The sequence below is a fragment of the Salipiger sp. genome, from assembly GCF_048261495.1.
In the GTDB taxonomy this organism is placed as follows: Bacteria; Pseudomonadota; Alphaproteobacteria; order Rhodobacterales; family Rhodobacteraceae; genus Salipiger.
Genome location: NZ_JBLXFX010000007.1, coordinates 111,676 through 218,742, shown reverse-complemented (window position 1 = coordinate 218,742; position 107,067 = coordinate 111,676). Strand labels below are relative to the sequence as shown.

Below are 107,067 nucleotides of genomic sequence, written 5' to 3'. Positions count from 1 at the left end.
TCGGGAATCTGACCATCGCCTCGAACAACTGCGGGGTCGACGGCTTCGGTCTGGGCAAGCTGCTGGACACCAAGCAGATCAAGAAGATGATGTCCTCCTACGTGGGCGAGAATGCCGAGTTCATGCGCCAGTACCTGTCGGGCGAGCTCGAGCTCGAATTCAACCCGCAGGGCACGCTGGCCGAGCGCATGCGCGCCGGCGGCTGCGGCATCCCCGGTTTCTACACCAAGACCGGTGTGGGCACCGTCATCGCCGAGGGCAAGGAAGTGAAGAATTGGGGCGGGCAGGATTACATCCTGGAAGAGGGCATCTTTGCCGACCTCTCCATCGTCAAGGCCTGGAAGGCCGACGACACCGGCAACCTCGTGTTCCGCAAGACCGCCCGCAACTTCAACCCGCCCGCCGCCATGTGCGGCAAGATCTGCGTGGTGGAGGTCGAGGAGATCGTCCCGCGCGGCAGCATCGACCCGGATCACATCCACCTGCCCGGCATCTACGTGCACCGCATCATTCAGGGCGAGCACGAGAAGCGCATCGAACAGCGCACCACGCGCAAGCGGGAGGAAGCGTGATGTTTAGCTACGAAACAATTGTAGATGTCTTGAATGAAAATCCTGCTTCCGAAGTAGAAGTTGAACTCGAAGCTTTCGAAAATAGCAGCGTCGACTACACTGATGTTGCAAAGGCAACCGGTCGAAATTTCAGAATGATCGAGGCTGTCACTCCATCAGAAGACGGGGGGCTAGCGCTCTACGTGCGCAGGATCGTATTCGAACCAAATGTTGGAGGCGCAATCTAATGGGCTGGGATCGCAACCAGATGGCCGCACGGGCGGCGCAGGAACTCGAAGACGGGATGTACGTCAACCTCGGGATCGGCATCCCGACGCTGGTCGCCAACTACGTGGGCGACAAGGACATCACCCTGCAATCCGAGAACGGGATGCTCGGGATGGGCCCCTTCCCCTATGAGGGTGAGGAAGACCCGGACCTGATCAACGCCGGCAAGCAGACCATCACCGAACTGGCGCGGACCTCGTATTTCGACAGCGCCACCAGCTTCGGCATGATCCGCGGCGGCAAGATCGCGGCGGCGATCCTCGGCGCGATGGAGGTCGACGAGAAGGGCGATCTGGCGAACTGGATGATCCCGGGCAAGCTGGTCAAGGGCATGGGCGGGGCGATGGACCTCGTCGCCGGTGTGGGCAAGGTCATCGTGGTGATGGATCACACCAACAAGCACGGCGAAAGCAAGGTGCTGAAGGAATGCACGCTGCCGCTGACCGGCAAGGCCGTGGTCAACCGGATCATCACCAATCTCGGCGTGCTGGACGTGGTCGAGGGCGGTCTGAAGATCGTCGAGACCGCCGATGGCGTGACCGAAGCCGAGCTGCGCGCCGCGACCGAGGCGACGATCGTCGGCTGATCCCGTCCGACGGAAATCAGGGGGCGCGTTCCGGCAGCGGGGCGCGCCCTTTCCTTTGCGCGGCGGACAGGCGCCCGACGGCCGCCATCGTGCCGCAAGGGACCCATCCTGCGCTTGCCTGCCGGGAGGCGATCCGGCGGGACGGTTTCTCGAAACGAAAAAAGGGCCGCGCGGGCGGCCCTTGATCGTGTTTCCCGGCGTTGGCCTGCGGCCTCAGCTTTCCGACGTGGTGTTCGGAGTTTCCGGCGCGGTCTGGTCGACGGCCGGTGCGGGCTCGACCGGCGCGGAGGGTGCGGCCGCCGCGGGGGCGGGTGCCGGAGCGGGCGCCGGAGTCGGCTTGGGTGCCGGGGTCGGTGCCGGAGCTTCCTTGACCGCCTCTTCGACAACGGCCTTGGTCGCGGCCGCGGTCTTGCGGGTGGTCGTCGCGGCCTTGCGGGTGGCGGTGGTCGCCTTGCGAGTCGCGGTGGTCGCGGCCTTGGCGGTGGTCGTCGCGGCTTCGGCGGCGGCGGTCTCGGTGGCCTTGGCCATGGTCCGGGTCGCTGCCGTCATGTCGTCGGCAAAACCCTTGCCCGCGCTCATGAACAGCTCGACGGTTTCCATCTGCGCGGTCTTGGCCACTTCGGCATAGGCGGCAATGTGCTCGGAGGCGCGCTCGGCCTGGGAGGTGGCGAAGTCGGTCAGGATCTTGGCGTAGTCCTGCGGCTCGGCCTTGGCCTTGCTCAGATCCGACAGGCCCGCCAGCGTTTCCATCGTCCAGGCGGTGGAAATGTCGGTCGAGCGGGTCGCAGCGTCGATGCCGATGCCGGACATCTTCTCGGCCAGCGTCGTGGAGGACTTGAAGGCTTCGTCCATGGCGCTGGTGTCGATCGTCGGGAAAGCCCCGAACATGTCTTTCATCATTGCGGTGAAATCCTGGCTGGTGGCCATAGGTCTTCTCCCTCAGGGTCTGGTGAGTGCAGCGGGACAGCCCCGCCGCGAAATGCTCTGATGTCCCATGTGTCGCTGCGTTGCGGCGGGGACAAGGGACCTGGTGTCGCGGGCGCGGAACTCCGCCTGCGGGGGCGGGGCGCGTCCGCGCCTCCCCGCGAAGGCAACGCGGGGCCGGGGTTTAAAAAAGGGCGGGCCCACGGAGGAGCCCGCCCCACGTCATTGCGCCAAAAGATTGGGAGGAGAGGGGCGCAATGTCCGGTGCATCACCCCGTAAGGGGCGATGGCGATCACTTGGCAGTTGCCGCTTTCTTGGCAGCTGCGGTCATGTCGTCGGTGGCCTTCTTGACGGCGGCGGTGGCGTCTTCGGAGAAGTCCTTGCCGGCTGCCATCATCAGTTCCACGGTGTCCATCTGGACCTTCTTCGCGATCTCGGCGAAGGCGGCCATGTTCTCGGCGGCGACTTCGGCCTGTGCAGAGGCGAAATCGGTGATCGCCTTGGCGTAGTCTGCCGGCTCTTTCTTGACCTTCGACATGTCGGCGATCTTGGCGAGGGTGTCCTTGGTCCACTTTGCGGACAGCTCGGTCGATTTCTCGGCGGCTTCCAGAGCGACGGAGGACAGTTTCTCGTTCAGGGTCGCGGTGGTCTTGAACGCTTCGTCCATGGCTTTGGTGTCCACGGGGAATGCGCCCATCATGTCTTTCATCATCGCGGTGAAGTCTTGGGTCTTGGCGGCCATTTCTGAATTCCTGTCTGTCTTACCCCGGCGAGCCCACCTCGCCGTATTTCCGGGTTGCAACAAATATGCATGCTGCACCGCAGCATTTCAAGTGAAATTTCTGCGGCGCAGCATGATTTTCGTAACAGACTGATTTTACTGATTGGCCTTTACGCGCACGTAGGTGCCGGGCGCGGGGGCGAGCACCGGATGGGACGAATCACCCGGTTGTCTGGCCGCCACCTTTTTCCCGGAACGCTTGCGCAGCCAGGCTTCCCACACCGGCCACCAGGAGCCTTCGTGGTAGTCCGCCGTCTTCTGCCACTCGTCCGCGGGCAGGGTCAGGTCGGGGTTGAGATAGTGGCCGTACTTCCTCTTGTTCGGCGGATTGACGATGCCCGCGATGTGCCCGGATTCCGACAGGACGAAGGTCTTGGACCGCGCGCCCATCTTCTGCACGCCGCGGAAGCAGTCCTTCCAGGCGGCGATGTGATCGGTTTCCGCGGTGATCGAGATCAGCGGAATGTCCACGTCCCTGAGGTTCAGCGTCTCGCCCATCAGCTCGAAGGTGCCGTCCGAGAACTTGTTGTCCTGGCAGAGGCCGCGCAGGTACTGCACCGCCATGCGCCCCGGCAGGTTGGCGCCGTCGCCGTTCCAGTAGAGCAGGTCGAAGGCGGGGGGCGTTTCCCCCATCATGTAGGATTTGATCGCCGGCGTGTAGATCAGGTCGGTGGAGCGCAGGTAGGAAAAGGTCCGCGCCATGATGAAGCTCTTCAGCAGGCCGGTGGCGTTCACCTCGGCCTCGATCCCGTCGATGAAGTCGTTCTGCAGGAAGGGCGTGAACTCGCCCTGGTCGGAAAAGTCGGTGAGCGCGGTGAAGAAGGTCGCCGAATTGACCTGCTTGTCGCCCCGCTTCTTCAGCAGCGACAGCGTGAGGGCGAGGGTCGTCCCCGCGATGCAGTAGCCGACGGCATTGATCTTCTCGGTGCCGCAGATCTCGCGGGCGAGGCGCAGGGCGGTGAGGTAGCCGTCCTCGATGTAATCCTCGAGTCCGATGTCGCGGTAGCTTTCGTCCGGATTGATCCAGCTCACCACGAAGAGGGTGTATCCCTGATCGACGATCCAGCGGATCAGGCTGTTCTCGGGCTTGAGGTCGAGAATGTAGAACTTGTTGATCCAGGGCGGGAACAGCACGATCGGCGTCTCGTGCACCTTTTCGGTGGTGGGCGAATACTGGATCAGCTCCATCATCCGGTTGCGCCAGACCACCGCGCCTTCGGCGGTGGCGATGTTCTCGCCGATGGTGAAGGCCTTGTCGTCGGCCAGCCGCACGATCAGTTCGCCGTTGTTGGCCTCGAGATCGGCGACGAGGTTCTCCATCCCCTTCACCAGGCTCGCGCCCTCGGTCTCGACCGCCTTCTGAAGCGCATCCGGGTTGGTGGCAAAGAAATTGGTCGGGGCCATCATGTCGGTGATCTGCTGCGCGAAGTAGCGCAGGCGGCGCTTTTCGGTCGGTTCGAGATCCTCGATATCCTCGACCGCGTCGCGGATCGCGTCGGAGCTGATCTGGTATTGCTGCTTGATGAAATTGAAATAGGGGTGGCTGTCCCAGAGCGGGTTCTTGAAGCGGCGGTCCTTGGGGCCGGTATCCTCGGGCGGGGCGAGCTTTCCGGCGGCCAGCGCCTGCTGGGCCTCCATGAAATGTCCGAGCGATTTTCCCCAATATCCCACCTGGTTCTCAAAGACCTTGGCGGGGTTCTGCGCCCATTCCTGCCAATAGGCCTGCATGGCCTTGGCATAGAGCGTGGGCTCGGGTCCGTGCAGGGCGGGGTTGATCGGTTTGCGCCGCGCGATGGCATCCACGAGGCGCTGAGTGAGCTCTTCGACACGAGCGAGATTGGCCTCGAGCTTGTGACGATCGGTCTCCGGCAAGGTCTCATTTGTTGTCATTGCCACGAATCCCCCCTATCTTCTTCTTCACTTTACCTTATATGTCGCGCATTCCGGGGGCAAAGTGATGAAGTGCCCGCCGGGGTGGCGTTCGGGAGGTTCATGTGTCGGGAGGGGCACGCGGGCGACCCGATCAACGCGAATGTGCATAGCAGGAGTACCGGTCCATGCGTTACATGGCGACCTACGATCTGATGGAAACCCTCCGAAACACGAACCAGTGGCTTGGCGCGACCGCGCGTACCATGGCGTCGTACCCGGCCTTTGCGGCCATTCCCAACCCGATGATCAGCCTGATGGCGGCCTGGGGCGAGGTGACGGAACGCACCTTCGAGCGGATGTCGGCCAAACCCGACTGGGGCATCCGCAGCATTGCCTGCGATGACGGCAAGGACCATCTCGTCCATATTCGCACCGTGGTGGAGCGCCCCTTCGGCGACCTGATCCACTTCGACGTGGCAGAGCGCGACACCAAGGCGCGCAAGATCCTGCTGGTGGCACCGATGTCGGGCCACTACGCGACGCTGCTGCGTTCGACCGTGATCTCGCTGATCCCCGATGCCGAGGTCTATGTGACCGACTGGCACAACGCGCGCGACATTCCGGTGTCGGCGGGCAAGTTCGATATCGAGGATTACACCCTCTATCTCATGGAATTCATGCGCGAGATGGGCCCCGACACCAACGTGATCGCGGTCTGCCAGCCGGCGCCGCTGACGCTGGCGGCGACGGCCTACCTGGCCGAGCTCGACCCGGATGCGCAGCCGCGCACCCTGACGCTGATCGGCGGGCCGATCGACCCCGACGCGACCCCGACCGACGTGACCGACTTCGGCCGCCGGGTGACCATGGGCCAGCTCGAAGAGACGATGATCCAGCGCGTCGGGTTCAAATCCGCCGGCGTCGGGCGGCTGGTCTATCCGGGCCTGCTGCAGCTGTCGTCCTTCATGTCGATGAACGCGGAGCGCCATTCCAAGGCCTTCACCGAGCAGATCATGCGGGTCAGCCGCGGCGAGGCGTCGGATCACGACGCGCACAACCGCTTTTACGACGAATACCTCGCGGTGATGGACATGCCGGCCGAATTCTACCTCTCGACGGTGGAGCGGATCTTCAAGAACGGCGAGATCGCCCGGAACGCCTTCGTGGTCGACGGCCACAGGGTCGATATCGGCAAGATCACCGATGTCGCGGTGAAGACGGTCGAGGGCGCGAAGGACGACATTTCCGCCCCCGGTCAATGCGTCGCGGCGCTGGGTCTCTGCACCGGGCTGCCGGACGAGATGAAGGCGGCGCACCTGGAGCCGGGCGCGGGTCACTACGGGATCTTCGCGGGCAGGAGCTGGCGCAACAACATCCGCCCGCTGGTGCTCGAATTCATCGACGCCAATGCCGGGACGGAGCGCAAGTCCTCCAAGGCCAACGCCGCCTGATCCGGCGGAGCGGCCCTTCGGGGCCGCGCAGGGCCGTCGCTGCCCGCCTTCGGCGGGCGGCTCCACGCCTCTGGCCGGCCTGACGCGCCCGGGCTGCCTCTGCGGCCTTGGCTTGGCGGGGCGGGATCAGTGCCCCTCGAAGGCGCAGAGGGCGTGCACGTCCATACCCATCGCCAGCAGTCGGTCACGGCCGCCCAGTTCGGGCAGGTCGACGATGAAGGCGCAACCGACGATCTCTCCCCCCAGCCGCTCGATCAGGGTGATGCCCGCTTCGGCGGTGCCGCCGGTCGCCAGCAGGTCGTCGATCAGCAGCACCCGTTCCCCCGGCCTGATGGCGTCGTCGTGGATCTCGACCACCGCCTCGCCGTATTCCAGCGTATAGGCCTGCGAGATCGTGGCGCCGGGGAGCTTGCCCTTCTTGCGGATCGGCACGAAGCCGACCGAAAGCTGGTGCGCGATGGCGCCGCCGAGGATGAAGCCGCGCGCCTCGAGCCCGACCACCTTGTCGACCCGGATGCCCGCGTAGGGGTGCAGAAGCTGGTCGATCGCCATGCGGAACCCGCGCGGGTCGGCGAACAGCGTGGTGACATCGCGGAAGACGATGCCGTCGTGCGGAAAGTCGACGATGGCGCGGATGTAGTCCCGTACCTGTTTCTGCTCGGTCACGGCGCGCTCCTTCCGGGTCAGTTGCGGCGCAGGGTGGCGGTCAGCACGCCCATGCCGATCAGCGCCACCCCGCCGCCGCGGGTGAGCCCGGTCAGCACCCGGGGCCGGGCGATCATCCGGCGCAGCCGGTCCGCGGCCAGCGCATAGGCCAGGGCGTTCAGCGCGGCGAGCGTGACGAAGGTGGCGACGAGGATGGCGAACTGCACCAGCAGCGGTCGCGTCGGGTCGAGGAACTGCGGCGCGAAGGCGATGAAGAAGGCGATGCTCTTGGGGTTGAGCGCGGTCACGGCGGCGGCGTGGCCGAAGACGCCGCGGGCGCTCACGTCGGCGGCCGGGGCGGCCAGCCCCCCGCTCGGGGCGGAGCGCAGCAGTTTCACTCCGAGCCAGACCAGGTACAGTGCCCCGGCCCATTTCAGCACCGTGAACAGCGTCGCCGAGGCCAGCACCAGCGCCCCGAGCCCCGCCAGCGACAGGGTCATCGCGGTGAGATCCCCCAGCGCCACCCCCGCCGCCGAGGCCAGCGCCACCGACCGGCCCTTGGACAGCGCGTAGGACAGCACCAGCAGCACGGTCGGCCCCGGAATGAGCAGAAGCGCCGTGGAGGCCGCGACGAAGGTGAGCCAAAGGTCGAAGGACATGAAACGGGACCCCGCGCGCAAGCTGTGGCGGCGGGGAAAGGCCCCCGCCGGAGCACTCTAGGACAGGTTTCCGCCGGGGAAAAGCTCAGTTCAGGCGGGCCGCCTGCACATGCATCCAGTCCCGGTTGCGGCTGCGCCCGAGCGAGACCCAGCCCTCGGCCTCCCAGATGGACCAGAAGGGCAGATAGTCCGGCTTGGCAAAGCGCGCCCGGTCGGCGCCCCAGGGCAGCTTGTTGTTCTCGTCGTCGAAATCGTAGGCGATGCCCCAGGCATGCATCGACCATTGCGTCGCGCTGCCGCGCTTCAGCCGGGGATGGTAGTCGCCGCTGAAGATGTCGAGCCCGAGCCGCGCGATGGCGTCGCCGCCGTAGTGCCGCATGATCTCGGCCAGGATGCGCCCGAGGCTGGCGGCGGTCCTTTCGTGCGCCCAGAGAAAGCTGCGCCGCTCGGATTTGTTCCAGGCCAGCTTGAAGGTGTAGGGCGAGGCGACCTTGACCAGCTTCGGGGGCGGGCGGCTCCAGTCGGCGGCGCCGTGCGGGCCGTAGAAGGCGGTGACGCCGGATTCCGCCGGCCAGCCGTTCGGATTGTCGGCAGAGGGCGCGATGTCGCGCCAGGCGGGCACGCTGCCGGTCTCCAGAAACTGCGCGAGAGCCCAGTCGGCATGGTCGGTCTGCGGCCCCCACCAGCCGTCGATCGGTCCGGCGTCGATGCCCTTGGACAGGCAGAAGTGCTGGTAGAACCCGATGGTCTGCCGCTTTTCCGACCAGTCGGGCCAGTCGGCGGGAACCCCGGTGGCCAGCGCGGTCAGCGCCAGCCGCACGGCGGCATGGGTGTTGTCGCCCCGCACGCCGTCGATCTCGTCATGGTAGTGGCCGAGTTCTGCGAGGCGGGTCTGTATGCGTCGAATCGTGTCGCGGTCCATTTGAAAATCTCCATGTCAAAATGCTCGTATAGGGAGATTATCACGCCGCCATTTCCCGGCATAGAATCGGTTGCGGTCAGAGCACCCGTCCCGCCACCGCGTCGAGGCGGGCCAGTACCGCCGGGTCGCGCCGGTCGGGCGCGGTAAGCAGGGCGTGGTCCAGCGCCCGGTCGCAGCCGTGCGGGCAGGGCGCGCGCTCGCCCCCGAGAAGGTAGGGCAGGCGCGACAGCAGCCCGCGCGCCTTGTCGGCATTGCCGGTCAGGATGCGGACGATGTCGCTGATCTCGACCGCGCCGTGATCGGGATGCCAGCTGTCGTAATCGGTGACCATGGCGACGGAGGCATAGCAGAGCTCCGCCTCGCGGGCGAGCTTGGCTTCGGGCATGTTGGTCATGCCGATGACATCGGCGCCCCAGCTTTCGCGGTACATGCGGGATTCGGCCAGGGTCGAGAATTGCGGCCCCTCCATCGCCAGGTAGGTGCCGCCGTCATGCACGGTGATCCCGGCATCGCGCGCCGCCGCGAGGCAGGCCGCGCCGAGACGCGGGCAGGTCGGATGCGCGACCGAGACATGCGCGACGCAGCCGGTGCCGAAGAAGCTTTTCTCGCGCGCGAAGGTGCGGTCGATGAACTGGTCGACGATGACGAACTCTCCGGGGGCCATCTCTTCGCGGAACGAGCCGCAGGCCGAGACCGAGATCACGTCGGTCACGCCCAGCCGCTTCAGCGCGTCGATGTTGGCGCGGTAGGGGACTTCGGTCGGGGAATGCACGTGGCCGCGCCCGTGGCGGGGCAGAAAGGCCATGGCCACGCCGTCGAGCACCCCGGTCAGGATCTGGTCCGAGGGCGCACCCCAGGGGGTTTCCACGCTCACCAGGGTCCGGTCTTCGAGCGTGTCGAGATCGTAGAGTCCCGAACCGCCGATCACCCCTATCATCGTTGCCGTCATGCCGTCCGCTCCTGTCCTTTTGTCCGACCCTGCACCCGGCCGCGCGGGAAGAAAAGCCGGTTCCGCCCCTGCCCGCCGCGTCCTGCCGGGCAGGGGACACCAGGCCGGAACGCGGCGGGGTTGCCACCTCCGCGCCGGAGCGCGCGCCGGTCGGGCCGGCGGCGCAACGGCCGTCCGGGTGCTGCCGGGGCGGGTAATTTTGCGCTGACGGGTGGCCTTTCGTGCGGCATTGCCGTATCCGCGGGGCGCGCGCAGCACTTACAGACAGGATTACCACGATGGCCAAGGCCCTGCTGGCACGGTACGCCAGACGCATTTCCATGCCCGATCTCAGCATCCACCCCACCGGGCGGCTGACCCCGGGACAGGTGAAGACGGATGTCCTGTCCGGCCTGACCGTTGCGCTGGCGCTGGTCCCCGAGGCGGTGGCCTTTGCCTTTGTCGCGGGGGTCCACCCGCTGGTGGGGCTCTACGCGGCCTTCCTCGTCGGCCTGGTGACGGCGGTTCTGGGCGGGCGACCGGGCATGATCTCGGGCGCGACCGGCGCGCTTGCGGTGGTCATGGTGGCGCTGGTCGCGGATCATGGCGTCGAATATCTGTTTGCGACCGTCGTCCTGATGGGGGCCCTGCAGGTCTTTGCGGGGGCGATGCACTGGGGCAAGTTCATCCGGCTGGTGCCGCATCCGGTGATGCTGGGGTTCGTCAACGGGCTCGCCATCGTGATCTTCCTCGCGCAGATGTCGCAGTTCAAGGTGCCGGGTACGATGACCGAACCGGGGCTGACCTCGGGCGAGTGGCTGTCGGGCATGCAGATGGTCATCATGCTGGGCCTCGTGGGGCTGACCATGGCGATCGTCTGGCTGCTGCCGAAGGTGTCGCGGATCGTTCCCGCGCCGCTGGCCGGCATCGCGGTGACGGCGGCCATCGTGATCGTCTTCGGGCTGGATGTGCCGCGGGTCGGGGACATGGCCTCGATCAAGGGCGGCTTTCCGGCCTTCCACATTCCGATGGTGCCGCTCAACCTCGAAACCCTGCAGATCATCGCCCCCTACGCGGTGATCCTCGCGGCGATCGGGCTGATCGAGTCGTTGCTGACGCTGAACCTCGTCGGAGAGATGACGGGCCAGCGCGGCGGTGCCTCGCAGGAGTGCATCGCGCAGGGCTGCGCCAACCTGCTGACCGGCTTCTTCGGCGGCATGGGCGGCTGCGCGATGATCGGCCAGTCGATGATCAACGTGAAATCCGGCGGGCGCACGCGCATCGCGGGGATCGCGGCGGCGCTGTTCCTGCTGTCCTTCATCCTCTTCGCCTCGCCGCTGATCGAGCTCATCCCGCTGGCGGCGCTGGTCGGGGTGATGTTCATGGTGGTGATCGGCACCTTCGCCTGGAACTCCCTGCGCATCCTCGCGCGGGTGCCGCTGATCGACGCCTTCGTCATCGTGCTGGTGACCGTGGTCACCGTCTACGAGGACCTGGCCGTGGCGGTCGTCGTCGGGGTCATCGTTTCGGCCCTGGCCTATGCCTGGAACAACGCGCGGCGCATCCACGCCCGGACCTATGTCACGCCGGAAGGCGCGCGGGTCTACCAGATCCAGGGCCCGCTGTTCTTCGGGTCGAGCGAGGGCTTTACGGAGCTGTTCAAGGTCGACACCGACCCCCAGACCGTGATCGTGGATTTCGAGGGCAGCCGGGTCGTCGACCAGTCGGCGCTGCAGGCGATCGAGGCGGTGGCCGCCAAGTACGAGGCCGCGGGCAAGCGCATCCAACTGCGCCACCTGTCGCGCGACTGCCACCGGCTGTTGAACAAGGCCGGGCACCTGATGGTCGACAGCGACGACGATCCCGATTACGCGCTGGCGGTGGACTACAACGTGCGCACCGGGATCCTCGGCGGGCACTGAGCCTGCGGGCGCAGCAGCGGGACGGCGGGGGCCGCGTGCAGGATCTGCGCGCGGCCTTTCTTGTTCGTGTGTGGGGGGGGGGCGCCTGCGGCGCGTTTCGGGGGCGCTGCCCCCGTCGCCTGCGGCGACTCCCCCGGGATATTTTCCGAACCGGAGAAGGGGCGGGTCAGGGCGCTGCGCGGGCGAGCGCGTCGAGATCGCCGGATTCGAGCGCAGGGCGGGCCGCGGCGATCCTTTCGGGCGGCCAGTCCCACCAGGCGAGCGCGTTCAGGCGTTCGATCTGCGGTTCGGTAAAGCGCCGGCGCAGCACCCGCGCCGGATTGCCGGTGACGACGGCATAGTCGGGGACGGCCCCGCGCACCGCGCTGCCGGCGCCGACGATGGCGCCGTTGCCGATGGTCGCGCCGCCCAGCACCATGGCGCCGTAGCCGAGCCAGACGTCGTGGCCGACCACGGTGTCTCGGCAATCGGGCTGGACGGCGGTCATCGTCTCGGGATCGAAGACGGAGAACGGGTAGGTCGAGATCCCGTCCGTCGCGTGATTGGCCGAGGCGCCGACAAAGCGCACGCCGTGGGCGATCTGGCAGAACCGGCCGATCGTCAGCCTGTCGCGGGAAAAGTCGAACAGGTAGGGCGCGAGGCGGGCGGCCCAGCCGTCGGGCGGCGGCGGGTCGAAATCCGACGCATAGCTGTGGGCGCCGACCTCCATGCGCGGGTGGTCGATCACGGCGCTCAGGTGCACGGTGCCCGCATGGGGCGTGCCGTCGGGCAGGATGATGGGGTGGATGCGGGACGCATCGGGCAGGGAAAAGGGCATGGGGCCTCCTCGGACAGGCTGAACGGGGTCAGGGTGTCAAAGGTTCTGGTCCATCGGTCCCTCCATCGGATGCCGCAGCATCGCAGATTTCCCGTGCGCCGTCACTCCCCCGGGCGTTGCAGCGAGAAGACTTCGCGGATCACCGAATAGTCGCGATACCCGAGCCGGGTCAGCGGCTGGAATCGGGTGACGTCGAAGGCGCCGTCCACCAGGCAGTCGTCGCGCATGTGGATGCCCGTGACCTCGCCGAAGGTGACGAAGTTGGCCTCTCCCGGAAGCTGGACGATCTGCGTGACGGTGCATTCCAGCGCGGCGGGCGCATTGGCGACGCGCGGACAGTCGATGGTTTCGCAGGCGGCCTTGTCGATCCCGGCGAGCGCGAATTCGTCGGTCCCGGCATCCCAGGGGCCGGAGGTCCTGTTCATCACGTCCCGCGCCGCGTATTCGACGATGTTGACGCAGAACACGCGGGTTTCGCGCAGCTGCGCGACGCTGTCCTTGGTGCCCTCGCGGTCGGGCTTGGCCGAGGTCGAGGCGAACATGACCTGCGGCGGCACATAGGCCACGGCGTTGAAGAAGGAGTAGGGCGCCAGGTTGTCGCCCAGGCTGCCGCGGGTCGAGATCCAGCCGATGGGACGCGGGGTCACGATGGCGTTGAACGGGTTGTGCGGCAGTCCGTGGCCGTCCTCGGGTCGGTAGAACATTGCTGTCCTCTCAGATGTTTGCGCGTCAATTCCGACCGTGATAGGCCGGATGCGTCCGGAATGCACGGGAGATCGGTGCCCTGTTCACGCTGTCTCAGGAAAAGCCCGGCGACTGGTGGGAGGTCGAGGCGCTTTACGATCTGTGCTTTGCCCCCGGCAGGACGCTTCTGTCCTCCTACCGGCTGAGGGACGATGTCCCCCCGGTGCCCGAGCTGTGCCGCGTGGCGCGGGACGAAAACGGCATTCTCGGCGGCGCGATCCGCTACTGGCCGGTGCGCATCGGCCCCTGGCGGGCGCTGCTGCTGGGGCCGGTGGCGGTCCACCCCACGGCGCAGGGCGAGGGGCTGGCGGCGGCGCTGATCCGCGACACGCTCGAACGCGCGCGCCAGATGGAGTGGGGGCGGGTGATCCTGGTGGGGGATCTGCCCTATTACGGCCGCTTCGGATTCTTCCGTCTGGAGGGGGTCGAGATGCCTCCGCCGACCAACCCGGCGCGGATCCTTGGCCATGATCTCGTGCCCGGCGCCTGGGAGGGCGTGAGCGGAACGGTGGAGCGCAACGCTTGAAACCGGCGGGTTACGCCCGATCTAGGTATCAGACGACGAGGAGCGCACCATGACGACCGGAACCGAGCTTGACCCTGTGAACGTGGAGAACGAGATCGCACAACTCGCGCGCCGGCACCGCGCGGCTGGGGGCGTCGGGCTGCAGATCCTGAACATCCTCGGCGGGCAGGCCGAGAACCTGCTGGAACGTCTGCCGGACCGGGTGAAGGAGCGCCTCGAGGGGGCGACGGAGCGCGCGCTGGAGGTGGCGATGGGCGCCGCCGCCGGATCGCGCGGGGTGGTGCCCGACCAGAAAGGCTGGCTGAACACGGCGTTGGCCACAGCGATGGGTGCCGCGGGCGGGGCCGGAGGGCTGCCGACGGCGCTGGCCGAGCTTCCGGTGACCACCACCGTGCTGCTGCGCGCCATCCAGGGCATCGCGGCCGAGCACGGCTTTGATCCCGACGATCCCGAGATCCGCAAGGAATGCCTGCTGGTCTTCGGCTCTGCAGGACCGCTGGATCGCGACGACGGCGCGGACATGGCGTTTCTCTCGGCGCGGGTGACGCTGACCGGGGCGACGGTCCACGGGCTGATCTCCAGGATCGCGCCGCGCCTCGCGACGGTGCTGGGCCAGAAGCTTGCCGCGCAGGCGGTGCCGGTGCTGGGTGCCGCGGCGGGGGCGGCGACGAACTACGCCTATACCAGCTATTACCAGCAGATGGCGCATGTGCATTTCGGGCTGAACCGGCTGGCGCGGGAAAGCGGGCGGCCGCGCGGAGAGCTTGTCGAGGCGCTGCGGGTCGCGGTCACGCAAAAGCGTTAACCTTCTGTTCAGCATGGGGCGGTATAGATGAGTCGCGGCAGGGCAAAACGTCCCGTCGTACATCGCCCGTACGGTTCCTTGCGGGCATTGCCAAAACGGCAATGCGACCATGTGCAGGGATTGACGGGCTTACCCTGCGCAGAACGTGCGGGCAGTGCCTTGCGCCAAAACGGCCCTGGTGCGACATCGGATAACTGCACCCGGTTGCGGATGGGGGCTCCGTCCCGACCGGGTGAATTTATCTCCTCCGGCACCCGACGTCAGATTCTGCCGATGCGGCTCAGTGGCAAACCAGTGCGCGGCGGTCATGGCGCGAGGCCGGTCGGATATCGAAATGTCCCGGGCCACCCACGCTTCCGCAGAGCGGCGTGCATCTGCCAAGCCATCCGGTTGCGCGCCGTGAAGGACCGACCGGGGGGCGCCGCCGCTATCCCTGCCAGCGCAGGTAGTCCATGACGGATTCGCGCACCGACTGTTCGCCGCGTTCGCGGGCGTCGCAGATCACGTCGTAGAGCGCATCCAGATCGGTGCGCATGATCAGGCTCTTGACCGGTCCGATCGAGGCGGGGCGCATCGACAGCCTGTGCAGGCCGATCGCGGCGAGGCAGACCGCCTCGACCGGGCGCCCGGCATCCTCGCCGCAGAAGCTGAGCGGGGTCTGCGTTTCCGAGCAGCGCTCGACGATCAGCTCCAGGAAGCTCAGGAAACTCACGTTGAGCGTGTCGTAACGCCGCCGCACCCGTTCGTTCTCTCGGTCGGCGGCAAAGAAGAACTGCTTGAGATCGTTGCCCCCGACCGAGACGAAATCGACCTCCTCGAAGAACTGCCGCGGCGCATAGGCTAGGCTGGGCGTTTCCAGCATCGTGCCGACGGTGATCGTCTCGGGCACGGGATGGCCGAGCTTGCGTTCGATGGCGACCGCCTTGTCGACCTCGCGCCGCGCGGCGCGGAATTCCTCGAACTGGGCGACGAAGGGGAACATCACGGTCAGGGGGCGGCCTTCGGAGGCACGCAGCAGCGCCTGGATCTGCATCCGCATGACGCCCGGCTTGTCCAGACCGACCCGGATCGCGCGCCAGCCCATCGCCGGGTTCGGCTCGTCCGTGGGCTTCATGTAGGGCAGCACCTTGTCGGAGCCGATGTCGAGCGTGCGGAACACCACGGGCTTGCCCCCGGCGGAATCCAGCACGCGCTTGTAGATGGTCACGAGCTCGGTCCGGCGCGGCATCTGGTTGCGGACGAGGAACTGCAGCTCGGTTCGGAACAGGCCGACACCCTCGGCCCCGGAATTCTTGAGCGAGGGCAGGTCGGCCAGCAGACCGGCATTCATGAAGAGATGGACGCGCTTGCCGCAGGGCGACACCGCCGGCTTGCGGCGGATCGAGGCGTAGCGCTCCTGCGCCTTGGCCTGCATCGCGATCTTGTCGCGGAAGGCGGCGACCACCGTGTCGCCGGGGCGCAGGTGCACCACGCCGTTGTCGCCGTCGACCATCACGTGGTCGCCGTTCAGCGCCTCGGTGGTGATGCGGGTGGCATTGATGACCAGCGGAATCGCCAGCGCCCGCGCGACGACGGCGGCGTGACTGCCGACCGAGCCTTCCTCGAGGATGACGCCGCGCAGCTTCTTGCCGTAGTCGAGCAATTCGCCCGGCCCGATGTTGCGCGCCACGAGAACCGGATCGCGCGGCATCTCGGCCCCGGTTTCTCGACCCTGTCCGGTCAGGATGCGCAGCAGGCGGTTGGCGAGGTCGTCGAGATCGTGCAGCCGCTCGCGCAGGTAGGCGTCGCTCACCTGCGACATACGGGCGCGCGCCTGGCTCTGTTCCTTTTCCACCGCCGCTTCGGCCGTCAGACCGAGGTCGATGTCCTCTTCCATGCGCCGGCGCCAGCCCTTGGAGTTGGCAAACATGCGATAGGCTTCAAGGACTTCCATCTGTTCCTTGTCGCCGGTGCCCGAGGCGCCCTCGAGCAGTTCGTCGACGCTGACGCGCAGCTGTTCGACGGCGGCGGTCAGGCGGGCGCGTTCGGTTTCCGGGTCGTCGGTGACGAAGTTCGTCACCACCACGCGCGGCTCGTGCAGCCAGACATGGCCCTCGGCCGTGCCTTCCTGACCGGCGCCGCCGCGGAACACCGCCGGGGCGGTGTGGCGGGCCGACAGCGCCGCGCCTTCCCCGACGAAAGCGCCCAGTTCGGTCATCTCGGCCAGCACCATGGCGACCACTTCCAGCGCATAGACCTCGTCCGGGGTGAACACCCGCTTGGACTTGGTCTGCACCACCAGAACGCCCAGCTTTTCGCCGAGCCGCTGGATCGGGACGCCGCAGAAGCTGGAGTAGATCTCCTCGCCGGTCTCGGGCATGTAGCGAAAGCCGCGCTCGGCCGGGGCGTCGGCGGTGTTCACCATCTTTCCGGTGCGCGCGACGCGGCCCACCAGACCCTCGCCCAGCTTCATGCGGGTCTCGTGCACGGCCTCCTTCTTGAGGCCCTCCGTGGCGCAGAGTTCGAGCGTGTCCTCGTCACGGAACAGGTAGATCGAACACACCTCGGACATCATCGAATCCGCGGTCAGATGGGTGATCTTGTCCAGCCGCGCCTGACCCGCGGCCTGTTCGGCCATGGTGTCGCGCAGCCGGCCAAGAAGCTTGCGGCTTTCGCTTTCCGTGGTCTCCGCCATGCTGGCTAACCCTGTCCCCGTCCCGTTGAAGAGACGGCCCGGAGCTTCAGGCCGTCTTCTCCAGTTCGAAGGCATCATGCAGTGCCTGAACCGCGAGTTCCATGTATTTCCGGTCGATCAGAACGGAAATCTTTATCTCCGAGGTTGTAATGACCTTGATGTTGATACCCTCCTGCGAGAGTACCTTGAACATCTTCGCCGCCACGCCGGTATGCGAACGCATGCCGATGCCGACGACGGAAATCTTGCAGACATCGGTATCGGCCACGAGGTCGTGGAAATCGATCGCGCCGGCCTCCTTGGCCTTCTTCAGCGCCTCTTCCGCCCGCTTCACCTGGTTGACGGGGCAGGAGAAGGTCATGTCGGTGCGACCCTCCTCCGAGATGTTCTGCACGATCATGTCGACATTGATGCCCGCTTCGGACAGCGGCATGAAGATCGCGGCGGCGATGCCGGGGCGGTCGGCGACGGAGATGAGGGTCATCTTCGCCTCGTCGCGGGAATGGGCGACGCCCGAGACCACGTTCAGTTCCATGATTTCCTCCTCGTCGCAGACGAGCGTTCCGGCCTCGTCGGACTGTTCCTCGAAGCTGGAGAGCACCCGCAGCTTCACCTTGTAGCGCATGGCCAGTTCGACCGAACGGGTCTGCAGCACCTTGGCGCCCAGCGACGCCAGTTCGAGCATCTCCTCGAAGGCGATCTTGTCGAGCTTGCGCGCCTTCTCGCAGATCCGCGGGTCGGTGGTGTAGACGCCGTCGACGTCGGTGTAGATGTCGCAGCGCTCCGCGTCGAAGGCGGCGGCAAAGGCGACGGCGGTGGTGTCCGATCCGCCCCGGCCCAGCGTGGTGATCCGCCCCTCGGGCGAGATGCCCTGGAAGCCCGCGACCACGGCCACCTTCATGCCCTCGCCGAACTTGCGCGAGATGTTGTCGGTGGGAATGTCGACGATGCGCGCCGAGCTGTGCGCCGAGGTCGTCACCAGCGGCACCTGCCAGCCCTGCCAGGACCGCGCGGGCACGTCCATTTCCTGAAGGGTCAGCGCCATAAGACCCGCCGTCACGTTCTCGCCCGAGGACACGACCGCGTCGTATTCCCGCGCGTCGAACAGCGGCGAGGTTTCCTCGACATAGCCGACAAGTTTGTTGGTCTCGCCCGACATGGCGCTGACGATGACGATGACGTCATAGCCCTTGGCGACCTCGACCCCCACGCGCTTTGCGGCGCGGCGGATGCGGTCCAGCGTGGCGACAGAGGTGCCGCCGAATTTCATCACGAGGATGGGCATGGAAAAGCCCCTTGGGGTGGTCTTGAATCAGCGGGGGTTTACGCGTGGTCGGGAAGGCGCGCAAGAGGCCTTGGGCGCGCCGGGTCAGCCGCTCCGGTAGTCGATGCCGCGCAGCCCGCCATCCGCGACGAAGGTTTCCATGCCGGGCAGGACCTCGGTGTTCTGGGCGGTGACGGCGCGCCAGCCCTCCGCGTCGCGGGCCAGCACGAAGACCAGCACGGTGCGGCGCGGCCCGGCGGGGCGGCCGTCGGGCGTCGTCTGTCCGGTCATGGTGAACCGGCACCGCACCACGGCGTGATCCGGGGGCAGCAGCCGGACCGACACGCGGCCGGGGCGCAGCTCCGTTTCGGCAAAGAAGCTCTTCAGCGCGAGGTCGTGCGGGCCGGCGATCGCCGCGCGCCCGATCCACCAAAGGCCGGTGACATTGACGAAATCCGCATCCTCCGCGAACAGCGCAGCGATGGCGCTTCCGTCCCGCGTGGCCCAGGCCTCGGCAAAGGCGGCCGGAAAGCCCTCCGGCTCAGTAGGGATGCGCGCGGCCATCCCAGGTCTCGAAACAGCCGGTGGTGTCGAGGGTCAGCGCATCCAGCCGGTCGGCCAGCCCCTCGGCGGCGGCGGCGGGCGACAGATCCGCGCCGGAGCCGCCCATGTCGGTGCGCACCCAGCCGGGGTGATAGATGCCGACCGCGATGCCCGCCCCGCGCAGGTCGGCCGCCAGGTTGCGCCCGAGGTTCAGCGCCGCCGCCTTGGAGGCGCGGTAGATCAGGCTGCCGCCCGGCGCGCGCTCGGACGAGGCCATCTGCGACGAGATGATCATCACCTTGCCGCCCGCCGCCGTCAGGTTCGGCAGCAGCGCCTGGATCGTGAGGAACACCCCCGTGACATTGACCGAGAATTCCTCCGCCCACATGTCGGCCGGATATCCGGAGCCGAGATCCTGCCCCCGGTCGAGAAACACCCCGGCGTTGCAGACCAGCGCATCGAGCGGCGCGCCCCCCAGCCCCTCCGCCATGGCGCGGATGGTCTCGGGCCGCGTCACGTCGAGCGGGACGAACCCCGCGCCCGACCGCGCGGTCGCCGTCACCTCGTGGCCGCGCGCGGTCAGTGTCTCGGAGAGGGCGGCGCCCACACCCCGGTTCGCGCCGGTGATCAGCACTTGCATCAGCTCGTCTTCCTTGTCGGTCTGAAAGGCAGCGGTGCGATGGGCACGCCGTCCTCGATGAGAGAGCGGGCTTCCTCGCCCCTGGTCTCGCCCCAGATCGGTCGATGCGGGGTCTCGCCCAGGTGCATCGCCCGCGCCTCGGTCGCGAAATTGCCGCCGACGTAGTCGGAATGCTTCTCCACATGCTCGCGGAAGGCGCGCAGGGCCTTTTCTTCCTGCGATGCCGGTTCGGAGAGCGGGGTCGGGGCGGCCGCGGTCTTGCCGGAGTTCACGCGCGGCGCCATCAGTTCCTTGTGCACGTCGGACGAGCCGCAGACAGCGCAGGACACCATGCCGGCGGCCTGCAGCTTGTCGAAGGCTGCGGCGGACTGGAACCAGCTGTCGAACTGGTGATCCTGCGTGCATTTCAAGGAATACTGGATCATGGCCTTGCTCTGAAACCTCCGGTAAACGTAATCCTTTCACACCCGAGTTCAAGCGGCCTTAACCGGGGCCCGGAACCGCCTCGAACCGCAGAAGCAGTTGAGCCAGTTCGATTTCCCCCACCATTTTCGCCGCCTTGCGCCGCCCGACCCAGCGCCGTTTGCGGTCCGCGCGCTCCGGATAGCGCTTCTCGGTGCGGGTAACTTCCATCGGAAAGACAAGCGCAAGGTGAAGCTGCGGATTGCCGCGCTTGTAATAGGTGTATCCGCCGACGCAGTTGCGCCGGATCCTGCCGCGCGCGCCGGCCTCCTCCCAGGCTTCGCGGGCCGCGGTCTGGGCCGGGGTCCGGCCGCGCATGGGCCAGCCCTTGGGCAGGGTCCAGCGCTTGCCGCCGCGGCTGCGGACCATCAGGATCTGAAGCTTTCCGCCCCGTATCCGGTAACACAGGGCAGCATATTGCAGGTGCGGCACGCGGGCGCGCGCCATGGCCAGCGAGGGCAGGGAGGATCGGTGCATCATGGTCATCTGGTCCGCCAGCCTGCCGCTCTCAGATGATTCCGTCCAGATGCTGCATGAGCATACCGGCCAGTGTCCCGGCGTCGGTCGCCGGGGCCAGCGCGTCGCGCGCCCGCGCCCCGAGGCGGCGCTGCGCCTCCGGGTCGGCGAGCGCCTCCAGCGCGGCGGCGAGCGTCGCGGCATCCTCGATTCCGATCGCGGCCTGCTGCTCGGCGAGCCGGGCAAAGGCAGGGCGGAAATTCGCGACATCGGGCCCGTGGATCAGCGCGGCACCGAAGGCCGCCGGTTCGTGCGGCGTGTGCCCGCCCCGGTCGCCCAGGGTGCCGCCGATGAAGACCCGCCCCGCCAGCGGGTAGAACAGCGCCATCTCGCCCAGCGTATCGGCCAGGTAGACATCGGCGCCCTGCGGCGGGTCCCCGCGCGTGCGGCGCGCGACGCTCAGCCCGGCGGCGCGGACCAGCCGCTCCACCGCGTCCGCCCGGCGCGGATGGCGGGGCGCAAGGATCAGGGTCAGCCCCGGATCGCGCCTGCGGGCAAGGGCATGGGCGGCCAGGACGATCTCCTCCTCGCCCTCGTGGGTCGAGGCGGCAAGCCAGGTGCCGTCCCGCCTCAGCGCGGAAAGCGATGGGTCCGCAAGCCGGGGCGGCGCGTAGAAGGCCTTGAGGTCGATGACCGGCCCCTCCGCCTCGGGCGGCAGACCGGCGGCGCGGAAGCGGGCGAGCGACCCGTCGTCCTGCGCCGACAGGAAGGCGACCCGCGCCAGCATCCGTCCGAGCAGCCCTCCGAAATGGCGCCAGCCTCGCGCCGTTCCGGGGCTGAGCCGCCCTCCGAGGATCAGGACAGGGCCGGGACACAGCAGCATCCGGTTCGGCCAGAGTTCCGATTCCATCGTGACTTGCGCGACGATGTTCCAGTGCCGGATCATCCGCCGCGTGACGCGGGCAAGGTCCAGCGGCGCCAGCCGCGCCACGAGGCCCCAGCTTTGCGCCAGCGCGACGCCGGTCGGCGAATTGCAGGTGACGAGAAGCGGCACGCCGCGGGCTGCCAGCGCCTCGATCACCGGCCGGGCCGAGGAGAGTTCCCCGTTCGAGGCCGCGTGCAGCCAGAGATGCCGCCCCTCCGCCGGCGCCTCCAGCGCCAGCCGCTGGCGCAGGGCGTTCCGGTCCCCGCGCAGCACCAGCCCCGCCACCACCTTGAGCGCAAAGAGCGTGACGAGGCTCCGGTATAGCAGCATGAGGTTCCCTTCCATCCGCGCGCCGCGCCTCCCGATGGAGTAGGGCGGCCCGCCCGGCATGGCAAGTCGCGGCTGGCCCCGCGCCGCTCGGACCGCCCGATCCGCGCGAATATCCGCGAATTCCCGTGGAACGGAATGGAATCAGCGGGTTGGCGCGTGACGTTGAGAGTTGACCAAAGGATTGCGCGAGGCGGATCGCGCCGAAGGTGCAGTTCGGCTGTTTCATGATTCATGCCGCAACGGCGCCATGATCCGTTCCACAGTGAATCATCCTTATCCTTTTGCCACATTCGGGCAAAACAGGCGGCGCGAACGGGCCGGAAGGATCTCCCAAGCCGGAAACCACCCGCATCTCCGCCCGAATCCACCCTCGCCGCACAAGCGATCGCAGGCGGAAGGGGGCCTCCCGGCGGGTCCTTGTCATGTCGGTGTCATGTCGGGGATGAATGGTGCTGCTGGACAGGATTGAACTGTCGACCTCTCCCTTACCAAGGGAGTGCTCTACCACTGAGCTACAGCAGCGACCGGCGCCTGTTTGGCGTGGCGGGTGATTAGACGCAATTCCCGGATGGTGCAAGCGCAATCTGGACGCTTTTTTGCCCCTGCTCTAAAGAGGGGGCATGGAGCGGAAAACAGGCACCCCGAAATCCCCGGCCCCGGCGCGCGATCAGCGGCTCAAGGCGGCGCTCAAGGCGAATCTTGCGCGGCGCAAGGCGCAGGCGCAGGCGCGCGGGCAGGGCAAGGGCGCTCCGCAGAGCAGTGAAAAGGACACGTAGGACATGGATTCCATCATCGTTACCGGGAACGGCCCCCTCTCGGGGCAGATTCCCATCGCGGGGGCCAAGAATGCCTGCCTCACCCTGATGCCGGCCACCCTGCTGTCCGAGGAGCCGCTGACGCTGACCAATGCGCCGCGTCTCTCCGACATCCGGACCATGACCACGCTGCTGCAGTCGCTGGGGGCCGAGGTTTCGGCGCTGCAGGAGGGGCAGGTGCTGGCGATGTCGAGCCATGCGCTGACCTCGACCCGCGCCGAATACGACATCGTGCGCAAGATGCGCGCCTCGATCCTGGTGCTGGGGCCGCTGCTGGCGCGCTTCGGCCATGCCGAGGTGTCGCTGCCCGGCGGCTGCGCCATCGGGGCGCGGCCGGTGGACCTGCACCTGCGCGCGCTCGAGGCGATGGGCGCCGAACTCGAACTGAAGGAGGGCTACGTCCATGCCAAGGCGCCGACCGGCGGGCTCCGGGGCGGGGTGATGGACTTTCCCTTCGTCTCGGTCGGCGCGACGGAGAACGCGCTGATGGCGGCGACGCTCGCCAAGGGTACGACGGTGCTGAAGAATGCCGCCCGCGAGCCGGAGATCGTCGATCTGGCGCAGTGCCTGCGCAAGATGGGCGCGCAGATCGCGGGCGAGGGCACCGGGACCATCGAGATCCAGGGCGTCGACCGGCTGGGCGGGGCGACGCATCGCGTGGTGACCGACCGCATCGAACTCGGCACCTACATGCTGGCCCCGGCGATCTGCGGCGGCGAGGTCGAGTGCCTCGGCGGCAGCATCGGACTGGTGGCGGCCTTCTGCGAAAAGCTCGACGCGGCGGGGATCTCCGTCGAGGAGACGGCGACCGGCCTCAAGGTCGCGCGCCGCAACGGGCGGGTGCGCGCCGTCGACGTGGTGACGGAGCCCTTCCCCGGCTTTCCCACCGATCTGCAGGCGCAGATGATGGCGCTGCTCTGCACGGCGGAGGGCACCAGCGTGCTGGAGGAGAAGATCTTCGAGAACCGCTTCATGCATGCGCCGGAACTGATGCGCATGGGGGCGAGGATCGACGTGCACGGCGGTACGGCCACGGTGACCGGGGTCGACACGCTGAAGGGCGCGCCGGTGATGGCGACGGATCTGCGCGCCTCGGTGTCGCTGATCCTCGCCGGGCTTGCGGCCGAGGGCGAGACGGTGCTCAGCCGGGTCTACCATCTCGATCGCGGTTATGAACATGTGGTGCGCAAGCTTTCGGGCGTGGGCGCAAGAATCGAACGGGTGAAGGCAGAGTGACCGGGGACGCGCGATTCGAGGATGCGGGCGGCGGGCCGCTCAATCTCGGGGCGATGGACCCCGAGGATCTCCGGGTGCTGTCGGCGCTGCTGCAGGATGCGGTGCTGACCGTGGCGGACATCTCGTGGCAGAAGCGTCACCGGCGGCTGGCGCTGCTGGTGAACCGTCTGCGGCGCGAGGACGGCGCGCACCAGTCCCCGCCCGAGCGGGTGCGGGCGCTGGTCACGGTCGGCAACGTGCTGGCGGTGTCGAGCCAGGGCGTCGCGCGCGGCGACGGCGAGGTGGTGCTCTCGGTGCTGGAGGTGGGCTTCGAGCCGGGCGAGGAGGGGGCGGGGTTCGTCGTCTTCACCCTCGCCGGGGACGGCGTGCTGCGCGCCTCGGTCGAGGCGCTCGAGGTGGGGCTGCGCGACGTGACGCGCCCCTACCGCGCGGTGTCGGGACGGCTTCCGGAGCACGGGTAGGGGCTCCGCCCCGTCCGCGCCTGCGCGCGGACTCCCCGGGATATTTCGGGCCAGAAGAAACCCCTGCGGCTTGAGGCGGGGCACGGCGGGGGGTAAGACCGCCGGGACTTTGGAGAGGAGCCGCGCCATGCCGGTGTTTCTGGATACGACCGAGCCCGATTTCGAGGTGGCCTTCGGCCGCCTGCTCGGGGCCAAGCGCGAGGACAGCCCGGACGTGGACGACACCGTGGCGGGAATCATCGCGGATGTGCGGGCGCGCGGCGACGCGGCGCTGATCGAACTGACGGCAAAGTTCGACCGGCTGGAACTGACGGCGGAGCAGCTGCGGATCCCGGCCGCGGAGATCGAGGCCGAATGCGCCCGGGTTCCCGCCGCGGAGCGCGCGGCGCTGGAACTGGCGGCCGAGCGCATCCGCGCCTACCACGTGCGCCAGATGCCGGGCGATGCGCTCTGGACCGATCCGGACGGGGCGACGCTGGGCTGGCGCTGGACGCCGGTCGCTGCGGCGGGGCTCTACGTGCCGGGCGGGCTGGCGAGCTATCCCTCCTCGGTGCTGATGAACGCCATTCCCGCCAAGGTCGCCGGGGTGGAGCGGCTGTGCATCACCGTGCCGACCCCGGACGGCGCGATCAACCCGCTGGTGCTGCTGGCGGCGCGGATCGCCGGGGTGGACGAGATCTACCGCATCGGCGGGGCCCAGGCGATCGCCGCGCTGGCCTATGGCACCGAGACGGTGCCGCCGGTCGACAAGATCACCGGGCCGGGCAACGCCTTTGTCGCCGCCGCCAAGCGCCGGGTCTTCGGCAAGGTCGGGATCGACATGATCGCCGGGCCGTCCGAGATCCTGATCATCGCCGATGACGGCAACGATCCCGATTTCCTCGCGCTCGACCTGCTGAGCCAGGCCGAGCACGACGAGAGCGCGCAGGCGATCCTCGTCACCACCGATGCCGGCTTCGGGCGCCGGGTGGCCGAGGCGGTGGAGGCGCGGCTCGGGACGCTCGACCGGCAGGCCATCGCCGCGGCGAGCTGGCGCGATTTCGGCGCGGTCATCGTGGTGCGCGATCTGGCCGAGGCGGCGGCGATTTCGGACCGCGTGGCGCCGGAACACCTGGAGCTCTGCGTGGCCGACCCCGAGGCGTTGTCCCGGCGCATCCGCCATGCCGGGGCGATCTTTCTCGGCCAGTGGACGCCCGAGGCCATCGGCGACTATGTCGGCGGACCCAACCACGTGCTGCCGACGGCGCGCTCGGCGCGGTTCTCGTCCGGGCTGTCGGTGCTGGATTTCCTCAAGAGGACCACGCTGGCGCGGTTGTCGCCCGAGGCCCTGCGCGCCATCGGCCCGGCGGCCGAGGTGCTGGCCGCCTCCGAGAGCCTTCAGGCGCACGGGCTGTCGGTGACCGCGCGGCTGCGCAAGCTGAACGGCTGAGGCGGGGGCGGTGCGGGGCCGCCCCGGCGATCCGTCCGCGCTGGTGCGGGCGCTCTGCGCCGTCGCGCTGGTCGCGCTCTGCGCGCGGGTCTTGGGGACCGCGCAGGATCTCGCCGTGCGCCTGCTGCTGGCGGCGGCGCTGCCGCTCTATGCCCTCGACCAGCTCCGCACCGCGCGCATCGCGACGGGAACCGGCCCCGCCGCCCGCCCCGACCGGGTCGGGCTCGCCCTGTCGCGGGCCTGGCTGGCCGCGGCGCTGATCGCGCTTGCCGCCTGGCGCGGGACCGAAGAGGCCGTGCCGGTGGTGCTCGGCGCGCTGGGGGCGGGGGCCGCGATCGGCCTCGCCTCGACGCGGCTGCCGGTGGTGCCGGTCGCCGGCGATCTCCACGACCTGTCGCGCCCGCCGCGGGGCTGGCGGCACCTGCTCTACCGCCTCTGGCCGGTGGCGTCGCTGGCCTTCGTGCTGGTGCTGACCCTCGCGCCGCCCGACGGCGGATGGCCCGCCCGCGCCCTGCTGGCGCAGATGGTGGTGCTGCCGTTCCTCGTCCAGCGCTTCCCGCCGAACGGCCGCGGCGGCCTGCTGCGCGCGCCGATCGTGCCGCGCCTCGCCGGGGTGGCGCTGATCGCCGCCGCCCTGCTGCTGCCCTGAGCCGCAGGCGCATTGCGGAGACGCACGACACGCGCTAGGTCTTGTGCGTCCGTTGAAGGAAGACCCATGAGCCGCATTTCGCACATCGCCCTCGACGATGCCAATCTGCCGCCCCCGACTCCGGAGATCGAGCAGGAGCGCCGCGTCGCCATGTTCGACCTCATGGAGGAAAACAGCTTCGTCCTTCCCGACCGCGAGGAGCGCGCCGCGCCGCCGGGGCCCTACAAGCTCGGCCTGTCGATCCGCGAAAAGCGGCTGGTCTTCGACATCACCACGGAACAGGATGAAAAGGCTGCGGAATTCCATCTCTCGCTGTCGCCCTTCCGGCAGGTGGTCAAGGATTACTTCCAGATCTGCAAGAGCTATTTCGACGCGGTGAAATCCGCCGCCCCCAGCCAGATCGAGACCATAGACATGGCCCGCCGCGGCATCCACAACGAGGGCGCCCGCATCCTGCGCGAGCGGCTCGAAGGCAAGGCCGAGGTCGACAGCGACACCGCCCGGCGCCTCTTCACCCTCATCTGCGTCCTGCATTTCGGCGGGTGACGCGTGCCCGGGCTGCCACAATCCGTCCTCTTCTGCTGCGACCACAACGCCGTGCGCTCTCCCATGGCCGAGGGCATCATGAAGAAGCTCTACGGCTTCGACACCTACGTGCAATCGGTGGGGGTGGTGAACGATCTCGATGTCGACGGCTTCGCGGTGGCGGTCTGCCGCGAGATCGGGGTCGAGCTGGAAAAACACCGCTCGCGCAGCTTCGAGGAACTGGAGGAGATGGGCGAGGCGCTCTCCGGCTTCGATCTGGTGATCGCCATGTCCCCCGCCTCGCAGCGCGCCGCGCTCAACATGACCTCGTTCTACCACCTGACCGTGGAATACTGGCCGATCATGGACCCGACGGGCCTCGGCGAAACCCGCGAGACCAAGCTCAACGCCTACCGCCAGACCCGCGACCAGATCCGCGACAAGCTGAAAGCCAGATGGGGCACGCCATGACCTCCGCAACCGACACCGTCCGCCGCTATTTCGACGCCTTCGGGGCCGGCGATACCGAGGCCATGCTCGACTGCCTGACCCCGGACGTGGCGCATCACGTCAACGAGGGCCGGGTGCGCGAGGGCAAGGCGCTCTTTGCCGAATTCTGCGCCCACATGAGCCGCTGCTACCGCGAGCGGCTGACCGACATGGTGATCTTCGAGGCCGCGGGCGGCACCCGCGCGGCGGCGGAATACACGGTGAACGGCACCTATCTCGCCACGGATGACGGCCTGCCCGAGGCCCGGAACCAGAGCTACCGGCTGCCGGCGGGCTCCTTCTTCACCCTCGAGGACGGGCGCATCAGCCGCGTCGTGACCTACTACAATCTCGCCGACTGGATCGCGCAGGTCTCCTGATGCGGGTCGAGGTGCTGACCGGATCGGCGCTCGATGCCGCGCTCGACGCGGTGGCGGGGCTGCGCATCGCGGTCTTCCGCGACTGGCCCTACCTCTACGACGGCGATCCCGCCTACGAGCGCCGCTACCTGCAGACCTACCGCGACAGCCGCGACGCGGTGCTGGTCGGGGCCTTCGACGGCGACCGGCTGGTCGGCGCCGCCACCGGCACCCCGATGGAGGACCACGCCGACGATTTCTCCGCCCCGCTCGCCGGAACCGGCCTGCCGCTCGACCGGATCTTCTACTGCGCCGAGTCCGTGCTGCTGCCCGCCTATCGCGGACGGGGCATCGGCCATGCCTTCTTCGACCTGAGAGAGGCCCATGCCCGCGCGCTCGGGCGCAGCCACAGCGCCTTCTGCGCGGTGCAGCGCCCCGACGACCACCCGCTGCGCCCGGCCGGTCACCGCCCGCTCGACGGGTTCTGGACCGGCCGGGGCTACCGCAGGCGCGACGGCGCCGTCGCGCGCTTCCGCTGGAAGGACATCGACCAGCCCGCCGAAACCGACCACGCGCTGCAGGTCTGGATGCGCCCGCTCTGAGCCCCGGCATCTTCTGGCCGGAAATATCCCGGGGTCCGGGGCAGCGCCCCGGTCCGACCCCGAACACGAGGACAACGCGATGAAACTGGCCGCCGCCGCCTACCGGATGGACTTCCTCGACAGCTGGGATGCCTATGCCCGCAAGATCGCCGCCCATGTCCGGGAGGCGGCGGAACAGGGCGCCGACCTGCTGGTCTTTCCCGAATACGGCGCGATGGAACTGGCCACGCTGGCCGGGCGGGCGACGGCGGGCAACCTCGAAGCCTCGCTGCACGCGGTCTCCGACCTGGTTCCGCGCGCCGATGCGCTGCACGCCGACCTCGCGGCCCGGCACCGGGTCCACATCCTCGCCGCCTCCGCCCCGGTGTTCGACGCGGCGATCTCGGACCGCCCGGTCAACCGCGCGCGCCTCTTCGCCCCCTCGGGCGCCGCGGGCCACCAGGACAAGCAGATCATGACCCGATTCGAGCGCGAGGACTGGGGCGTGGTCGCGGGCGGCCCGCTGACCCTGTTCGACACGGCGCTCGGCCGCATCGGCATCCTGATCTGCTACGACAGCGAATATCCGCTGCTCGGCCACGCCCTGCGCGAGGCGGATATCCTGCTCGTGCCCTCCTGCACCGAGGCGGCGCACGGCTACCACCGGGTGCGCATCGGCGCCATGGCGCGGGCGCTGGAACAGCAGTGCATCACCGTCATGGCCTCCACCACGGGGGCCTGCGACTGGTCCGAGGCGGTGGATACCAACTGCGGCGCGGGCGGCATCTTCGCACCGCCCGACACCGGCTTCCCGGCCGACGGAATCCTCGCCTGCGGGGCGCTCGACGCGCCCGGCTGGACCCTGGCCGAGCTCGACCTTGACGCCGTCGCGCGGGTCCGCAAGGATGGCGTCGTGCTCAACCGCACCCACTGGGTCGAGCAGGCCGGGCGGGACAGCCCCGCCGGTATGCGGTCACTCAAGTGATATGCGCACTTGAATTGTCTTCCGTTCGGGTCCATATGGTTCCGCGTTCCGCACCCGATGCGGAAAGGATTTCAAGGAGACAGCATGGCCAAGGAAGATACGCTCGAATTCCCCGGTGTCGTGAAGGAACTCCTGCCCAACGCGACATTCCGGGTCGAGCTTGAAAACGGCCATGAGATTATCGCGCATACGGCAGGCAAGATGCGGAAGAACCGCATCCGCGTTCTCGCCGGCGACAAGGTTCAAGTGGAAATGACGCCCTACGATCTGACCAAGGGTCGGATCAACTATCGCTTCAAGTAAGCCACGCATGAGCCTCGGTCTCATGGATAATGCCGCGCCACGGAGCGCGGACGCCTCGGTGCGCGCATGAGATTCGTCCTGGGATCGGGCAGCCCCCGCCGCCGCGAACTTCTCGCGCAGCTGGGGGTCGTGGCGGATGACATCCGTCCCCCCGACATCGACGAAGACCCGAGGGCCGGCGAGCAGCCGCGCCCCTACTGCATCCGGCTCGCCCGCGAAAAGGCCGTGGCCGTGGAGGCCGCCGAGGACGACATCGTGCTCTCCGCCGACACCACCGTCGCCCTCGGGCGGCGAATCCTCGGCAAGCCCGCCGATGCGGGCGAGGCGGCGGAATTCCTCACCATGCTCTCGGGGCGGCGCCACCGCGTCATCACCGCCGTCGCGGTGCGTCGCGGCGCACGGATCTGGGAACGGGACGTGGTGACCCAGGTCAAGATGAAGAACCTCTCCAACCCGGAACTGAACGCCTACCTGCAAAGCGGCGACTGGCGCGGCAAGGCCGGGGGCTACGGCATCCAGGGCCCCGCCGGGGCCTTCATCCCGTGGATCAACGGCAGTTTCACCGCCGTCGTCGGCCTGCCGCTGGCGGAAACCGCGAACCTGCTGCTTGCGGCGGGCTACCCCCTGTACGAGGCGGACACATGAAGGGCCGGACCATTGCGCTCGACCACCTGAACGGCGCCGAGGCGGCGGCCCTGATCGTCGACGGGCGGCTCGAGGATCTCGTGGTCGACACCGACGCGCCGCGGCCCGGCACGATCTACCGCGGCATCGCCGAACGGCCGGTGAAGGGGCAGGGCGGGATGTTCCTGCGCACCCCCGACGGCTCGGCCTACCTGCGCCAGATCAAGGGCCTGTCGCCCGGCCAGCCGCTGCTGGTGCAGGTCACCGGCTTTGCCGAGCCCGGCAAGGCGATCCCGGTGACCACGCGGATGCTGTTCAAGTCGCGCTACGCCATCGTCACCCCCGAGGCGCCCGGTCTCAACATCTCGCGCCGCATCAAGGATGACGACATGCGCGACCGCCTGCTCGAGATCGCGCACGAGACCATGACCGGCGAGGCGGGGCTGATCCTGCGCTCCTCCTGCTCCGGTGCCGATCCCGATGCCATCGCCGAGGATATCGACTCCATGGTCCAGCTCTCCGCGCAAGTGCTGGCCGATGGCGGCGACACGGCCGAAACCCTGCTCGAAGGCGACGGCCCGCACGCGCTGGCCTGGCGCGAATGGACCGAAGCCGCCGATCTCGACACCGCGGAAGGCTCCTTCGAACGCCACGGCGTGCTCGATATGCTCGACGCGCTGCGCAGCCCGGTGGTGGCGCTGGCGGGCGGCGGCTCCATGGCGATCGAACCGACCCGCGCGCTGGTCGCGGTCGACATCAACACCGGCGGCGACACCTCTCCGGCCGCCGGGCTCAAGGCCAACATGGCTGCGCTGCGCGACCTGCCGCGCCAGCTGCGGCTGCGCGGGCTGGGCGGGCAGGTGCTGGTCGATCCGGCCCCGGCGCCCAAGCGCGACCGCAAGCAGATGGAACAGGTGCTGCGGGCCGCGCTGAAGCAGGATGCCACGGAAACCGTGATCGCCGGCTGGACCCAGCTCGGCCTGATCGAGCTGCAGCGCAAGCGCGAGCGCGTGCCGCTGCACGAGGTCCTGGCATGAGCTGCCCGATCTGTTCCAAGGACACCGATCCGGCCTACCGACCCTTCTGTTCCCGGCGCTGCGCCGACCTCGACCTCGCGCGGTGGCTGTCGGGCGGATACGCCGTCCCCTCCACCGATCCGCAGGACGTGGAGGAGGCGATCGAAGCCGCCGAACGCGCGGCAAGAGACGACCCACCGAGGCATTGACACCATGACCAAGATCACCCCCGACCTGCTCGCAGGCATCCGCGACCGCTTTGCGCACGTGGAGGAATGCCCCTTCACCGGGCCGCGCATCTTCTTCGAGAATGCCGGGGGCGCCCTGACCCTGAAGTCGGTGGTCGAAACCACCGCGCGCTTTGCCGCGATCCCCGACAACCAGGGCCGCGACAACCCCGCCAGCGCCGCGCTGGGCGAGATCATCGCCAAGGCGCGCGAGGATGCGGCGACCTTCTTCAATGCCCCCGGCGGCAAGATCTTCGTCGGCGAAAGCGGCACCGAGCTGCTGTTCCGCACCATCGCGGACGCCTGCCTCGGCACCGGCCCCGGCATCGTGCTCGGATCGACCCTCGAACATCCCGCCTCGCGCAGCGCCGCCGCGCGCTGGGCCGGGGTCGCGGGCAAGCGTCACGTTCTGGTGCCCCATGACGACGCCACCGGCACCGTCACCGCCGAGGCCTACGCCGCCCACGTGACGCCCGAGGTGCGGGTCGCCACGATCCTGCACACCTCGCCCGTCACCGGCATGGGCATGGACCTGCCCGCCATCGCCGCCGCGATCCGCGCCGTCGCCCCCGATGCCGTCATCATCGTCGACGGCATCCAGCACGCCTGCCACGGCGGCATCGACATCGCGGCCTGCGATGTCGACGGCTACGTGATCTCGCCCTACAAGGTGTTTTCGCGCCACGGTTACGGGCTGGCCTGGGCCTCGGACCGGCTGACCGCGCTGCCGCACGATTCCCTGCTGAACGGACCCGCCGGGAACTGGGAACTCGGCACCCGCGACACCGGCGCCTATGCCACCTTCTCGGACGTGGTCGAATATTTCGAATGGCTCGGCGGCGCGCTGACCGACGCCCCCGACCCCCGCGCCCGGATCGAGGCGGCGGGCAGGGCGATCCACGACCACGAGGCCGCGCTGACCCGCGCCATGCTGCACGGCACCGGCAACCTGCCGGGCCTGGCCGAGATGGAGGGTGTCGGCATCGTCGGCGGTGTCGACAACCCCGCCCGCGAAGGGCTGGTGAGTTTCTGGGTCGCCGGGCGCCCTTCGCCCGAGGTGGTGGCGGCGCTGTCCGACCAGGGCATCCGCGTCCACACCCGCAAGGCCGACCATTATTCGGGCAACGTCCTGGGCCCGCTCGGCCGGGCCGATTGCGTGCGGGTCTCGCTCTGCCACTACAATACCGAAGCCGAGGTCGCCGCCTTTCTCGCGGCGATGAAGCGGATCCTCGACCGCGCCTGACGCGCCGCGTCTGGACAGATCCCGCCTGCCGCGTATCCTGCCCCGGACCCGGAGATCGGAGGCCTGCCGGATGCGCGGCGATCTTGCACTCGTGGCGGGCGTCTGCGCCGCGCTGATCGCCGTCACCGGCGCCTGGCTGACCGCATGGCGGCTGACCGACGGCGCATGGCCGGTCCTCGTCCTGCTCTGGGCCATGATCGCGGCGGCCTCCTTCACGGTCTCCGTCGCGCTGCGCCGCGAGCGGCTGGCCGCCATCCTCCTGCCCGGTTCCCCGCTGTCGCGCTGGCTCCGGGGGCTCGTGATCCCGGCGCTGGGGGCGGCGGGCTTTGCCACCCTCTCCGTGCTGGTGATCCTGCGCCTCGCCACCCTCGCCGCACCGCCCGAACAGGGGCTGATGCTGGCGGCCGTCGCGCTGGCCGCGCTCGCCTGCGCGCGCATCCGGCGGCGGCTCCTGCGTCACATCCTGCCGGGCCATGCCGAATCCTGGTCGGTCGCGCTGGCCACGCTCCTCGCCACCGGCCTCATCGCGCCGCTGCTGTTCTGGCTCAACTGGGCCGGCCTCGCCCATCCGGCGCAACTGCAGGACGCCACCCTTGCCGAAACCTTCGGCATGCTCTCGGAGGACCTCCGCAGCCGCCACGGCCGCCCCTCCGACCCGCTCGGCCCCTTCGTCATGCTCGACGCGATGAAGCTCTGGCTGGCGATCCGGCCGGAGTTCCGGGGCTGGGGCGCGGTGATCTACTGTCTCGATGCGGCGGGCGGCGCCTTTTTCGTCGCGCGCACCGGCGCGCTGCTGGCCGCCGGCCTCCGCCGCCTGCCATTGCCCTTCGTGGAGGATTGACCATGCCGACCGCTTCGCCCCGCGCAACCCCGCCCGACGGATCCCGCAGACGCCTCGCCATCGCGTTCTGGGGGGCGATCGCGCTCTGCGCTGTCGCGACCGTGCTGCTGGCGGTGGTCGGCACTCTGCGCAGCCCGGCTCCGGCCCCGGAGGCGGCAGCGCCCGCCGCGCCCGCGCCGGTGGAATTCGCCTCCGAACAGTTGCAGCGCCTCTTCGGCGGCGCGCTGGACACGGCCGGGCAGGTCATGGTCCCGAATGTCGAGGCGGCGCTCGACCGCATCTATGCGCCGGTCTACGACGCCATCCCGGTCTATGCGGATTTCCACTACTCGGTGCTCGGCGAATATACCGAACTGAGCGAAGCGGCCTTCGGCACGATGTCCGAGGGCCTGAACGAGCGCCTCTATGCCGGGTTCGCGGACCGTTTCGCGACCGAGGCGGCAAAGCTCGATACGCAATTCGCCGCCGCCTTCCGCGAGGCGCTCGGCGCAGGGGTGCAGGCGGAGCTGACCGTGGACGGCGAAATCCTCCCCCTCGGCCGGATGTCCGAGGCGGCGATCACCGACGCGCTCGGCCGCGCCCGCGTCACCGTGCCGGTCGCCGGCCTCGCCGTCGCGCTGACCGGCAGCAAGGCGCTGGCGGCGATCACCGCGGCCATCGGCAAGAAGATCGCGGGCAAGGTCGCGGTCAAGGCGGCGGCCAAGGCGACCGCCAAGGGCACCTCGATCGCGGGCGGCGCCGGGGCAGGGGCGCTGGCCTGCAGCTGGGCCGGGCCCGGCGCGGTGCTCTGCGCGGCCGTGGGCGGCGCCGCCATGTGGTTCGCCGCCGACGCGCTGATCGTCAACCTCGACGAATATTTCAACCGGGACGAATTCGAGGCCGAACTGCGCCTCCTCGTCGACGAGGACAAGGCCGCCAAGCACGCGGCGCTGACCGCCGGCCTCGCGGAAAAGGTGGTGGCGATGTCGGAGTCCTTCACCATGCAGGACCTCGCGACCGGCTCCCCGGACTGAGCGGGGCGCGGCTTTGTGCCCTCCCGATGTACGGGAGGAGTTGCAACTGCCCCGGACGTCGGGAAAACTCCGCCCGATGAAGATAGAGACACCCACGGCCCCGTCCGCCGAGACCTATCCCCTGATCCGCAGCGTCGGCATCGACGGCCTGCTGGTCAGTTTCGGCCCCGGCCTGTCCGAGCCCGCCAACCGCGCCGCGCTGGCCTTCCGCGCCGCGCTGGAGCGCGAGGCGTGGGACGGCGTCGAGGAGACCTCCTCCTCGCTGGTATCGGCCTACCTGCGCTTCGACCCGCTGCACCTGTCCCATGCCGCCCTGCGCGCCAGGCTCGACGTGCTGATCGCCGCGCAGGACTGGCTGCAGGCCGAGCTGCCGCGCGGGCGCAGCCTGCACCGCATTCCCACGGTCTACGGCGGCGCGCTCGGCCCGCAGCTTGCCGAGGCGGCAGCCGTCGCCGGGATGACCGAGGCCGAGGCGCGCGCCTCCCTGTCCTCGGCGCGGGTGCGGGTGACGGCGCTGGGCTTCGCGCCCGGCCAGCCCTATCTCGGCCAGCTCCCCGAGGCCTGGAACATTCCCCGCCAGCAGGCGCTGACCCCGCAGGTTCCCAAGGGCGCGCTGGTGCTTGCGATCCGCCAGTTCGTCATCTTCTCGGTCACCGCGCCGACCGGCTGGCGCCATGTCGGGCGGACCGCCGCGCCGCTGTTCCGTCTGGGGCACGACCGGCCGTTCCTGCTCGCTCCCGGGGACGAGGTGATCTTTCCAGAGGCGCCCGAAGACAGCTTCCCGGCGTTGCAGGCCGATCCCGACGGCGGCTGCACCCGCGAGGCGCTGTCATGAGCGCCGAACTCGTCGTGCACCGCGCCGGGCCGCAGCTCAGCCTGCAGGACCGCGGGCGGCCGGGCTGGATCACGCAGGGCCTGTCGCGGGGCGGGGCGATGGACCGCCTCGCGCTGGCCGAGGGCGAGGCGCTGCTCGGCCACGGACCGCAGGCGGCGCTCGAGATGGGCGGCATGGGCGGTCTCTTCGAGGCGACGCATCCGGTGCGGATCGCGCTCACCGGGGCGCCGATGCGCGCGAGCGTCGACGGCGCGCCCGTCGCCTGGAACGCCTCCCACGCGCTGCCGGCGGGGGCGCGGCTCGACATCGGGCCGGTCACGGCGGGGGCCTACGGATACCTGCATGTCGGCGGCGGCTTCGACGGGCCGGAGCTGCTCGGCGCGCGCTCGGCGCACCTGACCGCCGGCCTCGGCGCGCGGATCGAGGCGGGCGCCCGCCTGCCGCTGCGGCCCGATCGCGCCACCGCCACCGGCACCAACCGCAAACTGCGGGTCGACGACCGCTTCCGCGGCGGCACCCTGCGCATCGTGCCCAGCCTGCAGACCGGCTTCTTTCCCGAAGACCAGCGCGACCGCCTCGGCAGCGAGGGCTTCACCCGCGACAACCGCGCCAACCGCATGGGGGTGAAGGTCGTCCCCGACGGCGCGGGCTACGGGGTCGAGGGCGGGCTCTCGGTGGTCTCCGAGGTGATCTCGCCCGGCGACATCCAGATCACCGGCGACGGCGCGCCCTTCGTGCTGCTGGCCGAATGCCAGACCACCGGCGGCTACCCGCGCCTTGCCACGGTGATTCCGGCGGACCTGCCGCGAATCGCCCAGGCCCCGGCGGGGGCGCGGCTGGCCTTCCGCTTCGTGACCCTCGACCAGGCGCTCGAGGCCGAGGCCGCCCACCGCCGCGCCCTCGGGGAGCTTCCCCGGCGCGTCGAGGCGCTGATCCGCGATCCCGCCGACGTGCCCGACCTGCTGGGTCACAAGCTCGTCAGCGGCTTTTCCGACGGCGAACACCACGATCACTGACAGGACAGACGAGACAAGGAGACAACATGCCGAGCGTCGATCTCAACGCGGACATGGGCGAAAGCTTCGGACCCTGGGTGATGGGCCAGGACGAGGCGCTGCTCAAGGTCATCACTTCGGCCAACATCGCCTGCGGCATGCATGCGGGCGACTGGGACGTGATGGCGGCAACGCTGCGCACGGCCGTGGCACAGGGCACCGGGATCGGCGCGCATCCGGGATTTCCCGACCTCCAGGGCTTCGGCCGGCGGCGCATGGACATGCCGCGCGACAGCCTGCGCAACCTCGTCGCCTACCAGCTCGGCGCGGCGCAGGCGATGGCGCGCATCGCGGGCGGCGCGGTGCGCCATCTCAAGCTGCACGGCGCGCTGGCCAACATGTGCGCCGAGGATGCGGAACTGGCCCGCGCGGCCTACGACGGCGCGCTCGGGGTCGATCCCGACATCATCGTGATGGTGCTCGCCGGCACCCGCCAGCAGGAGGCGGTCGAGGCGCTGGGCTGCCGCTGGGCCGGAGAGATCTTCTCCGACCGCGCCTACAACGACGACGCCACGCTGGTCGACCGCCGCCTGCCCGGCGCGGTGATCCACGATGCCGCCCGCGCTGCCGAACGCATGGTCCGCATGGTCGAGGCCGGGGCGATCATCACCGAAAGCGGCCGCCGCATCCCCGCCGCCGTCGACACGATCTGCCTGCACGGCGACGGCAAGACCGCGCTGCAGATCGCCCGCGAGGTGCGCGTCGCGCTAGAGGTCTCGGGCGTGACCCTGCAGGTGTTCGAAGGCCGCACGGGCCGGGCCTGACCCCCGCCCGCGCGGCGCCCGTCCCGGACCGGCGCGCGGCTCAGGGCGCGGCGCATTCCGCGATTCGGCCGGAGAGGTCGTCGATCAGCGCCGGGTAGAAGGCCGCGCCCGCGGGCAGGGCGCTGCCCAGCGGGTCCAGCTCGGCCACGCGGATGCCGGTGCTCTCGGACACCGCCGCGATCAGGCGCGGGTCGAACTGCGGCTCGGCAAAGACGCAGTCGGCGCCGGTCGCCGCGATGGCATCGCGCAGCGCGGCCAGCCGGGCCGGGCTGGGGGCGGTCGCATCCGACATCTGCACCGCGCCCAGCACGGTCAGCCCGAGCGATCGTTCGAGGTACTGGTAGGCATCGTGAAACACCACGAAGCGGCTGCCGGCAAGCGGCTCCAGCCGCGCCCGCGCCCGCGCCATCGCCGCGTCGATCTCCGCCCCCGCCGTCGCGGCATTCCCGCGATAGGTGGCGGCATTCTCCGGGTCCGCCTCCGCCAGCGCCTCGGCAATCGCCGTCAGCCAGAGCCGGGCATTCTGCGGCGCCAGCCACATGTGCGGGTCGAGCCCGTCGTGATGGTGCCCGTGATCGTCATGCCCGTGATCGTCGTGGTCGTCATGCGCCGCGTGGTCCTGCCCGGCGTGGTCATCGTGGTCGTCATGCCCCCCGTGCCCGCCATGATCGTCCCCGCCGTCCTGCGCCGCGTCCGCTCCGGCAAACACCGCCTCCTCGCGCATGTCGAGCACCAGCGTCCCCGGCAGGCCGGACAGGTCGAGCACCGTCGCGCCGGCGCTGAGCGCGGCGATGCTCTTGCCGATGCCGGGGGTCAGCGCCTCGCCCACCCGGACCACGAGGTCGGCATTCTGCAGCGCCCGCGCATCCGACGGCTTCAGCGCGAAGTGATGCGGCGAGGCTCCGGCGGGCACCAGCAGATCCGGCGCCCCCAGCCCGCCCATGACCGAGGCGACAAGCCCCTGCACGGGCGGGATGTCGGCGACCACGCGCGGCACTTCGGCGTGAAGCGGCGCGGCGGCGAGGAGGGCAAGCAGCAGGGGGCGCATCATGGGAGGGGGTTCCTGTTATAGTATAACGTTCGCAGGAGGCTTGATAGCCGGGATGATATAACATATCAACCCCTGAAAGGAGCCGACCGCATGGACACGCTGGGATTTGCCCGCCACGATCACGACGCCTGCATCGCCCAGGCCCTCGCCACCGCCGAGGAATCCTGCGCCGCGCAGGCGCTGCAATTCACCCCGCAGCGGCGGCGGATGCTTGAAATCCTGCTGCAGGAACACCGCGCCATGGGGGCCTACGAACTGCTCGACGTGCTGCGGGCCGAAGGCCAGGGCGCGCAGCCGCCCACCGTCTACCGGGCGCTGGATTTCCTCGTGGCGCACGGTTTCGCGCACAAGATCGAACGGCTGAACGCCTTCGTCGCCTGCGCCCACCCCGGCGAACGCCACGCGCCAGCCTTCCTCGTCTGCCGCTCCTGCAAGGCGGTGGCCGAGATGCCCTCGCGCCGCATCGCCGAGGCGGTGCGCGAGGCGTCGGCCGGTCTTGCCTTCGTGCTCGACCGGATCGTGGTCGAGGCCGAAGGCCTCTGCCCGCGCTGCGCGGAGGCCGCATGAGCCTCATCGCCGCCACCGGGCTGAGCGTGAGCTTCGGCGCGCAACCGGTTCTGAGCGGGGTGGATTTCCACGTCGACCCCGCCGAGATCGTGACCATCGTCGGCCCCAACGGCTCGGGCAAGTCGACCCTGCTGCGCAGCCTCGCGGGGGCCATCGTGCCGCAGGCGGGCGAGGTGCGGCGCAAGCCGGGGCTGCGGGTCGGATACGTGCCGCAGAAGCTGCAGATCGACCCGACCCTGCCGATGACCGTCAACCGCTTCCTGTCGCTGCCGCAGCGCGTCGGGCGCGACGACCGCCGCGCCGCGCTGGTCGAGGCGGGGGCCGAGACGCTGGGCAACCGCCCCATGGCCGCGCTCTCCGGCGGGCAGTTCCAGCGCGTCCTGCTGGCCCGCGCGCTGCTGTCGCGCCCCGAGCTGCTGCTGCTCGACGAGCCGACGCAGGGGCTCGACCAGCCGGGCTCCGCGGCCTTCTACCGCCAGATCGAACACATCCGGGGCCATCTCGGCTGCGCGGTGGTCATGGTCAGCCACGAACTCCACGTGGTGATGAGCGCCTCCGACCGCGTCGTCTGCCTCAACGGGCATGTCTGCTGCGAGGGCCATCCCGAAAGCGTCTCCCGCGCGGCGGAATACCGTGCGCTCTTCGGCACCGGCACCCACGGGGCGCTGGCGCTCTACCGCCACGAACACGATCACGCCCACCACCACGGCCACGGACATGACCACGGTCATGACCACGGACATGACCACGACCACGGCCATGCGCAGGGGCATGACCACGGCCATGCCCACCCTCACCCCCACGACCACGACCACGATCAGCCGGAGCGGACCTGAATGCTCGACGATTTCCTGACCCGCGCGGCGCTCGCCGGGCTCGGCCTGTCGCTGGCCGCGGCGCCGCTCGGCTGTTTCGTGGCCTGGCGCCGCATGGCCTATTTCGGCGATGCCACCGCCCATGCGGCGATCCTCGGCGTGGCGCTGTCGCTGGCGCTGTCGCTGCCGGTGGTCGCGGGCACGCTTGTGGTGTCGCTGGTCATGGCGCTGGTGGTGTCGGGGCTGACCGGCAGGGGACTCGCCATCGACACGCTGCTCGGGGTGCTCGCGCATGGCGCGCTGGCCTTCGGCCTCGTGGCGATCACCTTCGTGGACGGGGTGCGCGTCGACCTCACCGCCTATCTCTTCGGGGATATCCTCGCCGTGACCCGCACCGACCTCGCGGTGATCTGGGGCGGCGCGGCGCTGGTCACGGGGCTGATCGCCTGGCGCTGGCAGGCGCTGCTGACGGCGACCGTCTCGCCCGACCTGGCCTGGGCCTCCGGCCTCGACCCGAAGCGCGAGCAACTGGTGCTGACCCTGGCGCTTGCCGTCACCGTGGCCGTGGCGATCAAGGTCGTCGGGGCGCTGCTGATCGGGGCCATGCTGCTGATCCCCGCCGCCGCCGCCCGTCCGCTGGCGCGCAGCCCCGAGGCCATGGCCGTCATCGCGGCCGTGCTCGGCGCGGTCTCGGCGCTGGGCGGGCTCTGGGGCGCCTTCCTGTTCGACACGCCCGCCGGCCCCTCCATCGTCTGCGCCGCCACGCTGGCCTTTGCGCTGACCAACCTGCTCTCGCGCCTGCGCGCCGGGGACTGAAGGCTCCCCTCACGCGCCCTATTCGAAAGCGCCCACACGCGGGCCTCTTCCGCGCTCCGTCACCACGGGAGGGACGGTCACTCTGCGGACCCCGCTCAGCAGGGCTGCGCGACGATCAGCACCCAGTAGCCGCCCTTGCCATGCGCGAGCCCGTATTCGCTGACATCGCCGCGCAGCATCGCCCAGTTGTGGCTTTGCGAGGTCCGCCAAGCCGCCACCGCCTGCCGCTCGGTGGCGAGCCCCTTGCCGAGATTCTCGGACACTTCGCACCAGCCGTAGCCCTGCGCCGTGACCCGCTCCCCCACGAGGGAGCCGTCGGTGCCGTCATGGCCGAAAAAGCCGTTGCGCATCATGTCCCGCATGTGCGCGCGCGCGGCGGCGGTCAGCCGGGGGTTCGGGCTCAGCTTTTTCAGCCCCTTGCTCGCGCGGTACTGGTTGAAGGTCATGTTGCCCGAGATATCGGCCAGCGACACCGCCCGGACCGGGTTTTCGGCAACCGCCCCGGTGCAGGCGGTGGTGGCGAGAAGGGCGGCGATCATCAGGGCTTTCATGGGCTCTCCGGCAGTCTGGGGCCGCGGTGCGGCCGCGGGTTCGGGATGCATGTAGGGCAGGGGCGCGGCAAATGGCACGGGGGATCGGGAAAATCGCCCGCCATCGGCAAGGATCGCCCGCCGGGCCGCCCGATCCCGGCGGCATTTCGCCGGTTCCGCGGCGCGGGTCACTGCCGCGCGGACAGCATCCCGGAACGGGTGCGGAGATATGCGGAGGGAAAGTGGTGGGCGACCCTGGAATCGAACCAGGCGTGCGTCTCCGCGAGGGAGTTACAGTCCCCTGCCACACCTTGCGGCCTGTCGCCCACTTTCCGCCGGTCGCCCGGCGTGGTCGGCTGATTACATGCGGTCCATATGGCCGTCAACAGGAAATTCCCTTGCGGATGCATCCTCGTCAGGGCAAGGAAACCGGACCTTTCAGGAAAGGCGCGGACCATGGTCAAGAAACCGAAATGGGTGGTGGAGAAGGAACAGGCCCGCAAGGCCCGGGCCGCCGAAACCGTCTGGCTGTTCGGCCATCACGCGGTGCGCGACGCGCTGCTCAACCCGCGCCGGGAAAAGCTGCAGCTGATCGTCACGCCCAATGCGCTGATCAAGCTCGAGGAGGCCGTCGCCGCCGCCGGCATCACCCCCGAGGTGCGCGACCCCCGGAAATTCGATGCCCCGCTCGACCCGCAATCGGTCCACCAGGGCGTGGCGCTCGAGGTGCGGCCGCTCGACTGGGGCAAGCTGGACGAGGTCGCGCTCGGCGACGGCACGCGGCCGCCGCGCGTCGTGCTGCTGGATCGCGTGACCGACCCGCACAACGTCGGTGCCATCCTGCGCTCGGCCGAGGTCTTCGGCGCGCAGGCGGTGATCGGCACCATCCACCACGCCGCGCCCGAAACCGGGGCGCTGGCCAAGACCGCCTCGGGCGCGCTCGAACGCCAGCCCTACCTGCGCGAACGCAACCTCGCCGACACCATCGTCGCGCTGCAGGCGATGGGCTACATCGTGCTCGGCCTCGACGGCGAGGCGGAGCAGACCATCGAAACCGCGCTGGCGGAGAGGCGCGACCGCGCCGTCGCGCTGGTGCTCGGCGCCGAGGGGCCGGGCCTGCGGCAGAAGACCAGGGACACCGTGGACCAGCTCGTCCGCATCGACTTCCCCGGCGGCTTCGGCTCGCTCAACGTCTCCAACGCCGCCGCCGTCGCGCTCTACGCCGCGCGCCCCTGACCGCAGCGGGCGGGCGGCAGCACGGGGGAGGGGCCGGCGGCACGGACTCCGCCCCCGACGCAGCCGACCCGGCCGCGTTTGAAATCCCCGCCGACGCCCCCCATATCGCCGACATGTCCCATACCACCAAGATCGCCACCTGCTGCTACTGCGGCGCCCGTACCGCGCTGGTGCTCGACGCCGGGCGCCACGAGCTCGCCTGCGCCTCCTGCGGCGCGCCGCTGCACGCGCTCAAGATGCTGCGCGCCGACCGGCCCGCCCCGCGCCGCGCGGCCCCGCCCGACCCGCGCCCGCGCAAGGCGAAAAAGGTGAAACGCAGGAAGACCCTCGGGCGCAAGGCCGCAAAGGGCCTGTTCGACCTGCTCGACGACCTCTTCGACTGAGCCGCCTCCCGGCCCGTTCCGGCCCGCAATGTCCCGATGCAGCCCGCCCCGGCGGTGCATCGACCAAAACCGCCCTAGCCATTTCCGCGCACATCTCTTATTTCGCAGGAACGAACAGGCGAGAGGCACCATGCAGGATTACGAAACCCCCGGTCCGGTCGAAGGCGACTGGAAAGATGCCATCTCCTCGGTGGAGGAAATCATCGAGGATGCCCGCAACGGCCGCATGTTCATCCTGGTGGACCATGAGGACCGCGAGAACGAGGGCGATCTCGTCATTCCCGCGCAATGGGCCACCCCCGACGCGATCAACTTCATGGCCACGCACGGGCGCGGGCTGATCTGCCTGTCGATGACCTCGCAGCGCATCGACCAGCTCGGCCTGCACCTCATGTCGATCAACAATTCCTCGCGCCACGAGACCGCCTTCACGATCTCGATCGAGGCCCGCGAAGGCGTGACCACCGGCATCTCCGCCGCCGACCGCGCCAAGACCATCGCCGTCGCCATCGACGCCTCCAAGGGGGCGGCGGACATCGCGACCCCGGGCCACGTCTTTCCGCTGCGCGCCAAGGACGGCGGCGTGCTGGTGCGCGCCGGCCATACCGAGGCGGCGGTGGATGTCGCCCGCCTTGCCGGGCTCAACCCCGCCGGCGTGATCTGCGAGATCATGAACGAGGACGGCACCATGTCGCGCCTTCCCGAACTGGTCGCCTTCGCGCAGCGCCACAATCTCAAGATCGGCACCATCTCCGACCTGATCGCCTACAGGCGCCGCAACGACAATCTCGTGCGCGTCAACAAGCACGAGACGGTGACCTCCGAATTCGGCGGCGACTGGGACATGCGGATCTATACCGACACCACCCACGGCGACGAACACATCGTGCTCAGCCGGGGCGACATCACCACCCCCGAACCGGTGCTGGTGCGGATGCACGCGATGGACCCGATGCACGACATCGTCGGCACCGGCCCCTCCGGGCGGGCGGATGAATTCCGCAACGCCATGCAGGCCGTCGCGGACGAGGGCAGGGGGGTCGTCGTGCTGCTGCGCGACACCTCGATGAAGCTGGACGTCGGCGACGAGGTGTCGCCCAAGACGCTGCGCCAGTACGGGCTCGGGGCGCAGATCCTGTCCTCGCTCGGCCTGTCGCGGCTGATCCTTCTCACCAACTCCCCGACCCCCAAGGTGGTCGGCCTCGATGCCTACGGGCTCGAGATCACCGGAACGCGCAGGATCGGAGACCGCTGATGGCGATGAACGAAGAGCACCACACGCTCGCCCGCCCGGAGTTCGACAAGCCGGTGAAGATCCTCATCGTCGTCGCGCCCTATTACAAGCAGATCGCCGCCGAACTGGTCGCCGGCGCCCGGGCCGAGATCGAGGCCGCCGGCGGCACCCACGAGCTGGTCGAGGTGCCCGGCGCGCTCGAGGTGCCGACCGCCATCGGGATCGCCGAACGCATGTCGAATTTCGACGGCTACGTGGCGCTCGGCTGCGTGATCCGCGGCGAGACGACCCATTACGACACGGTCTGCAACGACAGCTCGCGCGCCCTCACGCTGCTCGGGCTGCAGGGGCTGTGCATCGGCAACGGAATCCTCACGGTCGAGACCTACGATCAGGCCCGTGTCCGCGCCGAATCGGCGGGCCAGAACAAGGGCGGCGGCGCGGCCGCGGCGGCCTTGCATCTGATCGCGCTCACCCGTAGGTGGGGCGGCGCCCGCTCCGGGGTGGGATTCGTGCCCGCCCGTGACGAGATTCAGCTCGCGGGCGGTTCCAAGGGAAAAGACACCGCATGACCACGCCCGCCGCCCCCTCCGGCAATCAGAAACGCCGGATGAAATCCGCCTCGCGGCTCTATGCCGTGATGGCGCTGTACCAGATGGAGGTGTCCGGCCAGACCGTCGAGAAGGTGCAGCACGAATTCGTCGATCACCGCTTCGGCGCCGAGATCGAGGAAGGCGTGGAGATGGTCGAGGGCGACATCACCCTGTTCGGCAAGATCACCGCCGATGCGGTGAACTGGCAGGCGAAGATCGACCAGATGACCGACCGCGCCCTCGTCGCCAAGTGGCCCATCGCCCGCATCGACACCACCCTGCGCGCGCTGTTCCGCGCCGCCGGGGCGGAACTGGTCGGCAGCGACACCCCGCCGCGCGTGGTCATCACCGAATACGTCGACGTCGCCCGCGCCTTCTTCCCCGAGGGCAAGGAGCCGAGCTTCGTCAACGCCGTGCTCGACCACATGGCCCGCGAGGCACGCCCCGAAGCCTTCTGAGCCGCCCCCGCGGGCAGCGCGATGCGCGCGCCGGGAGGCCGGATGCGGAAATCTGCGGCCGAAAGCGCCATGATCCCGGTCGGCCCGATCTCGAAATCGGGCAGGCCGTCGCCGCAAGGCCGAATACCGCAAGAACCGCGCCGGCGCCCGTCAGATCAGGAAATCCGCCTCGCTCAGATCCATGATGCCGTTGAGCTGGATCTCGAAATCCGGTCGGCGGTCGCCGTCCAGGTCGATCTGCACGATGGTCGCGACCGAGGAATGGCCGTAGCGCAATTCCCCCGGCGTGCCGCTGAAGAACGCCTCGCCCACGAAGGTGAAGGCCTGCTTGCCGCCCTGCGTCACATCCGCGTCGAAACGCGAGATCTCGATCCGGTCCTCGCCGCTGACGAAATCGGTGATCACGTCGCGATTGCCCGCGCCGACCCCGGATTCCTGCACCGCGAAATAGATGTAGCGGTCGCGCCGGTCGGCCTGGTCGCCGCCGGTCATCGTGTCCGCCCCGAGCCCGCCATAGAAGGCATCCGCGCCGTCCTGGCCCAGCAGCACGTCGTCGCCGCGCCGCCCGTACAGGCGATCCGACAGGCCTCCGGCGTAAAAGATGTTTTCCCCGTCGTCGCCGCGCAGCTGGTCGACCGTGTCGCCGGTGCGGAACACCTCGATACCGGCATAGGTGTCGCCCACCGCATCCCCGTACATCAGCGAGGCATCCTGCAGATCGATCCGGACCGAGCGCGTGGAATGTTCGTAGGTCACCACGTCGCGCCCCTCGCCGCCGTCGAAGGCATCGGCCCCGGCGCCGCCCTCCAGCGTGTCGTTGCCCTCGCGCCCGAACAGGCTGTCGTCGCCGCCGGCCCCGGACAGCCAGTCGCCCGCGACATCGCCGACGATGGTATCCGCCCCGGCGCCGCCGAAGATGTCGTTGCGCCCGCCCCAGGCCGACAGCAGCACGCTGGCGGTGGCGGGGCCGGTGATCTCCACCGCGTCGAGGCGCGCATCGTAGCGCGCCGTCAGGCTCTCGCCCGGGGCTCCGTAGAGATAGGTCAGCGCCTCCCGGTCGACGCTGCCGAGCGCGGTGGTCGACCGCGGACGATCGTAGGACATGATGGTGAAGATGCCGTTGTCATGCGCCGGGTCGATCACGTAGCTGCCCTGGAACGGGTGCTTGAACCCCAGCGCGTGACCGATCTCGTGCAGCAGGATCGAATAGCCGCGCTGTCCCGGCGCGATGCTGGCCGCGCTGTCCGCATAGAAGACGGAGTTCAGAAACACGTCCCCGCCGAGCGTGTCGCGCAGGTTGACGAACTGCGCCCCCGGCGGAACCGAGCCCGAGACCCAGTTGAAATCCGGGTAGTAGCCGAAGCCGCTCACCTGGTTGCCCGTGGCATTGTCGAGCCCGGTCATGTCGAACATTGTGAAGCGGATGTCGCCCCGGCCCGCGGGCACCTCGACAAAGGTCAGCCCGGCCGCCGCGCTCCAGGTCTGCAGCGCGGTGCGGATGTAGACCTGATGCGCCGCCGTGAAACCGTCGAAGCTCGCGGCCGAGCGGTCGTCGGCATAGGGCGCGGCGCTGTCCGGAAAGCTGTAGGTCACCACCACCGGCGTGCCGAGCGGGGCGAGCATGTTCCAGCGGAAATGCGGGGCATCCCCGATCAGGGACAGAACGTCGTTCGACGGCATGACGGCTCCTTTCACTCCTGCGGCGGTCCGGCACGGTCCCGCTCCCGGTCCATCGGACCCGGGATCGCCCGATGCGTCAACCGCAATTCGCGGCGCCCGCACCGCGGCGCCGGACGCGACGTCGCATCTGCCCGCCGGTGTCTTTTCGCCGCGCCGCATCACGAAACCCTTGCCCCGGCGCACGGCGGTATTACCTTCCCGTTACCAAGGGAGAGATCATCCATGCCGCAACTCGTCCGACTCTACATCCGTCAGTGCCTCGCGGGCTTCGGCCTCGCCACCGGGTTCGTGGCCATGCTGCTGTGGTTCGACGTGGGCAACCTCGGCCATCTCGTGACGCAGAGCGATGCGGGCGGCCTCGCGCTCTTCCTGCTGTGGTTCTTCAACGGGCTGGTCTTCGCGGGGGTGCAGTTCGCCATCACCGTCATGCGCATGGCCGAAGACGACGACACCCCCTCCGGCGGTCCCCGCCTCCGGGCCGAGCCGCTGCGCATCCGGGCCGACGCGCCGGCGCGCGATCGCCTCGCCCCGCGCCGCCGTCCCTGAACGCGGTCGGGCGGGCGCGACCGCTCCGCCACCCGGACCCCATCGAGCGAACAGCGCCCTCCGGGGCGCTTTTTCATGTCCCGGCGCGGCAATGGTACATCCGCGGCGTACCAGTCGTACGGCGCGTGTCCTCCGGCCGGGAAAGGGCCGTCATCAGGGGGTTTTTCGGGGGGAATGTACCCCACCGGCGTACGGGACGTACGCGGTTCGGGTACGAAAGCGAAGCGGCGGGAACCACATCTACCGTGGGGTTATCTCATTCCCGAGGACCTGTATATACAGGTGGGCGTCAGGTAACCGGACCAGGGCCCGGACAGAGCCAACTCCCTCGGAATTGCTTAAGGCCACCGGAATGCAACCATGTCACGAGAAGCGCAGAACCCGCCTGATCCCGAGATAATCCGCGCCCCGGCTTCCGGCAAGGGGGCGCCGCAAAAATCACTCCTGCGGCGCGGTCACGAAGCCGTAGCGTTCCAGCTCTTCGGGCAGAAGGATGTAGATTTCATCGGAAGGCGTTGACATTGCAGGCTGCATGACGCGCGGATCGAGGCCCATCTCGTCGAGATAGGCCATCACCTCGCCCTGGCCGCGCTGGATGCTCTCGACCGCGACAAAGGCCGGCAGAAAGGTGTTCTCGCCGAAGTAGTGCTGATGCACCCCGACCGAGGCGCCCTCCTCGATCTCGCGCGTCGCACCCCCGGCCAGAAGGTAGGGACAGGCGGAATAGCAGTATTCCCCGGACAGCATCCGGGTGCCGATTCCCCGCTCGCGCAGGTGCCGCCCGAGTTCGAGCGCGTCCCGTACGGAACCGCCGGGGCTCTGCAGGATCAGCGTCTCGACCTCCGGGGTGGCGGCGTCGATCAGCTCGGCGACCCGCGCGCCGTCGCCGTCGTCGATTCCGCCCTCCAGCCGCCACAGCCCGCCCGCGACCTGGCTCAGCGCCAGCCGGTCCGGCAGCTTGCCCGGATCGCGCAGCGGCGACAGGGGCGGCGCATCGCGCGAGGGGGTGAAGGTGCGGCGCTGATCGCCGGGCCGCACCGGGTCCGACAGGCGCGGCGTGTCGGGTCCGAAGCCCGGCAGCGACAGCCCGCCGCCGCCCTGCATGTCGCCCAGGATCAGCAGCCCGCCGATGCCGAGCTGAAAGATCAGCACCCCGGTCAGGATACGCGCGACCAGGTTGCCGCGCCGCGATCCGGTCGCCGTGCTCACGCGGATTTCCCCGGCAGGCGCTGGACTTGCGCCTCGTGCTCCGGCATCTCCCGCTCCGCCGTGGCGGGCCGCTCGGGCCCCGTGGCGGGCGCGGGGGGCGGGGTGGCGGAGGCCGGTGCAGGGGCAGGGGCGCTGCGGTCCGGCATGTGCTCCATCGCCTCCTCAACGTCCCGCGCGGCATGCAGGGCGGCGCGCAGTTCGGCCAGGGTCATGGTGTCGGAAATGCCCGCCCCGTCGCGCCCGTCGCGGATCGCGCCGTGGGTGATGGCCAGGATGAAGACCAGCACGGCGGGCAGCAGGTCGATGGCGATCGCCCCGGCCCAGGAGGGCACGAAGTTTCGCGCATAGAGGATCACCGCATCGGCGGAGGACACCGGCGTGTAGGTCACCTCGGGCGCCGGCGCCATCGTCATGACCTCCCGCGCCGCGCTCTCCAGCGTCGTCGCCCGCTGCGCCAGCACGTCCAGCACCGAGGTGATGGTCGCCGCCTGGCTGCCCCGGGTCTCCTCGGTCTGACCGTCAAGCTCGGGCAGCACCACGGAGGCCACGAGATCCTGCGCCGCCCGCTGCACCAGCGGCGCGACCGAGAGCTGGCGAAGCTGCGCGATGAGGCCCTGCAGTTCCACCGCCGATTCGGAGAATTCGACCGAGCGCGCCTCGACCGGGCCGGGCTCCACGGTGAGCGCGCGCATCCGCGACAGGATCGCGTTGCCCCGCGCAAAGGCATCCTCGACCGGGGCGGTCTGCAGGGCGATCTGATCCTCCAGCGCGGTCAGTTCCGCCGATTTCTGCCGCAGCACCCGGAACACCGCACCGCGCCCCGCAAGACCCGAGAGCGATCCCGCGGCCTCCTGTTCCGACAGGTCCTCGAAGCTTTGGCGGACCCGCGCCACGTCGCGCTGAAGGCCTTGTGCGGACAGGGAAATCTCGTGCGCGCGTTCGAGCGATCCCTGGTAGTCCTGCACCGTCCGGGCGAGGTGCTGTTCCACCGCCGCCGACCCGGCCAGCGCCGCGGCATTGAGCCAGGAGGACATCGCAACGATCGCCAGCGAGCCGACCGCCATCGCCCCCATCAGCCCGACCCGCCCGCGCGTCGTGCGCATGGCCGGAAACAGCCGCATGAGGTAGGACCAGAACACGAAGATCCCCACGGAGACGGCGACGGAATAGGCGATGGCGGCAAAAACCGACATGGCGCCGTTGTCGTCCAGCAGCGAGGACACCCCGAGATAGGTGTAGATCCCCGAGGCCACCGCCAGCACGCCGAGCGCCGTTCCGGAGAAGGTCTCCAGCCAGCTCAGGTGGTCCTCGAGTTCGCGCGCATGGCGCACACCGCGCGCCTGCGCCCGCGTCATCCCGGTCTCGTCCATGCAGGGGCCTCCTTGATATGCCTCCCGAAGACTTAGGGCGTCGCAGGCCGCGTTAAAGTGTCGGGCCCTGCGGGGTTGCATTTGTTCACGTATTGTTCATATTCGGGACATGGCTCTGATCTCCGACTCCTCGCTCCTTCCGGGGCAGTTGCTGGCCCGCGGCGTCTGCCGGCACCTCGCCGGTCACGGCTTTGCGGTGGTCGAGGAATTCGTCCCCGAACGCGGCAAGCGGGTCGATGTCATGGCGCTTGGCACCAAGGGCGAGATCTGGGTGGTCGAATGCAAGTCGAGCCGTGCCGATTTCATATCGGACGGCAAGTGGAGCGGCTATCTCGATTGGTGCGATCGGTATTTCTGGGCCGTGGACGACCTGTTCCCGACCGATCTGCTGCCGGAGGGAACGGGGCTGATCATCGCGGATGCCTACGACGCCGAGATCCTGCGGATGGGTCCGGAAACCAAGCTCTCCGGCGCGCGGCGCAATGCGCTGATCCGGCGCTTCGCGATCCACGCGGCCCGGCGCCTTCAGGCCATGCGCGATCCCGAAGCCCTGCTCGACGGCCGGGGCTAGGGGCGATCTTTCGACGACAGAACGCGCGCGGCGTCAGCGGCGCGGCTTGACCTTGCGGGCGGCGGCGGCGGCGGCGCGAAGTTCCTCGGCGATTTCCTCGGCCTCTTCGGGGTCGAAATCCATCGGAACCTCGAGATCCCCGGCCGAGATGAACAGGCGCACCATGCCCTGATCGGTCGGCCCGATCTGCAGGTTGGCTTCAAGATCGCGTTCGCTGTTGATGCCCATGGTGCCCTCGTATCAGAATGGGCCGGAAGTAGCCCCGGACCGCGCGATTTGCAAGTCCGGCAAGGAGGGACCGGCGAAATGACCGACGTGGAACTTGCGCCCTATACCGCGGCCGATCGCGACTGGCTGGTCGGGCGCCACCGCGCGCTCTACGCCCGCGACGAAGGCTTCGACGAGAGTTTCCCGGCGCTGGTCGAGGAGATCCTGATCGCCTTCGAAGCGGAGCATGACGCGCACCGCGAGCGGGGCTGGATCGCCCGCGAGGACGGCGCGCGGCTCGGCTCGATCTTCTGCGTGCGCCTTGACGACGAGACCGCCAAGCTGCGGCTCTTCCTGCTCGAACCCGAGGCGCGGGGCAAGCGGCTGGGGCAGCGGATGCTCGACACCTGCATGGCGTTCGCGCGCGCTGCCGGGTATCGCCGCATCGTGCTCTGGACCCATGAAAGCCACCGCGCGGCCTGTGCGCTTTATGCCCGGAACGGCTTTGATCTGCTGCGGTCCGAGGCGAAGGTCAGCTTCGGCCGGGCGGTCGTGGAACAGCACTGGGATCGTGCGCTCTGAGGGCGGAATTCGGGGTTGCAATCGTTCCGGATCGGCGCTAATTCCCCCGAACGTGCCGCCTTAGCTCAGTTGGTTAGAGCGCTTGATTGTGGATCAAGAGGTCCCCCGTTCGAGCCGGGGAGGTGGTACCACCCCCCCTTCGCACCGCCCGCTCCCGACCGTCGCCCGCGGACAACCGCCCCCGCGCGGCGTCAGACGATGCCCCCGCCCGCGCCGCTGACCGCCGGGCGCTCTTCGGCCACCCTCGCGCGGTATCCCGCGGCGCGGAAGGTCGCGACCGGGTCGATGGCGCCGCCGGCGTCGCGCCGGGCCATGGCGAGAATCGGTTCCACATCGGTGCGGAACGCGGATTTCAGCGTCGCGGCGGCCATCAGGGCATCGTTCTCGTCCTGGAACCCGGCCAGCGCGACGCGGTCGACCAGCAGCGCCTGCGCATAGGCGCGGCGCACCTCGTTGGCCGAGGACATCAGGCTTTCCACCGGATCGGTGACGTTGTGGCTCTGATCCAGCATGTGCGCGGGGGCAAAGCCGGGGCTGCCCTCGGCCGCGACCAGTTCGTTGAACACGAGGAACAGCCGGAACGGGTCGATCGAGCCGGTGTCGAGATCGTCATCCCCGTACTTGCTGTCGTTGAAATGGAAGCCGCCGAGCTTGCCGAAGCGGATCAGCCGCGAGACGATCATCTCGATATTCGCGTTCGGCGCGTGATGGCCGAGATCGACGAGACAGAAAGCCCGGTCGCCGAGCTCCTGCGCGATCAGGTAGTTGGTCCCCCAATCCTGAACCACGGTCGAATAGAAGGCCGGTTCGAACATCTTGTGTTCGGTGAAGAGGCGCCAATCTCCGGGCACGGCCTTGTAGATCTCGCGGGCCGAGTCGAGATAGCGGTCGAACTGCCGCCCCATGTCGGTCTGTCCGGGAAAGTTGGAGCCGTCGCCGATCCAGATCGTCAGCGCCCGCGACCCGATGGCCTGCCCGATCTCGATACATTCGAGATTGTGCTCGATCGCCTGCTGTCGCGTCGCCGCATCGGTGTGCGAGAGCGATCCGAACTTGTAGCTGAGGGACTGGCCGTCCTGGTCCTGGAAGGTGTTGGAATTCATCGCATCGAAAGTCAGCCCGACCTCTTCGGCCTTGGCGCGCAGGTCGGCGGCGGGGGCCTTGTCCCAGGGGATGTGCAGCGACACGCTCGGGGTGGCGCGGGTGAGCTGGTGGATCACCCCGCAATCGTCGAGCTTGTCGAAGATGCCGCGCGGCTCTCCCGCGCCGGGAAAGCGCGCGAATCGCGTCCCGCCCGTGCCGACACCCCAGGAGGGCACCGCCACGCCATAGGCCGCGACCCTGGCCCGGATCGCGTCGATGTCGATCCCGCGCCGGGCGAGATGCGCCCCGAGCGCCGCGTAGTCGGCTTCGAGCGCGGCGGCGTGTCGGTCGTTCTGCGCGGCGATGACGGATGCGTCGATCATGAATAATCCTCCCCTGGTGATCCGCGCCCGCGGATCGAAGTCGTCGCGGCAGGGCGGGGTGAGCCCGCCCTGCCGATGGTCTGTCCGGTCGTTCAGCGGGTGAAGGCCTGCACGTTGCCCGCATCCACGTTGAGAATGTTGCCGGTGGATTTGGCGGACAGGTCCGAAGCGAGGAAATAGGCCGCCTCGGCGATATCCTCGGGCAGCACCGACCGTTTCAGCATGGAGCGCTGGCGGTACATCTCCTCGAGCCCCTCCTTGTCGGTGCCGTAGGTCGAGGCGCGCTGGTCCAGCCAGTCGCCTTCCCAGATCTTCGAGCCGCGCAGCACCGCGTCCGGGTTCACCACGTTGACGCGGATTCCGGCCTCGGCCCCTTCGAGGGCGAGACAGCGCGCGAGGTGGATCTCGGAGGCCTTGGCGGTGCAATAGGCCGAGGCATTGGGCGAGGCGGCAAGGCCGTTCTTGGACGCGACAAAAACGATGGACCCGCCGAGGCCCTGCGTCCGCAAGAGCTTGAACGCCTCGCGGCTGACGAGGAAATAGCCCGTCGACAGGATCGCCATGTTGCGGTTCCAGAGGTCGAGCGTGGTCTGCTCGACCGGCGCGGACGAGGCGATCCCGGCGTTGGACACCACGATGTCGATGCCGCCGAACTCGACGGCGGCGCGGGCATAGGCTTCGGCCACCGCGGTTTCGTCGGTCACGTTCATCGCCACCGAGCGCACCACGTCCCCGGAATGCCGCGCCGCCAGCGTCTCCTGCGTTTTCGCCAGCGCGCCCTCGTCGATGTCGGCAAGCACCACGCAGGCGCCTTCGCGCAGGTAACGCTCGGCGGTGGCCGCGCCGATGCCGCCGGCGCCGCCGGTGATGAGCGCGACGCGGCCGGCAAGCGACTTGGGCTTCGGCATGCGCTGCAGCTTGGCCTCTTCCAGCAACCAGTATTCGATGTCGAAGGCTTCCTGCTCGGGCAGGCCGCGATAGGTGCTGACCGCATCGGCGCCGCGCATCACGTTGATCGCGTTGACGTAGAATTCGCCCGAGATGCGCGCGGTCGCCTTGTCCTTGGCAAAGGTGATCATTCCCACGCCGGGGACGAGGTAGACCACCGCGTTGGGATCGCGCAAGGCCGGGCTGTCGTCATGCTTGCAGCGGTCGTAATAGGCGGCGTAGTCGGCGCGATAGGCGTCGACCTGTGCGGGCAGGCTTTCGATCACCTCGTCGAGATTGTCGCGCGCGGGATCGTAGCCGATCACCAGCGGGCGGATCTTGGTGCGCAGGAAATGGTCCGGGCAGGAGGTGCCCAGCGGCGCGAGCCGCGTCATGTCGGCCGAATTGACGAAGGTCAGCACCGCGTCCTGATCGTCGAAATGGCCGACCATGTGCTGATTGCCCGAGACCAGGCCGCGGATGCGCGGCATCAGCGCGGCGGCCACGGCGCGGCGCCGGGCGGGGGGCAGGCTCTGATGGGCCGCGCCGCCGAAGGCCGGGGTGTCGGCGGTGCGCTCCTCGAGCCAGGCGATGCCCCGGTTGATGACGTCGAGCGTGCAGGCATAGCACTCCTCGGCGGTGTCGCCCCAGGTGAACAGCCCGTGGCTTTCCAGCACGACGCCCCGTGCCTCCGGATTTTCGAGGCAGAAGTTCTCGAGCCACAGACCCAGTTCGTAACCGGGCCGCTTCCAGGGCAGCCAGCCGATCGAATCGCCGAAGATCTCCTGCGTCAACTCCCGCGAATTTTCCGACGCGGCGATGGCGATGATCGCATCCGCATGCATGTGATCGACATGGGCGCGGGGCACGTAGGCATGCAGCGGCGTGTCGATGGAGGCGGCGCGCGGGTTCAGATCGAAGGTGCAATGGGGCAGGTAGCCGACCATCTCGTCCTCGTGTTCGGGCCCGCGATAGAGCCCCTTCAGCGCCCGCAGCTTGTCCATGTAGAGGGTCGAGAAGCCGTCGAGCTTCATCGAGCCGACGTCGCCGCCTGACCCCTTGACCCAGAGCACCTCGACCGTTTCGCCGGTCAGCGGATCGGCCTGCATCACCTTGGCCGAGGTATTGCCGCCTCCGTAGTTCGTGATTCGCTTGTCCGAGCCCAGGAGGTTGGAGCGGTAGAGCAGTTTCCCGGGCTCGCTCATTTCCGCCGCCCGCTCTGCATCCCACAGATTTCCAAGGCGATTTTCGACGCGTGTCAGCATGGTGATCCTCCCATCGGCGCGGCAGGGCCTTGCCGCTCGCTTGACGGAAAGCTGCGGGGCGCGAGGCTGTCTGTCAACCAGTTTCAATCATATTCGATCATTCTGCGGCGCAGCATGATCGAATATGAAAATTACTGATTGACTGATGCGGCGAATCGTCCATGCTGAAGACAACGGGAGGACCAGATGCACGAGACGGAACGCCACAGGATCATTCTTTCCGCCGTCCAGGAGCGGCCCATCGTGACCGTGGCGGAATGCGTGGCGCTGACCGGCACTTCGGAGGCCACGATCCGCCGGGACATCGCCACCCTGCACAAGGCCAAGCGCCTGCGCCGGGTGCGGGGCGGGGCCGAGGCGCTGACGCCGCCGCCGCTGCCGGGGCTGGCCGGACGGCCCTTTGCCTACAATCAGACGCTGCACATGGACCAGAAGCAGCTGATCGCCCGCGAGGCGGTGGCGCTGTGCGACGACGGCGAACCGATCATCATCAACGGCGGCACGACCACCTTCCAGATGGTGCATCCGCTGGCCAACCGCCGCCTTCAGGTGCTGACCAACAGCTTTCCCATCGCCGAGCATCTGCTGAAGAACTCCAAGAACACGGTGATGGTGCCGGGCGGCGCGATCTACCGCGAGCAGAACATCATCCTGTCGCCCTTCGAGAACGACATGACCCGGCATTTCTATGCCCGCCGCATGTTCATGGGCGCGCACGGGCTCGGGCCGATGGGCCTGATGGAGGCGGACCCGCTGCTGATCCAGGCCGAGGAAAAGCTGATCGACCAGGCCGACGAACTGGTGGTGCTGGTCGACAGTTCGAAATTCGACAACCGGTCGAGCCTGGTGCTCTGCGCGCTGGAGCGGATCGACGTGGTGATCACCGACGACGGCGTGCCGGACCGTGTCGCCTCGATGCTGGAGGCGGCGGAGGTGCGCCTGATCGTGGCGGAGGCGGGCCGGGCCCGGAAGACGGACGCGGGCTGAGACCCGCGGGACTGACAGCTCATCAATGGGAGGACATGACATGAGCATGACGAGGAGACTCTTCGGAGGCGCGGCGCTGGCCGCGATGATGCTCGCCGGCGGAGCGGCGCAGGCGCAGGACAAGGTGCGCATCGCGCTGGTGGTCAAGGCGCTGGGCATCGGCTTTTTCGAGGCCGCCGCCAAGGGCGCCGAGGAGGCCGCCAAGGAACTGGGCGACGTGGAGATCATCTACACCGGCCCGACCGACACCACAGCCGAGGGTCAGATCGAGGTCATCAATGCGCTGATCGCGCAGCAGGTCGACGCGATCGCAATTTCGGCCAACGACACCGACGCGCTGGTGCCGGCGCTCAAGAAGGCGATGCAGCGCGGGATCACGGTGATCTCGTGGGATTCCGGCGTGGCCCCCGAAGGGCGCGAACTGCACCTCAACCCGTCGTCCAACCCGCTGATCGGCAACATGATCATCAAGCTTGCCGCCGATGAACTGCCCGACGGGGGCAAGGTCGCGGTGCTGTCGGCCACCACCACCTCGACCAACCAGAACACCTGGATCGACGAGATGAACAAGGTGATGGGCAACTATCCCGGCATCGAGGTGGTCTCGACCGTCTACGGCGACGACCTTGCGGACAAATCCTACCGCGAGGCGACAGGCCTGATGCAGACCTATCCGGATCTCGACGCGATCATCGCGCCGACCTCGGTGGGGATCGTCGCCGCCGCGCGCGCCGTCGAGGATGCGGGCAAGGTCGGGCAGGTGAATGTCACCGGTCTCGGGCTGCCGTCCGAGATGGCCGGCGCGATCGAGAGCGGGGCGTCCAAGTCCTTCGCGATCTGGAATCCCATCGACCTGGGCTATTCGGCGGCCTACCTCGCCTACGAACTGGCCACCGACAAGGCCGAAGCCGGCCCCGGGGCCGAGATCCCGATGGGCCGGATGGGCACGCTCACCCTCGACGACAACAACGAGGGCGCGATGGCCGATCCCTTCGTCTACGACGGCTCCAACATCGACGAGTTCAAGGGCATCTTCTGATCCCTCCGCCCGGCGCGCGCCCTGCCGCGCCGGGCCCCCTGTCACCCCGCATCCCGGAGGCCGCGATGCAGCTCAGCCTCGACACCCGCCGACCGGCGGGCGCCAATGCCATGGCGGTTCCCGTCCTGACGCTCGACCGTATCACCAAGACCTTTCCGGGGGTGAAGGCGCTGTCCGAAGTGTCGCTCGATCTCTACCCGGGCCAGGTGACGGCGCTGGTGGGCGAGAACGGCGCGGGCAAGTCGACCATCGTCAAGACGCTCACCGGGATCTACCAGCCCGACGGCGGGTCCATCCTGCTCGACGGGGTGGCGCGGCAGTTTCCGACCGCGCAGCATGCGACCGACGCGGGCATCACCGCGATCCACCAGGAAACCGTGCTGTTCGACGAACTTTCGGTCGCCGAGAATATCTTCATCGGTCACGCGCCGCGCAGCCGGTTCGGCCTGATCGACTGGCCCGAAATGCGCCGCCGCGCCCGCGAGATCCTCGACCGGATCGAGGCCGACCTCGATCCCGACATGCCGCTGCACGAGCTCGGCATTGCCTCGCGCCACCTCGTCGCGATCGCCCGCGCGCTGTCGGTGGATGCCCGCGTGGTCATCATGGACGAACCCACCGCCGCCCTGTCCCACAAGGAGATCGAGGAGCTTTACGATCTTGTCGAACGGCTCAAGGCCGAAGGCCGGGCGATCCTGTTCATCAGCCACAAGTTCGACGAGATTTTCCGCATCGCCGACCGATACACCGTCTTTCGCGACGGCCAGCACGTCGGCTCCGGGCTGATTTCGGAGGTCGACGAGGCGGATCTCGTGCGGCTCATGGTCGGGCGCTCGGTCGACCAGATCTTTCCCGAGCGCGTGCACGCCGTCGGCGACGAGGTGCTCAAGGTGGTCGGATACGCCCATCCGACCGAGTTCGACGACATCGGCTTCACCCTGCGGCGGGGCGAGATCCTGGGATTTTACGGGCTGGTGGGGGCAGGGCGCTCCGAGGTGATGCAGGCGCTGTTCGGGGTGACGCGCCCCGCGAAGGGCGCGGTGCGGATCGACGGCAAGGTGCGGGTGATCCGCTCTCCCGCCGAGGCCATCGCCAACGGCATCGTCTACGTCCCCGAGGACCGCGGCAGGCAGGGCGCGGTGCTGGGCCTGCCGATCTTCCAGAACGTCACGCTGCCGTCGCTGTCGCGCACCTCGCGCAACGGCTTCCTGCGCCTTGCCGAGGAATTCGCGCTGGCGCGGGACTATACCGAACGGCTCGACCTGCGCGCCTCGGCGCTCGATCAGGATGTCGGCAACCTGTCGGGGGGCAACCAGCAGAAGGTGGTCATCGCCAAGTGGCTGGCCACGAAACCCAGGGTCATCATCCTCGACGAGCCGACCAAGGGCATCGACATCGGCTCCAAGGCCGCCGTGCATTCCTTCATGGCCGAACTCGCCGCCGAGGGACTGGCCGTCATCATGGTCAGCTCCGAGATCCCCGAGGTGCTGGGCATGTCGGACCGGGTCATCGTCATGCGCGAGGGGTTGATCGCCGCCGAACTGAGCGGGGACGACCTGACCCCTGAAACGCTGGTCCGCCACGCGGCCGGCATCGGAGAACCGGCATGAACGCCTTCCTGAAATCCCGCGAGGCGATCCTGATGGGCGCCATCGCCGTCCTTCTGGCGCTGATCGCCAGCCGCTTTCCGGGCTTCGTCACGCCGGGCAACCTCGCGCGGGTGTTCACCGACACCTCGCCGCTGATCCTTCTCGCGCTCGGGCAGACGGTGGTGATCCTGACGCGCTGCATCGACCTGTCGGTGGCCGCGAACCTCGCGCTGACCGGCATGGTCTGCGCCATGCTCAATGCCGCGGCCCCCGGGGTGCCGGTGGCGGTGATCCTGCTGCTGTCGCTGGCGCTCGGCGCGGCGATGGGGGCGGTCAACGGGCTGATGGTGTGGAAGCTCTCGATCCCGCCCATCGTGGTGACGCTGGGCACCATGACCATCTACCGCGGCATCATCTTCGTCATCTCCGGCGGCGAGTGGGTCAATGCACACGAGATGTCCGCCGCCTTCACCGGCTTTCCGCGCCTCGTCCTGCTCGGCCTGCCGATGCTGGCCTGGATCGCCATCGCGATGGTCGCGCTCTTCGTGCTGATGATCGCGCGGACCCCCACAGGGCGGGCCTTCTACGCGGTCGGGGGCAACCCCCATGCCGCCGTCTACACCGGGCTCGACGTGGGGCGGACGCAGTTCATCGCCTTCACCCTGTCGGGGATGCTCGCCGGGCTGACCGGCTACCTCTGGGTCGCGCGCTATTCGGTGGCCTATGTCGACATCGCCGGCGGATTCGAGCTCGACGTGGTCGCGGCCTGCGTGATCGGCGGCATCTCGATCGCCGGGGGCGCGGGCACCATCCTCGGCACGCTGCTCGGGGCGCTGTTCCTCGGCATCGTCAAGAACGCCCTGCCCGTGGTCGACATCTCGCCGTTCTGGCAGCTCGCCATCTCGGGCAGCGCGATCATCATCGCCGTGGCCTTCAACGCCCGCTCGGGCCGGGGCAAGGGCCGCATCATCCTCAAGCGCGCGGAGGGCCACGCATGAGCGACGCCACCCTGACCGATCCCGCCACGCCCCGGCGCCGCCTGCCGGACCGGCTTCAGTCTCGGTCGGCCCGGCTGCTGAAAAGCTGGGAGGTGCTGCTGCTGGGCGTGGCGGTGGCGATCTTCGTCGCCAACAGCCTTGCCTCGCCGTACTTCCTGAACGCCTGGAACCTCAGCGACGCCACCTTCAACTTCACCGAGAAGGCGATGATCGCCTTTGCCATGGCGCTGCTCATCATCTCGGGCGAAATCGACCTCTCCGTCGCCTCGATCATCGCGCTGGCCTCGACCGCGATGGGCTTTGCGGTGCAGATGGGGGCGGGGACACCCGAACTCGTGCTGATCGGCCTCGCGACCGGGCTGGCCTGCGGGGCGATCAACGGCGCGCTGGTCACCGGGCTTGGGTTGCCGTCCATCGTGGTGACCATCGGCACCATGAGCCTGTTCCGGGGCATCTCGTACATCGTGCTGGGGGACCAGGCCTTCCGCGGCTACCCGGCGGCCTTCAGTTACTTCGGGCAGGGCTACGTGGTCTGGGTGATCTCGTTTGAACTGGTGCTGTTCGCGGTGCTGGCGGTGCTCTACGGCATCCTGCTGCACCGCACCAATTTCGGCCGCATGGTCTATGCCATCGGCAACAACGCGACGGCGGCAACCTTTTCCGGTATCCGCGTCGGCAAGGTGAAATTCACCCTGTTCCTGCTCACGGGCCTCATGTCCGGCATCGCCGCGATCTGCCTGACCGCGCGGCTCGGCTCGACCCGGCCCTCCATCGGCACGGGCTGGGAACTCGAGGTCGTGACCATGGTCGTGCTCGGCGGCGTGTCGATCCTCGGCGGGTCGGGAACCATTCCCGGCGTGGTGATCGCCGCCTTCGTCATGGGCCTCGTGACCTTCGGCCTTGGCCTGCTGAACGTGCCGGGGATCGTCATGTCGATCTTCATCGGCCTGCTGCTGATCGGGGTAATCGCGCTGCCGCGGCTCTGGGCGATGTGGAGGCGGTGATGGAGACCTACGCCTTCCGGATGCGTCTGAACCCCGGCTGTGCCGGCGAATACCGTCGCCGCCACGACGCCATCTGGCCCGAACTCGTCGCGCTGCTCAGGGACGCGGGCGTGTCGGACTACTCCATCCACCTGGACGAAGAGACCAACCTGCTGTTCGGCGTGCTCCGGCGACCGCCGGATCACCGCATGGACGATCTGCCCGGCCAGGCGGTCATGCAGCGGTGGTGGGCCCACATGGCCGACCTCATGGAGACCCGCGCCGACAACGAACCCGTCGCGGTGCCGCTCGTGCCGATGTTCCACATGCCATGAGCCGCGTCGCCGTCATCGACATCGGCAAGACCAATGCCAAGGTCGCCGTGGTCGACACCGCCACCATGGCCGAGGTCGGGGTGCTGACGCGGCCCAACACCGTGCGCCCCGGTCCGCCCTATCCGCATTTCGACGTCGCGGGGATCCGGACCTTCCTGCTCGACGCGCTGGCGCGGCTTCATGCCGAGCACCCGGTCGACGCGGTCAGCGTGACCACGCACGGGGCCTCGGCGGTGCTGCTGGACGGCGACGGCGGGCTGGCCTGCCCGATGCTGGACTACGAACACACCGGGCCGGATGCGCTGGCCGCCGTCTATGACGCGCTGCGCCCGGATTTCGCGCTGACCGGTTCGCCACGCCTGGCGATGGGGCTGAACCTCGGGGCGCAATTGCACTGGCTGCTGGAAACGCAGGCCGGGCTGGCGTCGCGACTGGCGCAGGTGGTGACCTATCCGCAGTTCTGGTCGGGGCAGCTTGGCGGGGTCTACGGCTGCGAATACACCTCGCTCGGCTGTCACACGGATCTCTGGCTGCCGCGCGAGGGGCGGTTCAGCGCGCTGGTCGACGGGCTGGGGCTGTCGGGCCGGATGGCGCCGCTGGCGCGGGCCGCCGACCGCGCGGGGGTGATCCTGCCCGAGATCGCGCGGCGGACGGGCCTCGATCCCGCGACGCCGGTCCATTCCGGGCTGCACGATTCCAATGCCTCGCTCCTGCCGCATCTCCTGACGCAGGAGGCGCCGTTTTCGGTGGTGTCGACGGGAACCTGGGTGATTTCCATGGCGGTCGGGGGGGAGGCGCGTCCCCTCGATCCGGCGCGGGACACGCTGATGAACGTCAACGCGCATGGCGGGGCGACACCATCGGCGCGGTTCATGGGCGGGCGCGAATACGAACGCCTGCGCGGCGAAACCGCGCCGCCCGACGCAGCGGACATCGCCCGCGTCCTGCGCGAGCGGTTGTTCCTGCTTCCCTCGGTCGAGACCGCCTCCGGCCCCTTTCCGGGGCGCGGCGGCGGGTGGAGCGATCCCGCCATGACGGCGGGCGAGAAGTCCGCGGCGCTGTCCTTCTACCTCGGGCTGATGACCGCCGAGTGCCTGTCGCTGATCGGCGCGCGCGGCCGCACGGTGGTCGAGGGGCCATTCGGCGGCAACCGGCTGTTCCTCGACATGCTGGCCGCAGCGACGGGGAGGGCGGTCGCCTGTTCGGCCTCGGCCACGGGCACCAGCGCCGGGGCGGCGCTGCTGGCCGATCCGCAGGGCGCGGTGCCGCCGCCGCGCGATCACCCGCGCGGGGACGAGGCGGCACAGGCCGCCCACGCCGCCTATGCCACGGACTGGCGGCAGCGCGCCCGCGCCTGAGCGCGGCTCAGCGCGCCGGTTCGATGCGCAGCGTCTGGCGCAGCTTGCCGGTGGAGCGGTCGAAGATCAGGATCTCGTCCGCCTCCGTCACCACGGCGTACCAGTCCGCCCCCTGGGTATAGGCGGTGGCCGTCGCGCCGTCGGGCAGGGTGATGACCTCGGGCAAAGGCGTGCGGGTCGTCGTGTAGCGGATGACAACCAGCGTCAGGATCGCTAGAAGCCCCAAAATCATCAATGCCGTGAGCACCGTCACCAGGATCCGCAGAAAGCGGAGGTTGGCCGGTTCCGGCAGGTCTTCGGGATCTGGAGTCTGGGACATGGACACTCCTTTGCGAGTCACCATCGGGGTAGCCCCGCCGCCGCGCCTTGACAAGGCGCTGGCGCGGGATGTGCCGGACGAGGCCGCCCTGTCGCGGACCCGCCTGTCCCGGCTGATCGCCGAGGGAGCGGTGCGGCGCGGCGACGAGATCCTGACCGATCCCAAGGCCAGGGTGGCCGAGGGCGACGTGATCGACATCCTCGTTCCCGAAGCCGAGGACAGCCACATCGGCCCCGAGGACATCCCTCTGGAAATCGTCTGGGAGGATGCCGACCTGGTGGTGGTGAACAAGCCTGCGGGCATGGTGGTGCATCCCGCGCCCGGAACCCCGACGGGCACGCTGGTGAACGCCCTGCTGCACCACTTCGGAGGCGCCCTCTCCGGTGTCGGCGGCTCCAGGAGGCCCGGCATCGTGCACCGCATCGACAAGGATACCTCGGGCCTGCTGGTGGTGGCGAAATCGGACCGCGCGCATCACGGCCTCGCCGCCCAGTTCGAGGCGCACAGCGCCGAGCGTGCCTACATGGCCGTGGTCAACGGCGTGCCCGATCCGGGCGATCCGCGCCTGCGCGGCATCCGGGGCGTGTCGATGGAACCCGGCTCGGTGATCCGCATCCAGTCGGGGCTGGGGCGGCACAGGACCGACCGGCAGCGGCAGGCGGTCTCCTTCGACGGGCAGGGGCGCCATGCCGTCACCCGGGCCCGCGTTCTCGAAACCTTCGGCACACCGCCGGCGCTGGCGCTGGTGGAATGCCGTCTGGAAACCGGACGCACCCACCAGATCCGCGTCCACATGGCCCACGCCGGGCACGGGCTCGTGGGCGATCCGACCTATGGCGGACGGCGCAAGCTGCCGGCCTCGGCGCTCGGTGCGCCGGCGATGGCGGCGGTTGCGGGCTTCGACAGGCAGGCGCTGCACGCGGCGCTGCTGGGTTTCGACCATCCCGTCACCGACGAACACCTGACCTTCGACGCCCCGCTTCCCGACGACATGAGCGCACTGTTGGCGGCCCTGCGTGGCACTTCCTGACCCATCTGCACAATGGACGTGCGGATTTCCCCACCTGAAACCGCGCATCGCTCACCGTATATTCCCATTGACGTGAAGACGTGGAAATGTCGGCCCCCTGCGACGGAAACCCGCGTTAACATCGTATCAACATAGAAGCGTGCAGACGCTTGAAACGTGGACGGTGCGCTCCCATATGGGATGTTAAGCTCCGTAACATTGGAGGAAACAGGGCAAGTGAGCAATTATGCAAATCTCCCGGCGCCGACGCCGGAAGCCGGTCTCAGCCGCTACCTTTCGGAAATCCGGAAGTTTCCGCTGCTCGAACCGGAAGAAGAATACATGCTGGCCAAGCGTTGGGTCGAAGACCAGGACGCCGAATCCGCGCACAAGATGGTGACAAGCCACCTGCGCCTCGCGGCCAAGATCGCCATGGGCTACCGCGGCTACGGCCTGCCGCAGGCCGAGGTGATTTCCGAAGCCAACGTCGGCCTGATGCAGGCGGTCAAGCGGTTCGACCCCGAAAAGGGCTTCCGCCTCGCCACCTACGCGATGTGGTGGATCCGTGCCTCGATCCAGGAATACATCCTGCGGTCCTGGTCGCTGGTGAAGCTGGGCACGACCTCGGCGCAGAAGAAGCTGTTCTTCAATCTGCGCAAGGCCAAGAACCGCATCGGCGCGCTGGAAGAGGGCGACCTGCGTCCCGAGCACGTGGAACGCATCGCCAACGACCTCGGCGTGACCCATGACGAGGTGATCTCGATGAACCGCCGGCTGTCGGGGGGCGATGCGTCGCTCAACGCCACGGTGGGCAGCGAGGGCGAAGGCACCATGCAGTGGCAGGACTGGCTGGAGGACGAAGACGCCGACCAGGCCGCCGACTATGCCGAGCGCAACGAGATGGAAGCGCGCCGCGAATTGCTGATGCAGGCGATGGACGTTCTGAACGACCGCGAGAAGGACATTCTCACCCAGCGCCGCCTCGCCGAACAGGCCGTGACGCTCGAGGATCTGTCGTCGGTCTACAACGTCAGCCGCGAGCGCATCCGCCAGATCGAGGTGCGCGCCTTCGAGAAGCTGCAGAAGCGCATGCGCGATCTCGCCGCCGAGCAGGGCATGGTCGTACCGGCCTGATCGCCCTTCGTGAAACGTCGCAGACGCCCGCCATTCGGCGGGCGTTCTGCTTGCACCCGGGCCGGTTGGCGCTAACGTCGCCCCGAACGAACAAGGGAGCCGACAATGGCAGATCACATCCGGTGGGGCGTCCTCGGCGCGTCCAACTTCGCACGCAACCACATGGCGCCCGCGATCCACGCGGCGCGGGGCGGGGCCTTTGCCGCGCTGGCAACCTCCAGCCCCGACAAGGCGGCGGGCTTTGCCGCCTTCGCGCCCGGCATCCGGGTGCACGACAGCTACGACGCGATGCTCGCGGACCCCGAGATCGACGCGGTCTACATCCCGCTGCCCAATGCCCTGCACGTCGAATGGTCGATCCGCGCGGCGGAGGCGGGCAAGCACGTGCTGTGCGAAAAGCCCATCGCCATGAAGGCCGACGAGTTCGACCGCCTCATCGAGGCCCGCGACCGCACCGGCAAGCTCATCGCCGAGGCCTGGATGGTCGCCCATCACCCGCAGATGGCCAAGGCCCGTGAACTGCTGCAGGAGGGCGCGATCGGCAAGCTGGTGCGGGTCGATTCCACCCACACCTTCTTCAACGCCGACCTCGACAACATCCGCAACAAGCCCGATGCCGGCGGCGGCGCGCTGCCCGACATCGGCATCTATGCCTTCGGCTCGATCCGTCTCATCACCGGGCAGGAACCGGGCGAGATCCTGGCCGCGAAGATCGACTGGCAGAACGGCATCGACGCCTCGGCGCATGTCATGGCGCAGTTTCCGGACTTCCTCTACACCGGCCGCGTCTCGATGCGCGCCGCGCCCTGGCAGGAGATCGTGCTGCACGGCGAGACCGGCGTGATGCGCCTGCCGGTGCCGTTCAACGTCCAGGTCTTCGGCGAGGCCCGGCTGGAGCTGCACGGCCCCGGACTCGAGATCCGCGAATGGCGCTGGCCCGCCGCAAACCACTACGTTCTGCAGGTCGAAGCCTTCAACGCCACCGTGAAAGGCGAGGCGGACTACCCGCTGCCGCTTGAATTCGGGCGCGGCACGCAGGATTTCGTCGACCGCATCTATGCCGCGTCGCCGCAGGGCTGAGCGTGGAAAATGCTGCGCAGCGAAAACCGCCTTCGCTGCGCGCAAACATCGGTCACATCTAGTGCTTTTCTTTTTTTCTGCGCTCGCATAGGCTTTGCTGCAACGCTGCATGATTGGGAGATGGAGAGTTGGCAGACACGGAAAAACCACTGCTGATCAAGCGCTACGCCAGCCGCCGGCTCTACAACACCGAGACCAGCGATTATGTGACGCTTGAGGATATTGCCGGCTTCATCCGGGACGGGCGCGAGGTCCAGATCGTCGACCTCAAATCCGGGGACGATCTGACCCGGCAGTACCTGTTGCAGATCGTCGCCGAACACGAAAGCCGCGGCGAAAGCATGCTGCCGATCAACGTGCTCAACGATCTGGTGCGCAGCTACACGACGCAGGCAACCTCGGTCGTGCCGCAGTTCCTTGCGGCCAGCTTCGAGATGTTCCGCGACAGCCAGAGCAAGTGGGCCGAGAGCATGTCGCAGATGAACCCCATAGCCAAGATCCCGGCGTTCGAGGCGATGCAGGCCCAGCAGGAGGCCTTCCTCAAGGCGGTGACCAGCGGCATTCCGGCGAAATGGCCGGTGTCGGACAAACCCGCCCCCGAGGATGACGAGGAAGAAGACCTCGACGCGATCAAGAAGCAGCTCGCAGCACTTCAGAAAAAACTCTCCCGCATGGAGAAGTGACCTCGGCCGACCGGGGGGCGACGCCCGGTCGATGCGGCGCGCTCGAGACGCTCCGGCAGAAACGGAAAGAGGCGCCGCGGCGCCTCTTGTCGTTTCGCGCGTTGCCGTGGATCAGGTGCCGTAGGCGCGCAGCGGTCCCATGACATCCTCGGCGGCCTGCACCAGCACATCCGCCAGCAGCGCGCAGTCCTCCAGCGTCAGCCGGGCGGGCAGGCGGGTGTCGCAGGCGCATTCCAGCATGGCGCGGGTCGCGGGCAGATCCGGCATCTCGGGCAGGAATTCCCAGTTCCAGTAGGCGCGAGCGTTGTCGGTGGACAGGCCGAAGATCTGCACCTTCACGCCGCCGGCCGCCGCCGCATCGGCAAAGGCCGCCATCTCCGTCCGGTCCATCCCGACGAGGTTGAACTGCAGCGAATCCGGCGCCCGCTGTTCCGGGGGCAGCTTTGCCGGAACGTCGATCCACGGGCTTTCGGCCAGGCGCGCCGCGACGAAATCGTGGTTGCGCAGCCCGTCCCGCACCCGCCGTGCGACATGCGGCAACTGCGGGCGGATGATCGCCGCCGACAGGTTCGACATGCGGAGATTGTAGAGCGGCAGCTTGTTCTGCCAGCGGGCAAAGGCCGCCTCCAGTGCGCCGGTGTTGTCGCCGCGCTGCGTGTGCTTCTTCCATGTGTGCTCGTAGGCGCCCGACAGGATGACCGCCCGCGCCACGATCTCCGGATCGTCGGTGATCAGCACGCCGCCCTCGCCGGCATTGACCAGCTTGTAGCTCTGGAAGGAAAAGCAGCCGATCCGCCCGATGGTGCCGATGTTGCGCCCCGCCCAGCGGGTGCCCAGCGAATGCGCCGCGTCCTCGATCACCGGCAGGCCGCGCGCGTCGCACAGCGCCATGATCGCGTCCATGTCCGAGGTATGCCCGCGCATGTGACTGATGAGCACCGCCTGCACCCCGTCGAGCTTTGCCTCGAAATCGGCCATGTCGATGCGGTAGTTCATGCCCACTTCGCAGAGCACCGGCACGCAATCGGCGTGAATCACCGCGGACGGGACGGCGGCAAAGGTGAAGCCGGGAATCAGCACCCGCGCGTCGCGCGGCAGGTCCAGCGCCTTCAGCGACAGGAACAGCGCCGCCGAGCAGCTCGACACGGCCAGGGCGTAGCGGCTTCCCAGAAGCTCCGCGAATTCCCGCTCCAGCAGGGTGACGGGGGCATCCTCCGGCGCGGTGTAGCGGAACAGATCCCCCGATTGAAGCAGGCGGTCGATCTCGGCCCGTGCCTCTTCGGGGATGGGTTCGGCGTCATGCATGTTGGGCAACGTGGCCATCTTTCGATTTCCCGAATGTTGTCTTCGGGAAAGCTTAAACACCGATCATGTAACAGCCAAGCGAAAATCCCGCGTGACGGGACGTCGCAGCGCGCAGAATATGGTGTTTCGGGCGCTCAGATGCCGAGTTTGTCGCGCAACGCGTACCAGCTCATCGCCAGGGCGAGCAGGGGGCTGCGCAATCCCGCGCCGCCGGGGAAGGCCGGGGTGGGAAGTGCCGCCATGGCGTCGAAGCCCGCGGACTGCCCGCGCACCGCCTCGGCCAGCAGGCGCCCGGCATGAACGGCCGTGCCGACCCCGTGCCCCGAATAGCCCGAGGCCGACAGCAGGTTCGGCCCCAGCCGGGCCAGCAGCGGAAGGCGCTTCATGGTGATCGCCAGCGTGCCGCCCCAGGCATGCTCCAGGCGCACGTCCGCCAGCGAGGGAAAGACCTTCAGCATCGGCTTGCGCACGGTGGCGCGGATGTCCGACGGAAAGCGGTAGCCGTAGCTCTCGCCGCCGCCGAACAGCAGGCGGCCGTCGTGCGAGAGCCGGAAATAGTTCACCACGAACTTCGAATCCGCCACCGCGATGTCGCGGGTCAGCACCTCGGCGGTGCGCGCGCCCAGCGGTTCGGTCGCCACGATGAAGTTGTTGATCGGCATCACCCGTCGCGCCACCTGCGGCTGCAGGCCGCCGAGATAGCCGTTGGCGGCAAGGATCACGTGATCCGCCCGCACCGACCCGCTCTCGCAGCGCACCACGCCGCCCGCGCCTGCGGACAGCTCCAGCACCAGCGAGCGTTCGAAGATCCGCGCCCCGGCCGCCGCCGCCGCCGCCGCCAGCCCCTGCGCCAGCCGCAGCGGATGCAGATGCGCGGCACCCATGTCGATCACGCCGCCGGCGTAGTCGGGCGACGGGCAGACCTCGCGAAAGGCCTCCCGGTCCAGCGCCTCGATCCCGTAGCCATAATGCTCGCCCATGTGCCGGGCATAGGCATGAAGATCCGCGACCTCGCTCTGCGAGGAGCCGCACCAGGCGACGCCGGGCCGCAGGTGGCAATCGATCCCGTGCCGCGAGATCAGGTCCCGCACCAGCGTCTTCGCCTCTTCCCCGAGATCCCAGAGATGGCGCGCCGGCCCGGCCCCGACCAGCTTTTCCAGCGACGGCTGGTCGACCCGCTGCCCCGACCCCATCTGCCCGCCGTTCCGCCCGGAGGCGCCGAAGCCCACGCGATGCGCTTCGACCAGCACTACGTCCAGCCCCGCCTCGGCCAGGTGCAGCGCCGCCGACAGGCCGGTGTAGCCGCCCCCGACGACACAGACATCGGCGCGCATCTCGCCCTTCAGCACCGGGAAGGGCGCCAGGTCCGACGCCGTGGCCGCGTACCAGCTCTCGGGATAGCTCCCGCGTCGATCGTTGCTGAACAGCAGGTTCATCGCCTCTCCCCGCGTCTTCTTCTGGCCGGAAATATCCCGGGGTGAATGCGGCGCAGCCGCAGAGGGGCCGGCCCCTCCCTTCTGCCGTGCCTCACACGTTCAGCAGCAGATGCTCCCGCTCCCAGGGCGAGATCACGCCCAGGAATTCCTCGTATTCCGCCCGTTTCACGATGGAATAGACCCGCGCGAATTCCGGTCCCAGCACCTCGTGCAGGGCCGGGGCCTCGTCGAAGAGGTCCAGCGCCTGGCCCAGCACGCGCGGGATGTCGCCTTCGCCCTCGTAGGCATCGCCGCGGAACTGCTTGGAGGGACGGCGCTCCTCCATCAGCCCGAGATAGCCGCAGGCGAGCGAGGCCGCGATCCCGAGGTAGGGATTGCAATCCATACCCGCCAGCCGGTTCTCGACCCGGCGCGCCTCGGCGCTGGACAGCGGGATGCGGATGCCGGTGGTGCGGTTGTCGCGCCCCCATTCGAGGTTGATCGGCGCGGCGCTGCCCGGCACGTAGCGCCGGTAGCTGTTGACGTAGGGCGCCAGCACCGCGATGGCGGCGGGAAGATGCGCCTGCAGGCCGCCGATGAAGTTGAAGAAGGCGTCGGTCTCGCCCCCGGCGGGCCCGGAGAATATGTTGCGCCCGGTTTCCACGTCCATCACCGAGTGGTGGATGTGCATGGCGCTTCCCGGCTCGCCCGCGATCGGCTTGGCCATGAAGGTGGCAAAGCAGTCGTGGCGCAGCGCCGCCTCGCGGATGAGCCGCTTGAAATAGAAGATCTCGTCCGCCAGCTTCACCGGATCGCCGTGCAGCAGGTTGATCTCGAGCTGCCCGGCGCCGCCTTCCTGGGTGATGCCGTCGATCTCGAACCCCTGCGCCTCGGCGAAATCGTAGATGTCGTCGATCACCGGCCCGAATTCGTCCACCGCCGTCATCGAATAGGCCTGCCGCGCCGCCGCCGGACGTCCCGAACGGCCCATCATCGGCTGGATCTCCTTGGCCGGGTCGAGGTTGCGGGCGACGATGTAGAACTCCATCTCAGGCGCCACCACGGGCACCCAGCCCTGGTCGGCATAGAGCTTCACCACCCGCTTCAGCACGTTGCGCGGCGCGTAGGAGATCGGCACCCCCTTGCGGTCGAAGGCGTCGTGGATCACCTGCAGCGTCCAGTCCGCCGTCCAGGGCGCGGCGGTAGCGGTGGCCATGTCGGGGCGCAGGATCATGTCGCGTTCGATGAAGCCTTCCTCGCCCGCGGCCTCGCCCCATTCCCCGGTGATCGTCTGGTAGAAGATCGACTCCGGCAGGTGGAAATAGGCCTGTCGCGCGAATTTCGACGCCGGCACCGCCTTGCCGCGCGCGATGCCGGGCAGGTCGGCAACGATGCACTCCACCTCGTCCAGCCGCCGCCCTTCGAGATAGGCCAGTGCCGAGGCCGGAAGCCCCGCGGTCCAGTCGGTCGTCTCGCTCATGCGATGGTCCTTTCCCGGAAGAAGCGTGCGAACTGGTCGGCCAGTGCCGCGCTGTCGAGCGGCGTCCCGAGCTTGCCGGAGGCCTCGTCGAGCTGTCCCTGCGGCACCACGCCGGGGCCGCGCGTTTCGATCAGCGCGCGGGTGAAGGTGTCGTCGAATTCCGGATGCGGCTGCACCGTGTAGGCGTGGCCGGGATAGTGCAGCGCGGCATAGCGGCAGCCCTCGCTCTCGGCGACGACCTCCGCACCCTGCGGGGCTTCGACGACCTGGTCCTGATGCCAGGCGTTGATCGTGCGCACCCCGTCGGCGAAACGGTAGGGGGTCGGCCCGACCTTCCAGCCGCCCGCGAACTTCTCGACCCTGCCGCCGAGCGCCTGCGCGATGACCTGGTGGCCGAAGCACACCCCGACCAGCGGCTTGCCCGCGGCGTAGATCGCGCGCACCAGCTCTTCCAGCGGCGGCAGCCAGTCGTGATCCTCGTAGACCCCGTGCCGCGAGCCGGTGATGAGCCAGCCGTCGGCCGCCTCCGGCCCCTCGGGAAAGGCGCCCTTGACCACCGGGTAGGTTTCGAAGGTAAAGCCGCGACCGTCGAGCAGGCGCGCGAACATGTCGGGATACTCCCCGACGGTCTCCGCCATGCCTTCGGGCACGAGGCCGGTCTGCAGGATGCCGATTTTCATGAAACACCGAATGTTTGGATCGCCCGGAGCCTAGTCCCGCACGCCCCGGGCGGCAAGGGGGGCATGGGGCGCTCAGACCGTGTCGAGATAGATTTCCACCTGTTCCTGCGGCGACAGCTCGGCCATGAAATGGGATTCCTGGCGCTTGGTCAGCAGCAGGTTGCGGATCAGTTCCTCGGGCAGGATGCGGGGAATGATGGTGCTGGACTCGAAGGCGTCCATGGCGGCCTCCCAGTCGCCGGGGATGGTCGGCAGCTCCTGCGCATAGGCGTTGCCGGTGATCGGGGCGGGGGGCTCTGCCGCGTCCTCGATCCCGGTCAGCGCCGCGCCGAGGATGGTGGCGATCAGCAGGTATGGGTTCACGTCGCCCCCCGCCACGCGATGTTCGATCCGCCGCGCCGCCGGTGCGCCCGAGGGCACGCGGATCGCGGCGGTGCGGTTTTCGTAGCCCCAGCAGATGCCGACCGGGGCGTGGTTCTCGGGGATCAGCCGTTCGTAGGAATTGAGATGCGGCGCAAAGATCAGCGTGCTGTCGTGCATCCCGTTCATGCAGCCCGCCACCGCATGACGAAGCGCGTCGGTGCCCTTGGGGCCGCCGTCGTCGAAGATGTTGGTGCCCTCGGCGTCCAGCACCGAGAAATGCATGTGCATCCCCGAACCAGCGTAATCCTCGTAGGGTTTCGCCATGAACGAGGCCGCGAAGCCGTGCCGCCGCGCCATGCCGCGCACCAGAAGCTTGAACAGCCAGGCATCGTCGGCGGCGCGCAGGGCGTCGTCCTGGTGCATGAGGTTGATCTCGAACTGTCCCAGCCCCGCCTCGGAAATCGCGGTATCGGCGGGAATGTCCATCTCCTCGCAGGCGTCGTAGAGATCGGTGAAGAAGCTGTCGAACTGGTCCAGCGCCCGGATCGACAGCACCTCGGCCGCCTTGCGCCGCTTGCCCGACCGCGGCGACACCGGCACCTGCAGTGTCTTGCCGCTGTCGTCGATCAGGAAGAACTCCAGCTCCAGCGCCACCACGGGCGTCAGCCCCCGCGCCTTGTAGCGCTTGAGAACCGCGCTCAGCGCGTGGCGGGGATCGCCGTCATAGGGTTTGCCGGTCTCGTGGAACATCCAGATCGGCAGCAGCGCGCTCGGCGCTTCCAGCCAGGGCATCGGGACGAAGCCGCGCGCGGTGGGTTTCAGCACCCCGTCCCGGTCGCCGGATTCGAAGACCAGCGGGCTGTCGTCGATATCCTCCCCCCAGATGTCGAGGTTCAGCGCCGAGAACGGAAACCGCGTGCCGTCCTCGACCACCTTGTGGGCAAAGCGCGCGGGCACGCGCTTGCCGCGCGGCTGACCGTTGAGATCGCAGGCGGCCACGCGGATCGTCCGCACGGCGGGGTTCTTGCGCAGCCAGTTTTTCGTATCGCTCATCTGGGAAACCGATATGTCCGGAATTTGATCAAATGACAGGGTAGCCGGGCGCGGGTAGACTGGCAAGCGCCACCTTTCCGGGGAAAAGGGCGCGGCTCAGCGCAGCAGCGCGGCGATCAGCTCGACCGGAAGCAGGGCGGCGAACAGAACCGCGCCGAACAAGGCCGAGCGGCGCAGACGGGTCTGTTCGTAATAGGTCGGGATCAGGCGCATGGCGTTGTAGACGCAGGAGGCGATGGCAACGCGCAACACGAGAAGGAACAGGGCGCCTGCCATGACGTGACCCTCCGGCCGATCCGCTTTCCCCCCTTGCTCGTGTCCGGACGCGGGCTTTGCCAGGGGCCTCGGCCCGCGCCGGACACCCCGAGCAGAGCATCCCGCGCGGCGGGCGCCCAGAATATTCGCGCGTCCGGCAGGGGAACGCCCGGCGAGGCGCGAAAATTTGGGCAGGCCGCGGCGAAGTGGTCAAAATCCCGGCGCCGCCGGAACGGCGTTAGCGCACGAGGTTGGGCCGGATGCGCAGGCGTGCCCGCCGCTCCTGCGGCAGGTGCCGGTTCAGCGCGCGGTTGATCGCGCCGAACACCCCGATGATGCAGAGCGTCAGGAGGATGAAGAAACAGGCCAGGATCGGGTAGGGAATGAAGGGGTTGAAGGTCTTGTCGGCAAAGTAGTTGGCGTAATAGAGCGCATCCCCCCGCTGCTGCCAGGCCGGAAAGCCGGAAAAGAACACCAGGGTCGTGGCGTGGAACAGAAAGATCGCCTCGTTGGTATAGGCCGGCCAGGCCAGCCGCAGCATGGTCGGCCAGATCACCCTGCGAAAGCGCGGCCAGCCCGCGAAGCCGTAGGCATCCGCCGCCTCCACATCCCCCCTCGGCACCGACAGGAGCGCGCCGTAGAAGATCTCTCCGGAATAGGCGGCGGTGTTGAAGAACAGCACGATCAGCGCCCCGAGCCAGGCCGAACTGAAGGCATCGAACACCGGCGAGACCGATTTCAGCGACAGGAACAGGAAGTAGGCAAAGAAGAACTGGATGAACAGCGGCGAGCCGCGGAACAGGAAGATGAACCACTCCGCCGCCTTGCGCAGAACCGTCACCTTCGAGGCCTTCCCGAGCGCCAGCGCGGTGGCGAGGAAGAACCCCGACAGCAGGCTCAGCACCCCGAAATAGATGTTCCAGATCATCCCCGAGCCGATCAGCACGACCTGCTGGCAGAGGGTGAAATCCTGCCGCGGCAACAGCCGCTCTCCGATCCCGAGCGATCGCAGCCCGTAATCCGCGAGGGTCTCCCAGCAACTCACCTCGGCCCCGTCCTTCCTGCCACCGGCCTCTTCTGGCCCGAAATATCCCGGGGGAGTCCGCCGACGGCGGACGGGGGCAGCGCCCCCACGCGACGCTGATCGCCCCGCGTCATCCCGCCTTCCTCTGGGCTTCGCCGCCCATGGTCGCCTGGCCGCGGGTCAGCCGCGCCATTATCCGCCCCAGCGCCAGTTCCGACAACCGGGTGAAGAGCAGGTAGAACACCAGCAGCGCCCCGAAATACCACACCCGCCAGTCGCCGTGCGGATAGTCGGTGAACCGCGTGGTCTTGGACCCGCCGAGTTCGCGCGCCCAGTAGACGATGTCCTCGACCCCGAGCAGGAACAGCAGCGGCGTGGCCTTGATGAGCACCATCCACAGGTTCGACAGCCCCGGCAGCGCATAGACCCACATCTGCGGCACGAGGATGCGCCAGAAGCACTGGCGCCGGCTCATGCCGTAGGCCTCGGCGGTCTCCATCTGCGCGCGCGGCACCGCGCGCATCGCGCCGTAGAGCACATTGGCCGCGAAGGCGCCGAAGACGATGGCAAAGGTCAGCACCGCCAGCGAGAAGCCGTAGGTCTCGTGCACCCATTGCGGGGCGGTCGACAGCGGCAGCTTGGCCTGGGCGCAGACCACGAAATCGTTGCCCTGCCGGATCGGCTGATCCCAGTCCGGACATTTCCATTCGTGCCTGAGCCATTCGAAGAACTGGTCGAGCGCGATCACGAAGAACAGGAAGAAGGCGATGTCGGGCACGCCGCGCACGATGGCGATGTAGCCCTTTCCGAACCAGGCCAGCGGCGCCACGTGCGAGCGCGCCGCCATCGCGCCGCCGAAACCGAAGGCCAGCGCCACCGGCGCGGTGATCGCCAGCAGCAGCAGAACCGTGCCCACCGAGACGTAGATCGACAGGTGCTTGCCCGTGGTCAGGTAGCAGAGCAGCCAGGACAGCCCTTCGAGCTGGGAGGGATCGGCGCAGGAGGCGAACATCGGACCTCATCGGCTGGGAAGGGCGGGGGGCGCGGACGCGCCGCATCCCCCGCAAAGGGTCGGAACGGCCGCCTCAGAAGGGGGCGCCGATTTCCCACTTCTCGATCAGCGCGTTCAGCGACCCGTCGTCCTTCATGGACTGGATGGCCGCGTCGAACTTGGCCTTGAGCTCGCCGTCGCTCTCGCGGATGCCGAGGCCCACGCCGCCGCCGATCAGCTCTTCCTGGTCGAGCATGACGAGATCGCCGCCCTCGTCCGAGATCGGCTTCAGGAAGGACTTGTCGGCCAGCACCGCGTCGGCCTCGCCGCCGCGCACCGCCGCGATGGTCTCGTCGGGGGTGGCGAATTCGACCAGCGTCGCGCCGCTTTCGGCCACGAAGGAGGCCTGGATGGTCCCGGTCTGTGCCGCGATCACCGCCGAGCCGAGGTCGAGCCCCTCGTTCCCGGTCATCACCAGATAGGCCGAAGGATCGGGCTGGGTGTAGTTCTGGGTGAAGTCGATCACCTCGTCGCGCTCGTCGGTGATCGACATGCCGGCGATGATGGTGTCGTAGTTGCCCGACACGAGGTTCGGGATGATCGAATCCCAGTCGTTCGTCACCCATTCGCAGCTGAGTTCGGCGCGCTTGCACAGCTCGTCGCCCAGCTCGCGTTCGAAGCCGTCGACCTCGCCCGCGTCATTGATGAAGTTGTACGGAGGATAGGCGCCCTCGGTGCCCATGCGCACGGTCTGCATGTGGCTGGCCGCCATCGCCATCGAGGCCGAAAAGGCCAGCGCTGCGGTCCCCAGAAGGATCTTTTTCATCGTGTTGCTCCCTTGGTTGGTCGTGCCCCGCGTGTTTCCTCACGCGTGGGTGGTGGATTTCAGGAACCCCCGGAGGCGTTCCGATTCGGGTGCGCCGAACAGCCTGTCCGGCGGGCCCTGTTCCTCGATCAGGCCCTGGTGCAGGAACACCACGTGATCGCTCACGTCGCTGGCCATCTTCATGTCGTGGGTCACGATCATCATCGTGCGCCCCTCGGAGGCGAGATCCTTGATGACCTTCACCACCTCCTGTTCCAGTTCCGGATCGAGCGCCGAGGTCGGCTCGTCGAAGAGCAGCGCCTCGGGTTCCATGCAGAGCGCGCGGGCGATGGCGGCGCGCTGCTGCTGGCCGCCCGAAAGCTGCGCCGGCCAGGCGTCGGCCTTGTCGCCGATGCCCACCTTGTCGAGATAGCGGCGCGCGGCGGCCTCGACCTCGTCCCGCGGACGGCCGAGCACGGTCAGCGGGGCTTCCATGACGTTCTGCAGGATGGTCATGTGGGCCCAGAGGTTGAACTGCTGGAACACCATCGACAGGTTGGTGCGGATGCGCAGCACCTGCTTGGCGTCCGCCGGGCGGCGGTGATGGCCGCTGCCCTTCCAGTGCACGGGCTCGCCCTTGAACAGGATGTCGCCCTGCTGGCTGTCCTCGAGCAGGTTGCAGCACCGCAGCAGGGTGGACTTGCCGGACCCGGACGAGCCGATGAGCGAAACCACGTCGCCGCGACGGGCGGTGATGCTGACCCCCTTGAGCACTTCGAGGCTGCCGTAGGCCTTGTGCAATCCTCGGATGTCGATGACGGGGGGTGTCTCGGTCAAGCCTCACCTTTCGGGCCGTTTGCGCTGTTCAGGCCGCAGGATGGGCGCAAATGCCGCCATATTGCAATCCGCAAAACGCGGGTTTTCGCCGCGTCAATGAGCAGATGCCCGGCGTTTCAGCGTGCGGGCGGGGTCGGAAGCGAGAGGATCGCGGCCGCCGGCATCTCCACCACGTCGCGCAGGCCGAGGGCGGCGCGGGTCGCCGGGGGAAGGTCTCCGAGGGCGGCGCGCATGGCGGCGCGGATCCCGGCGGGGTCTTCGCGCGGGCCGGTGATGTAGGGCGTCGCGGGGCTGGCCGCGGTGGTGGCGACGGCGCGCAGCTCCGCCGCGTCGGGATCGAAGGCGCGGATGCCGCGCAGGCTGTGGGCGTCGATGCAGGCGAGGTCGGCCTCGCCCCGCGCCACCATCCGGGCCGATGCGATGTGCCCGCCGCTTTCCGCCGTGATGTTCGGCGTGGCGCCGCGCGCCGCCGCCAGGGCCCAGAGCGCGCCGTAACCCGACTGGCTGTGCCCCTGGTTGATGACCACGCGCGCCGCGAGCAGCGAGTCGAGATCGCGGGGATCGTCCCGCCGCGCCACGAGAACGGAGTTGTAATATCCAGGCGGACAGTCATCGAGGCCGTAATCCGGGCAGCCGACGAGTTGCGCCCGGCCCTGCAGCCCGAGCCGCCAGGGCAGGTTGCAGGTCTGCGACAGCAGCAGGTCCCCGGCGCACCAGACCTCTTGCAGCCCGCGCGTGCGATCGAGCGTCTCGGGGCCGCGCCCGAGCCGCGCGCGGATCGCCTGCCAGAAGGCATCATTCGCGGCCTGTGCTTCGGGCCGGTCGTACATGGGAAGGGCGGCGATCACCGCAGCGATTCGGCCCGCTGGCGCGCCAGCGCCGAGTCGACGTCGTTCACGCCCAGCAGGTTCGATACGAGGCGCAGCAGCGCATCCTCGTCCGCATCGCGCACGCCGTCCGCCAGAACCACCTGCCACAGCGCCTCGACCACGCCGATGCGGTGTTCGTAATCCACCGCATCCTTGATGGCGCGGGTAAAGCGCACGGTATCGGGCGCCTCGGCCTCGAGCGCCTCGGCCTCGGAGCGCAGCTTCACCACCTCGAAGGGCGACAGGCCGTAGCGCGCCGCCACGATGCGGTCGATGCGGTCGCGCTCTTCGGCGTCATAGTGTTCGTCGGCGCGCGCCACGCGGACGAGCAGGGCGGTCAGCGCCAGCCGTGCGTCGGCATCCGGAAACGGGCGGTCCTGAGGCTGGGTCAGGCGTTTTATGAAATCAGCGAACATGACACGGATATAGCGTGCCCTGCGGGAGGTGCAATCGTGTCAGGGCATCACGGCTTCGGCACGGGCCGCTTCGGAATCCCGCGTCGACAGGCCGAGCTTGTCCTCCACCAGGTCCACCAGCGCCGCCTCGCGTTCGTCGGTCAGCCCGTCCGACAGCGCGACCTTCCAGAGCGCCACCACCGTGTCGCGGCGATGCTCGAAGTCGACCGACTCGCGGATCAGCTGTGCCATTCGGTCGATGTCGGGAGCTTCGAAGGCGATGCGTTCGCATTCCGCCCGCATCCGCGCGGCGTCGATGGGGCCCAACCCGTGGGCCTCTTCCAGGATGCGGTCGATCTCGGCCACCTCCTCGAACAGGTAGGCGCCGTCGACCAGCGCCATCCGCACCAGAAGCGCGCCGAGCGCATGCTGCGCGTCGAGCGCGGGCAGGGGGGATTTCGGCGGGTCGGAGAGGTGGAAGAAGCGCTTCAGCCGTTCGAACATGCATGCCTCGTGTCGGGGAATCGGGACGGGCGATCCGTCCGGGTGGCGGGAATGGGGAAGGGGACGGGCGGTTCAGGCAAACCGGTGCGGTTCCACAAGATCCTGTTCGCGAATGCCCAGCGTCGCCTCGGCCAGCGCCAGCAGCGCCGCGCCGTCCGGCCCGCCGACCTGGCCGCTGCGCACCGCCTCCCGGAGGCAGAGCGCGAGCGCAAGGCGATCGCCGTAGGCCACCGCGCCCTGCAGGACCAGCGCCAGGCGCTGCGTGTCCGGCGCGTGCCGCTCCAGCCATTCGCAGGTCAGCCGCATCTCGGCCGCCTCGCGCGCCGTCAGGTGATGGTGGTGGGACAGGATCATGTCGAGCACGCGGGGATCGGACAGCATGGCGCAGAGCCCGGAGCGTGCCGCGCGCACCAGCACGACACCCAGCACCATCGGCACGTCGCCGGGGTCGAGCTGCGAGGCTTCGGGCGCCTCCAGCCAGAATCTCAGGCTGCGGGCCACGACGCGATGCCCCGTGCCGTTTGCGGACGTTTAGCGGCCCTCATCCTGACCTCCCGACCCTGTGCGATGTTCCCCGTCGTGGGGGAAAGTCTGGAACAGGTTGCCCCGTCACGCAATGGCGCTCGAGGTATTGTTTGTGACGGAGGCCGGATTCCGCGCCGCCTCAGCCCCGGGTGCGGGCGGACCCGAGGCGGCCCATCAGCTCTTCGAACAGGAACTGCAGGTTGTCGATCCCGAGCCCCTCGGGATCCTGGTTTTCGACGGAAAAGCCGGCGATGTCGGGGACGAGGCCCTGCCGCACCACGTGGATCGTGCCGGTGTCGCGGTCCACGTGGCGCACCATGCGCAGGATCGGCGCGCCGTCGCGGCGGTAGAAGCTGAAGGTGACGGTGCCGCCCTCGCCGCCGCGCACGTCCAGCGCAAGCGCGGGCTGATCCTCGTCGAACAGCACCGCGATGGCGCCTTCGCCGACCGCGCCCGCATCGGGAAAGCCCTTCGGCCCCATGCCCTGCACGATATTGTCGCCCCAGAGGTTCAGCGTCCCGAGATTGGCTCCCGCCGCCCCGGCGACCAGCGTCAGCGGCGCGGTGGGCCGCCCTGACAGCCGGTCGTGCCCGGTCGAAATCTCGACCCCCTGACCGAGGAAATGCTCGCCGAACTGCACCCCGTCGCCGACCACCAGCCCGTCGAGGTTGCGCCCGATGCCGTAGCTGCTCGGCAGGTCCGAGAAATCCACCCGCCGGGTGAAACGCAGCGAACCCTCCGGGACCTCGCAGATCGGGTCCTCGCAGGCGAGCGCCGGGGTGGCGCACAGGATCAGGGCAAGCCAGCGCATGCCCGCAGGATACACCGGGAGCGGGTCCGGGCTCAGGGTTTTTTCGTACCGCCCCGAAGCCGGTCCGACAGGCGGCGCGCTTCTTCTTCCAATCCCCAGGGCGGGTTGATGACGAACATGCCCGTCCCGATCATGCGGTGCCCGTCGCGGATCGGCGGAAAGCGGATTTCGTGGCGCAAGGCGTCCGGGTGGGCCGCCTCCAGCCGTTCCAGCATAGGCGCATGCAGGTCCGAGGTCAGGATCGGATACCAGAGGCAGAGGATGCCGACGTTCCACTTCTTCGCGATGCCGTCGAGCACGCCGGGCACGCTGGCGTAATCCTCCTTCACCTCCCAGGAGGGGTCGATCAGCAGCAGGCCCCGGCGCGGCTCGGGCGGGCAGAGGCTCGACGCCATCTCGAACCCGTCCTGCTTGCGGATCGTGACCGTCTTTCCCGCCATCGCCTGCACCAGCGCCGCATGTTCCTGGGGGTGAAGCTCGGCCAGGCTAAGGCGGTCGGCGGGCCGCAGCAGCGTCGCCGCGATGAGCGGAGAGCCGGGATAGGCCGTCGCGCCATGCACCGCGCGCACCCGGGCCAGCGCCTTCCGGTAGGGATGGTCCGCCGGCAGTCGGGCCTCCAGCGCCAGCACGCCCTTTTCCGCCTCGCCGGTCTTGCGTGCCTCCGCCGAGCCCAGATCGTACAACCCCCGCCCGGCATGGGTTTCCAGGTAGGACAGCGGCTTGTCCTTCCGGGTCAGGTAGTCGAGCATCCACGCCAGCAGCGCGTGCTTCTGAAGATCGGCCAGGTTTCCGGCGTGATAGGCGTGTTGATAGGACAGCATGGCAGCGGGGTAGGGTGCGGCGGCGAGACGTGCAAGCGAAACCGGCAATCGATGACCTACGCTGGCGCCGAGTGCCCTCCGACCTGCGCATTCATCCGGTTTTTGGGAGAGCGGACGGGCCAAGACCGAGGGTGAACTCAACTTCTCGTGTCAATTTGCGATTGGCCAGGGTTCGCCGGGAAGTGGAACTTTCTTCGAAAATACGTTCTCCCACGGGGTTCCGACGTAATACGGATGAATATTGTAGACGGGAGTCGCGTTCTTGTCCTTTTCCAAGTCTGCCTTGTTCGAGACGGCATCGCAAACTTCAATGAGATATATCATTCGAAATGGCAGGAATTGCAAAAAAAACGCAAACGATCTTCGGCAGCCGAATGAAAGTTCCTGCCAGTATCTGGAGACAATTGCGAGAAGGTATATGCCGATAACAAATTGAAGCAAGAGAAGTGCGTAAAGCGTTGCAAACCTTCCACCTTCGCCCAACGCTCCGCCGATACGATCATTCGGTATCGCGCGGGCATCCATCGAGAGAGCTTCAAATGGCAAGGTCACGATTTCAAGGAGCACCACGAAGAGTTCTATGAAGACGACATATAGAACGATGCGGTTGATATACTCGGGAAATTTCCAACTTCCCTTGCGGTTCGCGAGCTGCCCGTTCTTTCCGGCCTTGGGGTCCTGGTCTGCCGCAAATGCCAAGGACGGAAGATACCTGAGATTTGAATATGCTGATAGAATATGTTTGTAGCGCCCAGTGAAGTCGCGTCCATACTTGATGTTGTCATCAAATCTCGCGACGCTCTGAACCTCTTTATCGACTTCCATTGTGCCGAGCCTCATGAAAGTGACGCGTTTTGGAAAGGCTTGGGCGACATATTTTTCAATCAAACGTGGGTCGTCTTTATCGTTCAGATTCGAAAAGACTCCTTTGCGCGCAAAAAACTCACCCTTTAAGGAATCGAAGGAGAACTTCTCTGTATCGTAGACATGATTGATATGCTCCATGCAAACATCATAGGAGATCACCTTCTCGTTGTCAGGCAGTCGACCCAATTTTGTTTTCTGGTCGGGTGCGGTGCCATCAGCAGTGGTGGCGACAGCTTCGGGCCAATCGAAATGTTCGGAGGTCAGGAGATGTCGATATCCGATCAGTCGGTTATAGGTGCTGCACTTGTAGTTGATGATAATCATTATGAGAATGGTGACGTTCGCAACGATCACGACCGCATGACTGAAAAGGATGTTGCTTGCGTCATTGAGCCGAAGTAGAGCCGCAAAGGCCGCCCCGGATAGTGTTATGGCACTCGCCCCGTACGCCATGACGGATTTGTATTCAGCATCAATTTGAGAACATATTTCCTTGTATTCGGCTTCGCTCTCTTCGATCATCCCGAAATTCCCCCGATGAAGTCATAATATCAAAGGGGGTATCTCAGCATGGACAGCGCCGATATCAAAGATGTATCGACATTGCGTTAGCCAAGTGGCGAGGAATTGGGCGAAATTCAGACCAGCCTGCTTACTTCTTTCGCCGCCCGCACGAAATCCTTGAACAGCGGGTGCGGGTCAAATGGTTTCGACTTTAGTTCCGGGTGGAACTGGACGCCGATGAACCATGGGTGGTCGGGCCATTCCACGATTTCAGGCAGGCGGCCGTCCGGGGACATGCCGGAGAAGCACAGGCCGCCGGCTTCCAGGGCCTCGCGGTACTTGATGTCGACCTCGTAGCGGTGGCGGTGGCGTTCGTCGATGGTGGTGGTGCCGTAGACCTTGGCGACCCTGGAGCCTTCGGCCAGCACCGCGTCATAGGCGCCGAGGCGCATGGTGCCGCCCTTATCGTCGGCCACGGAGCGGTTGACCCGCTGGTTGCCCTGCACCCATTCCTTGAGGTGGTAGACCACCGGCTCGAAGCGTTTCTGGCCGGCCTCGTGGTCGAATTCCTCGGAGCCCGCCTTGCTGACGCCGGCGACGTTGCGGGCGGCTTCGATCACCGCCATCTGCATGCCGAGGCAGATGCCCAGGTAGGGCACCTTGTGTTCGCGGGCAAAGGCGGCGGCCTTGATCTTGCCTTCGGTGCCGCGTTCGCCGAAGCCGCCGGGCACGAGAATGGCGTCGTATTTCTCCAGCAGCGGGGCGGGGTCCTCGCGGTCGAAGATCTCGGCGTCGACCCAGTCGACGTTGACCTTGACCCGGTTCGCCATGCCGCCGTGGGTCAGCGCCTCGGCGATGGATTTGTAGGCGTCCTCGAGCTGGGTGTACTTGCCGACGATGGCGACGGTGACCTCGCCCTCGGGGTTGTGGATGCGTTCGGAAACGTCTTCCCACTTTTCCAGGTTCGGGCGCGGCGCCGGGGTGATCTGGAAGGCGTCGAGCACTGCCTGGTCCATGCCCTCGCGGTGATAGGCCAGCGGCGCGTCGTAGATCGACGACAGGTCCTGCGCGGCGATCACCGCATCGGGACGCACGTTGCAGAACAGCGCGAGCTTTTCGCGCTCCTTCTGGGGGATCGGACCTTCGGAGCGGCAGACGAGGATGTCGGGGGCAAGGCCGATGGAGCGCAGTTCCTTCACCGAGTGCTGCGTCGGCTTGGTCTTGAGCTCGCCGCTGGCCTTGATGAAAGGCAGCAGGGTGAGGTGCATGAAGATGCACTGGCCGCGCGGCTTGTCCTGGGAAAACTGGCGGATGGCCTCGAAGAAGGGCAGGCCCTCGATATCGCCGACGGTGCCGCCGATCTCGCAGAGCATGAAATCCACCTCGTCCTCGCCGATGGAGATGAAGTTCTTTATCTCGTCGGTGACGTGCGGGATCACCTGGATGGTCTTGCCGAGGTAGTCGCCGCGGCGCTCCTTTTCGAGCACGTTGGTGTAGATCCGCCCGGAGGAGATGGAATCGGTCTTGCGCGCCGGAACGCCGGTGAAGCGTTCGTAGTGGCCTAGATCGAGGTCGGTTTCCGCGCCGTCGTCGGTCACGAAGACCTCGCCGTGTTCGAAGGGCGACATCGTGCCGGGGTCGACGTTCAGGTAGGGGTCGAGCTTGCGCAGGCGGACCGAAAAGCCGCGCGCCTGCAGCAGGGCGCCCAGGGCGGCCGAAGCGAGGCCCTTGCCCAGGGACGAAACGACACCGCCGGTGATGAAGATGAAACGTGCCATTGGTGGCGGACCCCGTGATTTTCTCAATGATCTGGACACCCGCGTGCCCAAAGGGACGCAGTATCACGGGGGTCCATATATAACGGATTCGCAGGACAGAGTCCAGACGGCTACCGCAAGATGCTGTGACGTAAGGGGAGGGCCCCTCAAGTTATGGTGGTGACCGCCGGATCAGTCCGCGCGGGGGACAAGCGGCTCGTCGGTGGTGCCGGCCGGAGCGTCGGTGGCCGAGGGCGGCGGCAGCAGCGAGTCGGTGTCGAGCGGTGCGCCTTCGGTCGCCGGTGCCTCGGAGGCGGGGGCGCCGCCGGTCAGGCGATCCATGACCGAAACGCCGGCCGCGTCCTGCGCGGCGAGCACGGTCAGCGTGATCGAGGTCGCGATGAAGCCGATGGCCAGAACCCATGTCACCTTGCCGAGCGCGGTCGCGGCCGAGCGCTGGCTCATGGCGCCGCCACCGCCACCGCCCATGCCGAGGCCGCCACCTTCGGACCGCTGAAGCAGCACGACGCCGATCAGCGACAGCGCAAGAAGGAGGTGGACGATGAGGACGACGTTCTGCATGGGGGCTCTCGGTTGGACCGGATGTTGGCGGGCTATGTAGGCGAAGGCGCCTCCGCACGCAACCCGGCAGTTGGGCCCCGCGCGGGGGCGCCGCGGCGCGGGCGGGGCCGGGGTGCCGGCGGCGCTGCGGGGTGCCTGCGGGATGACCATCGCGGCCACTCGCGGCGCGGTTGTATATGGGTTTGATAAAAATATTCAAGGTGGTGTATTGCCGGGTTTCACCGGCGCGGCTACGGTCCCGGCATGGATCAGGACAGACCCCTTCTCGGCATCCTTCTGATGCTCGGTTTCTGCGTTGTCGCTCCGATGGGCGATGCGACCGCCAAGTTGTTGGGCGGAAAGGTTCCCCTGGCCGAACTGCTGTTCGTCCGCTTCGGCATCCAGGCGCTCGTTCTGATTCCCGTCGTGATTCTGACCGGACGGGTCTGGCGCATGTCGCGCCGGGTCTTCGCGCTGTCTCTGCTGCGCACCGTCATGCACATGCTGGGCATCGGGATGATGTTCATGGCGCTGATCTACCTGCCGCTGGCCGATGCGGTGGCGATCGCCTTCATCATGCCGTTCCTGACCCTGCTGCTCGGGCACTACGTTCTGGGCGAGGAGGTCGGCTGGCGGCGCATGGCCGCCTGTGCCGTCGGATTCGCCGGGACCCTGCTGGTGGTGCAGCCCGCCTTTGCCGATGTGGGCTGGCCCGCGCTGCTGCCGCTGGGCGTGGCGATCAACTTTTCGCTCTTCATGCTCGTCACCCGCCAGATCGCGCGCGAGATCGACGCGATCTCGCTTCAGGCGGTCTCCGGGGTGATGGCGATGCTGGTCATCGGGCCGATGCTCGTGATCCTGCCCGGCGGCGTGATCCCGGGTCTGGCCTGGGAAGGCGTGCCGCCGGAGGTGGTCTGGCTTCTTCTTGCCATCGGCCTTTTCGGCACGCTGGCGCATCTGCTGATGACCTGGTCGCTGAAATTCGCGCCGGGTGCCACGCTGGCTCCGATGCAATATCTCGAAATCCCCTTTGCCACGATCATCGGTTTCGTGATCTTCGGCGATCTGCCCGATCCGATCGCCACGCTCGGAATCTGCGTCACCGTGTCGGCCGGCCTCTACATCCTGATGCGGGAACGCTCGGTCATGCGGGCCTCGGCCAGCCGCGCGGCGCCTGCTCCAGCGCCCGTTCAAGGGGCGGGAGCGACATCGCCGGCAGAATGAGCAGCAGGCCTGGGCCGTCTGTTTCCAGCGTCACGACCGGGGCCGAGCTTTCGTTCGAGGTGCCGGTGCGCCCGTCGGGCCGGAAGTCGATGCCGTCGATGGGCCAGCGCAGCCCGGTGCTGCGTCCGGTGACCGCCCGCATGGGATAGAGCGACACCCGCGTCGCGGCGGGCAACTCCATCTCCAGCCGGCGCGGGGTGAGGGTGATGACATCGTCGCGGCCGATCAGGATGCAACGCTTGTCGGTGCGCCGGGCCAGCACGGTCAGCGCCGCCAGTTCGTGATCGACCCGAGCCCCGAGGAATCCGGCGCACCAGATCAGCGGGGCCTCGATATTGCGCAGGCACTTGTCGAAATCGGTGCTGTCCTGTTCGGCGATATGGTGGATGCGATCGGCGGGGATGCGCGCCGCAGCGGCCGGGCTCAGCGAATCCATGTCGCCGATCACCGCATCCGGCACCCGGCCGAGCGCGATCAGCGCCTCCGCGCCGCCATCCGCCGCGACCACGGTCCCCGCCCGGCGCAGCAGTTGCGCGGTGGAACCGGGGTCGAAATCGCCGCCCCCCACCAGAAGGACTGGTTCTTTGCTGTGAACAATGCCGGAATTCATGGCCGATTAATGACCTTCTGAGAAAGAGACCACAATCCGGTCATGAAATGATACCCTGAAAACCCTAGATTCGGTCAGCTTTCGTCCATCTACGCATGGTAAACGGTTTGTTGCAGATCGAATGAAAGTGAGCAGAGCAATGGTGAGTTCGAGCAAGATTCTGACTGTCTCCTACGGCACCTTCTCCTGCACGGCGGAGGGGTTCGAGGATCCGCTGGCAGTTGTCAAGGACACGACGCACTTCTTCCGCGGGGTGATCCGGGAGGATCGTTTCTTCGGTGCCGAGCCTCCGCAGTTCGATCCGGAAATGGCGGCAGAGCTGCTGCAAACCCAGATCGCCTCGGAACGCGGGCAGGGGTCGCTTACCCTGCGCTCGCCCTATGGCGGTGCCGCGTCCAGCAGCGCGCTGAGCGCCGCGTTGGCCGCCGGGCCTGCCGTGATGCGCGGCGCACCTGCCCCGGTGCCGAGTGACGTGGCCGACATCGCGGAGGATCGCGGCACGGCGGAGGTGGTCGAGGGTCATGAGACCGTTGCGCCCGAGGCCGTCGCTCCCGCTCCGGCCCCCGCGGCACCGGAGGTCGCGACCGATCCGGTGGAGGATGCCCCGGAGGACGAGGATCTCGCCCCCGCGGCCGAGGCTGTTTCCGAGGTCGAAGAGGACGTGATCGCGCCGGAAGACACCATCGCCGCCTTCCTGAAAACCGCCGATCTGGTCGCCGCGACGCCGGAGGCGCCGGAAGCTTCTTTCGCGGATGAAGACGATGCCGGCGAGGACAGCCTCGAGGCCGAGGCCGCGTTCTTCGAGGATCACGAGGAAGAGCCCGCGGCGCCCGCCGTTGCCGCCGATGTGGACAGCGTCGCCGCCAAGCTGCGCCGCATCCGCGCCGTCGTCGCCGGAACCGCCGCGCCCGCCCCTGCCGCCGAGGCCGAGGAAGAGATGCAGGCGCCCGCCGACTCCGCCATGCTCGGCTCCGTCGCCGATGCGGACGATGCCGGGGAACAGCCGGTGGATGCCGTTTCCGCGGCACGCGACAACCTGTTCACGGACACGCTCGCCGGGGTCGATTTCGACTTCGACGAGGACGAATTCGAGGATGAGGAGGATTTCACCGGTGAGCAGGCCTTTGCCGCCGCCTTCGGTGACACCCTCGACAAGGCTGCCGAAGCCGGGGACGACTTCGCAGAGGATTCCGTCGCGGACGAGGACGAGGACGAGGAGGTCGCAGAGGCTGCCGAGCCGCTGGTCCTGCGCGCCGCCGAACCCGAGCCCGAAGCCCGTCCGGCCCCCGCCGCTGCGGCCGCCCCGGTCATGCCCCGCCCGCGCGTCCGCGTGGTCAAGGTCAAGCGCGCGGCCTTCGACGCCGCCGTCGCCTCCGGCGCCGTGGAAGAGGTGGAGGACACCCCCGCAAGCACCCTCAGCCAGGAGGACGAAGACGAGCTGGCGCGCGAACTCGCCGCCGTGAAGGCCGAGCTCAAGGCCGATTTCGATGCCGCCTGGGACGAGGACGAGTGGGACGAGGGCGAGGATGATGCCGTCGCCGGTGAAGCCAGGGCCGCACAGGCCGCGCCCTCCGAACGGATCGCCGCAGAGGATGACGCCGACGACTGGGGCGATGCCCTGGACGACGATGACGAGGACGACGAGGATGTCGCCCCGACCGCCGCCGCACCGGTCTCCGTCTCGCTCGACGATGACGAATTCGAGGACGAGGGTGAAGACATCGCGGCGCCCGCCGCCGCCGGGGTCGCGCCGGTCCCCGCCGCGGAGGCCGAGGACGACATCGGCTCCAGCGCCCGCGACAGCGTGCGCAAGGCGGTCAAGATGTCCCATCCCGGACGCGTCATGCTGACCGAGAGCAGCGTGAAGGACAACGACGCCTCGCGCCTGCTGGACGAAACCAACACCCAGATGCAGGAGCCGGAGGGCAACCGCCGCCGCAGCGCCATCGCCCATCTGCGCGCCGCCGTCGCCGCGACCCGCGCCGACAAGCTGCTGGGCCGTCGCAAGGACAGCGAGGAGGCCTCCGAACCCTATCGCGAGGACCTTGCCAACGTGGTGCGTCCGCGCCGTCCCGAAACCGCCGGCAGCCAGACGGCCCGCCCGGTGGATGCGCCGCGGCCCGCGCCGCTCAAGCTGGTGGCGGAGCAGCGCGTCGACACCATCAAGCCGACGGAACCCGCCCGCCCGCGCCGCGTGACCCTGGCGGATCTGGAAGAGGGTGATTTCGACGATATCGCCGATGACGGTGGCTTTGTCGCCTATGCCGAATCCGTCGGCGCGACGGAGCTTTCCGAGCTTCTCGAAGCGGCGGCGGCCTACATGTCCTACGTCGAGGGCCGCGAGCAGTTCTCGCGCCCGCAGCTGATGACCAAGGTCCGGCAGGTCGAGGTGTCGGAATCCAGCCGCGAGGACCGGCTGCGCAGCTTCGGCCAGCTCCTGCGCGAGGGCAAGATCGAGAAGACCCGCGGCGGGCGCTTTACCGCCTCCGACCGGATCAGCTTCAAGCCGGAACGCGCGGCGGGCTGACCCGCGACACCGCGACGATCCACGACGGCGGAGAGGGATGCCTCTCCGCCGTCTTTCCTTGCGGATCACTCCGCGCCGGGGCGGGTCACCAGGCGCCGCCAGAAATCTTCGGCCAGCGGGGCAAGGCGCGCCCGCGGGCGGATCAGGGTGATCGCCACCGGAACCTGCCACTCCGGCCCCCCCGCGATCACCAGCCGGCCCGCGCCGATTTCCTCTTCCACGAGGCTGAGCGGCAACCAGGCAAGGCCCCGCCCGTCCAGCGCCATGCTCTTCAGCGCCATCGCGAGGTGCGAGGTGAAGACGGGGCGCAGCGGCAGGTCGCGCAGCGTCCCGGCGAGCCCGGCCCTGAGGATGCGCCCGAGGCCGGAGCGGTCGTCGAACCCGAGATGCGGCACCTCAGGCCGGTCCGGCCAGTGGACCGCGCTGCCGTCAGGGCCGGCCACCGAGACCGGAACCAGCCGGTCCACCGACAGCTCGGCCTGGCGGTAGTGCTCGGGCGGCAGGGCGAGTCGCATGGCGGGATGGGTGTGGCACAGCAGGAATTGCGCCCGCCCGTCCTCCATCAACCGCTCGCAGGCGCGCATGTTGTCGGCCAGCAGATGCACCGCGGCGCCCCCGGCGGTCCGGCTGACCCAGTCGGGAAAGAAGGTGAAGGACAGCGCCTGCGTCGAGGCAAAGGTGAGGGTTCCCGACCGGCCTTCGAGCGCCCCGAGATCGCGCTGCAACTGGTGGCTGCGCCGCAGCAGGTCCTCGGCGGCCACGCGCATGATCTCGCCCGCTTCGGTCAGCGCGAGACGGTGCGACGAGCGGTCGACCAGCGCCTGACCGCACCAGTCTTCCAGCGCGCGGATGCGGCGACTGAAGGCAGGCTGCGTGACGTGGCGCGCCTCGGCCGCACGGGAGAAATTCAGACTTTCGGCAAGGGCGAGAAAGTCCTGCAACCAGGTGTCGTTCATGGCATTCCGATGCTGCTTTGGCATGAACTATGGGCATGATTATACATCAGAGCTATCAAAAACAGACGACTTTACGCGGAACGGGCATGATTTCATGCCGAAACGGCATGAGGATTTGCGGCCGAAACGGCGTATCCGGGATGCGGCAGGACAAGGAGGCCGCGATGACCACGCCCAAAACCCTTTACGACAAGTTGGTGGACAGCCACGTCGTCCGCCGCCTCGACCCCGAGGGCACGCGGGTGCTGCTCTACATCGACCGGACGGTGCTCAACGAATACACTTCGCCCCAGGCCTTCAGCGGACTGCGCGCGGCGGGGCGGGGTGTCTGGCGCCCGGAGGCGGCGCTCGGCACCGTCGATCACGTCAATCCCACACGCGCGGACCGGGGCCGCGCCATGCCGGACGAGGGGGCCGCGGAACAGGCGCGCTATTTCGACGAGAACTGCCGCATGTTCGGGATCGAGCTGTTCGACGTGCTGCACCCCGAGCAGGGTATCGAGCATGTGGTGATGACCGAAAGCGGGCGTGTCCTGCCGGGCATGGTGATCGCGGCGGGCGACAGTCATACCACCACCTACGGCGCGTTCGGGGCACTGGGTTTCGGCATCGGCACCTCGGATATCGAGCACTATCTCGCGACGCAGACGCTGGTCTATGCCCGGCTGAAGACGATGCGCGTGACGGTGACGGGGCGGACCGGGCCGGGGGTGCGCTCCAAGGACATCATCATGGCGCTGATCGGGCGGATCGGGGCATCGGGCGCGACCGGATATGCCATCGAGTTCGCCGGAGAGGCGATCCGCGCGCTCAGCGTCGAGGCGCGCATGACGATCTGCAACATGGCCGTCGAATGCGGCGCGCGGGGTGCGATCGTGGCGCCGGACGACAAGGTTCTCGACTACCTGCGGCAGACGCCGCACGCGCCGAGGGGGGCGATGCGGGAGGCGGCGGAGGCGCGCTGGCGCGGCCTCGTCTCGGATCCGGGCGCGCGTTTCGACCGCGAGGTGACGCTCGACGCGGGAGGCATCGCGCCGATGGTGACCTGGGGCACCAGCCCCGACCAGGCCTGCCCGGTGGGCGGCGCGGTTCCGGACCCTGCGGGCGAGCCGGACGAGGGGCGGCGGCGCGACATGCGGCGCGCGCTCGACTACATGGGGCTTGAGCCGGGGCAGCCGGTCGGGACGATCGCCATCGACCATGCCTTCATCGGGTCCTGCACCAACGCCCGGATCGAGGATCTGCGCGATGCGGCGCTGGTCCTGCGGGGCAGGCGCGTCGCACCCGGCGTGCGCGCCATGGTCGTGCCGGGGTCGAGCGCGGTGCGCCGCGCGGCCGAGGTCGAGGGGCTCGACCGGGTGTTCCTCGACGCCGGGTTCGAATGGCGGCAGTCGGGCTGCTCCATGTGCCTTGCGATGAACGACGACGTGCTCGGACCGGGGGAGCGCTGCGCCTCGAGCACCAACCGCAATTTCGAGGGTCGGCAGGGCGGCGGCGCGCGCACGCACCTGATGAGCCCGGCGATGGTGGCCGCGGCCGCCGTCGCGGGTCATATTGCCGACAGCCGGCAGTTCGCCGGGGAGGAGGTCTGAGATGGAGCCATTCGTCCGGGTGAGCGGCCCCGCCGCCGCCCTTCCCGCCGCCAATGTGGATACCGACGTCATCATGCCCAAGCAGTTCCTGAAGCGGATCGACCGCGCGGGCCTGGGGCAGGGGCTGTTTCACGGTCTGCGCTTTGACGACGAAGGCCGCGAGCGGCCGGAGTTCGTGCTGAACCGTGCCGAAACCCGGCAGGCCAAGGTGTTGATTACGGGGTCGAATTTCGGCTGCGGGTCGAGCCGGGAACATGCGGTCTGGGGATTGATGCAATACGGCATACGGGTGCTGATCGGCACCAGTTTCGCCGGGATCTTCTTTGACAACTGCGCCCGCAACGGCCTGCTCGCGCTGGTGCTTCCCGAAACGCAGGTGGCGGCGCTTTCGGAGGCGGTGCTGGCGCGGCCGGGGCTGGAGGTGGCGGTGGATCTCGGGGCGCAGACCATCGCGGCCGATGGCGCGGTGATCGGGTTCGACATCCCGGCCGCCCAGAAGGAGCCGCTGTTCCGGGGGCTCGATGCCATCGACCTCACGCTGGAGCACCGAAACGAGATCCGGGCCTTCCAGGACCGCCACCATGCCGACAACCCGTGGCTCTGGTGAGCGCCGTGGGCCTGTTCGACACCATCGGTCCGTCACCGTTCCTCGACGGGTTCACGCTGCGGGACTTCACGCCGTCCGGCGGGCCGCGCATCCGCTTTGCCGTCGCGGGCGAGGGGCCGCCGCTGCTGCTGCTGCACGGCCATCCGCAAACCCACGTCACCTGGCGCAAGATCGCCCCGGCGCTGGCGCGGCGGTTCACCGTTGTGGCGATGGATCTGCGCGGCTACGGCGACAGCGCCAAGCCGGAGGGCGGCGCGGATCACGTGAACTATTCCAAGCGCGAGATGGCGCGCGATCCGGTCGCGCTTATGGCGGCGCTGGGGTTTCGCCGGTTCGACGTGGCGGGCCATGACCGGGGCGGGCGTGTCGCGCATCGCATGGCGCTGGATCATCCCGACGCGGTCCGCCGGCTTGCGGTGTTCGACATCGCGCCGACCGCGACGATGTATGCCCGCACGGACAAGGATTTTGCCACGCGCTATTTCTGGTGGTTCTTCCTGATCCAGCCCCACCCGTTCCCCGAGCGGCTGATCGCGTCGGACCCGGAATATTTCCTGCGCACCCATATCGACGGACAGTCGAAGACTCCCGGCGCGACAGAGTCCGAAGCCTTTGCCGAATACCTGCGCTGCTACAGCGATCCGGCAACGCGCCATGCCATCTGCGAGGACTACCGCGCGGCGGCGGGGATCGACCTCGACCACGATGCGGCGGATGCCGGGACACGGGTGCAGGCGCCTGTGCTGGCGCTCTGGGGGGCGCTGGGGACGGTCGGCAGGACCTATGACGTGCTGGAGACCTGGCGGGACAAGGCGGTCGAGGTTTCCGGGCGCGCGCTCGATTGCGGGCACACCTTGCAGGAGGAGCGTCCGGAGGAGGTGCTGGACGAATTGCTGGCGTTCTTCGGCGGCTGAGGTCGCTGCGGGGGCGCGGCCCCCGTCGCCGCCTGCGCGGCGACTCCCCCGGGATATTTTCCGCCAGAAGAAGCCGGGATCTAGCTGCGCCGGTCGAGCTTGGTGCTGAGGTGGATCAGGCTTTCGGAGCTGCGCACGCCGCGCGCCTCGGCGATGCGGTCGAGGGTGGCATCGAGTTCCTCGGTGGAGGCGGCGCTGAGGATGACGAGCAGGTCGACGCGACCCGAGGTGGTGTGCACCGTCTCCACGGCGGGCAGGGCTTTCAGGCGGCTCAGCACGTCGGCCTGGGCGCGGGGTTCGATGGTGACCATGGCGGTGGCGCGGACCGGGGCGCGCAGGGCATTGCCGCGGCGCAGGGTGAAGCCGGCGATGACGCCGCGGTCCAGCAGGCGGTCGATGCGGGCCTGGACCGTGGTCCGGGCGAGGCCGAGCCGTCGGGCGAGATCGGCGACGGGCGCGCGGGCATCGGCGGAGAGCAGGGCGATCAGGGCGCGGTCGGTTTCGTCGATCTGCACGGTCATGTCGTCATTCCGAGTCATATTGGCGCGCAGATTGCCAGATCTGACGCGTTATTCCGAGCGGAAACTCGGGCACACTGAGGGAAAAGCGAACCGGAGGTATCCCATGGGGATCGAGCTTTCCCTTCTTCCCGCGCCCGAGATCTGGCTGGCCCGCGAGCAGCCCGACGATCCGGTGTTCTTTTTCTGTCCGGTGCGGCTGGCCGAGGTGGCGGGGCGATTTCTGCGCGGGTTTCCCGGCCTGGTGAGCTATGCGGTCAAGGCCAACCCCGCGCCCGAGGTGGTGGACGGGCTGGTCGCGGCGGGGATCCGGGCCTTTGACGTCGCCTCGCCCGAGGAGATGCGGCTGGTGCGGGCGCATTGCCCGGAGGCGGTCCTGCATTATCACAACCCGGTGCGGTCGGTCGCGGAGATCGCCGAGGGCATGCGGCAGGGCTGCGTGTCGTGGTCGGTGGACCGGATGTCGGAGCTCGAGAAACTTTCGGTCCTGCCGCGCGGCACCGAGATCGCGGTGCGGCTGAAACTGCCGGTGGCGGGTGCCGCCTATGATTTCGGCGCCAAGTTCGGGGCCGTGCCCGAGGTCGCGGCGCACCTGCTGCGGCGGGTGGTCGCGCTGGACTTCACGCCGTCGCTGACCTTTCACCCCGGTACCCAGTGCACCGCGCCCGAGCCCTGGGCGCGCTACATCGCCGTTGCCGCCGAGGTGGCGGGCGCGGCCGGCGTGCGGTTGCACCGGCTCAACGTGGGGGGCGGGTTTCCGTCGCACCGGGGGGCGGATGCTCCGGACCCCGGCGCGATATTCGCCGTCATAGCCCGCGCGGTGCGCGACGCCTTCGGCACGGCGGCCCCGGCGCTGGTCTGCGAGCCGGGGCGGGGGCTGTGCGCCGAGGCGATGATCCTGGCGCTGCGCGTCAAGGCGGTGGGGCCGGAGGCGGTGTTTCTCAACGACGGAATATACGGCGGCATGGCGGAATGGCGTGACATCGCGCCGATGGACCGGGTCCGGGTGATTGCGGCCGACGGCATGGCCCGGCCGGGTCCTCTGCGGGCGCGGGTGGTCTTCGGGCCGACCTGCGACTCGCTCGACCGGCTGCCCGATCCCGTGCCGCTGCCGGAGACGATCGCGGAGGGCGACTACGTGATCTTCGAGGGCATGGGGGCCTATTCCCGGTCGCTGGTGACCGCTTTCAACGGATACGGCGTGCGCCAGGTGGTGCGGATGTCCGCAACCGGCTGAGAACGGTCCCGCGCCGTCTGGACACTGGCGGCGCGGCCTCTACAGTCCCGGTCAGGAAATGCGACGCATGAGGGACCGCAATGGAAAAGTTCGGCAAAAGCCAGGCGATGACGCGCAGCGAGGACCTGCGCCTTCTGACAGGCCACGGCCGCTACGTGGACGATATCGCGCCGTCCGGGGCGCTGCGTGCCTATGTTCTGCGCTCGCCAGTGGCTCATGCGGAGATCACCGGGCTGGACGTCTCGGCCGCGCGGGAGGCGCCGGGGGTGGCGCTGGTGGTGACGGTCGAGGATCTGATCGGCGCGGGATACGACATTTCGATGAAGGGCGCGGTGGTGCCGAACCGCGACGGCACCAAGGGCGCCGAGCCGCAGCGTCCGATCCTGGCGCGAGGGCGCCTGCGCCACGTCGGCGAGCCGGTCGCGGTGGTCTTTGCCGAGACCTTTCAGCAGGCGCAGGATGCGGCCGAGCTGATCGAGCTCGACTACGACGAACTTCCCGCCCACATGGAGCTTTGCGTCGGGGGCGAGACGATCCACCCCGAGGCGCCCGACAACCGCGCCTATGACTACGGCATGGGCAAGGAGGCCGAGACGGCGGCGGCCTTCGATGCCGCGGCGCACGTGGTGCGTCTGGAGGTGGGCGACAACCGGATCATCGTGAACGCGATGGAACCGCGCGGCTGTTATGCCGAGTGGACGGACGGGCGGCTGCACTTGGCCTTCAACGGGCAGGGGGTCTGGGGGATGAAATCCGATCTGTCCCGCGTCATGGGCCTGCCGGAAGAGGCGATCCGCGTCACCAACCCCGATGTCGGCGGCGGTTTCGGCATGAAGGCCGCGCCCTATCCGGAATATTACTGCCTGGCTCATGCGGCGAAGGTGCTGGGCCGCCCGGTACGCTGGATGTCGGACCGGACCGAGGCGATGCTGTCGGATCACGCCGGGCGCGATCTCGTGACCATGGCGGAGCTGGCCTTCGACGCGGATCACCGCATTCTTGCCTACCGCGTGCACACGCTGTCCAACCTCGGCGTCTACAATTCGCAATTCGGGCAGCCGATCCAGTCGCATCTCTTCGCGCGGGTGCTGACCGGCACCTATGACATTCCGCTGGCCTGGATGCGGGTCGAGGGAATCTACACCAACACCACCCAGGTCGACGCCTATCGCGGCGCGGGCCGCCCCGAGGCGATCTACGTGCTCGAGCGCGTCATGGATCGCGCGGCGCGGGATCTGGGGGTCGATCCGCTGGAGCTCCGCAAGAAGAACTTCATCAAGAAGTTCCCCTACAAGACTGTTTCCGGTGAGAATTACGACGTCGGCGATTTCCCCCGGGTGCTCGATCACGCGGTGGCGGACAGCGACTGGGCCGGGTTCGCGGCGCGTCGGGCGGCCAGCGAAAAGGCCGGGAAACTTCGGGGACGGGGTTTGTGTTACTATATCGAAAGCATTCTGGGTAACCCTTACGAGGACGTGAAGGTCGAATTCACCGAAGAGGGGGGCGCAATCATCTACGTGGGGACGCAATCCAACGGCCAGGGGCATGAAACCGTGTTCGCCAAGTTCCTGAGCGACCAGTCCGGCATTCCCTTCGACGCGATCGAGGTGGTGCAGGGCGACAGCGACCGTATCGCCGAGGGCGGCGGCACGGGCGGATCGCGGTCGGTCACGGTGCAGGCGACGGTGACGCTCAAGGCGGTGGCCAACATGGTCGAGGGGTTCTCGGACTTTCTCGCCGGCGAGATGGGGGTCGACCGGGACGAGGTCACCTTCGACGACGAACGCTTCCGTGCCGAGGGGTCGAACATGACCCCGACCATGCTGGAGGCGGCGGCGCTGGCGCGTCAGAAGGGCCGCGAGGATCTTCTGACCTGGGCTTGCCGGGACGAGATCGGCGCGCGTTCCTACCCCAACGGGGCCCATGTGGCCGAGGTCGAGATCGACCCCGAAACCGGCGTCACCGAGGTGGTGAAATACACGGTGGTGGACGATTTCGGCAATCTCATCAATCCGATGCTGGCCGAAGGCCAGGTGCATGGCGGCGTCGCGCAGGGCATCGGCCAGGCGGTGACGGAACGCGTGGTCTTTGACGAGGACGGCCAGCTTCTGACCGCGACCTTCATGGACTACGCCCTGCCGCGCGCCTATGACATTCCGTGGATCGCCTTCGACACCGAGCCGGTGCCGTCGACCGGCAATCCCATGGGCATGAAGGGCTGCGGGGAGGCCGGGACCGTCGGCGCCCTCGCGGCGGTGTCGAATGCGGTGCAGGACGCGCTCTGGGAAAAGGGCGTGAAGCAGGTGGACATGCCGTTCACGCCGCAACGGGTCTGGGGCTTGTTGGGACATGGGCGCACGGCGGCTGAGTGATCGTTTCCTCGGCTGGGTCCGGGGCTGGTTCGCGCGCGGCAGCGCGCAGCCGGTCCGGGGCCGTGGTCCGCTCGACCATGTCATCATCCTGGACGGGACGCTGTCCTCGCTGGTGCCGGGGCGGGAAACCAATGCCGGGCTGACCTTCAAGCTGCTGCGCGAGGCGGGTCTTGCCTCGATCTACTACGAGGCGGGGATCCAGTGGCACGGCTGGCGCTCGGCGCGCGACATCATCAGCGGGCGCGGCATCAACCGGCAGATCCGGCGCGCCTACGGCTACCTGTCCTCGCGCTACCGACCGGGGGACCGGATCTACCTGATGGGCTATTCCCGCGGCGCCTTCGCGGTGCGCTCGCTTGCCGGGATCATCGACCTCATCGGCCTGCTGCGGGCCGAGGAGGCGACGGAGCGCAACGTGCGCCAGATCTACCGGCTCTACGAACGCGACCCGACGGGCGCGACGGCACAGGCCTTTGCGCAGGCCTTCTGCCACCCCGACACCCGGATCGAGATGGTCGGCGTCTGGGATACGGTCAAGGCGCTGGGCCTGCGGCTTCCGGTCCTGTGGCAACTGACCGAGGCGCACCATGCCTTTCACAACCACGACCTCGGGCGCCACGTGAACCGGGGCTTTCATGCGCTGGCGCGGGACGAAACGCGCGAGGCCTTCGCCCCGGTGCTCTGGACGACGCCTCTCGACCACGGCGGGCAGCTCGAACAGGTCTGGTTTCCCGGCACCCACGGCGACGTGGGCGGGCAGCTCGGCGGGGTCGAGGCGGCGCGCCCGCTGGCCAATATCCCGCTGGTGTGGATGCTGTCGAAACTGGAGGGCTGCGGGGTGATCCTGCCGGACCGCTGGCGCGACCGTTTCCCCACCGATCCCGCCGCGCCCTCCTGCGGAACCTGGCACGGGCTGGGGGTGTTCTTTCTGCTGCGCCGCCCGCGTCGGATGGGACAGGACCCGTCGGAGCGTCAGTACATCGAGAAAGAATCTGCGGGCGACCTCGTGAGTGCGGCGGAGTGAGAAAGGTCAAGTTTTTTGTTCACAGTTTCTTGAGAGACCTTTCCTCTGTGACATTTGCGCCTAAATCTCTGTCAGGATCGCGGATACGGAACATTCGCGAGACCTTCACTGTCCCTCGTTCCGCTACTTGCGCCCGTGGTTTTCCGCGGGCGCTTTTTCTTTGCAGGGCTGCGGGTTAGGATGCGGGCATGAGCTATTCGGACGCCTTTCTGAAAGAGATTCTCGCGCGGACCAGGGTGATTGCCGTGGTCGGCGTGTCGCTCAACCCCGTGCGGCCGAGCTATTACGTGGCGCGCTATCTCGGGCTGAAGGGGTTCCGGGTCATCCCGGTCAACCCCGGTCATGCCGGGGCGATGCTGTTCGGAGAGACGGTGCGCGGCGCGCTGCGGGACGTGCCGCCGGAGGTGGACATGGTCGACATCTTCCGCCGCCCGGAGGCGGTGCCGGGGATCGTCGACGAGGCGCTGGAGGCCCTGCCGAACCTGCGCACGATCTGGATGCAGATCGGGGTGACGCACGAGGCCGCCGCCGAAAAGGCGCGGGCGCGCGGCATCGACGTGGTGATGGACCGCTGTCCGAAGATCGAATACCAGCGCCTGCACGGCGAATTGCGCATGGGCGGGTTCAACACCGGCGTGATCTCGTCGAAGCTCTGAGGCCGGCGAACGGCGCTGTTCGGCTGCGCCGAAGGCGCCCCGCCCGCCGTCCCGCAGCCCGTGACGGTTGACAAACCCCGCGCAAAGGGGAACCGGGACGGGGAGGCGGATGTTGGTCCGTGAACAATCGGGGTGAGGGACCCTTTTCATGCAGATCTTCCGATGCCCCGCATGCGGGGCGCCGCTCTACTTTCACAACCTCGGCTGCTCCTGCGGCCAGCAGGTGGTGTTCGACCCCGACCGTCAGGCGATGCTGCCCGCCGTTTCGGTCTGCGCCAACCGCGCCGACATCGGCTGCAACTGGGTGCCGGACACGGACGACCTCTGCCGCTCCTGCGCGATGACCGAAACGGTGCCGGACCTGCGCGAACCGGACAACCTGCCGCTCTGGGAGAAGTCGGAATTCGCCAAGCGCTGGATGCTGGCGACGCTGGCGCGCTGGGGCTGGTTCACCGCGTCGGACCGCGGCGCGCGCCCGGTGTTCCGGATGTTGTCCGAGCAGACCGCCGCGGGCGAGGCCGATGTCATCATGGGCCATGCGGACGGGCTCATCACGATCAACGTCACCGAGGCGAGCGAGGCGGTCCGCGCGGAGCGCCAGGAGACCTTCGGCGAGCTCTACCGGACCATGATCGGCCACATGCGGCACGAGATGGCGCATTTCCTGTTCCTGAGGCTGGCCGAGGACGAGACCTTTCTCGGGCAGTTCCGCGCGATCTTCGGGGATGAGAGGGCGGATTACGGCGAGGCGCTTAAGGCGCATTACGACAACCCCGGCGTTGCGGACGAAACCCACGTCACGAGTTATGCCACCGCCCATCCGCACGAGGACTGGGCCGAGACCATCGCGCATCTGCTGCACCTGGTCGACATGGTCGACAGCGCGGCGTCGAGCGGTCTGGCCCTGCCGGAGGGGCCGCCGCCCGGGTACGACGCCTATGCCGAGCGCGACACCGAGGCGGTGGTGACGCTCGCCGTCGCCATGTCGATCGCGGTGAACCACGTGAACCGGGCGCTGGATCTGCCGGATCTCTACCCCTTCGTGCTGCGGCAGGGGGTGCGCAACAAGCTGGGTTTCGCGCACCGGGCCTTGCTGCGGGGCGCGGGCTGAGCGCTCAGCCCTCCTTGCGGGAGGCCTTTTCGCTGAGGCCGGAGCGGCCCTGACGCCGCGCCAGTTCCGCCATGACGGCGGAGAGCGGCACGTCGCGGGCCTTCAGCATCACCAGCAGGTGAAACAGCACGTCGGCCGCTTCGGAGGTGAGGCGGTCGCGGTCTCCCCTGACCGCTTCGATGATGGCTTCGACGGCCTCTTCGCCGAATTTCTCGGCGGCCTTTTCCGGACCCTTGGCCAGCAGCTTTGCGGTCCAGCTTTCGTCCGGCGAGGCCCCGGCGCGGGTGGCGACGATCTCTTCGAGCTCTTCCAGGGTCATGTCAGGCGTACCGGGATGCCGGCGGCGGCCATGTGGGCCTTGGCCTCGCCGATGGTGAAGGTGCCGAAGTGGAAGATCGAGGCGGCGAGCACGGCGGAGGCATGGCCTTCGGTGACGCCCTCGACGAGGTGATCGAGCGTGCCGACCCCGCCCGAGGCGATCACGGGAATGTCCACGGCATCGGCGATGGCGCGGGTCAGCGGCAGGTTGAAGCCGGATTTGGTGCCGTCCCGGTCCATCGAGGTGAGCAGGATCTCACCCGCGCCCTTTTCCGCCACGGTCACGGCGAAGGCCACGGCGTCGATGCCGGTGGGTTTGCGCCCGCCATGGGTGAAGATCTCCCAGCGGCCGGGCGCGACGGTCTTGGCGTCGATGGCGCAGACGATGCATTGCGCCCCGAACTGGTCGGCGGCTTCGGCCACCACGTCGGGATCGGCGACCGCGGCCGAGTTGAAGCTTACCTTGTCCGCGCCCGCGAGCAGCAAGGCGCGGACATCGGCGGGGGTGCGAACACCTCCACCGACGGTAAGCGGGATGAAGCAATGCTCGGCGGTCCGTGTGACCACGTCGAACATCGTTCCCCGGTTTTCATGCGTCGCGTGAATGTCGAGAAAGCAGATCTCGTCCGCTCCGGCGGCATCGTAGGCCCGGGCGGCATCGACCGGATCGCCCGCATCGCGCAGGTCGACGAAGTTGACGCCCTTCACCACGCGGCCGTCGGCCACGTCGAGACAGGGGATGATGCGCGTCTTGAGCATATTCGCGTGATAGAGCGGAATTTTGCCGGGGGAAAGGGGGGTGTTTCGCCCCTCTCCCGGGTGTGGCGGGGCCGCCCCGATCCGGGGCGTTGCGGGGCGGGGCCACGCAGCCTCTCGCCCGCCTGCAGGAAAGTCTGTATGCGGGGCGCATGAACAGCGAGACACCGACCGACATGGAAATTTTCCTGGCCTGCGCGCCGGGGCTGGAGCCCGTTCTGGCCGAAGAGGCACGCGATGCGGGCTTTGCCGCGCCGCGCGCCGTGCCGGGGGGCGTCACCACGCGCGGCGACTGGCCCGAGGTCTGGCGCGCGAACCTCGTGCTGCGGGGGCCGTCGCGCGTGCTGGTGCGGATCGGCGGCTTTCCGGCGGTGCACCTGTCGCAGCTCGACAAGAGCAGCCGCAAGTTCGACTGGGGCGCGGTGCTGCGCCCGGAACTGCCGGTCAAGGTCGAGGCCAATTGCATCAAGTCGAAGATCTACCACGAGGGCGCCGCGCAGGAGCGCGTGGCGCGCGCGATTTCCGAGGAACTGGGCGCGCCGATCGGCGAGGGCGGCGTGCGGCTGATGGTGCGGATCGAATCGAACCTCGTGACCTTCAGCCTCGATACCTCGGGCGTGCTGCTGCACAAGCGCGGTCACAAGCAGGCGGTGGGCAAGGCGCCGATGCGCGAAACGCTGGCGGCGCTGTTCCTTCGCCAATGCGGTTATACCGGCACCGAAACGGTGCTCGACCCCATGTGCGGCTCGGGCACCTTCGTCATCGAGGCGGCCGAGATCGCGTCGGGCCTCGCGCCGGGACGGTCCCGCGGCTTTGCCTTCGAAACGCTGGCCTCGTTCGATCCCGCCGCCTGGGAGGCGATGAAGGCCGCGCATTCCGGCCGCGCCAGCGATCTGCGCTTTTTCGGGTTCGACCGCGACCAGGGGGTGATTCCGATGGCCCGCGCCAACGCGGAGCGCGCTGGTGTCACGCAGCTCACCACCTTCGACTGCCGCGCCATGGCACAGCTCGAACGGCCGGACGGCGCGCCGGGGCTGGTCATGGTCAACCCGCCCTACGGCGGGCGGATCGGGCAGAAATCCCCGCTGTTCGGCCTTTATACCGCGATGGGAGAGGTTTTCCGCACCCGGTTCCGGGGCTGGCGCGTGGGCATCGTCACCTCGGAGCCGGGGCTGGCCAAGGCGATGCGGCTGCCGTTCCTGCCGGCCAGCGCGCCGGTCGAGCATGGCGGGCTGAAGATCCGGCTCTACCGGACCGAGGCGCTGCGCTAGAGGCTGTCCGCAGGCGGGTGATGGCGCGCGATGCGGCGCAGGGCGTCGCGCGTGATGAGCCCGTGCACCGGCAGGACGGCCCGCAGGTAGGCCCGCCCGAAGGTGGTCTTGGGGTGGACCCAGGTCGCCATGTGGACCCGTCCGTCCCGGCACAGGATCGAGATGCGGAAATCGAGATGGCTGTCGTCGGTGCCGATGACCCGCTCTTCAGCGGTCCAGAAGGTCGTCGGGAACAGCGGGCCTGCTTCGCCCGTCCGCCCGGTCCTGAGCCCGAGCGGCCCCACCAGCCGGTTGCGCAGGCTCATCGCCGCGTTGACCCATTCCGGCGTGTCGAGCCCGGTGCCCACGGCGTCGTCCGGCGTCGCGCGGGAGGCCACCGAATATCCGTCGATGAAATCCCCCGCACGGATGTAGCGCCAGAGGCGGGACTCCTCGGGGTGACGCTCGCGTCTGATGCGGGGGCGTGCGGAACAGGGGGGGCAGAAATCGAACGGCATCGGCTTCGTCCTTCATCCGGAGATGGACGGGAGGGTGGCCCCGGTTGCCGCCGGGGTCAAGCCTCAGCCGCGCAGCGTCTCCAGCGCCTCGCGCAGGTCGAGCGCGCCGTCGTAGAGCGCCCGGCCCGAGATCGCGCCGTTGAGCGCGGCACCGCAGTCGCGCAGCGCCCGCAGATCCTTGAGCGAGGAAACCCCACCGGAAGCGATCACAGGGATGGTCACGGCGCGGGCCATGGCGGCGGTGTATTCCACGTTCGGGCCCATCATCGCGCCGTCGCGGTTGATGTCGGTGTAGATGATCGCGGCGACTCCGGCATCCTCGTAGCTTTTCGCAAGCTCCACGGCGTCGACATCGGTGACCTCTGCCCAGCCCTTGGTCGCCACGCGGCCGTCGCGGGCGTCGATGCCCACGGCGATCCGGCCGGGGAAGGCGGCGGCGGCCTCGCGCACCAGCGCGGGGTCTTCGACCGCGACCGTTCCGAGGATCACGCGCGCCAGCCCCTTGGAGAGCCAGCCCTCGATGGTGGCCATGTCGCGGATGCCGCCGCCGAGCTGGGCCGGGGTGCGGGTCTGGGACAGGATCGCCTCGACCGCGGCGCCGTTAACCGGCTCGCCCGCGAAGGCGCCGTTCAGGTCCACGAGATGCAGCCACTCGCACCCGGCCGCGACGAATTCCAGCGCCTGCGCGGCGGGATCGTCATTGAAGACGGTGGCCTTGTCCATGTCGCCGCGGAGAAGCCGGACGGCCTTGCCGTCCTTGAGGTCGATGGCTGGGTAGAGGATCATGTCTTGTACTGCTCGCTTTGAATCGCGGGCTTTTCCCATGACGCAACGTCCGATGCAACGGACCTCACGTCAGTGTTGAACGCAACCGGGTCCGCGGACCAGATTTTCCGCAGGTTGCTCAACGGGAGGAAAGAGCGATGAGACGGTTTGTCACGCTGGCCGCGACGGTTCTGGGATTGATGGGAGCGGCGGGAACGGCCCTGGCCGACCCGCTGGAGGGGCTCTGGAAGACCGAGGCGGATGACGGCTACTATGCCCATATCCAGATGGCGCCCTGCGGGGCGAAGCTCTGCGGCAAGATTGCCAGAAGCTTCGATGCCGAGGGCGAGGTGCGCTCGCCCAATACCGGCAAGACGCTGGTGATCGACATGGTGCCGCAGGGCGGGGGCAGATACGACGGCAAGGTCTGGCGCCCGTCGAACGACAAGATCTACATCGGGAAGATGACGCTCAAGGGCGACAGTCTCGTGCTCAAGGGCTGCGTGGCGGGCGGGTTGCTCTGCTCCGGCCAGACCTGGACGCGCCTTCGCTGAGGCGGCGCGTTCAGGGGAGGGGCTGGCAGGCACCGGCCCCTCCGTCCCGTAGCGGGCGCGGGCCCCGGGTCACGGGCGCCAGCGCAGGAAGTTCGCGATCATGCGAAGCCCGGTCGCGGCGCTTTTCTCGGGGTGGAACTGGAAGCCGAGCATGGTGTCCCGCCCGACGATGGCGGTGACGTCGCTGCCGTAATCCGCATGGGCCAGCCGCTGGGCGGGGTCGGTCATGCGCATCTGGTAGGAATGCACGAAATAGACGTGGTCGCCGGTCGCGACGCCGTCGAGCACCGGGTGCGGGCGGTCGATGGCAAGATCGTTCCAGCCCATGTGCGGCACCTTGAACGAGGGATCGGCGGGGAGGATCTTTTCCACCTCGCCGTCGATCCAGCCGAGGCCCTCGGTTTCGGAATATTCGTGGCCCTTGCGCGCCATGAGCTGCATGCCGACGCAGATGCCGAGAAAGGGGCGGCCCCTGTCCCGGACGGTCCTGACCATCGCCTCGAAACAGCCCGACCGGCGCAGGGCACCGGCACAGGCCGGAAAGGCGCCGTCGCCGGGCAGCACGATCCGGTCGGCGCGGGCGACGACATCGGGGTCGTCGGTGACGGCAATGTCGCCCGCCCCGGTCTCCTGCGCCATGCGCTGAAAGGCCTTCTGGGCAGAGTGCAGGTTGCCGGATTCGTAGTCGATGATCGCGGTGAGCATGGCGCGTGTTTCAGCGGAAAACCCCGCCGGGTCAAGAGGCGCGCACACCCCGCGCCGCGCGCAGGATGGCGTGCTTTCCTGTTTCAACCCCCGCGCCTTCGTGGCGTTGGCCTCCGCGCCCGGATCGACGCGGCGCCGGTGGAGAGGCGCTCGGCGCGAACGCGGGTCTCAGAGAGCGCCCTTGGTCGAGGGAATCGCATCCCCCTTGCGCGGGTCGGCTTCGACCGCCTCGCGCAGGGCGCGGGCGACGGCCTTGAACGCCGCTTCGGCGACGTGGTGCGCATTCAGCCCGTGCAGGGCGTCGACATGCAGGGTGATGCCGCCATGGGTCGACAGCGCCTGGAAGAACTCCCGCACCAGTTCGGTGTCGAAGCTGCCGATCTTGTCGACGCCGAAGCCCACGTTCCAGATCAGGTAGGGGCGGGCCGAGAGGTCCAGCGCCGCGCGCACCAGGGCGTCGTCCATCGGCAGCAGGCAGGCGCCGTAACGGCGGATGCCGCGCTTGTCCCCGAGCGCCTGCGTCAGCGCCTGACCCAGCGCGATCCCGGTATCCTCGACCGTGTGGTGGTCGTCGATGTGGTAGTCGCCCTTGGCGCGGATCGTCATGTCGATCAGCGAATGCCGCGAAAGCTGGTCCAGCATGTGATCGAAGAACCCGACGCCGGTGTTGTTGTCGTAGCGGCCGGAGCCGTCGAGGTCGATCGTCACCTCGATTTCGGTCTCGGCGGTCTGGCGGCGGATCGTGGCCTGGCGCATTCGGGCTCTCCTTGTTGTCGCGGCGTTATAGGCGGGGGCGGGGCGCCCGCCAAGCCCGCCCCGCTCGGCGCTTGTGCCGCCGTGGCGTCTGTGCCAGCCTGCCGGGAAAATGAGGCACTTCCCATGACCACATGTGTTTTCGTCCAGATCCGCTGCAAGCCCGGTACGACCTATCGCGTCGCCGAGGAGATCGCGCTGAAGGAGATCCATTCGGAACTCTATTCGACGTCGGGGGAATGGGATCTGCTGGTCAAGCTCTACGTGCCCGACGGCGCCGACATCGGCCATTACATCAACGAACAGCTTCTGGACGTGACGGGGATGGAGCGGTCGCTGACCACGCTCACCTTCAAGGCATTCTGATGCGTCTCGCGCCGCTCCTGCTGTCGCTGGTGCTGGCCGGGCAGGCCGCAGGGGCCGAACCGCGCCGCGTCTACGCGGGCGAGGAGACGCGGGCGCTGAAATGCGCCTGGGTGATCTCGATGACGGCGGCGGCGCTGGAGCAGGCGGCGATGATCTCGACCCGGGATCTCGAGGTGTCGATGGCGATCTCGGTGCGCATTCTTCAGGTACACGTGACGGGCAGCCACGCGCAGAAGATGCAGGCGCTGCGCCAGGTCGGCGCGCGCCGGGATCTGAAGACGACGATGGAGGAATTCCGTCGCGAGGGCAGATCCTGCCTCAGGCGCTTCCCGGTCTGATCCCCGCATTCTGATCCCAGCATCGCGGAGCGGCCGACGGGGTTGTCGGCCTTGTCACATCTCATGTCCGGAAAATTGGAGCGGGCGAGGCGATTCGAACGCCCGACCCTAACCTTGGCAAGGTTATGCTCTACCCCTGAGCTACGCCCGCTCACTGACGTGGCGCATCCATTACGATGGGGGCGGCGGGGTGCAAGCGGAAAATTCCGGCCCGGCGCGCGGCGGCGGATTTCGCGGGACACGGCGCGGAAAGCGGAGATCCGATGGCGCGAATGGCAAGGCCGCCCGAAGGCGACCCCCTGAATATCCGTGTCTGCCGGGGTGGATGATGAGACATCATCGGCAGTTCGGTCCAATTGGAGCGGGCGAGGCGATCGAACGCCCGACCCTAACCTTGGCAAGGTTATGCTCTACCCCTGAGCTACGCCCGCATACCACTTGGGTTCCGGCGATTTAGTGCCTCGCGCGGGAGGCTGCAAGAGAAATTCGCCGTCTTTGCGCAAAATTTTCTCCGCGCGGGGTTGGCCCTTGTGGCAGGGGACCGGACCCTCTGGCTTCGGCGGGAGGGCGCCCGACGCTGGGATGTTGCGGTGAATGGACCGGCCGTCCGGCCCCAACGCCATGCCATGCCCCTGATGACAGGGCGTTTTCCCTGTCTTGCGGATCGCGGGTCGCGGTGGTGCGTCATGAAGGGGTGCCTTCGGCACGCCGGTTCTGTCGTGGGCGACCTTGCCGCCGCCCGCGCCTCGGGCCGGCCTGACGCGCGGTTCCGGGGCGGGCGCCCGTGGCGCGATCAGTCCTTCGCCGGTACAGGCTCGACCGGACCGCCCTGGTTCACCCAGTCGGTGAAGCCGTCGCGCAGGTGGGAGGCCGCGAAGCCCATGTCCTGCAGCGTCGCGACCGTGAGGGCCGACCGCCAGCCCGAGGCGCAGTGGAAGACATAGCGTTTGCCGGGCTGGGCGAAGACGGGCTTGTGGTAGGGCTGTCGGGGTCGACCCAGAATTCGATCATCCGCGCGGGGCGTGAACGGAGCCGGAATCGCGCCGCTGCGCTGGCGTTCCCGGATGTCGCGGATGTCGACGATCACCACGTCCGGGTCGTCGATCAGGGCGATGGCTTCTTCGGTCGAGAGTTCGCAGATGCGCGCGCGTGCCGTGGCGACCATCTGCGCGGCGGTGAGGTGAGTTCGGTCACGGGGCCTCCTGTCGGATTGTTCGGTCCCGACAGTGAACGGGCGCGGGACCATGTCCACCGCGCCCGCTGCCGAAGCTGTCCGTCGTCGTTTCAGGCCGCCTTGCGCCGCCGCCGCAGCAGACCCAGCCGCCGAGCGCGACCGCGAGCAGCGGCCCTGCCGGAAGCGGGACGGAGGAGGTCGGCGTGTAATCGTA

General features: G+C 68.4%; 117 protein-coding genes, 5 tRNA genes and 1 other RNA gene (1 of these 123 only partly in view). 64 read left to right on the top strand and 59 right to left on the bottom strand.

Annotated features, from left to right (window positions below):
- The 3 genes in view from ACN0RJ_RS15755 to ACN0RJ_RS15745 are tightly spaced (each overlapping or abutting the next) and all read left to right on the top strand, a layout consistent with a single transcriptional unit that may run on beyond the window.
- Positions 1 to 572, top strand: the 3' portion of a protein-coding gene (locus tag ACN0RJ_RS15755) for a CoA transferase subunit A (protein ID WP_417724853.1). 133 nt of this gene lie to the left of the window's left edge; 572 of the gene's 705 nt are visible here — the last part of the coding sequence; its start codon lies off the left edge, out of view; its stop codon occupies positions 570 to 572.
- Positions 572 to 799 (top strand): hypothetical protein, encoded by a 228-nt coding sequence (locus tag ACN0RJ_RS15750; protein ID WP_417724852.1) that lies wholly within the window; start codon positions 572 to 574, stop codon positions 797 to 799. The genes ACN0RJ_RS15755 and ACN0RJ_RS15750 overlap by 1 nt, the downstream gene beginning before the upstream one ends.
- On the top strand, positions 799 to 1,425 hold the full coding sequence (locus ACN0RJ_RS15745; protein WP_417724851.1) for a CoA transferase subunit B: 627 nt from the start codon (positions 799 to 801) through the stop codon (positions 1,423 to 1,425). Before ACN0RJ_RS15750 ends, ACN0RJ_RS15745 begins: the two co-directional genes overlap by 1 nt.
- Before the next feature lie 213 nt (positions 1,426 to 1,638).
- On the opposite strand, the gene ACN0RJ_RS15740 is transcribed toward ACN0RJ_RS15745, so the two are convergent.
- The 3 genes from ACN0RJ_RS15740 to ACN0RJ_RS15730 all read right to left on the bottom strand — a co-directional run bounded on the left by ACN0RJ_RS15740 (position 1,639) and on the right by ACN0RJ_RS15730 (position 5,021).
- On the bottom strand, positions 1,639 to 2,352 hold the full coding sequence (locus ACN0RJ_RS15740; RefSeq protein ID WP_417724850.1) for a phasin: 714 nt from the start codon (positions 2,350 to 2,352) through the stop codon (positions 1,639 to 1,641).
- 290 nt (positions 2,353 to 2,642) lie between these two features.
- Positions 2,643 to 3,092, bottom strand: coding sequence for a phasin family protein (locus tag ACN0RJ_RS15735; protein WP_417719768.1), 450 nt, complete (start codon positions 3,090 to 3,092; stop codon positions 2,643 to 2,645).
- 135 nt (positions 3,093 to 3,227) lie between these two features.
- Positions 3,228 to 5,021 (bottom strand): PHA/PHB synthase family protein, encoded by a 1,794-nt coding sequence (locus ACN0RJ_RS15730; protein WP_417724903.1) that lies wholly within the window; start codon positions 5,019 to 5,021, stop codon positions 3,228 to 3,230.
- A 167-nt stretch (positions 5,022 to 5,188) separates the two neighbouring features.
- Between ACN0RJ_RS15730 and phaZ the strand changes: the two genes are divergently transcribed.
- A complete protein-coding gene (gene phaZ / locus ACN0RJ_RS15725; RefSeq protein WP_417719766.1) occupies positions 5,189 to 6,454 on the top strand; it encodes a polyhydroxyalkanoate depolymerase in 1,266 nt (421 codons plus the stop codon).
- A gap of 126 nt (positions 6,455 to 6,580) precedes the next feature.
- Here the strand turns inward: phaZ and ACN0RJ_RS15720 are convergent, their stop codons facing one another.
- The 4 genes from ACN0RJ_RS15720 to ACN0RJ_RS15705 form a co-directional block, all read right to left on the bottom strand.
- Positions 6,581 to 7,120 carry an adenine phosphoribosyltransferase gene (locus ACN0RJ_RS15720; protein WP_417719765.1) on the bottom strand — a complete coding sequence of 180 codons (540 nt, stop codon included), beginning with the start codon at positions 7,118 to 7,120 and terminating at the stop codon, positions 6,581 to 6,583.
- Positions 7,121 to 7,137: 17 nt separating this feature from the next.
- Entirely contained in the window at positions 7,138 to 7,758 is a 621-nt protein-coding gene (locus ACN0RJ_RS15715; protein WP_417724849.1) for a LysE family translocator, read from the bottom strand.
- 85 nt (positions 7,759 to 7,843) lie between these two features.
- Positions 7,844 to 8,680: a peptidoglycan-binding domain-containing protein gene (locus ACN0RJ_RS15710; RefSeq protein WP_417724848.1), complete on the bottom strand. Its 837-nt coding sequence runs from the start codon at positions 8,678 to 8,680 to the stop codon at positions 7,844 to 7,846.
- Between the two features lie 76 nt (positions 8,681 to 8,756).
- A complete protein-coding gene (locus ACN0RJ_RS15705) occupies positions 8,757 to 9,629 on the bottom strand; it encodes an S-methyl-5'-thioadenosine phosphorylase (RefSeq protein WP_417724847.1) in 873 nt (290 codons plus the stop codon).
- 278 nt (positions 9,630 to 9,907) lie between these two features.
- Between ACN0RJ_RS15705 and ACN0RJ_RS15700 the strand changes: the two genes are divergently transcribed.
- The gene (locus ACN0RJ_RS15700) at positions 9,908 to 11,530 is read left to right on the top strand and encodes a SulP family inorganic anion transporter (protein WP_417724846.1); all 1,623 of its coding nucleotides are present in this window, start codon (positions 9,908 to 9,910) and stop codon (positions 11,528 to 11,530) included.
- Positions 11,531 to 11,696: 166 nt separating this feature from the next.
- On the opposite strand, the gene ACN0RJ_RS15695 is transcribed toward ACN0RJ_RS15700, so the two are convergent.
- Positions 11,697 to 12,347 carry a CatB-related O-acetyltransferase gene (locus tag ACN0RJ_RS15695; protein WP_417724845.1) on the bottom strand — a complete coding sequence of 217 codons (651 nt, stop codon included), beginning with the start codon at positions 12,345 to 12,347 and terminating at the stop codon, positions 11,697 to 11,699.
- Between the two features lie 101 nt (positions 12,348 to 12,448).
- Positions 12,449 to 13,051: a flavin reductase family protein gene (locus tag ACN0RJ_RS15690; RefSeq protein WP_417724844.1), complete on the bottom strand. Its 603-nt coding sequence runs from the start codon at positions 13,049 to 13,051 to the stop codon at positions 12,449 to 12,451.
- Positions 13,052 to 13,131: 80 nt separating this feature from the next.
- Here ACN0RJ_RS15690 and ACN0RJ_RS15685 point away from each other — a divergent pair, with 80 nt between their 5' ends.
- Both ACN0RJ_RS15685 and ACN0RJ_RS15680 read left to right on the top strand, forming a co-directional pair.
- Positions 13,132 to 13,617, top strand: coding sequence for a GNAT family N-acetyltransferase (locus ACN0RJ_RS15685; protein ID WP_417724902.1), 486 nt, complete (start codon positions 13,132 to 13,134; stop codon positions 13,615 to 13,617).
- A gap of 49 nt (positions 13,618 to 13,666) precedes the next feature.
- A complete protein-coding gene (locus ACN0RJ_RS15680; RefSeq protein ID WP_417719758.1) occupies positions 13,667 to 14,422 on the top strand; it encodes an EcsC family protein in 756 nt (251 codons plus the stop codon).
- A gap of 427 nt (positions 14,423 to 14,849) precedes the next feature.
- On the opposite strand, the gene ptsP is transcribed toward ACN0RJ_RS15680, so the two are convergent.
- The 8 genes from ptsP to ACN0RJ_RS15640 all read right to left on the bottom strand — a co-directional run bounded on the left by ptsP (position 14,850) and on the right by ACN0RJ_RS15640 (position 22,238).
- Positions 14,850 to 17,096, bottom strand: coding sequence for a phosphoenolpyruvate--protein phosphotransferase (gene ptsP, locus ACN0RJ_RS15675; RefSeq protein WP_417719757.1), 2,247 nt, complete (start codon positions 17,094 to 17,096; stop codon positions 14,850 to 14,852).
- 46 nt (positions 17,097 to 17,142) lie between these two features.
- A complete protein-coding gene (locus ACN0RJ_RS15670) occupies positions 17,143 to 18,381 on the bottom strand; it encodes an aspartate kinase (RefSeq protein WP_417719756.1) in 1,239 nt (412 codons plus the stop codon).
- Positions 18,382 to 18,465: 84 nt separating this feature from the next.
- A complete protein-coding gene (locus ACN0RJ_RS15665; RefSeq protein WP_417724843.1) occupies positions 18,466 to 18,924 on the bottom strand; it encodes an SgcJ/EcaC family oxidoreductase in 459 nt (152 codons plus the stop codon).
- Positions 18,902 to 19,543 carry an SDR family NAD(P)-dependent oxidoreductase gene (locus tag ACN0RJ_RS15660; RefSeq protein ID WP_417719754.1) on the bottom strand — a complete coding sequence of 214 codons (642 nt, stop codon included), beginning with the start codon at positions 19,541 to 19,543 and terminating at the stop codon, positions 18,902 to 18,904. Before ACN0RJ_RS15660 ends, ACN0RJ_RS15665 begins: the two co-directional genes overlap by 23 nt.
- Complete coding sequence (locus ACN0RJ_RS15655; RefSeq protein ID WP_417719753.1) at positions 19,543 to 19,968, bottom strand: DUF1178 family protein; 426 nt, start codon at positions 19,966 to 19,968, stop codon at positions 19,543 to 19,545. Before ACN0RJ_RS15655 ends, ACN0RJ_RS15660 begins: the two co-directional genes overlap by 1 nt.
- A 58-nt stretch (positions 19,969 to 20,026) precedes the next feature.
- Positions 20,027 to 20,491 carry an NUDIX hydrolase gene (locus ACN0RJ_RS15650; RefSeq protein WP_417719752.1) on the bottom strand — a complete coding sequence of 155 codons (465 nt, stop codon included), beginning with the start codon at positions 20,489 to 20,491 and terminating at the stop codon, positions 20,027 to 20,029.
- A gap of 22 nt (positions 20,492 to 20,513) precedes the next feature.
- Positions 20,514 to 21,731 (bottom strand): 3-deoxy-D-manno-octulosonic acid transferase, encoded by a 1,218-nt coding sequence (locus ACN0RJ_RS15645; RefSeq protein ID WP_417724842.1) that lies wholly within the window; start codon positions 21,729 to 21,731, stop codon positions 20,514 to 20,516.
- Positions 21,732 to 22,163: 432 nt separating this feature from the next.
- Positions 22,164 to 22,238: transfer RNA gene (locus ACN0RJ_RS15640), tRNA-Thr, on the bottom strand.
- Positions 22,239 to 22,336: 98 nt separating this feature from the next.
- Between ACN0RJ_RS15640 and ACN0RJ_RS15635 the strand changes: the two genes are divergently transcribed.
- The 20 genes from ACN0RJ_RS15635 to ACN0RJ_RS15540 all read left to right on the top strand — a co-directional run bounded on the left by ACN0RJ_RS15635 (position 22,337) and on the right by ACN0RJ_RS15540 (position 37,166).
- Entirely contained in the window at positions 22,337 to 22,492 is a 156-nt protein-coding gene (locus tag ACN0RJ_RS15635; protein WP_417719750.1) for a hypothetical protein, read from the top strand.
- 3 nt (positions 22,493 to 22,495) lie between these two features.
- Positions 22,496 to 23,767 (top strand): UDP-N-acetylglucosamine 1-carboxyvinyltransferase, encoded by a 1,272-nt coding sequence (gene murA / locus ACN0RJ_RS15630; protein ID WP_417724841.1) that lies wholly within the window; start codon positions 22,496 to 22,498, stop codon positions 23,765 to 23,767.
- A complete protein-coding gene (locus ACN0RJ_RS15625; protein ID WP_417719748.1) occupies positions 23,764 to 24,228 on the top strand; it encodes a DUF2948 family protein in 465 nt (154 codons plus the stop codon). Before murA ends, ACN0RJ_RS15625 begins: the two co-directional genes overlap by 4 nt.
- Before the next feature lie 127 nt (positions 24,229 to 24,355).
- Positions 24,356 to 25,657, top strand: a complete 1,302-nt coding sequence (hisD, locus tag ACN0RJ_RS15620; RefSeq protein WP_417719747.1) for a histidinol dehydrogenase — start codon at positions 24,356 to 24,358, stop codon at positions 25,655 to 25,657.
- A 10-nt stretch (positions 25,658 to 25,667) separates the two neighbouring features.
- Positions 25,668 to 26,306, top strand: a complete 639-nt coding sequence (locus ACN0RJ_RS15615) for a hypothetical protein (protein ID WP_417719746.1) — start codon at positions 25,668 to 25,670, stop codon at positions 26,304 to 26,306.
- A 66-nt stretch (positions 26,307 to 26,372) separates the two neighbouring features.
- Positions 26,373 to 26,852: a UPF0262 family protein gene (locus ACN0RJ_RS15610; protein ID WP_417719745.1), complete on the top strand. Its 480-nt coding sequence runs from the start codon at positions 26,373 to 26,375 to the stop codon at positions 26,850 to 26,852.
- Between the two features lie 3 nt (positions 26,853 to 26,855).
- Entirely contained in the window at positions 26,856 to 27,302 is a 447-nt protein-coding gene (locus ACN0RJ_RS15605) for a low molecular weight phosphatase family protein (RefSeq protein WP_417719744.1), read from the top strand.
- Entirely contained in the window at positions 27,299 to 27,700 is a 402-nt protein-coding gene (locus ACN0RJ_RS15600; RefSeq protein WP_417719743.1) for a ketosteroid isomerase-related protein, read from the top strand. The genes ACN0RJ_RS15605 and ACN0RJ_RS15600 overlap by 4 nt, the downstream gene beginning before the upstream one ends.
- Positions 27,700 to 28,281, top strand: a complete 582-nt coding sequence (locus tag ACN0RJ_RS15595) for a GNAT family N-acetyltransferase (RefSeq protein WP_417724840.1) — start codon at positions 27,700 to 27,702, stop codon at positions 28,279 to 28,281. Before ACN0RJ_RS15600 ends, ACN0RJ_RS15595 begins: the two co-directional genes overlap by 1 nt.
- Before the next feature lie 79 nt (positions 28,282 to 28,360).
- Positions 28,361 to 29,245, top strand: coding sequence for a carbon-nitrogen hydrolase family protein (locus ACN0RJ_RS15590; protein WP_417719741.1), 885 nt, complete (start codon positions 28,361 to 28,363; stop codon positions 29,243 to 29,245).
- Between the two features lie 84 nt (positions 29,246 to 29,329).
- On the top strand, positions 29,330 to 29,548 hold the full coding sequence (gene infA, locus ACN0RJ_RS15585; RefSeq protein WP_005978431.1) for a translation initiation factor IF-1: 219 nt from the start codon (positions 29,330 to 29,332) through the stop codon (positions 29,546 to 29,548).
- A 66-nt stretch (positions 29,549 to 29,614) separates the two neighbouring features.
- A complete protein-coding gene (locus ACN0RJ_RS15580) occupies positions 29,615 to 30,193 on the top strand; it encodes a Maf family protein (protein WP_417719740.1) in 579 nt (192 codons plus the stop codon).
- Positions 30,190 to 31,209 (top strand): ribonuclease E/G, encoded by a 1,020-nt coding sequence (locus ACN0RJ_RS15575; RefSeq protein ID WP_417719739.1) that lies wholly within the window; start codon positions 30,190 to 30,192, stop codon positions 31,207 to 31,209. The genes ACN0RJ_RS15580 and ACN0RJ_RS15575 overlap by 4 nt, the downstream gene beginning before the upstream one ends.
- On the top strand, positions 31,206 to 31,397 hold the full coding sequence (locus tag ACN0RJ_RS15570) for a DNA gyrase inhibitor YacG (RefSeq protein ID WP_417719738.1): 192 nt from the start codon (positions 31,206 to 31,208) through the stop codon (positions 31,395 to 31,397). The genes ACN0RJ_RS15575 and ACN0RJ_RS15570 overlap by 4 nt, the downstream gene beginning before the upstream one ends.
- A 4-nt stretch (positions 31,398 to 31,401) precedes the next feature.
- Positions 31,402 to 32,658 (top strand): aminotransferase class V-fold PLP-dependent enzyme, encoded by a 1,257-nt coding sequence (locus tag ACN0RJ_RS15565; protein WP_417724839.1) that lies wholly within the window; start codon positions 31,402 to 31,404, stop codon positions 32,656 to 32,658.
- Between the two features lie 70 nt (positions 32,659 to 32,728).
- Entirely contained in the window at positions 32,729 to 33,499 is a 771-nt protein-coding gene (locus ACN0RJ_RS15560) for a hypothetical protein (RefSeq protein ID WP_417724838.1), read from the top strand.
- 2 nt (positions 33,500 to 33,501) lie between these two features.
- Complete coding sequence (locus ACN0RJ_RS15555; protein ID WP_417724837.1) at positions 33,502 to 34,512, top strand: hypothetical protein; 1,011 nt, start codon at positions 33,502 to 33,504, stop codon at positions 34,510 to 34,512.
- A 76-nt stretch (positions 34,513 to 34,588) separates the two neighbouring features.
- Positions 34,589 to 35,347 carry a 5-oxoprolinase subunit B family protein gene (locus ACN0RJ_RS15550; RefSeq protein WP_417724836.1) on the top strand — a complete coding sequence of 253 codons (759 nt, stop codon included), beginning with the start codon at positions 34,589 to 34,591 and terminating at the stop codon, positions 35,345 to 35,347.
- Complete coding sequence (locus ACN0RJ_RS15545; RefSeq protein ID WP_417724835.1) at positions 35,344 to 36,363, top strand: biotin-dependent carboxyltransferase family protein; 1,020 nt, start codon at positions 35,344 to 35,346, stop codon at positions 36,361 to 36,363. The genes ACN0RJ_RS15550 and ACN0RJ_RS15545 overlap by 4 nt, the downstream gene beginning before the upstream one ends.
- A 26-nt stretch (positions 36,364 to 36,389) precedes the next feature.
- Positions 36,390 to 37,166, top strand: a complete 777-nt coding sequence (locus tag ACN0RJ_RS15540) for a LamB/YcsF family protein (protein WP_417719732.1) — start codon at positions 36,390 to 36,392, stop codon at positions 37,164 to 37,166.
- Positions 37,167 to 37,206: 40 nt separating this feature from the next.
- On the opposite strand, the gene ACN0RJ_RS15535 is transcribed toward ACN0RJ_RS15540, so the two are convergent.
- Complete coding sequence (locus ACN0RJ_RS15535; protein WP_417724834.1) at positions 37,207 to 38,217, bottom strand: zinc ABC transporter substrate-binding protein; 1,011 nt, start codon at positions 38,215 to 38,217, stop codon at positions 37,207 to 37,209.
- 90 nt (positions 38,218 to 38,307) lie between these two features.
- On the opposite strand from ACN0RJ_RS15535, the gene ACN0RJ_RS15530 reads away from it, so the two are divergent.
- The 3 genes from ACN0RJ_RS15530 to ACN0RJ_RS15520 are packed head-to-tail and all read left to right on the top strand — an operon-like array spanning position 38,308 to position 40,415.
- Positions 38,308 to 38,784 carry a transcriptional repressor gene (locus ACN0RJ_RS15530; protein WP_417719730.1) on the top strand — a complete coding sequence of 159 codons (477 nt, stop codon included), beginning with the start codon at positions 38,308 to 38,310 and terminating at the stop codon, positions 38,782 to 38,784.
- Positions 38,781 to 39,620 carry an ATP-binding cassette domain-containing protein gene (locus ACN0RJ_RS15525; RefSeq protein ID WP_417724833.1) on the top strand — a complete coding sequence of 280 codons (840 nt, stop codon included), beginning with the start codon at positions 38,781 to 38,783 and terminating at the stop codon, positions 39,618 to 39,620. The genes ACN0RJ_RS15530 and ACN0RJ_RS15525 overlap by 4 nt, the downstream gene beginning before the upstream one ends.
- Positions 39,621 to 40,415 (top strand): metal ABC transporter permease, encoded by a 795-nt coding sequence (locus tag ACN0RJ_RS15520; protein WP_417719728.1) that lies wholly within the window; start codon positions 39,621 to 39,623, stop codon positions 40,413 to 40,415. It begins immediately after the preceding gene.
- A 95-nt stretch (positions 40,416 to 40,510) separates the two neighbouring features.
- Here the strand turns inward: ACN0RJ_RS15520 and ACN0RJ_RS15515 are convergent, their stop codons facing one another.
- Both ACN0RJ_RS15515 and ACN0RJ_RS15510 read right to left on the bottom strand, forming a co-directional pair.
- Positions 40,511 to 40,966 (bottom strand): CAP domain-containing protein, encoded by a 456-nt coding sequence (locus ACN0RJ_RS15515; RefSeq protein ID WP_417724832.1) that lies wholly within the window; start codon positions 40,964 to 40,966, stop codon positions 40,511 to 40,513.
- Positions 40,967 to 41,188: 222 nt separating this feature from the next.
- A tRNA-Tyr gene (locus tag ACN0RJ_RS15510) sits at positions 41,189 to 41,272 on the bottom strand.
- 129 nt (positions 41,273 to 41,401) lie between these two features.
- On the opposite strand from ACN0RJ_RS15510, the gene rlmB reads away from it, so the two are divergent.
- From rlmB to nusB, 5 genes are all read left to right on the top strand, one after another.
- Positions 41,402 to 42,181, top strand: a complete 780-nt coding sequence (gene rlmB, locus ACN0RJ_RS15505; protein ID WP_417724831.1) for a 23S rRNA (guanosine(2251)-2'-O)-methyltransferase RlmB — start codon at positions 41,402 to 41,404, stop codon at positions 42,179 to 42,181.
- A gap of 113 nt (positions 42,182 to 42,294) precedes the next feature.
- Positions 42,295 to 42,564, top strand: coding sequence for a hypothetical protein (locus ACN0RJ_RS15500; protein WP_417724830.1), 270 nt, complete (start codon positions 42,295 to 42,297; stop codon positions 42,562 to 42,564).
- Positions 42,565 to 42,694: 130 nt separating this feature from the next.
- Positions 42,695 to 43,819, top strand: coding sequence for a 3,4-dihydroxy-2-butanone-4-phosphate synthase (gene ribB, locus ACN0RJ_RS15495; protein WP_417719724.1), 1,125 nt, complete (start codon positions 42,695 to 42,697; stop codon positions 43,817 to 43,819).
- Positions 43,819 to 44,370 carry a 6,7-dimethyl-8-ribityllumazine synthase gene (locus ACN0RJ_RS15490; protein WP_417719723.1) on the top strand — a complete coding sequence of 184 codons (552 nt, stop codon included), beginning with the start codon at positions 43,819 to 43,821 and terminating at the stop codon, positions 44,368 to 44,370. Before ribB ends, ACN0RJ_RS15490 begins: the two co-directional genes overlap by 1 nt.
- Positions 44,367 to 44,849 (top strand): transcription antitermination factor NusB, encoded by a 483-nt coding sequence (nusB, locus tag ACN0RJ_RS15485; RefSeq protein WP_417719722.1) that lies wholly within the window; start codon positions 44,367 to 44,369, stop codon positions 44,847 to 44,849. The genes ACN0RJ_RS15490 and nusB overlap by 4 nt, the downstream gene beginning before the upstream one ends.
- A gap of 150 nt (positions 44,850 to 44,999) precedes the next feature.
- Here nusB and ACN0RJ_RS15480 read toward each other — a convergent pair whose 3' ends face one another.
- Positions 45,000 to 46,529: a M10 family metallopeptidase C-terminal domain-containing protein gene (locus tag ACN0RJ_RS15480; protein ID WP_417724829.1), complete on the bottom strand. Its 1,530-nt coding sequence runs from the start codon at positions 46,527 to 46,529 to the stop codon at positions 45,000 to 45,002.
- Positions 46,530 to 46,751: 222 nt separating this feature from the next.
- On the opposite strand from ACN0RJ_RS15480, the gene ACN0RJ_RS15475 reads away from it, so the two are divergent.
- Positions 46,752 to 47,075, top strand: coding sequence for a hypothetical protein (locus ACN0RJ_RS15475; RefSeq protein ID WP_417719720.1), 324 nt, complete (start codon positions 46,752 to 46,754; stop codon positions 47,073 to 47,075).
- Positions 47,076 to 47,302: 227 nt separating this feature from the next.
- On the opposite strand, the gene ssrS is transcribed toward ACN0RJ_RS15475, so the two are convergent.
- From ssrS to ACN0RJ_RS15460, 3 genes are all read right to left on the bottom strand, one after another.
- A non-coding RNA gene (ssrS, locus tag ACN0RJ_RS15470) (6S RNA) lies at positions 47,303 to 47,459 on the bottom strand.
- 54 nt (positions 47,460 to 47,513) lie between these two features.
- Positions 47,514 to 48,284, bottom strand: a complete 771-nt coding sequence (locus ACN0RJ_RS15465; RefSeq protein WP_417724828.1) for a hypothetical protein — start codon at positions 48,282 to 48,284, stop codon at positions 47,514 to 47,516.
- On the bottom strand, positions 48,281 to 49,654 hold the full coding sequence (locus ACN0RJ_RS15460) for a hypothetical protein (protein WP_417724827.1): 1,374 nt from the start codon (positions 49,652 to 49,654) through the stop codon (positions 48,281 to 48,283). The genes ACN0RJ_RS15465 and ACN0RJ_RS15460 overlap by 4 nt, the downstream gene beginning before the upstream one ends.
- Positions 49,655 to 49,763: 109 nt before the next feature.
- Between ACN0RJ_RS15460 and ACN0RJ_RS15455 the strand changes: the two genes are divergently transcribed.
- A complete protein-coding gene (locus ACN0RJ_RS15455; RefSeq protein WP_417724826.1) occupies positions 49,764 to 50,225 on the top strand; it encodes an MmcB family DNA repair protein in 462 nt (153 codons plus the stop codon).
- A 33-nt stretch (positions 50,226 to 50,258) separates the two neighbouring features.
- On the opposite strand, the gene ACN0RJ_RS15450 is transcribed toward ACN0RJ_RS15455, so the two are convergent.
- Positions 50,259 to 50,453 carry a DUF6324 family protein gene (locus ACN0RJ_RS15450; protein WP_417719716.1) on the bottom strand — a complete coding sequence of 65 codons (195 nt, stop codon included), beginning with the start codon at positions 50,451 to 50,453 and terminating at the stop codon, positions 50,259 to 50,261.
- A 78-nt stretch (positions 50,454 to 50,531) separates the two neighbouring features.
- Between ACN0RJ_RS15450 and ACN0RJ_RS15445 the strand changes: the two genes are divergently transcribed.
- Positions 50,532 to 51,014 (top strand): GNAT family N-acetyltransferase, encoded by a 483-nt coding sequence (locus tag ACN0RJ_RS15445; protein WP_417719715.1) that lies wholly within the window; start codon positions 50,532 to 50,534, stop codon positions 51,012 to 51,014.
- A gap of 54 nt (positions 51,015 to 51,068) precedes the next feature.
- Positions 51,069 to 51,145: transfer RNA gene (locus tag ACN0RJ_RS15440), tRNA-His, on the top strand.
- 60 nt (positions 51,146 to 51,205) lie between these two features.
- On the opposite strand, the gene rhaI is transcribed toward ACN0RJ_RS15440, so the two are convergent.
- On the bottom strand, positions 51,206 to 52,480 hold the full coding sequence (gene rhaI / locus ACN0RJ_RS15435; protein ID WP_417724825.1) for an L-rhamnose catabolism isomerase: 1,275 nt from the start codon (positions 52,478 to 52,480) through the stop codon (positions 51,206 to 51,208).
- Positions 52,481 to 52,572: 92 nt separating this feature from the next.
- Positions 52,573 to 54,672: a bifunctional rhamnulose-1-phosphate aldolase/short-chain dehydrogenase gene (locus ACN0RJ_RS15430; protein WP_417724824.1), complete on the bottom strand. Its 2,100-nt coding sequence runs from the start codon at positions 54,670 to 54,672 to the stop codon at positions 52,573 to 52,575.
- 186 nt (positions 54,673 to 54,858) lie between these two features.
- On the opposite strand from ACN0RJ_RS15430, the gene ACN0RJ_RS15425 reads away from it, so the two are divergent.
- The 7 genes from ACN0RJ_RS15425 to ACN0RJ_RS15395 all read left to right on the top strand — a co-directional run bounded on the left by ACN0RJ_RS15425 (position 54,859) and on the right by ACN0RJ_RS15395 (position 61,961).
- Positions 54,859 to 55,659: a DeoR/GlpR family DNA-binding transcription regulator gene (locus ACN0RJ_RS15425; RefSeq protein WP_417724823.1), complete on the top strand. Its 801-nt coding sequence runs from the start codon at positions 54,859 to 54,861 to the stop codon at positions 55,657 to 55,659.
- A gap of 40 nt (positions 55,660 to 55,699) precedes the next feature.
- Positions 55,700 to 56,698 (top strand): rhamnose ABC transporter substrate-binding protein, encoded by a 999-nt coding sequence (rhaS, locus tag ACN0RJ_RS15420; protein WP_417719711.1) that lies wholly within the window; start codon positions 55,700 to 55,702, stop codon positions 56,696 to 56,698.
- A gap of 65 nt (positions 56,699 to 56,763) precedes the next feature.
- A complete protein-coding gene (locus ACN0RJ_RS15415; RefSeq protein ID WP_417724822.1) occupies positions 56,764 to 58,308 on the top strand; it encodes a sugar ABC transporter ATP-binding protein in 1,545 nt (514 codons plus the stop codon).
- The gene (locus ACN0RJ_RS15410; RefSeq protein WP_417724821.1) at positions 58,305 to 59,285 is read left to right on the top strand and encodes an ABC transporter permease; all 981 of its coding nucleotides are present in this window, start codon (positions 58,305 to 58,307) and stop codon (positions 59,283 to 59,285) included. Before ACN0RJ_RS15415 ends, ACN0RJ_RS15410 begins: the two co-directional genes overlap by 4 nt.
- Positions 59,282 to 60,289 carry an ABC transporter permease gene (locus ACN0RJ_RS15405; protein ID WP_417724820.1) on the top strand — a complete coding sequence of 336 codons (1,008 nt, stop codon included), beginning with the start codon at positions 59,282 to 59,284 and terminating at the stop codon, positions 60,287 to 60,289. Before ACN0RJ_RS15410 ends, ACN0RJ_RS15405 begins: the two co-directional genes overlap by 4 nt.
- Positions 60,289 to 60,603: an L-rhamnose mutarotase gene (gene rhaM, locus ACN0RJ_RS15400; RefSeq protein ID WP_417719707.1), complete on the top strand. Its 315-nt coding sequence runs from the start codon at positions 60,289 to 60,291 to the stop codon at positions 60,601 to 60,603. Before ACN0RJ_RS15405 ends, rhaM begins: the two co-directional genes overlap by 1 nt.
- On the top strand, positions 60,600 to 61,961 hold the full coding sequence (locus ACN0RJ_RS15395; RefSeq protein ID WP_417724819.1) for an FGGY-family carbohydrate kinase: 1,362 nt from the start codon (positions 60,600 to 60,602) through the stop codon (positions 61,959 to 61,961). The genes rhaM and ACN0RJ_RS15395 overlap by 4 nt, the downstream gene beginning before the upstream one ends.
- Before the next feature lie 7 nt (positions 61,962 to 61,968).
- On the opposite strand, the gene ACN0RJ_RS15390 is transcribed toward ACN0RJ_RS15395, so the two are convergent.
- On the bottom strand, positions 61,969 to 62,280 hold the full coding sequence (locus ACN0RJ_RS15390) for a DUF6476 family protein (protein WP_417719705.1): 312 nt from the start codon (positions 62,278 to 62,280) through the stop codon (positions 61,969 to 61,971).
- On the opposite strand from ACN0RJ_RS15390, the gene ACN0RJ_RS15385 reads away from it, so the two are divergent.
- The 4 genes from ACN0RJ_RS15385 to phaR all read left to right on the top strand — a co-directional run bounded on the left by ACN0RJ_RS15385 (position 62,279) and on the right by phaR (position 66,186).
- Positions 62,279 to 63,310 carry an RluA family pseudouridine synthase gene (locus tag ACN0RJ_RS15385; protein WP_417724818.1) on the top strand — a complete coding sequence of 344 codons (1,032 nt, stop codon included), beginning with the start codon at positions 62,279 to 62,281 and terminating at the stop codon, positions 63,308 to 63,310. The genes ACN0RJ_RS15390 and ACN0RJ_RS15385 overlap by 2 nt on opposite strands.
- 216 nt (positions 63,311 to 63,526) lie before the next feature.
- Positions 63,527 to 64,423 carry an RNA polymerase sigma factor RpoH gene (gene rpoH, locus ACN0RJ_RS15380; RefSeq protein WP_417719703.1) on the top strand — a complete coding sequence of 299 codons (897 nt, stop codon included), beginning with the start codon at positions 63,527 to 63,529 and terminating at the stop codon, positions 64,421 to 64,423.
- A gap of 105 nt (positions 64,424 to 64,528) precedes the next feature.
- Positions 64,529 to 65,503, top strand: a complete 975-nt coding sequence (locus tag ACN0RJ_RS15375; protein ID WP_417724817.1) for a Gfo/Idh/MocA family protein — start codon at positions 64,529 to 64,531, stop codon at positions 65,501 to 65,503.
- 128 nt (positions 65,504 to 65,631) lie between these two features.
- On the top strand, positions 65,632 to 66,186 hold the full coding sequence (phaR, locus tag ACN0RJ_RS15370) for a polyhydroxyalkanoate synthesis repressor PhaR (RefSeq protein WP_417724816.1): 555 nt from the start codon (positions 65,632 to 65,634) through the stop codon (positions 66,184 to 66,186).
- A gap of 111 nt (positions 66,187 to 66,297) precedes the next feature.
- On the opposite strand, the gene ACN0RJ_RS15365 is transcribed toward phaR, so the two are convergent.
- The 19 genes from ACN0RJ_RS15365 to secG all read right to left on the bottom strand — a co-directional run bounded on the left by ACN0RJ_RS15365 (position 66,298) and on the right by secG (position 84,029).
- The gene (locus ACN0RJ_RS15365) at positions 66,298 to 67,509 is read right to left on the bottom strand and encodes a DegT/DnrJ/EryC1/StrS family aminotransferase (RefSeq protein ID WP_417724815.1); all 1,212 of its coding nucleotides are present in this window, start codon (positions 67,507 to 67,509) and stop codon (positions 66,298 to 66,300) included.
- A 116-nt stretch (positions 67,510 to 67,625) separates the two neighbouring features.
- Positions 67,626 to 68,927: an NAD(P)/FAD-dependent oxidoreductase gene (locus ACN0RJ_RS15360; RefSeq protein ID WP_417724814.1), complete on the bottom strand. Its 1,302-nt coding sequence runs from the start codon at positions 68,925 to 68,927 to the stop codon at positions 67,626 to 67,628.
- A 91-nt stretch (positions 68,928 to 69,018) separates the two neighbouring features.
- Complete coding sequence (locus ACN0RJ_RS15355) at positions 69,019 to 70,386, bottom strand: glutamine synthetase family protein (protein WP_417724813.1); 1,368 nt, start codon at positions 70,384 to 70,386, stop codon at positions 69,019 to 69,021.
- Entirely contained in the window at positions 70,383 to 71,066 is a 684-nt protein-coding gene (locus ACN0RJ_RS15350; RefSeq protein WP_417719697.1) for a type 1 glutamine amidotransferase, read from the bottom strand. The genes ACN0RJ_RS15355 and ACN0RJ_RS15350 overlap by 4 nt, the downstream gene beginning before the upstream one ends.
- A 72-nt stretch (positions 71,067 to 71,138) precedes the next feature.
- Positions 71,139 to 72,482, bottom strand: a complete 1,344-nt coding sequence (locus ACN0RJ_RS15345) for a glutamine synthetase family protein (RefSeq protein ID WP_417719696.1) — start codon at positions 72,480 to 72,482, stop codon at positions 71,139 to 71,141.
- Positions 72,483 to 72,578: 96 nt separating this feature from the next.
- On the bottom strand, positions 72,579 to 72,758 hold the full coding sequence (locus ACN0RJ_RS15340; protein ID WP_417719695.1) for a hypothetical protein: 180 nt from the start codon (positions 72,756 to 72,758) through the stop codon (positions 72,579 to 72,581).
- A gap of 217 nt (positions 72,759 to 72,975) precedes the next feature.
- On the bottom strand, positions 72,976 to 73,782 hold the full coding sequence (locus ACN0RJ_RS15335; RefSeq protein ID WP_417724812.1) for an ABC transporter permease: 807 nt from the start codon (positions 73,780 to 73,782) through the stop codon (positions 72,976 to 72,978).
- 109 nt (positions 73,783 to 73,891) lie between these two features.
- Positions 73,892 to 74,773, bottom strand: coding sequence for an ABC transporter permease (locus ACN0RJ_RS15330; RefSeq protein WP_417719693.1), 882 nt, complete (start codon positions 74,771 to 74,773; stop codon positions 73,892 to 73,894).
- Between the two features lie 73 nt (positions 74,774 to 74,846).
- Positions 74,847 to 75,578, bottom strand: coding sequence for a transporter substrate-binding domain-containing protein (locus ACN0RJ_RS15325; protein WP_417724811.1), 732 nt, complete (start codon positions 75,576 to 75,578; stop codon positions 74,847 to 74,849).
- A gap of 39 nt (positions 75,579 to 75,617) precedes the next feature.
- Complete coding sequence (locus tag ACN0RJ_RS15320) at positions 75,618 to 76,394, bottom strand: ABC transporter ATP-binding protein (RefSeq protein ID WP_417719691.1); 777 nt, start codon at positions 76,392 to 76,394, stop codon at positions 75,618 to 75,620.
- Positions 76,395 to 76,510: 116 nt separating this feature from the next.
- The gene (locus tag ACN0RJ_RS15315; protein ID WP_417724810.1) at positions 76,511 to 77,242 is read right to left on the bottom strand and encodes a phosphate/phosphite/phosphonate ABC transporter substrate-binding protein; all 732 of its coding nucleotides are present in this window, start codon (positions 77,240 to 77,242) and stop codon (positions 76,511 to 76,513) included.
- Positions 77,239 to 77,679 (bottom strand): TerB family tellurite resistance protein, encoded by a 441-nt coding sequence (locus ACN0RJ_RS15310; protein ID WP_417719689.1) that lies wholly within the window; start codon positions 77,677 to 77,679, stop codon positions 77,239 to 77,241. Before ACN0RJ_RS15310 ends, ACN0RJ_RS15315 begins: the two co-directional genes overlap by 4 nt.
- Before the next feature lie 39 nt (positions 77,680 to 77,718).
- Positions 77,719 to 78,162 (bottom strand): TerB family tellurite resistance protein, encoded by a 444-nt coding sequence (locus tag ACN0RJ_RS15305; protein WP_417719688.1) that lies wholly within the window; start codon positions 78,160 to 78,162, stop codon positions 77,719 to 77,721.
- A gap of 72 nt (positions 78,163 to 78,234) precedes the next feature.
- Positions 78,235 to 78,663 (bottom strand): hypothetical protein, encoded by a 429-nt coding sequence (locus ACN0RJ_RS15300; protein WP_417724809.1) that lies wholly within the window; start codon positions 78,661 to 78,663, stop codon positions 78,235 to 78,237.
- 163 nt (positions 78,664 to 78,826) lie between these two features.
- Positions 78,827 to 79,498: a hypothetical protein gene (locus tag ACN0RJ_RS15295; protein WP_417724808.1), complete on the bottom strand. Its 672-nt coding sequence runs from the start codon at positions 79,496 to 79,498 to the stop codon at positions 78,827 to 78,829.
- Between the two features lie 32 nt (positions 79,499 to 79,530).
- Entirely contained in the window at positions 79,531 to 80,319 is a 789-nt protein-coding gene (locus tag ACN0RJ_RS15290; RefSeq protein ID WP_417724807.1) for a 23S rRNA (adenine(2030)-N(6))-methyltransferase RlmJ, read from the bottom strand.
- 150 nt (positions 80,320 to 80,469) lie between these two features.
- Positions 80,470 to 81,708 carry a hypothetical protein gene (locus tag ACN0RJ_RS15285; RefSeq protein WP_417724806.1) on the bottom strand — a complete coding sequence of 413 codons (1,239 nt, stop codon included), beginning with the start codon at positions 81,706 to 81,708 and terminating at the stop codon, positions 80,470 to 80,472.
- A gap of 116 nt (positions 81,709 to 81,824) precedes the next feature.
- Complete coding sequence (locus ACN0RJ_RS15280; protein WP_417719681.1) at positions 81,825 to 83,468, bottom strand: CTP synthase; 1,644 nt, start codon at positions 83,466 to 83,468, stop codon at positions 81,825 to 81,827.
- 171 nt (positions 83,469 to 83,639) lie between these two features.
- Complete coding sequence (secG, locus tag ACN0RJ_RS15275; RefSeq protein WP_417724805.1) at positions 83,640 to 84,029, bottom strand: preprotein translocase subunit SecG; 390 nt, start codon at positions 84,027 to 84,029, stop codon at positions 83,640 to 83,642.
- Positions 84,030 to 84,272: 243 nt separating this feature from the next.
- On the opposite strand from secG, the gene ACN0RJ_RS15270 reads away from it, so the two are divergent.
- A complete protein-coding gene (locus ACN0RJ_RS15270) occupies positions 84,273 to 85,232 on the top strand; it encodes a DMT family transporter (RefSeq protein WP_417724804.1) in 960 nt (319 codons plus the stop codon).
- On the opposite strand, the gene ACN0RJ_RS15265 is transcribed toward ACN0RJ_RS15270, so the two are convergent.
- Entirely contained in the window at positions 85,153 to 85,800 is a 648-nt protein-coding gene (locus ACN0RJ_RS15265) for a thiamine diphosphokinase (RefSeq protein ID WP_417724803.1), read from the bottom strand. The genes ACN0RJ_RS15270 and ACN0RJ_RS15265 overlap by 80 nt on opposite strands.
- 163 nt (positions 85,801 to 85,963) lie before the next feature.
- Here ACN0RJ_RS15265 and ACN0RJ_RS15260 point away from each other — a divergent pair, with 163 nt between their 5' ends.
- Entirely contained in the window at positions 85,964 to 88,369 is a 2,406-nt protein-coding gene (locus ACN0RJ_RS15260) for a hypothetical protein (RefSeq protein WP_417724802.1), read from the top strand.
- 65 nt (positions 88,370 to 88,434) lie between these two features.
- On the opposite strand, the gene ACN0RJ_RS15255 is transcribed toward ACN0RJ_RS15260, so the two are convergent.
- Complete coding sequence (locus ACN0RJ_RS15255; protein WP_417724801.1) at positions 88,435 to 89,349, bottom strand: LysR substrate-binding domain-containing protein; 915 nt, start codon at positions 89,347 to 89,349, stop codon at positions 88,435 to 88,437.
- Positions 89,350 to 89,489: 140 nt separating this feature from the next.
- Here ACN0RJ_RS15255 and leuC point away from each other — a divergent pair, with 140 nt between their 5' ends.
- From leuC to ACN0RJ_RS15240, 3 genes are read left to right on the top strand one after another with little or no spacing between them, the layout of a single operon-like run.
- Positions 89,490 to 90,917, top strand: coding sequence for a 3-isopropylmalate dehydratase large subunit (gene leuC, locus ACN0RJ_RS15250; RefSeq protein WP_417724800.1), 1,428 nt, complete (start codon positions 89,490 to 89,492; stop codon positions 90,915 to 90,917).
- A 1-nt stretch (position 90,918) separates the two neighbouring features.
- Entirely contained in the window at positions 90,919 to 91,524 is a 606-nt protein-coding gene (gene leuD, locus ACN0RJ_RS15245; protein WP_417724799.1) for a 3-isopropylmalate dehydratase small subunit, read from the top strand.
- Positions 91,512 to 92,438, top strand: a complete 927-nt coding sequence (locus ACN0RJ_RS15240) for an alpha/beta fold hydrolase (RefSeq protein WP_417724798.1) — start codon at positions 91,512 to 91,514, stop codon at positions 92,436 to 92,438. The genes leuD and ACN0RJ_RS15240 overlap by 13 nt, the downstream gene beginning before the upstream one ends.
- Positions 92,439 to 92,518: 80 nt before the next feature.
- On the opposite strand, the gene ACN0RJ_RS15235 is transcribed toward ACN0RJ_RS15240, so the two are convergent.
- Positions 92,519 to 92,953, bottom strand: a complete 435-nt coding sequence (locus ACN0RJ_RS15235) for an Lrp/AsnC family transcriptional regulator (protein ID WP_417724901.1) — start codon at positions 92,951 to 92,953, stop codon at positions 92,519 to 92,521.
- A 109-nt stretch (positions 92,954 to 93,062) separates the two neighbouring features.
- Here ACN0RJ_RS15235 and ACN0RJ_RS15230 point away from each other — a divergent pair, with 109 nt between their 5' ends.
- The 5 genes from ACN0RJ_RS15230 to ACN0RJ_RS15210 all read left to right on the top strand — a co-directional run bounded on the left by ACN0RJ_RS15230 (position 93,063) and on the right by ACN0RJ_RS15210 (position 99,356).
- Positions 93,063 to 94,193, top strand: a complete 1,131-nt coding sequence (locus ACN0RJ_RS15230) for a type III PLP-dependent enzyme (RefSeq protein ID WP_417724797.1) — start codon at positions 93,063 to 93,065, stop codon at positions 94,191 to 94,193.
- Between the two features lie 80 nt (positions 94,194 to 94,273).
- Positions 94,274 to 96,565 (top strand): xanthine dehydrogenase family protein molybdopterin-binding subunit, encoded by a 2,292-nt coding sequence (locus tag ACN0RJ_RS15225; protein ID WP_417724796.1) that lies wholly within the window; start codon positions 94,274 to 94,276, stop codon positions 96,563 to 96,565.
- Positions 96,543 to 97,589 (top strand): DUF2235 domain-containing protein, encoded by a 1,047-nt coding sequence (locus ACN0RJ_RS15220; protein WP_417724795.1) that lies wholly within the window; start codon positions 96,543 to 96,545, stop codon positions 97,587 to 97,589. The genes ACN0RJ_RS15225 and ACN0RJ_RS15220 overlap by 23 nt, the downstream gene beginning before the upstream one ends.
- Before the next feature lie 188 nt (positions 97,590 to 97,777).
- Positions 97,778 to 98,245, top strand: a complete 468-nt coding sequence (locus tag ACN0RJ_RS15215) for a CoA-binding protein (RefSeq protein ID WP_417724794.1) — start codon at positions 97,778 to 97,780, stop codon at positions 98,243 to 98,245.
- Between the two features lie 148 nt (positions 98,246 to 98,393).
- On the top strand, positions 98,394 to 99,356 hold the full coding sequence (locus tag ACN0RJ_RS15210) for a zinc-binding metallopeptidase family protein (RefSeq protein ID WP_417724793.1): 963 nt from the start codon (positions 98,394 to 98,396) through the stop codon (positions 99,354 to 99,356).
- Positions 99,357 to 99,360: 4 nt separating this feature from the next.
- Here the strand turns inward: ACN0RJ_RS15210 and ACN0RJ_RS15205 are convergent, their stop codons facing one another.
- Together ACN0RJ_RS15205 and hisF are read right to left on the bottom strand one after the other, a co-directional pair.
- A complete protein-coding gene (locus ACN0RJ_RS15205) occupies positions 99,361 to 99,675 on the bottom strand; it encodes a phosphoribosyl-ATP diphosphatase (RefSeq protein ID WP_417719667.1) in 315 nt (104 codons plus the stop codon).
- Entirely contained in the window at positions 99,672 to 100,433 is a 762-nt protein-coding gene (hisF, locus tag ACN0RJ_RS15200) for an imidazole glycerol phosphate synthase subunit HisF (protein ID WP_417719666.1), read from the bottom strand. The genes ACN0RJ_RS15205 and hisF overlap by 4 nt, the downstream gene beginning before the upstream one ends.
- Before the next feature lie 149 nt (positions 100,434 to 100,582).
- On the opposite strand from hisF, the gene ACN0RJ_RS15195 reads away from it, so the two are divergent.
- Entirely contained in the window at positions 100,583 to 101,701 is a 1,119-nt protein-coding gene (locus tag ACN0RJ_RS15195; protein WP_417724792.1) for a THUMP domain-containing class I SAM-dependent RNA methyltransferase, read from the top strand.
- On the opposite strand, the gene ACN0RJ_RS15190 is transcribed toward ACN0RJ_RS15195, so the two are convergent.
- Positions 101,698 to 102,198, bottom strand: a complete 501-nt coding sequence (locus tag ACN0RJ_RS15190) for a DUF2867 domain-containing protein (RefSeq protein WP_417719664.1) — start codon at positions 102,196 to 102,198, stop codon at positions 101,698 to 101,700. The genes ACN0RJ_RS15195 and ACN0RJ_RS15190 overlap by 4 nt on opposite strands.
- 63 nt (positions 102,199 to 102,261) lie before the next feature.
- Entirely contained in the window at positions 102,262 to 102,984 is a 723-nt protein-coding gene (gene hisA / locus ACN0RJ_RS15185) for a 1-(5-phosphoribosyl)-5-[(5-phosphoribosylamino)methylideneamino]imidazole-4-carboxamide isomerase (protein ID WP_417724791.1), read from the bottom strand.
- A gap of 137 nt (positions 102,985 to 103,121) precedes the next feature.
- Between hisA and ACN0RJ_RS15180 the strand changes: the two genes are divergently transcribed.
- Entirely contained in the window at positions 103,122 to 103,517 is a 396-nt protein-coding gene (locus ACN0RJ_RS15180; RefSeq protein WP_417719662.1) for a DUF2147 domain-containing protein, read from the top strand.
- 69 nt (positions 103,518 to 103,586) lie between these two features.
- Here ACN0RJ_RS15180 and hisH read toward each other — a convergent pair whose 3' ends face one another.
- Positions 103,587 to 104,222 (bottom strand): imidazole glycerol phosphate synthase subunit HisH, encoded by a 636-nt coding sequence (gene hisH, locus ACN0RJ_RS15175; RefSeq protein ID WP_417724790.1) that lies wholly within the window; start codon positions 104,220 to 104,222, stop codon positions 103,587 to 103,589.
- 168 nt (positions 104,223 to 104,390) lie between these two features.
- On the bottom strand, positions 104,391 to 104,978 hold the full coding sequence (hisB, locus tag ACN0RJ_RS15170) for an imidazoleglycerol-phosphate dehydratase HisB (RefSeq protein ID WP_417719660.1): 588 nt from the start codon (positions 104,976 to 104,978) through the stop codon (positions 104,391 to 104,393).
- Between the two features lie 123 nt (positions 104,979 to 105,101).
- On the opposite strand from hisB, the gene ACN0RJ_RS15165 reads away from it, so the two are divergent.
- Both ACN0RJ_RS15165 and ACN0RJ_RS15160 read left to right on the top strand, forming a co-directional pair.
- Positions 105,102 to 105,341, top strand: a complete 240-nt coding sequence (locus ACN0RJ_RS15165) for an Lrp/AsnC family transcriptional regulator (RefSeq protein WP_417724789.1) — start codon at positions 105,102 to 105,104, stop codon at positions 105,339 to 105,341.
- Positions 105,341 to 105,679: a hypothetical protein gene (locus ACN0RJ_RS15160; RefSeq protein ID WP_417719658.1), complete on the top strand. Its 339-nt coding sequence runs from the start codon at positions 105,341 to 105,343 to the stop codon at positions 105,677 to 105,679. The genes ACN0RJ_RS15165 and ACN0RJ_RS15160 overlap by 1 nt, the downstream gene beginning before the upstream one ends.
- A gap of 76 nt (positions 105,680 to 105,755) precedes the next feature.
- Here ACN0RJ_RS15160 and ACN0RJ_RS15155 read toward each other — a convergent pair.
- The 3 genes from ACN0RJ_RS15155 to ACN0RJ_RS15145 all read right to left on the bottom strand — a co-directional run bounded on the left by ACN0RJ_RS15155 (position 105,756) and on the right by ACN0RJ_RS15145 (position 106,844).
- A tRNA-Gly gene (locus ACN0RJ_RS15155) sits at positions 105,756 to 105,830 on the bottom strand.
- Between the two features lie 206 nt (positions 105,831 to 106,036).
- A tRNA-Gly gene (locus ACN0RJ_RS15150) sits at positions 106,037 to 106,110 on the bottom strand.
- A 362-nt stretch (positions 106,111 to 106,472) separates the two neighbouring features.
- Positions 106,473 to 106,844: a rhodanese-like domain-containing protein gene (locus tag ACN0RJ_RS15145; RefSeq protein WP_417724788.1), complete on the bottom strand. Its 372-nt coding sequence runs from the start codon at positions 106,842 to 106,844 to the stop codon at positions 106,473 to 106,475.
- Positions 106,845 to 107,067 lie beyond the last annotated feature (223 nt).

Excerpts from the sequence above, each read along its gene's own strand:
- ACN0RJ_RS15385 (WP_417724818.1), top strand. The coding sequence starts at position 62,279 with ATGGACACTCCTTTGCGAGTCACCATCGGGGTAGCCCCGCCGCCGCGC.
- leuC (WP_417724800.1), top strand. The coding sequence starts at position 89,490 with ATGACCACGCCCAAAACCCTTTACGACAAGTTGGTGGACAGCCACGTC.
- ACN0RJ_RS15365 (WP_417724815.1), bottom strand. The coding sequence starts at position 67,509 with ATGGCCACGTTGCCCAACATGCATGACGCCGAACCCATCCCCGAAGAG.
- ACN0RJ_RS15680 (WP_417719758.1), top strand. The coding sequence starts at position 13,667 with ATGACGACCGGAACCGAGCTTGACCCTGTGAACGTGGAGAACGAGATC.
- ACN0RJ_RS15490 (WP_417719723.1), top strand. The coding sequence starts at position 43,819 with ATGGCGATGAACGAAGAGCACCACACGCTCGCCCGCCCGGAGTTCGAC.
- hisF (WP_417719666.1), bottom strand. The coding sequence starts at position 100,433 with ATGCTCAAGACGCGCATCATCCCCTGTCTCGACGTGGCCGACGGCCGC.
- ACN0RJ_RS15535 (WP_417724834.1), bottom strand. The coding sequence starts at position 38,217 with ATGATGCGCCCCCTGCTGCTTGCCCTCCTCGCCGCCGCGCCGCTTCAC.
- ACN0RJ_RS15600 (WP_417719743.1), top strand. The coding sequence starts at position 27,299 with ATGACCTCCGCAACCGACACCGTCCGCCGCTATTTCGACGCCTTCGGG.
- ACN0RJ_RS15225 (WP_417724796.1), top strand. The coding sequence starts at position 94,274 with ATGGAAAAGTTCGGCAAAAGCCAGGCGATGACGCGCAGCGAGGACCTG.
- rlmB (WP_417724831.1), top strand. The coding sequence starts at position 41,402 with ATGGTCAAGAAACCGAAATGGGTGGTGGAGAAGGAACAGGCCCGCAAG.
- ACN0RJ_RS15145 (WP_417724788.1), bottom strand. The coding sequence starts at position 106,844 with ATGGTCGCCACGGCACGCGCGCGCATCTGCGAACTCTCGACCGAAGAA.
- ACN0RJ_RS15455 (WP_417724826.1), top strand. The coding sequence starts at position 49,764 with ATGGCTCTGATCTCCGACTCCTCGCTCCTTCCGGGGCAGTTGCTGGCC.
- ACN0RJ_RS15230 (WP_417724797.1), top strand. The coding sequence starts at position 93,063 with ATGGGGATCGAGCTTTCCCTTCTTCCCGCGCCCGAGATCTGGCTGGCC.
- ACN0RJ_RS15425 (WP_417724823.1), top strand. The coding sequence starts at position 54,859 with ATGCACGAGACGGAACGCCACAGGATCATTCTTTCCGCCGTCCAGGAG.
- ACN0RJ_RS15305 (WP_417719688.1), bottom strand. The coding sequence starts at position 78,162 with ATGTTCGAACGGCTGAAGCGCTTCTTCCACCTCTCCGACCCGCCGAAA.
- ACN0RJ_RS15610 (WP_417719745.1), top strand. The coding sequence starts at position 26,373 with ATGAGCCGCATTTCGCACATCGCCCTCGACGATGCCAATCTGCCGCCC.
- leuD (WP_417724799.1), top strand. The coding sequence starts at position 90,919 with ATGGAGCCATTCGTCCGGGTGAGCGGCCCCGCCGCCGCCCTTCCCGCC.
- ACN0RJ_RS15530 (WP_417719730.1), top strand. The coding sequence starts at position 38,308 with ATGGACACGCTGGGATTTGCCCGCCACGATCACGACGCCTGCATCGCC.
- rhaI (WP_417724825.1), bottom strand. The coding sequence starts at position 52,480 with ATGATCGACGCATCCGTCATCGCCGCGCAGAACGACCGACACGCCGCC.
- ACN0RJ_RS15710 (WP_417724848.1), bottom strand. The coding sequence starts at position 8,680 with ATGGACCGCGACACGATTCGACGCATACAGACCCGCCTCGCAGAACTC.
- ACN0RJ_RS15325 (WP_417724811.1), bottom strand. The coding sequence starts at position 75,578 with ATGAAAAAGATCCTTCTGGGGACCGCAGCGCTGGCCTTTTCGGCCTCG.
- ACN0RJ_RS15500 (WP_417724830.1), top strand. The coding sequence starts at position 42,295 with ATGTCCCATACCACCAAGATCGCCACCTGCTGCTACTGCGGCGCCCGT.
- ACN0RJ_RS15190 (WP_417719664.1), bottom strand. The coding sequence starts at position 102,198 with ATGCCGTTCGATTTCTGCCCCCCCTGTTCCGCACGCCCCCGCATCAGA.
- ACN0RJ_RS15655 (WP_417719753.1), bottom strand. The coding sequence starts at position 19,968 with ATGATCCAGTATTCCTTGAAATGCACGCAGGATCACCAGTTCGACAGC.
- ACN0RJ_RS15645 (WP_417724842.1), bottom strand. The coding sequence starts at position 21,731 with ATGGAAGGGAACCTCATGCTGCTATACCGGAGCCTCGTCACGCTCTTT.
- hisH (WP_417724790.1), bottom strand. The coding sequence starts at position 104,222 with ATGCTCACCGCGATCATCGACTACGAATCCGGCAACCTGCACTCTGCC.
- ACN0RJ_RS15520 (WP_417719728.1), top strand. The coding sequence starts at position 39,621 with ATGCTCGACGATTTCCTGACCCGCGCGGCGCTCGCCGGGCTCGGCCTG.
- ACN0RJ_RS15540 (WP_417719732.1), top strand. The coding sequence starts at position 36,390 with ATGCCGAGCGTCGATCTCAACGCGGACATGGGCGAAAGCTTCGGACCC.
- ACN0RJ_RS15555 (WP_417724837.1), top strand. The coding sequence starts at position 33,502 with ATGCCGACCGCTTCGCCCCGCGCAACCCCGCCCGACGGATCCCGCAGA.
- ACN0RJ_RS15460 (WP_417724827.1), bottom strand. The coding sequence starts at position 49,654 with ATGGACGAGACCGGGATGACGCGGGCGCAGGCGCGCGGTGTGCGCCAT.
- ACN0RJ_RS15260 (WP_417724802.1), top strand. The coding sequence starts at position 85,964 with ATGAAAGTGAGCAGAGCAATGGTGAGTTCGAGCAAGATTCTGACTGTC.
- ACN0RJ_RS15735 (WP_417719768.1), bottom strand. The coding sequence starts at position 3,092 with ATGGCCGCCAAGACCCAAGACTTCACCGCGATGATGAAAGACATGATG.
- ACN0RJ_RS15285 (WP_417724806.1), bottom strand. The coding sequence starts at position 81,708 with ATGATCGAAGAGAGCGAAGCCGAATACAAGGAAATATGTTCTCAAATT.
- ACN0RJ_RS15165 (WP_417724789.1), top strand. The coding sequence starts at position 105,102 with ATGACCACATGTGTTTTCGTCCAGATCCGCTGCAAGCCCGGTACGACC.
- ACN0RJ_RS15345 (WP_417719696.1), bottom strand. The coding sequence starts at position 72,482 with ATGAGCGATACGAAAAACTGGCTGCGCAAGAACCCCGCCGTGCGGACG.
- ACN0RJ_RS15695 (WP_417724845.1), bottom strand. The coding sequence starts at position 12,347 with ATGCCCTTTTCCCTGCCCGATGCGTCCCGCATCCACCCCATCATCCTG.
- ACN0RJ_RS15160 (WP_417719658.1), top strand. The coding sequence starts at position 105,341 with ATGCGTCTCGCGCCGCTCCTGCTGTCGCTGGTGCTGGCCGGGCAGGCC.
- secG (WP_417724805.1), bottom strand. The coding sequence starts at position 84,029 with ATGCAGAACGTCGTCCTCATCGTCCACCTCCTTCTTGCGCTGTCGCTG.
- nusB (WP_417719722.1), top strand. The coding sequence starts at position 44,367 with ATGACCACGCCCGCCGCCCCCTCCGGCAATCAGAAACGCCGGATGAAA.
- ACN0RJ_RS15395 (WP_417724819.1), top strand. The coding sequence starts at position 60,600 with ATGAGCCGCGTCGCCGTCATCGACATCGGCAAGACCAATGCCAAGGTC.
- ACN0RJ_RS15445 (WP_417719715.1), top strand. The coding sequence starts at position 50,532 with ATGACCGACGTGGAACTTGCGCCCTATACCGCGGCCGATCGCGACTGG.
- ACN0RJ_RS15635 (WP_417719750.1), top strand. The coding sequence starts at position 22,337 with ATGGAGCGGAAAACAGGCACCCCGAAATCCCCGGCCCCGGCGCGCGAT.
- ACN0RJ_RS15415 (WP_417724822.1), top strand. The coding sequence starts at position 56,764 with ATGCAGCTCAGCCTCGACACCCGCCGACCGGCGGGCGCCAATGCCATG.
- rhaM (WP_417719707.1), top strand. The coding sequence starts at position 60,289 with ATGGAGACCTACGCCTTCCGGATGCGTCTGAACCCCGGCTGTGCCGGC.
- ACN0RJ_RS15270 (WP_417724804.1), top strand. The coding sequence starts at position 84,273 with ATGGATCAGGACAGACCCCTTCTCGGCATCCTTCTGATGCTCGGTTTC.
- ACN0RJ_RS15740 (WP_417724850.1), bottom strand. The coding sequence starts at position 2,352 with ATGGCCACCAGCCAGGATTTCACCGCAATGATGAAAGACATGTTCGGG.
- ACN0RJ_RS15180 (WP_417719662.1), top strand. The coding sequence starts at position 103,122 with ATGAGACGGTTTGTCACGCTGGCCGCGACGGTTCTGGGATTGATGGGA.
- ACN0RJ_RS15295 (WP_417724808.1), bottom strand. The coding sequence starts at position 79,498 with ATGCGCTGGCTTGCCCTGATCCTGTGCGCCACCCCGGCGCTCGCCTGC.
- ACN0RJ_RS15545 (WP_417724835.1), top strand. The coding sequence starts at position 35,344 with ATGAGCGCCGAACTCGTCGTGCACCGCGCCGGGCCGCAGCTCAGCCTG.
- ACN0RJ_RS15450 (WP_417719716.1), bottom strand. The coding sequence starts at position 50,453 with ATGGGCATCAACAGCGAACGCGATCTTGAAGCCAACCTGCAGATCGGG.
- ACN0RJ_RS15700 (WP_417724846.1), top strand. The coding sequence starts at position 9,908 with ATGGCCAAGGCCCTGCTGGCACGGTACGCCAGACGCATTTCCATGCCC.
- murA (WP_417724841.1), top strand. The coding sequence starts at position 22,496 with ATGGATTCCATCATCGTTACCGGGAACGGCCCCCTCTCGGGGCAGATT.
- ACN0RJ_RS15705 (WP_417724847.1), bottom strand. The coding sequence starts at position 9,629 with ATGACGGCAACGATGATAGGGGTGATCGGCGGTTCGGGACTCTACGAT.
- ACN0RJ_RS15375 (WP_417724817.1), top strand. The coding sequence starts at position 64,529 with ATGGCAGATCACATCCGGTGGGGCGTCCTCGGCGCGTCCAACTTCGCA.
- ACN0RJ_RS15590 (WP_417719741.1), top strand. The coding sequence starts at position 28,361 with ATGAAACTGGCCGCCGCCGCCTACCGGATGGACTTCCTCGACAGCTGG.
- ACN0RJ_RS15575 (WP_417719739.1), top strand. The coding sequence starts at position 30,190 with ATGAAGGGCCGGACCATTGCGCTCGACCACCTGAACGGCGCCGAGGCG.
- rhaS (WP_417719711.1), top strand. The coding sequence starts at position 55,700 with ATGAGCATGACGAGGAGACTCTTCGGAGGCGCGGCGCTGGCCGCGATG.
- infA (WP_005978431.1), top strand. The coding sequence starts at position 29,330 with ATGGCCAAGGAAGATACGCTCGAATTCCCCGGTGTCGTGAAGGAACTC.
- ACN0RJ_RS15480 (WP_417724829.1), bottom strand. The coding sequence starts at position 46,529 with ATGCCGTCGAACGACGTTCTGTCCCTGATCGGGGATGCCCCGCATTTC.
- hisB (WP_417719660.1), bottom strand. The coding sequence starts at position 104,978 with ATGCGCCAGGCCACGATCCGCCGCCAGACCGCCGAGACCGAAATCGAG.
- ACN0RJ_RS15280 (WP_417719681.1), bottom strand. The coding sequence starts at position 83,468 with ATGGCACGTTTCATCTTCATCACCGGCGGTGTCGTTTCGTCCCTGGGC.
- ACN0RJ_RS15405 (WP_417724820.1), top strand. The coding sequence starts at position 59,282 with ATGAGCGACGCCACCCTGACCGATCCCGCCACGCCCCGGCGCCGCCTG.
- ACN0RJ_RS15750 (WP_417724852.1), top strand. The coding sequence starts at position 572 with ATGTTTAGCTACGAAACAATTGTAGATGTCTTGAATGAAAATCCTGCT.
- phaZ (WP_417719766.1), top strand. The coding sequence starts at position 5,189 with ATGCGTTACATGGCGACCTACGATCTGATGGAAACCCTCCGAAACACG.
- ACN0RJ_RS15330 (WP_417719693.1), bottom strand. The coding sequence starts at position 74,773 with ATGTTCGCCTCCTGCGCCGATCCCTCCCAGCTCGAAGGGCTGTCCTGG.
- ACN0RJ_RS15665 (WP_417724843.1), bottom strand. The coding sequence starts at position 18,924 with ATGGCCGCGCGCATCCCTACTGAGCCGGAGGGCTTTCCGGCCGCCTTT.
- ACN0RJ_RS15310 (WP_417719689.1), bottom strand. The coding sequence starts at position 77,679 with ATGTTCGCTGATTTCATAAAACGCCTGACCCAGCCTCAGGACCGCCCG.
- hisD (WP_417719747.1), top strand. The coding sequence starts at position 24,356 with ATGCCGGTGTTTCTGGATACGACCGAGCCCGATTTCGAGGTGGCCTTC.
- ACN0RJ_RS15730 (WP_417724903.1), bottom strand. The coding sequence starts at position 5,021 with ATGACAACAAATGAGACCTTGCCGGAGACCGATCGTCACAAGCTCGAG.
- ribB (WP_417719724.1), top strand. The coding sequence starts at position 42,695 with ATGCAGGATTACGAAACCCCCGGTCCGGTCGAAGGCGACTGGAAAGAT.
- ACN0RJ_RS15255 (WP_417724801.1), bottom strand. The coding sequence starts at position 89,349 with ATGCCAAAGCAGCATCGGAATGCCATGAACGACACCTGGTTGCAGGAC.
- ACN0RJ_RS15475 (WP_417719720.1), top strand. The coding sequence starts at position 46,752 with ATGCCGCAACTCGTCCGACTCTACATCCGTCAGTGCCTCGCGGGCTTC.
- ACN0RJ_RS15410 (WP_417724821.1), top strand. The coding sequence starts at position 58,305 with ATGAACGCCTTCCTGAAATCCCGCGAGGCGATCCTGATGGGCGCCATC.
- ACN0RJ_RS15745 (WP_417724851.1), top strand. The coding sequence starts at position 799 with ATGGGCTGGGATCGCAACCAGATGGCCGCACGGGCGGCGCAGGAACTC.
- ACN0RJ_RS15580 (WP_417719740.1), top strand. The coding sequence starts at position 29,615 with ATGAGATTCGTCCTGGGATCGGGCAGCCCCCGCCGCCGCGAACTTCTC.
- ACN0RJ_RS15220 (WP_417724795.1), top strand. The coding sequence starts at position 96,543 with ATGGGCGCACGGCGGCTGAGTGATCGTTTCCTCGGCTGGGTCCGGGGC.
- ACN0RJ_RS15340 (WP_417719695.1), bottom strand. The coding sequence starts at position 72,758 with ATGGCAGGCGCCCTGTTCCTTCTCGTGTTGCGCGTTGCCATCGCCTCC.
- ACN0RJ_RS15670 (WP_417719756.1), bottom strand. The coding sequence starts at position 18,381 with ATGCCCATCCTCGTGATGAAATTCGGCGGCACCTCTGTCGCCACGCTG.
- ACN0RJ_RS15570 (WP_417719738.1), top strand. The coding sequence starts at position 31,206 with ATGAGCTGCCCGATCTGTTCCAAGGACACCGATCCGGCCTACCGACCC.
- ACN0RJ_RS15525 (WP_417724833.1), top strand. The coding sequence starts at position 38,781 with ATGAGCCTCATCGCCGCCACCGGGCTGAGCGTGAGCTTCGGCGCGCAA.
- ACN0RJ_RS15390 (WP_417719705.1), bottom strand. The coding sequence starts at position 62,280 with ATGTCCCAGACTCCAGATCCCGAAGACCTGCCGGAACCGGCCAACCTC.
- ACN0RJ_RS15210 (WP_417724793.1), top strand. The coding sequence starts at position 98,394 with ATGCAGATCTTCCGATGCCCCGCATGCGGGGCGCCGCTCTACTTTCAC.
- ACN0RJ_RS15355 (WP_417724813.1), bottom strand. The coding sequence starts at position 70,386 with ATGAGCGAGACGACCGACTGGACCGCGGGGCTTCCGGCCTCGGCACTG.
- ACN0RJ_RS15650 (WP_417719752.1), bottom strand. The coding sequence starts at position 20,491 with ATGACCATGATGCACCGATCCTCCCTGCCCTCGCTGGCCATGGCGCGC.
- ACN0RJ_RS15215 (WP_417724794.1), top strand. The coding sequence starts at position 97,778 with ATGAGCTATTCGGACGCCTTTCTGAAAGAGATTCTCGCGCGGACCAGG.
- ACN0RJ_RS15565 (WP_417724839.1), top strand. The coding sequence starts at position 31,402 with ATGACCAAGATCACCCCCGACCTGCTCGCAGGCATCCGCGACCGCTTT.
- ACN0RJ_RS15360 (WP_417724814.1), bottom strand. The coding sequence starts at position 68,927 with ATGAACCTGCTGTTCAGCAACGATCGACGCGGGAGCTATCCCGAGAGC.
- hisA (WP_417724791.1), bottom strand. The coding sequence starts at position 102,984 with ATGATCCTCTACCCAGCCATCGACCTCAAGGACGGCAAGGCCGTCCGG.
- ACN0RJ_RS15195 (WP_417724792.1), top strand. The coding sequence starts at position 100,583 with ATGAACAGCGAGACACCGACCGACATGGAAATTTTCCTGGCCTGCGCG.
- ACN0RJ_RS15715 (WP_417724849.1), bottom strand. The coding sequence starts at position 7,758 with ATGTCCTTCGACCTTTGGCTCACCTTCGTCGCGGCCTCCACGGCGCTT.
- ACN0RJ_RS15660 (WP_417719754.1), bottom strand. The coding sequence starts at position 19,543 with ATGCAAGTGCTGATCACCGGCGCGAACCGGGGTGTGGGCGCCGCCCTC.
- ACN0RJ_RS15205 (WP_417719667.1), bottom strand. The coding sequence starts at position 99,675 with ATGACCCTGGAAGAGCTCGAAGAGATCGTCGCCACCCGCGCCGGGGCC.
- ACN0RJ_RS15690 (WP_417724844.1), bottom strand. The coding sequence starts at position 13,051 with ATGTTCTACCGACCCGAGGACGGCCACGGACTGCCGCACAACCCGTTC.
- ACN0RJ_RS15290 (WP_417724807.1), bottom strand. The coding sequence starts at position 80,319 with ATGCTGTCCTATCAACACGCCTATCACGCCGGAAACCTGGCCGATCTT.
- ACN0RJ_RS15595 (WP_417724840.1), top strand. The coding sequence starts at position 27,700 with ATGCGGGTCGAGGTGCTGACCGGATCGGCGCTCGATGCCGCGCTCGAC.
- ACN0RJ_RS15560 (WP_417724838.1), top strand. The coding sequence starts at position 32,729 with ATGCGCGGCGATCTTGCACTCGTGGCGGGCGTCTGCGCCGCGCTGATC.
- ACN0RJ_RS15515 (WP_417724832.1), bottom strand. The coding sequence starts at position 40,966 with ATGAAAGCCCTGATGATCGCCGCCCTTCTCGCCACCACCGCCTGCACC.
- ACN0RJ_RS15350 (WP_417719697.1), bottom strand. The coding sequence starts at position 71,066 with ATGAAAATCGGCATCCTGCAGACCGGCCTCGTGCCCGAAGGCATGGCG.
- ACN0RJ_RS15430 (WP_417724824.1), bottom strand. The coding sequence starts at position 54,672 with ATGCTGACACGCGTCGAAAATCGCCTTGGAAATCTGTGGGATGCAGAG.
- ptsP (WP_417719757.1), bottom strand. The coding sequence starts at position 17,096 with ATGGCGGAGACCACGGAAAGCGAAAGCCGCAAGCTTCTTGGCCGGCTG.
- ACN0RJ_RS15550 (WP_417724836.1), top strand. The coding sequence starts at position 34,589 with ATGAAGATAGAGACACCCACGGCCCCGTCCGCCGAGACCTATCCCCTG.